This window comes from Pseudomonas sp. CP-1, from assembly GCF_021213715.1.
In the GTDB taxonomy this organism is placed as follows: Bacteria; Pseudomonadota; Gammaproteobacteria; order Pseudomonadales; family Pseudomonadaceae; genus Pseudomonas; species Pseudomonas aeruginosa.
Genome location: NZ_JAJQKY010000005.1, coordinates 55,566 through 167,814 on the forward strand (window position 1 = coordinate 55,566; position 112,249 = coordinate 167,814).

101 protein-coding genes and 1 riboswitch (2 of these 102 only partly in view) are annotated in these 112,249 nt (G+C 67.4%); of the genes, 46 read left to right on the plus strand and 55 right to left on the minus strand.

The features are described 5' to 3' along the window. Nucleotides 1–1,128: the 5' portion of a glycerophosphodiester phosphodiesterase gene (locus LT948_RS12015; RefSeq protein ID WP_003117884.1), read on the minus strand. Its footprint begins 24 nt before the window's first position; the window shows 1,128 of its 1,152 coding nt (coding positions 1–1,128); the start codon lies at nt 1,126–1,128; the stop codon falls past the left edge of the window. 209 nt (nt 1,129–1,337) lie between these two features. Between LT948_RS12015 and LT948_RS12020 the strand changes: the two genes are divergently transcribed. The 3 genes from LT948_RS12020 (at nt 1,338) to LT948_RS12030 (ending at nt 4,046) form a co-directional block, all read left to right on the plus strand. Continuing rightward, nucleotides 1,338–2,432, plus strand: a complete 1,095-nt coding sequence (locus LT948_RS12020) for a hypothetical protein (RefSeq protein WP_003110414.1) — start codon at nt 1,338–1,340, stop codon at nt 2,430–2,432. Then, nucleotides 2,429–3,469 carry a hypothetical protein gene (locus LT948_RS12025; RefSeq protein WP_033995103.1) on the plus strand — a complete coding sequence of 347 codons (1,041 nt, stop codon included), beginning with the start codon at nt 2,429–2,431 and terminating at the stop codon, nt 3,467–3,469. Before LT948_RS12020 ends, LT948_RS12025 begins: the two co-directional genes overlap by 4 nt. 70 nt (nt 3,470–3,539) lie before the next feature. Continuing rightward, complete coding sequence (locus LT948_RS12030; protein ID WP_003084430.1) at nt 3,540–4,046, plus strand: dihydrofolate reductase; 507 nt, start codon at nt 3,540–3,542, stop codon at nt 4,044–4,046. 15 nt (nt 4,047–4,061) lie between these two features. On the opposite strand, the gene LT948_RS12035 is transcribed toward LT948_RS12030, so the two are convergent. The 5 genes from LT948_RS12035 to pfpI form a co-directional block, all read right to left on the minus strand. Continuing rightward, nucleotides 4,062–4,535 carry a metallophosphoesterase family protein gene (locus tag LT948_RS12035; protein ID WP_003102894.1) on the minus strand — a complete coding sequence of 158 codons (474 nt, stop codon included), beginning with the start codon at nt 4,533–4,535 and terminating at the stop codon, nt 4,062–4,064. Between the two features lie 138 nt (nt 4,536–4,673). Further along, nucleotides 4,674–6,059, minus strand: a complete 1,386-nt coding sequence (locus LT948_RS12040; protein WP_003102887.1) for a nucleobase:cation symporter-2 family protein — start codon at nt 6,057–6,059, stop codon at nt 4,674–4,676. A 229-nt stretch (nt 6,060–6,288) separates the two neighbouring features. Beyond that, nucleotides 6,289–8,127 carry a dihydroxy-acid dehydratase gene (ilvD, locus tag LT948_RS12045; protein WP_003084436.1) on the minus strand — a complete coding sequence of 613 codons (1,839 nt, stop codon included), beginning with the start codon at nt 8,125–8,127 and terminating at the stop codon, nt 6,289–6,291. Nucleotides 8,128–8,454: 327 nt separating this feature from the next. After that, nucleotides 8,455–9,651, minus strand: coding sequence for a class I SAM-dependent rRNA methyltransferase (locus tag LT948_RS12050; RefSeq protein WP_003084438.1), 1,197 nt, complete (start codon nt 9,649–9,651; stop codon nt 8,455–8,457). A gap of 72 nt (nt 9,652–9,723) precedes the next feature. Further along, nucleotides 9,724–10,263, minus strand: a complete 540-nt coding sequence (pfpI, locus tag LT948_RS12055; RefSeq protein ID WP_023105740.1) for a protease PfpI — start codon at nt 10,261–10,263, stop codon at nt 9,724–9,726. A 216-nt stretch (nt 10,264–10,479) separates the two neighbouring features. On the opposite strand from pfpI, the gene LT948_RS12060 reads away from it, so the two are divergent. The 5 genes from LT948_RS12060 (at nt 10,480) to LT948_RS12080 (ending at nt 14,513) form a co-directional block, all read left to right on the plus strand. Continuing rightward, nucleotides 10,480–11,304, plus strand: coding sequence for an HDOD domain-containing protein (locus tag LT948_RS12060; RefSeq protein ID WP_003128920.1), 825 nt, complete (start codon nt 10,480–10,482; stop codon nt 11,302–11,304). 58 nt (nt 11,305–11,362) lie between these two features. Beyond that, a complete protein-coding gene (gene mutM, locus LT948_RS12065; RefSeq protein ID WP_003102876.1) occupies nt 11,363–12,175 on the plus strand; it encodes a bifunctional DNA-formamidopyrimidine glycosylase/DNA-(apurinic or apyrimidinic site) lyase in 813 nt (270 codons plus the stop codon). Between the two features lie 76 nt (nt 12,176–12,251). Continuing rightward, a complete protein-coding gene (locus LT948_RS12070; protein WP_003084450.1) occupies nt 12,252–12,830 on the plus strand; it encodes a lysophospholipid acyltransferase family protein in 579 nt (192 codons plus the stop codon). 82 nt (nt 12,831–12,912) lie between these two features. Continuing rightward, nucleotides 12,913–13,257 (plus strand): hypothetical protein, encoded by a 345-nt coding sequence (locus tag LT948_RS12075; RefSeq protein WP_003084452.1) that lies wholly within the window; start codon nt 12,913–12,915, stop codon nt 13,255–13,257. 269 nt (nt 13,258–13,526) lie between these two features. Further along, a complete protein-coding gene (locus LT948_RS12080) occupies nt 13,527–14,513 on the plus strand; it encodes a tetratricopeptide repeat protein (RefSeq protein WP_003110409.1) in 987 nt (328 codons plus the stop codon). 103 nt (nt 14,514–14,616) lie between these two features. Here LT948_RS12080 and ggt read toward each other — a convergent pair whose 3' ends face one another. From ggt to LT948_RS12110, 6 genes are all read right to left on the minus strand, one after another. Next, nucleotides 14,617–16,350: a gamma-glutamyltransferase gene (gene ggt / locus LT948_RS12085; RefSeq protein ID WP_043105194.1), complete on the minus strand. Its 1,734-nt coding sequence runs from the start codon at nt 16,348–16,350 to the stop codon at nt 14,617–14,619. Nucleotides 16,351–16,477: 127 nt separating this feature from the next. Continuing rightward, a complete protein-coding gene (locus tag LT948_RS12090; protein WP_003084462.1) occupies nt 16,478–16,729 on the minus strand; it encodes a YfhL family 4Fe-4S dicluster ferredoxin in 252 nt (83 codons plus the stop codon). Between the two features lie 120 nt (nt 16,730–16,849). Further along, nucleotides 16,850–17,329, minus strand: coding sequence for a pantetheine-phosphate adenylyltransferase (gene coaD, locus LT948_RS12095; protein WP_003084466.1), 480 nt, complete (start codon nt 17,327–17,329; stop codon nt 16,850–16,852). A gap of 148 nt (nt 17,330–17,477) precedes the next feature. Beyond that, entirely contained in the window at nt 17,478–19,073 is a 1,596-nt protein-coding gene (locus tag LT948_RS12100; protein ID WP_003102870.1) for a GMC family oxidoreductase, read from the minus strand. A 55-nt stretch (nt 19,074–19,128) separates the two neighbouring features. Beyond that, on the minus strand, nt 19,129–19,677 hold the full coding sequence (locus LT948_RS12105) for a hypothetical protein (RefSeq protein WP_003084486.1): 549 nt from the start codon (nt 19,675–19,677) through the stop codon (nt 19,129–19,131). A 54-nt stretch (nt 19,678–19,731) separates the two neighbouring features. Continuing rightward, nucleotides 19,732–21,162 carry a coniferyl aldehyde dehydrogenase gene (locus LT948_RS12110; protein WP_003102868.1) on the minus strand — a complete coding sequence of 477 codons (1,431 nt, stop codon included), beginning with the start codon at nt 21,160–21,162 and terminating at the stop codon, nt 19,732–19,734. Between the two features lie 288 nt (nt 21,163–21,450). Here LT948_RS12110 and LT948_RS12115 point away from each other — a divergent pair, with 288 nt between their 5' ends. After that, the gene (locus LT948_RS12115) at nt 21,451–22,098 is read left to right on the plus strand and encodes a TetR/AcrR family transcriptional regulator (RefSeq protein ID WP_023098353.1); all 648 of its coding nucleotides are present in this window, start codon (nt 21,451–21,453) and stop codon (nt 22,096–22,098) included. Here the strand turns inward: LT948_RS12115 and LT948_RS12120 are convergent. The 6 genes from LT948_RS12120 to LT948_RS12145 all read right to left on the minus strand — a co-directional run bounded on the left by LT948_RS12120 (nt 22,083) and on the right by LT948_RS12145 (nt 27,633). Further along, nucleotides 22,083–22,493, minus strand: a complete 411-nt coding sequence (locus LT948_RS12120; protein WP_003084489.1) for a GNAT family N-acetyltransferase — start codon at nt 22,491–22,493, stop codon at nt 22,083–22,085. The two genes, LT948_RS12115 and LT948_RS12120, sit on opposite strands and share 16 nt — an antisense overlap. A gap of 62 nt (nt 22,494–22,555) precedes the next feature. Further along, nucleotides 22,556–23,554: a hydrolase gene (locus LT948_RS12125; protein ID WP_003084490.1), complete on the minus strand. Its 999-nt coding sequence runs from the start codon at nt 23,552–23,554 to the stop codon at nt 22,556–22,558. Nucleotides 23,555–23,590: 36 nt separating this feature from the next. After that, nucleotides 23,591–24,157, minus strand: a complete 567-nt coding sequence (locus LT948_RS12130) for a hypothetical protein (RefSeq protein WP_023098354.1) — start codon at nt 24,155–24,157, stop codon at nt 23,591–23,593. 2 nt (nt 24,158–24,159) lie between these two features. Then, nucleotides 24,160–24,756: a 16S rRNA (guanine(966)-N(2))-methyltransferase RsmD gene (rsmD, locus tag LT948_RS12135; RefSeq protein WP_003102864.1), complete on the minus strand. Its 597-nt coding sequence runs from the start codon at nt 24,754–24,756 to the stop codon at nt 24,160–24,162. Then, nucleotides 24,756–26,243, minus strand: a complete 1,488-nt coding sequence (locus LT948_RS12140) for a M16 family metallopeptidase (protein ID WP_023092305.1) — start codon at nt 26,241–26,243, stop codon at nt 24,756–24,758. Before LT948_RS12140 ends, rsmD begins: the two co-directional genes overlap by 1 nt. After that, entirely contained in the window at nt 26,236–27,633 is a 1,398-nt protein-coding gene (locus LT948_RS12145) for a M16 family metallopeptidase (protein WP_003084498.1), read from the minus strand. Before LT948_RS12145 ends, LT948_RS12140 begins: the two co-directional genes overlap by 8 nt. A 120-nt stretch (nt 27,634–27,753) precedes the next feature. Here LT948_RS12145 and ftsY point away from each other — a divergent pair, with 120 nt between their 5' ends. The 5 genes from ftsY (at nt 27,754) to LT948_RS12170 (ending at nt 32,476) form a co-directional block, all read left to right on the plus strand. Continuing rightward, on the plus strand, nt 27,754–29,163 hold the full coding sequence (ftsY, locus tag LT948_RS12150) for a signal recognition particle-docking protein FtsY (protein ID WP_232197078.1): 1,410 nt from the start codon (nt 27,754–27,756) through the stop codon (nt 29,161–29,163). Beyond that, nucleotides 29,160–29,831 (plus strand): cell division ATP-binding protein FtsE, encoded by a 672-nt coding sequence (gene ftsE / locus LT948_RS12155; protein WP_003084505.1) that lies wholly within the window; start codon nt 29,160–29,162, stop codon nt 29,829–29,831. Before ftsY ends, ftsE begins: the two co-directional genes overlap by 4 nt. Then, a complete protein-coding gene (gene ftsX, locus LT948_RS12160; protein ID WP_003084508.1) occupies nt 29,831–30,838 on the plus strand; it encodes a permease-like cell division protein FtsX in 1,008 nt (335 codons plus the stop codon). Before ftsE ends, ftsX begins: the two co-directional genes overlap by 1 nt. Before the next feature lie 113 nt (nt 30,839–30,951). After that, nucleotides 30,952–31,806 carry an RNA polymerase sigma factor RpoH gene (gene rpoH, locus LT948_RS12165; protein WP_003084510.1) on the plus strand — a complete coding sequence of 285 codons (855 nt, stop codon included), beginning with the start codon at nt 30,952–30,954 and terminating at the stop codon, nt 31,804–31,806. A 64-nt stretch (nt 31,807–31,870) separates the two neighbouring features. Beyond that, the gene (locus LT948_RS12170; RefSeq protein WP_003084511.1) at nt 31,871–32,476 is read left to right on the plus strand and encodes a hypothetical protein; all 606 of its coding nucleotides are present in this window, start codon (nt 31,871–31,873) and stop codon (nt 32,474–32,476) included. A gap of 4 nt (nt 32,477–32,480) precedes the next feature. Here the strand turns inward: LT948_RS12170 and mtgA are convergent, their stop codons facing one another. Further along, the gene (mtgA, locus tag LT948_RS12175; RefSeq protein ID WP_023092307.1) at nt 32,481–33,212 is read right to left on the minus strand and encodes a monofunctional biosynthetic peptidoglycan transglycosylase; all 732 of its coding nucleotides are present in this window, start codon (nt 33,210–33,212) and stop codon (nt 32,481–32,483) included. Nucleotides 33,213–33,248: 36 nt separating this feature from the next. Between mtgA and LT948_RS12180 the strand changes: the two genes are divergently transcribed. The 5 genes from LT948_RS12180 (at nt 33,249) to LT948_RS12200 (ending at nt 37,119) form a co-directional block, all read left to right on the plus strand. Next, nucleotides 33,249–33,626, plus strand: coding sequence for a DUF423 domain-containing protein (locus LT948_RS12180; RefSeq protein WP_003084513.1), 378 nt, complete (start codon nt 33,249–33,251; stop codon nt 33,624–33,626). 102 nt (nt 33,627–33,728) lie between these two features. Further along, the gene (gene thiS, locus LT948_RS12185) at nt 33,729–33,929 is read left to right on the plus strand and encodes a sulfur carrier protein ThiS (RefSeq protein ID WP_003084514.1); all 201 of its coding nucleotides are present in this window, start codon (nt 33,729–33,731) and stop codon (nt 33,927–33,929) included. Between the two features lie 58 nt (nt 33,930–33,987). Then, nucleotides 33,988–34,785, plus strand: a complete 798-nt coding sequence (locus LT948_RS12190; protein WP_003084517.1) for a thiazole synthase — start codon at nt 33,988–33,990, stop codon at nt 34,783–34,785. A 153-nt stretch (nt 34,786–34,938) separates the two neighbouring features. Continuing rightward, nucleotides 34,939–35,610: a tRNA (guanosine(46)-N7)-methyltransferase TrmB gene (trmB, locus tag LT948_RS12195; RefSeq protein ID WP_074198336.1), complete on the plus strand. Its 672-nt coding sequence runs from the start codon at nt 34,939–34,941 to the stop codon at nt 35,608–35,610. A 162-nt stretch (nt 35,611–35,772) separates the two neighbouring features. Next, nucleotides 35,773–37,119 (plus strand): DUF1329 domain-containing protein, encoded by a 1,347-nt coding sequence (locus tag LT948_RS12200; RefSeq protein WP_003084522.1) that lies wholly within the window; start codon nt 35,773–35,775, stop codon nt 37,117–37,119. A gap of 12 nt (nt 37,120–37,131) precedes the next feature. On the opposite strand, the gene LT948_RS12205 is transcribed toward LT948_RS12200, so the two are convergent. From LT948_RS12205 to LT948_RS12260, 12 genes are all read right to left on the minus strand, one after another. Beyond that, nucleotides 37,132–37,389, minus strand: a complete 258-nt coding sequence (locus LT948_RS12205; protein WP_003084524.1) for a hypothetical protein — start codon at nt 37,387–37,389, stop codon at nt 37,132–37,134. 61 nt (nt 37,390–37,450) lie between these two features. Next, nucleotides 37,451–37,774, minus strand: a complete 324-nt coding sequence (locus LT948_RS12210) for a DUF3392 domain-containing protein (protein WP_003084525.1) — start codon at nt 37,772–37,774, stop codon at nt 37,451–37,453. Nucleotides 37,775–37,854: 80 nt separating this feature from the next. Beyond that, entirely contained in the window at nt 37,855–39,009 is a 1,155-nt protein-coding gene (gene hemW, locus LT948_RS12215; RefSeq protein WP_003117893.1) for a radical SAM family heme chaperone HemW, read from the minus strand. Between the two features lie 121 nt (nt 39,010–39,130). Next, nucleotides 39,131–39,724, minus strand: a complete 594-nt coding sequence (gene rdgB, locus LT948_RS12220; protein WP_003084527.1) for an RdgB/HAM1 family non-canonical purine NTP pyrophosphatase — start codon at nt 39,722–39,724, stop codon at nt 39,131–39,133. Beyond that, the gene (locus tag LT948_RS12225; protein ID WP_003084528.1) at nt 39,721–40,140 is read right to left on the minus strand and encodes a DUF4426 domain-containing protein; all 420 of its coding nucleotides are present in this window, start codon (nt 40,138–40,140) and stop codon (nt 39,721–39,723) included. The genes rdgB and LT948_RS12225 overlap by 4 nt, the downstream gene beginning before the upstream one ends. A 131-nt stretch (nt 40,141–40,271) precedes the next feature. After that, nucleotides 40,272–40,892 carry a methionine biosynthesis protein MetW gene (gene metW / locus LT948_RS12230; RefSeq protein WP_003084530.1) on the minus strand — a complete coding sequence of 207 codons (621 nt, stop codon included), beginning with the start codon at nt 40,890–40,892 and terminating at the stop codon, nt 40,272–40,274. A 7-nt stretch (nt 40,893–40,899) separates the two neighbouring features. Next, nucleotides 40,900–42,039 (minus strand): homoserine O-succinyltransferase MetX, encoded by a 1,140-nt coding sequence (gene metX, locus LT948_RS12235; RefSeq protein ID WP_003084535.1) that lies wholly within the window; start codon nt 42,037–42,039, stop codon nt 40,900–40,902. Nucleotides 42,040–42,127: 88 nt separating this feature from the next. Then, on the minus strand, nt 42,128–44,095 hold the full coding sequence (locus tag LT948_RS12240) for a dynamin-like GTPase family protein (protein ID WP_023874831.1): 1,968 nt from the start codon (nt 44,093–44,095) through the stop codon (nt 42,128–42,130). Between the two features lie 107 nt (nt 44,096–44,202). Then, entirely contained in the window at nt 44,203–44,499 is a 297-nt protein-coding gene (locus tag LT948_RS12245; protein WP_031628111.1) for a DUF167 domain-containing protein, read from the minus strand. Then, nucleotides 44,496–45,089, minus strand: coding sequence for a YggT family protein (locus tag LT948_RS12250; RefSeq protein ID WP_003084544.1), 594 nt, complete (start codon nt 45,087–45,089; stop codon nt 44,496–44,498). The genes LT948_RS12245 and LT948_RS12250 overlap by 4 nt, the downstream gene beginning before the upstream one ends. Nucleotides 45,090–45,099: 10 nt before the next feature. Then, on the minus strand, nt 45,100–45,921 hold the full coding sequence (proC, locus tag LT948_RS12255) for a pyrroline-5-carboxylate reductase (RefSeq protein WP_023092309.1): 822 nt from the start codon (nt 45,919–45,921) through the stop codon (nt 45,100–45,102). An 11-nt stretch (nt 45,922–45,932) separates the two neighbouring features. After that, the gene (locus tag LT948_RS12260) at nt 45,933–46,625 is read right to left on the minus strand and encodes a YggS family pyridoxal phosphate-dependent enzyme (RefSeq protein WP_003084549.1); all 693 of its coding nucleotides are present in this window, start codon (nt 46,623–46,625) and stop codon (nt 45,933–45,935) included. Nucleotides 46,626–46,839: 214 nt separating this feature from the next. Here LT948_RS12260 and pilT point away from each other — a divergent pair, with 214 nt between their 5' ends. Next, nucleotides 46,840–47,874 (plus strand): type IV pilus twitching motility protein PilT, encoded by a 1,035-nt coding sequence (pilT, locus tag LT948_RS12265; RefSeq protein ID WP_003084552.1) that lies wholly within the window; start codon nt 46,840–46,842, stop codon nt 47,872–47,874. A gap of 177 nt (nt 47,875–48,051) precedes the next feature. Then, the gene (gene pilU / locus LT948_RS12270) at nt 48,052–49,200 is read left to right on the plus strand and encodes a type IV pilus ATPase PilU (protein ID WP_003110016.1); all 1,149 of its coding nucleotides are present in this window, start codon (nt 48,052–48,054) and stop codon (nt 49,198–49,200) included. 7 nt (nt 49,201–49,207) lie between these two features. Here pilU and czcD read toward each other — a convergent pair whose 3' ends face one another. Beyond that, the gene (gene czcD, locus LT948_RS12275; RefSeq protein ID WP_003100957.1) at nt 49,208–50,107 is read right to left on the minus strand and encodes a CDF family zinc transporter CzcD; all 900 of its coding nucleotides are present in this window, start codon (nt 50,105–50,107) and stop codon (nt 49,208–49,210) included. A gap of 154 nt (nt 50,108–50,261) precedes the next feature. Between czcD and LT948_RS12280 the strand changes: the two genes are divergently transcribed. The 3 genes from LT948_RS12280 (at nt 50,262) to LT948_RS12290 (ending at nt 53,463) form a co-directional block, all read left to right on the plus strand. Continuing rightward, nucleotides 50,262–50,666 carry an NINE protein gene (locus LT948_RS12280; RefSeq protein WP_003084560.1) on the plus strand — a complete coding sequence of 135 codons (405 nt, stop codon included), beginning with the start codon at nt 50,262–50,264 and terminating at the stop codon, nt 50,664–50,666. Between the two features lie 242 nt (nt 50,667–50,908). After that, nucleotides 50,909–52,282, plus strand: a complete 1,374-nt coding sequence (locus tag LT948_RS12285) for a pyridoxal-phosphate dependent enzyme (protein ID WP_003084562.1) — start codon at nt 50,909–50,911, stop codon at nt 52,280–52,282. After that, nucleotides 52,279–53,463 (plus strand): cystathionine gamma-synthase, encoded by a 1,185-nt coding sequence (locus tag LT948_RS12290; protein WP_023092310.1) that lies wholly within the window; start codon nt 52,279–52,281, stop codon nt 53,461–53,463. Before LT948_RS12285 ends, LT948_RS12290 begins: the two co-directional genes overlap by 4 nt. Nucleotides 53,464–53,689: 226 nt before the next feature. Here LT948_RS12290 and LT948_RS12295 read toward each other — a convergent pair whose 3' ends face one another. The 7 genes from LT948_RS12295 to gshB form a co-directional block, all read right to left on the minus strand. Next, nucleotides 53,690–54,961, minus strand: a complete 1,272-nt coding sequence (locus tag LT948_RS12295; protein ID WP_004365041.1) for a dihydroorotase — start codon at nt 54,959–54,961, stop codon at nt 53,690–53,692. After that, a complete protein-coding gene (locus tag LT948_RS12300; protein ID WP_003084569.1) occupies nt 54,958–55,962 on the minus strand; it encodes an aspartate carbamoyltransferase catalytic subunit in 1,005 nt (334 codons plus the stop codon). The genes LT948_RS12295 and LT948_RS12300 overlap by 4 nt, the downstream gene beginning before the upstream one ends. Nucleotides 55,963–55,985: 23 nt before the next feature. Next, nucleotides 55,986–56,498 carry a bifunctional pyr operon transcriptional regulator/uracil phosphoribosyltransferase PyrR gene (pyrR, locus tag LT948_RS12305; RefSeq protein ID WP_003084574.1) on the minus strand — a complete coding sequence of 171 codons (513 nt, stop codon included), beginning with the start codon at nt 56,496–56,498 and terminating at the stop codon, nt 55,986–55,988. Between the two features lie 111 nt (nt 56,499–56,609). Continuing rightward, nucleotides 56,610–57,044, minus strand: coding sequence for a Holliday junction resolvase RuvX (gene ruvX, locus LT948_RS12310; RefSeq protein ID WP_003084575.1), 435 nt, complete (start codon nt 57,042–57,044; stop codon nt 56,610–56,612). Further along, nucleotides 57,044–57,613: a YqgE/AlgH family protein gene (locus LT948_RS12315; RefSeq protein WP_003084577.1), complete on the minus strand. Its 570-nt coding sequence runs from the start codon at nt 57,611–57,613 to the stop codon at nt 57,044–57,046. The genes ruvX and LT948_RS12315 overlap by 1 nt, the downstream gene beginning before the upstream one ends. Nucleotides 57,614–57,661: 48 nt before the next feature. Next, nucleotides 57,662–58,555: a TonB family protein gene (locus LT948_RS12320; RefSeq protein ID WP_003084580.1), complete on the minus strand. Its 894-nt coding sequence runs from the start codon at nt 58,553–58,555 to the stop codon at nt 57,662–57,664. 146 nt (nt 58,556–58,701) lie between these two features. Continuing rightward, on the minus strand, nt 58,702–59,655 hold the full coding sequence (gene gshB, locus LT948_RS12325) for a glutathione synthase (RefSeq protein ID WP_073657364.1): 954 nt from the start codon (nt 59,653–59,655) through the stop codon (nt 58,702–58,704). A 254-nt stretch (nt 59,656–59,909) separates the two neighbouring features. On the opposite strand from gshB, the gene pilG reads away from it, so the two are divergent. The 10 genes from pilG (at nt 59,910) to LT948_RS12375 (ending at nt 74,843) form a co-directional block, all read left to right on the plus strand. Continuing rightward, nucleotides 59,910–60,317: a twitching motility response regulator PilG gene (pilG, locus tag LT948_RS12330; protein WP_003084583.1), complete on the plus strand. Its 408-nt coding sequence runs from the start codon at nt 59,910–59,912 to the stop codon at nt 60,315–60,317. Nucleotides 60,318–60,363: 46 nt separating this feature from the next. After that, nucleotides 60,364–60,729, plus strand: a complete 366-nt coding sequence (gene pilH / locus LT948_RS12335) for a twitching motility response regulator PilH (protein ID WP_003084587.1) — start codon at nt 60,364–60,366, stop codon at nt 60,727–60,729. A 50-nt stretch (nt 60,730–60,779) separates the two neighbouring features. Continuing rightward, complete coding sequence (locus LT948_RS12340; protein WP_003084590.1) at nt 60,780–61,316, plus strand: chemotaxis protein CheW; 537 nt, start codon at nt 60,780–60,782, stop codon at nt 61,314–61,316. Between the two features lie 84 nt (nt 61,317–61,400). Continuing rightward, nucleotides 61,401–63,449: a chemotaxis chemoreceptor PilJ gene (gene pilJ / locus LT948_RS12345; RefSeq protein WP_003084592.1), complete on the plus strand. Its 2,049-nt coding sequence runs from the start codon at nt 61,401–61,403 to the stop codon at nt 63,447–63,449. Nucleotides 63,450–63,509: 60 nt separating this feature from the next. Beyond that, nucleotides 63,510–64,385, plus strand: a complete 876-nt coding sequence (gene pilK, locus LT948_RS12350) for a type 4 fimbrial methyltransferase PilK (RefSeq protein ID WP_003084594.1) — start codon at nt 63,510–63,512, stop codon at nt 64,383–64,385. A gap of 11 nt (nt 64,386–64,396) precedes the next feature. Next, nucleotides 64,397–71,827 carry a chemotaxis signal transduction system protein ChpA gene (gene chpA / locus LT948_RS12355; RefSeq protein ID WP_073657363.1) on the plus strand — a complete coding sequence of 2,477 codons (7,431 nt, stop codon included), beginning with the start codon at nt 64,397–64,399 and terminating at the stop codon, nt 71,825–71,827. After that, nucleotides 71,820–72,851, plus strand: coding sequence for a chemotaxis protein CheB (locus LT948_RS12360; RefSeq protein WP_003084598.1), 1,032 nt, complete (start codon nt 71,820–71,822; stop codon nt 72,849–72,851). Before chpA ends, LT948_RS12360 begins: the two co-directional genes overlap by 8 nt. Further along, nucleotides 72,848–73,354: a chemotaxis protein CheW gene (locus LT948_RS12365; RefSeq protein ID WP_003084602.1), complete on the plus strand. Its 507-nt coding sequence runs from the start codon at nt 72,848–72,850 to the stop codon at nt 73,352–73,354. The genes LT948_RS12360 and LT948_RS12365 overlap by 4 nt, the downstream gene beginning before the upstream one ends. A gap of 7 nt (nt 73,355–73,361) precedes the next feature. Beyond that, nucleotides 73,362–74,156 carry an AraC family transcriptional regulator gene (locus LT948_RS12370; protein WP_003128976.1) on the plus strand — a complete coding sequence of 265 codons (795 nt, stop codon included), beginning with the start codon at nt 73,362–73,364 and terminating at the stop codon, nt 74,154–74,156. Between the two features lie 75 nt (nt 74,157–74,231). After that, a complete protein-coding gene (locus LT948_RS12375) occupies nt 74,232–74,843 on the plus strand; it encodes a LysE family translocator (RefSeq protein WP_003111540.1) in 612 nt (203 codons plus the stop codon). A gap of 7 nt (nt 74,844–74,850) precedes the next feature. Here the strand turns inward: LT948_RS12375 and LT948_RS12380 are convergent, their stop codons facing one another. The 3 genes from LT948_RS12380 to LT948_RS12390 all read right to left on the minus strand — a co-directional run bounded on the left by LT948_RS12380 (nt 74,851) and on the right by LT948_RS12390 (nt 78,519). Next, the gene (locus tag LT948_RS12380) at nt 74,851–76,266 is read right to left on the minus strand and encodes a hypothetical protein (protein WP_033938508.1); all 1,416 of its coding nucleotides are present in this window, start codon (nt 76,264–76,266) and stop codon (nt 74,851–74,853) included. 34 nt (nt 76,267–76,300) lie between these two features. Further along, entirely contained in the window at nt 76,301–77,023 is a 723-nt protein-coding gene (locus LT948_RS12385; RefSeq protein WP_015502226.1) for a 16S rRNA (uracil(1498)-N(3))-methyltransferase, read from the minus strand. A gap of 92 nt (nt 77,024–77,115) precedes the next feature. Beyond that, nucleotides 77,116–78,519, minus strand: coding sequence for an adenosylmethionine--8-amino-7-oxononanoate transaminase (locus LT948_RS12390; RefSeq protein ID WP_003117900.1), 1,404 nt, complete (start codon nt 78,517–78,519; stop codon nt 77,116–77,118). Nucleotides 78,520–78,692: 173 nt separating this feature from the next. On the opposite strand from LT948_RS12390, the gene LT948_RS12395 reads away from it, so the two are divergent. The 3 genes from LT948_RS12395 to LT948_RS12405 all read left to right on the plus strand — a co-directional run bounded on the left by LT948_RS12395 (nt 78,693) and on the right by LT948_RS12405 (nt 81,520). Further along, the gene (locus tag LT948_RS12395; RefSeq protein ID WP_021263112.1) at nt 78,693–80,183 is read left to right on the plus strand and encodes a flavin monoamine oxidase family protein; all 1,491 of its coding nucleotides are present in this window, start codon (nt 78,693–78,695) and stop codon (nt 80,181–80,183) included. A gap of 180 nt (nt 80,184–80,363) precedes the next feature. After that, complete coding sequence (locus LT948_RS12400) at nt 80,364–80,933, plus strand: cytochrome b (protein ID WP_003111544.1); 570 nt, start codon at nt 80,364–80,366, stop codon at nt 80,931–80,933. Nucleotides 80,934–80,944: 11 nt separating this feature from the next. Then, complete coding sequence (locus LT948_RS12405) at nt 80,945–81,520, plus strand: YceI family protein (protein WP_003084626.1); 576 nt, start codon at nt 80,945–80,947, stop codon at nt 81,518–81,520. Between the two features lie 68 nt (nt 81,521–81,588). Here the strand turns inward: LT948_RS12405 and mexR are convergent, their stop codons facing one another. Further along, the gene (gene mexR / locus LT948_RS12410) at nt 81,589–82,032 is read right to left on the minus strand and encodes a MarR family transcriptional repressor MexR (RefSeq protein WP_004365054.1); all 444 of its coding nucleotides are present in this window, start codon (nt 82,030–82,032) and stop codon (nt 81,589–81,591) included. A 274-nt stretch (nt 82,033–82,306) separates the two neighbouring features. Here mexR and mexA point away from each other — a divergent pair, with 274 nt between their 5' ends. Genes mexA through oprM form a run of 3 tightly spaced genes read left to right on the plus strand, consistent with a single transcriptional unit; the run spans nt 82,307 to nt 88,073 of the window. After that, complete coding sequence (gene mexA / locus LT948_RS12415) at nt 82,307–83,458, plus strand: multidrug efflux RND transporter periplasmic adaptor subunit MexA (RefSeq protein WP_003118819.1); 1,152 nt, start codon at nt 82,307–82,309, stop codon at nt 83,456–83,458. Nucleotides 83,459–83,473: 15 nt separating this feature from the next. Next, complete coding sequence (gene mexB / locus LT948_RS12420; protein WP_003107312.1) at nt 83,474–86,614, plus strand: multidrug efflux RND transporter permease subunit MexB; 3,141 nt, start codon at nt 83,474–83,476, stop codon at nt 86,612–86,614. Between the two features lies 1 nt (nt 86,615). Further along, nucleotides 86,616–88,073, plus strand: a complete 1,458-nt coding sequence (gene oprM, locus LT948_RS12425) for a multidrug efflux RND transporter outer membrane channel subunit OprM (RefSeq protein ID WP_023092313.1) — start codon at nt 86,616–86,618, stop codon at nt 88,071–88,073. A 95-nt stretch (nt 88,074–88,168) separates the two neighbouring features. On the opposite strand, the gene LT948_RS12430 is transcribed toward oprM, so the two are convergent. The 5 genes from LT948_RS12430 to ahcY all read right to left on the minus strand — a co-directional run bounded on the left by LT948_RS12430 (nt 88,169) and on the right by ahcY (nt 94,398). Next, a complete protein-coding gene (locus LT948_RS12430; protein ID WP_003084635.1) occupies nt 88,169–90,088 on the minus strand; it encodes a DEAD/DEAH box helicase in 1,920 nt (639 codons plus the stop codon). Nucleotides 90,089–90,338: 250 nt separating this feature from the next. Further along, nucleotides 90,339–91,409 carry a hypothetical protein gene (locus tag LT948_RS12435; RefSeq protein WP_003084637.1) on the minus strand — a complete coding sequence of 357 codons (1,071 nt, stop codon included), beginning with the start codon at nt 91,407–91,409 and terminating at the stop codon, nt 90,339–90,341. A gap of 69 nt (nt 91,410–91,478) precedes the next feature. Further along, nucleotides 91,479–92,327 carry a methylenetetrahydrofolate reductase [NAD(P)H] gene (gene metF, locus LT948_RS12440; RefSeq protein ID WP_003084639.1) on the minus strand — a complete coding sequence of 283 codons (849 nt, stop codon included), beginning with the start codon at nt 92,325–92,327 and terminating at the stop codon, nt 91,479–91,481. Between the two features lie 66 nt (nt 92,328–92,393). Next, nucleotides 92,394–92,948 carry an HD domain-containing protein gene (locus LT948_RS12445; protein WP_003118822.1) on the minus strand — a complete coding sequence of 185 codons (555 nt, stop codon included), beginning with the start codon at nt 92,946–92,948 and terminating at the stop codon, nt 92,394–92,396. A gap of 40 nt (nt 92,949–92,988) precedes the next feature. Next, a complete protein-coding gene (gene ahcY, locus LT948_RS12450) occupies nt 92,989–94,398 on the minus strand; it encodes an adenosylhomocysteinase (protein WP_003099900.1) in 1,410 nt (469 codons plus the stop codon). A 22-nt stretch (nt 94,399–94,420) separates the two neighbouring features. Further along, nucleotides 94,421–94,526: riboswitch (S-adenosyl-L-homocysteine riboswitch) on the minus strand. A 179-nt stretch (nt 94,527–94,705) separates the two neighbouring features. Here ahcY and LT948_RS12455 point away from each other — a divergent pair. The 4 genes from LT948_RS12455 to LT948_RS12470 all read left to right on the plus strand — a co-directional run bounded on the left by LT948_RS12455 (nt 94,706) and on the right by LT948_RS12470 (nt 99,634). After that, nucleotides 94,706–95,122 carry a DUF2946 domain-containing protein gene (locus tag LT948_RS12455; RefSeq protein WP_003160904.1) on the plus strand — a complete coding sequence of 139 codons (417 nt, stop codon included), beginning with the start codon at nt 94,706–94,708 and terminating at the stop codon, nt 95,120–95,122. Between the two features lie 125 nt (nt 95,123–95,247). Then, on the plus strand, nt 95,248–97,440 hold the full coding sequence (locus LT948_RS12460) for a TonB-dependent receptor (protein ID WP_003084649.1): 2,193 nt from the start codon (nt 95,248–95,250) through the stop codon (nt 97,438–97,440). Nucleotides 97,441–97,450: 10 nt separating this feature from the next. Further along, the gene (locus LT948_RS12465) at nt 97,451–98,929 is read left to right on the plus strand and encodes a PepSY domain-containing protein (RefSeq protein WP_023097142.1); all 1,479 of its coding nucleotides are present in this window, start codon (nt 97,451–97,453) and stop codon (nt 98,927–98,929) included. Between the two features lie 84 nt (nt 98,930–99,013). Continuing rightward, nucleotides 99,014–99,634, plus strand: coding sequence for a TetR/AcrR family transcriptional regulator (locus LT948_RS12470; RefSeq protein WP_003084655.1), 621 nt, complete (start codon nt 99,014–99,016; stop codon nt 99,632–99,634). 36 nt (nt 99,635–99,670) lie between these two features. Here LT948_RS12470 and LT948_RS12475 read toward each other — a convergent pair whose 3' ends face one another. The 5 genes from LT948_RS12475 to hydA all read right to left on the minus strand — a co-directional run bounded on the left by LT948_RS12475 (nt 99,671) and on the right by hydA (nt 106,539). Beyond that, nucleotides 99,671–100,942 carry a cytosine deaminase gene (locus LT948_RS12475; RefSeq protein ID WP_003084657.1) on the minus strand — a complete coding sequence of 424 codons (1,272 nt, stop codon included), beginning with the start codon at nt 100,940–100,942 and terminating at the stop codon, nt 99,671–99,673. Beyond that, complete coding sequence (gene codB / locus LT948_RS12480) at nt 100,932–102,182, minus strand: cytosine permease (protein ID WP_003084659.1); 1,251 nt, start codon at nt 102,180–102,182, stop codon at nt 100,932–100,934. The genes LT948_RS12475 and codB overlap by 11 nt, the downstream gene beginning before the upstream one ends. Nucleotides 102,183–102,363: 181 nt before the next feature. Further along, nucleotides 102,364–103,641, minus strand: coding sequence for an NAD-dependent dihydropyrimidine dehydrogenase subunit PreA (gene preA, locus LT948_RS12485; RefSeq protein WP_019484388.1), 1,278 nt, complete (start codon nt 103,639–103,641; stop codon nt 102,364–102,366). Then, the gene (locus LT948_RS12490; RefSeq protein WP_003084667.1) at nt 103,638–105,005 is read right to left on the minus strand and encodes an NAD(P)-dependent oxidoreductase; all 1,368 of its coding nucleotides are present in this window, start codon (nt 105,003–105,005) and stop codon (nt 103,638–103,640) included. The genes preA and LT948_RS12490 overlap by 4 nt, the downstream gene beginning before the upstream one ends. Nucleotides 105,006–105,099: 94 nt before the next feature. Continuing rightward, nucleotides 105,100–106,539 carry a dihydropyrimidinase gene (hydA, locus tag LT948_RS12495; RefSeq protein WP_023083905.1) on the minus strand — a complete coding sequence of 480 codons (1,440 nt, stop codon included), beginning with the start codon at nt 106,537–106,539 and terminating at the stop codon, nt 105,100–105,102. Nucleotides 106,540–107,154: 615 nt separating this feature from the next. Here hydA and LT948_RS12500 point away from each other — a divergent pair. Both LT948_RS12500 and LT948_RS12505 read left to right on the plus strand, forming a co-directional pair. Next, nucleotides 107,155–108,645 (plus strand): NCS1 family nucleobase:cation symporter-1, encoded by a 1,491-nt coding sequence (locus LT948_RS12500; RefSeq protein ID WP_003084674.1) that lies wholly within the window; start codon nt 107,155–107,157, stop codon nt 108,643–108,645. Between the two features lie 58 nt (nt 108,646–108,703). Then, the gene (locus LT948_RS12505; protein ID WP_019396478.1) at nt 108,704–109,987 is read left to right on the plus strand and encodes a Zn-dependent hydrolase; all 1,284 of its coding nucleotides are present in this window, start codon (nt 108,704–108,706) and stop codon (nt 109,985–109,987) included. A gap of 511 nt (nt 109,988–110,498) precedes the next feature. Here the strand turns inward: LT948_RS12505 and LT948_RS12510 are convergent. Then, a complete protein-coding gene (locus LT948_RS12510; protein ID WP_003084679.1) occupies nt 110,499–111,722 on the minus strand; it encodes a CaiB/BaiF CoA transferase family protein in 1,224 nt (407 codons plus the stop codon). A 119-nt stretch (nt 111,723–111,841) separates the two neighbouring features. Continuing rightward, on the minus strand, nt 111,842–112,249 hold the end of the coding sequence (locus tag LT948_RS12515) for an acyl-CoA dehydrogenase (RefSeq protein WP_003084682.1). The gene runs 774 nt beyond the window's last position; 408 of the gene's 1,182 nt are visible here — the last part of the coding sequence; its start codon lies beyond the right edge, outside the window; the stop codon is at nt 111,842–111,844.

Below are 112,249 nucleotides of genomic sequence, written 5' to 3' on the forward strand. Positions count from 1 at the left end.
GGCGACGTCCGGCTGGTCGCTGAACAGGCCGTCGATGCCGGCGTCGAGGTAGGCCCTGATCTCGCCGGCCAGGTCGCCGCGCGACTGTGGGTTGCCGTCGGCGCTGCGGAACTCCGCCGGAAGGAAGCTGTTTTCCGCGCGGAAGGTGTAGGGATGCACCTTCAGCCCGGCGGCGTGGGCGTCGCCGACGAAGCGGGTCGGCTGGCCGAGGTTGCCGTTGGCATCGCGAGGAATCACGTAGCTCTTGTCCGGACCGACCCCGTAGGCGTAGCGCGCCACCTGGCGCAGGCCCTTGGCGGTGGCCATCTCGGCGTAGGTCAGGCTGCCGCCGCTGGCCTGCTGGTCGTAGGGCTGGCCGCTGCCGTAGAGCTGGACCAGGCGGATGCCGGTGAGGCGCTTGAGTTCCTTCAGGTTGTTCACCTCGAAGGACTGGATGAATACCGGCGCGCGCGGACCGAGGTAGCCGTTGCGGTGCAGGGTCTTCACCAGCGGGCGTTCCATGGCCAGGCCGAGGCGCTGGAAGTGGGTGCCGTGCTTGATCTCGGGGTACAGGCCGATGGTGCGTTGCTGGCTGATTTGCAGGCTTTTCACCAGGTCGATGATCTCCTGCAGGGTGGGGATCTCGAAGGTGCCGTCCAGGCGCGCATTGCCCGGGCGGATCGTGGGGATGCGCTCGATGGCGCGCAGCGTCTTCAGTTCGGCGAGGGTGAAGTCTTCGCTGAACCAGCCGGTGAGTTCCACTCCGTCGACTTTCTGCGTGCGCTTGCGGTCGGCGAATTCCGGGTGCTGGGCGACATCGGTGGTCAGGCCCAGCTCGTTGTCGTGGCGGGCGACCAGCTTGCCGTCGCGGGTCATCACCAGGTCCGGCTCGACGTAGTCGGCGCCCATCATCACCGCCAGGGCGTAGGCGCCCAGGGTGTGTTCCGGTACGTAACCGCTGGCGCCACGGTGGGCGATGACCAGAGGCGAGCGTTCGTCGCTGGCCGGGTGGCGGACGGAGGCCTGGCCCTGGGCCCAGTCGATGGCGCGTTGTACGTTGCCGGTGTCGGCGTGGGCGGCGCTGGCCAGGCCAGCGGCGAGCATCAGGCAGGCGGCGCCGAGGTGGCGGCGCAGGAAGGCTGGTTGCATGACGGGTCCTCGTCGGCGGTTCGGGAGTGTTCCAGTCCAGCAGAGTGACGCAGCCAGGTGATACTTCTTTGCCCGTTTCGCGACATTCCCGTGACAATCGCCGCCAGCGTGACGACGTCGGCGTTTTCCCGGCCAATCCAACGAAAGGGGCGGACGGCCGGGGCAGGGTATAGGGTGACGGCGCTCGCATAACAGTAAGAGGATCGGTGATGGCTTCCGCGCAACCTGCCTCCGCGTTTCCCTGCCTGTCGTTGCAACTGGCCTGCCTGTTGCTGGGCGCCTGGCTGGCCTTCGATGCCCACGGTGGCGGCCAGGCCGTGGCGCCGCCGGCCCGTGTCGAAGCGCGTGTGCCGACGGCCGCTACCGATGACTGGGGGCGCCAGCCGGACAGCCTGATGAGCGCCGTGCCGCCGCGTACGCTGGAGGCGAGCGTCGGCGCCCGCGGCTCGGGATCGGCGAGTTCGCGATTGTGGATCGCCGATACCGACTTCCGCCTGCACGACGACATCGGTTTCTTCATCCAGCGCATGCTGATCCGCATGGAACCGACTCGTCCCGGCGCGCCCTTGTCGCTCGACGATCCGACGGCGATGGTGGCGCGGATCCAGGCCGGCGAGATATTCGTCAGCGACGCCACCCTGGCGACCCTGCTCAACCAGGACCTCGCCGCGTCCCGCGCGGCCGTGCGCAACCTCAGGATGAGCACCCGCAAGGACGGCCAGGAAGTGCGTGGCGAGTTGTTGCGCAAGGGGCGCTGGCGGCCGCTACGGATGCTCACTGAGATCGAGCTGAGCGGTCCGCTGGAGGTGACCCTGGTACCCCGGCGGATCTTCGTCGACGGGGTCGAGGTCACTTCGTCGCTGGCGGCGGCCTCGATCGAGATGTCCGAGGTGCTGAAGCTGAAGACCCGGCACATGGAGCTGGTCGGCAACCGCATCCGCGTCGACCTCGACGGTTTGTTCCCGCCGCCGCGCCTGGACTTCCGCGTCAGTCGCCTGGCCCTGGCCGACGGCGGCATGCAACTCGCCCTCGGCGACTCCCTGGCCGACCTGCAATGGCCGGCATTACGGGCGCCGGACAGCTACATGTTCATCGAAGGCGGCGATATCAAGATGGCGCGCACCGTGCTGGTCAAGGCCTACGCCCTGTTCACCAGCCTCAGCCCGGGGCAGCCGCTGCTGTTCAATCTCTACGACTACCGGCGGCAACTGCAGAACGGTGTGATCCGCCTGCGCGAGGACGGCATGGTGCAGATCGCCGTGTCGCCGGTGAAGGCGCCGGCGCCGCTGGAGGCACGGCTGTGAGCCGGCGTCCGTGGGGCGTGCTGCTTGGCTGGTGCCTGTTGGCGGCCAGCGCGGTCCAGGCCGAAAGCCCCATCGACCGGCAGCAGCGCGAACTGGCCCTGCTGCGCGAGGGCTGGTACCGGCAGGTCCCGCCGGCGCCGGTGCCGCTGCCCATGCGTACGGCCGGGCCGGCGGATTCCGGCCAGGATGGCGTCGGCATACTGCTGCGCAACGTGGACATGTACCTGCGCGGCAACATCGGTTTCCACGTGCCCGAGGTGAAGGGCTGGCTGGTGCCGAACCGGGCCGGCCAGCCGGTGGACTTCGATCGCCCGCAGGACATGCATTTCCAGGTGATGGAGGGCGAGGTGCTGCTCAGCCCGCGGCAACTGGCCAACCTGTTCAACGAGCACATCCTCGCCTACGACGGGACCATGTTGAAGGACTTCCGCATGAGCAGTGCGGCGGGACGCCTGGAGGTGGAGGGACGGGTGCGTCCGCTCGGCGTAGGGCCCTGGCTGCCGCTGCGGCTGGGCGGCGGCGTGGAGGTGGACGCGGCCAGCGGCGCGCTGGTCTATCGGCCCGACCAGTTGAAGGTGATAGGTCTGCCGCTGTACGGGGCGATGAGCCTGGTCGGCTTGCCGATGTCGGCGCTGGTCAGCCTCGATCGGCCGGGGGCGAGCCTGGTGGGCAGCGCCATGCGCCTGGACTACCGCAAGGTCTTCCCGCTGCTGGGCATCGATGGCCACGTACAGGAGGCCTGGCTCGACGACCAGGGGCTGCACCTGCGTTTCTCCCAGGCTCCCGGCCAGCCGTCGCCGGTGTTCAGCCCGCCGGCCGCGGCGGGCCCATCCTTCCTCTGGCTACAGTCCGGCGACCTGAAGATCTTCGAAATCCTCATCACCTACGCCCAGGTGCTGCTGAAGACCGAGACCCCGGACCAGGTGCTGACCTTCAACCTGCAGGACTACCGCAAGGTGCTGGCGACCGGCACCACCCAGGTCAACGAGGATGGCACCTTCTTCATGCAGGTGCCGCCGTATGCCAATCCCTTGTAGGCCGGGCCTGGAGTCCGCCGGCGCGAGTGTTTATCCTCGCGCCTTTGTCCTTCCACGATGAGGTAACCCCATGGCACGACCGCTGGCGATGATCGCCGCCCTTGGCGAGAACCGCGCGATCGGCATCGACAACCGCCTGCCCTGGCGCCTGCCGGCCGACCTCAAGCATTTCAAGGCGATGACCCTCGGCAAGCCGGTGATCATGGGGCGCAAGACCTGGGACTCGCTGGGTCGGCCGCTGCCGGGCCGGCTCAACCTGGTGGTCAGCCGCCAGGCCGGCCTGGCACTGGAGGGTGCGGAAGTGTTCGCCAGCCTGGACGCCGCGCTGGCGCGCGCCGAGGCGTGGGCGCAGGCGGAGGACGCCGACGAACTGATGCTGATCGGCGGCGCCCAGCTCTATGCCGAGGCCTTGCCGCGCGCCGCGCGTCTCTACCTGACCCGGGTTGGCCTGGCGCCGGAGGGCGACGCCTTTTTCCCCGAGATCGATGGTGCGGCCTGGCGCCTGGCGTCGAGCATCGAACACGCCGCGGCTGACGATGCGCCTGCCTACGCCTTCGAGGTATGGGAGCGCCGCTGACGGTTCCAGGCGGGGTCAGAGGGTGATCAGCTCCGCCTCGATCTTCTTGCCCGCCACTTCCAGCACGCCGATCCCGATCGGCAAGCTGAAGCGCCGCGGTCCGGCGCTGCCCGGGTTGAGGTAGAGCACGCCGTCGCGCTCTTCCTTCAGCGGCTTGTGCGAATGTCCGGCGACCACCACGTCGATGCCTTCGGCGGCCGGGTCGAGGTCGAGTCGCTTGAGGTCGTGCAGTACGTAGAGGGTCAGCCGGCCGATCTTCAGCAGCAGGCGCTCGGGGATGTCCGCCGCCCAGTCCTGGGTGTCGTTGTTGCCGCGCACCACCGAGAGCGGCGCCAGGCGTTCCAGCTCGGCGAGGATTTCCGGCTTGCCGATGTCGCCGGCATGGATCAACTGGTCGCAGCCGCGCAACCGTTCCAGCGCCTCGGGCCGGAGCAGGCCATGGGTGTCGGCGATCAGGCCGATGCGCAACGGGCGGCGGGACTGGGGCATGGGCGCGGGTCCGGGTTGCGGGACGGAAGAGGGTGGCCGACGGGCATGGCCATGCCGTCGATCATACCCAACCATTGGCCGGGTACGAAAACCCTTCGGCGAAAACCGCGACGCCACCCGGAGGTGGCGCCGCGCCTATCAGTGTCCGGCCTTCTGGACCGGGCTTTCCGGCAGGAACCAGTTCAGTAGCAGGGCGCAGATGCCGCCGGTGGCGACCCCGGATTCCAGCACGTTGCGCAGCGCCGCGGGCATGTGCGCGAGGAACTCCGGCACCTGCGAAACGCCCAGGCCGAGGGCCAGGGACACGGCGATGATCAGCAGGGCGCGGCGGTCCAGCTGGATGCCGGCGAGGATGTTGATGCCCGAAGCGGCCACCGCGCCGAACATCACCATCGCCGCGCCGCCCAGTACCGGTTCCGGCACCGCCTGGATGACGCCGGCGACGCTCGGGAACAGGCCGAGCAGGACCAGCATGGCGGCGATCCATAGGCCGACGTAGCGGCTGGCCACTCCGGTGAGCTGGATCACCCCGTTGTTCTGGGCGAACACCGAGCTGGGGAAGGTATTGAAGATACCGGCGAGGAACGAGTTGGCGCCGTTGACCAGCACGCCGCCCTTGATCCGCTGCATCCACAGCGGGCCTTCCACCGGCTGCTTCGACACCTTGCTGGTGGCGGTGACGTCGCCGATGGCTTCCAGGGAAGTGACCAGGTAGATCACCAGCATCGGGATGAACAGCGGCCAGGAGAAGTCCAGGCCGAAGTGCAGCGGGGTCGGTACCTGGAACAGCTCGGCCTGGTGCATGCCGGTGAAGTCCAGGCGGCCGAGGTAGCCGGCCAGCGCGTAGCCGACGGCCAGGGCGATGACGATGGCGCAACTGCGCATCCATACCACCGGGATGCGATTGAGCACCACGATGATGCCCAGCACCACGCCGGACAGCAGCAGGTTCTCGCCGTTGGCGAAGGTGCCGTTGGACATCGCCGAGAAGCCGCCGCCCATGCTGATCAGGCCGACCTTGATCAGGGTCAGGCCGATCATCAGCACGACGATGCCGGTCACCAGCGGGGTGATCAGCCGCTTGACGAACGGCAGTATGCGCGAGATGCCCATCTCGACGAAGGAGCCGGCGATGACCACGCCGAAGATCGCCGCCATCACGCTTTCCACCGGCGTGCCCTGCTTGACCATCAGCGCCCCGCCGGCGATCAGCGGGCCGACGAAGTTGAAGCTGGTGCCCTGGACGATCAACAGTCCGGCGCCGAACGGGCCGAAGCGCTTGCACTGGACGAAGGTGGCGATGCCGGAGATCACCAGCGACATCGACACGATCAGATTGGTGTCGCGCGGCGATACGCCCAGCGCCTGGCAGATCAGCAGGCCGGGGGTAACGATCGGCACGATGATCGCCAGCAGGTGCTGGAGGGCGGCGAGCAGGGCGATGGGAGCGCTGGGACGGTCGTCCAGGCCATAGACCAGGTCGTTGCGGGCGCTGGCGTCCGACGGGCTTTGCAGGGAACTCATGGTGGCGGTCCGGGGAAAAAGAGCGCGATTTTACTGGGCGAACGCGGTCTCGCCCAGGCCTGGCTGCGCCGCATGTCGGCGGATAACGCCGGTGGCGTATGCGCCCTACGGTTGGAGCGTGGGTGAGCGGTAGGGCGAATGACCGCTTGCGGTTATCCGCCATTCGGCGTGCGCACGCGCGAATGAAAAAGCCCGGCGCGGGACCGGGCTTTTTTCGTCGCGGGACGATTCAGCCGTCCAGCAGCGCCTTGTTGCGTACCGCGCCCTTGTCGGCGCTGGTGGCGAGCAGGGCGTAGGCCTTGAGCGCGGTGCTGACGCGGCGGGCACGCGGCGCGGCCGGCTTCCAGCCCTTCTTGTCCTGTTCGGCGCGGCGGGCGGCGAGTTCTTCGTCGCTGACCAGCAGGTTGATCGAGCGATTGGGAATGTCGATCAGCACCTTGTCGCCGTCCTGCACCAGGCCGATGGCGCCGCCGGCGGCGGCTTCCGGGGAGGCGTGACCGATGGACAGGCCCGAGGTGCCGCCGGAGAAGCGTCCGTCGGTGAGCAGGGCGCACTGCTTGCCCAGGCCCTTGGACTTCAGGTAGCTGGTCGGATAGAGCATTTCCTGCATGCCCGGCCCGCCCTTCGGTCCTTCGTAGCGGATGATCACGATGTCGCCGGCCTTCACCTCGTCGCCGAGGATGCCTTTCACCGCGGCGTCCTGGCTTTCGAAGATCTTCGCGCTGCCTTCGAACACGTGGATCGACTCGTCGACCCCGGCGGTCTTCACCACGCAGCCGTCGAGAGCGATGTTGCCGTAGAGCACGGCCAGCCCGCCTTCCTTGGAATAGGCATGCTCGACGCTGCGGATGCAGCCCTCGGCGCGGTCGTCGTCCAGGCTCGGCCAGCGGGTGTTCTGGCTGAACGCGGTCTGGGTCGGGATGCCCGCCGGACCGGCCTTGAAGAAGGTGTGCACGGCTTCGTCGCGGGTCTGGGTGATGTCCCACTGGGCGATGGCGTCGGCCATGCTCGGGCTGTGCACGGTGGGGACGTCGGTGTGCAGCAGGCCACCGCGGGCCAGTTCGCCGAGGATGGAGAAGATGCCGCCGGCGCGATGCACGTCTTCCATGTGGTACTTCTGGATGTTCGGCGCCACCTTGCACAGTTGTGGCACCTTGCGCGACAGGCGGTCGATGTCGCGCAGGTCGAACGGCACCTCGGCCTCCTGGGCGGCGGCCAGCAGGTGCAGGATGGTATTGGTCGAGCCGCCCATGGCGATGTCCAGGGTCATGGCGTTCTCGAAGGCCTTGAAGTTGGCGATGTTGCGCGGCAGCACGCTGTCGTCGCCTTCGCCGTAGTAGCGCTGGCAGAGTTCCACGGCCAGGCGCCCGGCGCGCAGGAACAGTTGCTCGCGGTCGGCGTGGGTGGCCAGGGTCGAGCCGTTGCCCGGCAGCGACAGGCCGAGCGCCTCGGTCAGGCAGTTCATCGAGTTGGCGGTGAACATGCCGGAGCAGGAGCCGCAGGTCGGGCAGGCGCTGCGCTCGTACTCGGCGACCTTCTCGTCGGAGCAGGAGTCGTCGGCGGCCACCACCATGGCATCGACCAGGTCCAGGCCGTGGCTGGCCAGCTTGGTCTTGCCGGCTTCCATCGGCCCGCCGGAGACGAACACTACCGGGATGTTCAGGCGCAGCGCCGCCATCAGCATGCCGGGGGTGATCTTGTCGCAGTTGGAGATGCAGACGATGGCGTCGGCGCAGTGGGCGTTGACCATGTATTCCACGGAGTCGGCGATGATCTCCCGGCTCGGCAGCGAATAGAGCATGCCGTCGTGGCCCATGGCGATGCCGTCGTCGACGGCGATGGTGTTGAATTCCTTGGCCACGCCGCCGGCCTTCTCGATCTCGCGGGCGACCAGTTGGCCGAGGTCCTTCAGGTGCACGTGGCCGGGCACGAACTGGGTGAAGGAGTTGGCGATGGCGATGATCGGCTTCTTGAAGTCTTCGTCCTTCATCCCGGTGGCGCGCCAGAGGGCGCGGGCGCCGGCCATGTTGCGGCCGTGGGTGGAGGTTTTCGAGCGGTAATCGGGCATGACGATTTCCTGCGGCTAATCAGGTTCGGGTTATGACTGTATCGTGAGCGTCGAAGGAACCGGATGCAAACGGGGAATAGCCGAGTGTACGGAGTTGGCCGGGGTCTGAATGGGGTCACCATTGGCGACGGCCTGGGCTCACTGCCCGCCGGGGGATGATTGGCGAGGAATGCCCGGATTCTAAGCCCAGAGCGGGCGAATGGGGAAGGCTGGCGGTCGGCGGAGCGGCGCGTCGCGACCCGGCTGGCGTCTTGCGCCGCCCGTCGCGCCATGAGCGGCGGTGGCCGTAGGGCGGATGAACGCAGGCGCTCATCCGCCGGGACGGGCTCAGCCGTTGGGCAGCAGCCGGCAGGTCAGGCTCTTGATGTAGCGGGTTTCCGCGATCGCCAGGTGCACCGGATGGTCGGGGCCCTGGCCGCCGCGCTCGAGCAGCTGGATGTTGCGGTCGAGATGGCGGGCGCTGCCGATCAGGATGTTCTGCAGGTCGTCCTCGGGCAGGTGCATCGAGCAGGAGGCGCTGACCAGGATGCCGTCCTTGCTCAGCAGGCGCATGGCCTGTTCGTTGAGACGGCGGTAGGCGGCCTCGCCGTTCTTCAGGTCCTTCTTGCGCTTGATGAAGGCCGGCGGGTCGGCGATCACCACGTCGAAGCGTTCGTCGGCGGCCTTCAGTTCGCGCAGGGCCTCGAACACGTCGCCCTCGACGCAGGCGACCTTCTCCGCTACGCCGTTCAGCGCCGCGTTGCGCTCGACGCCGTCGAGGGCGAAGGCGGACGCGTCCACGCACATCACTTCGCTGGCGCCGAAGGCGGCGGCCTGGATGCCCCAGCCACCGATATAGCTGAACAGGTCGAGGACCCGCTTGCCCTGCACGTAGGGCGCCAGGCGCGCGCGGTTCATGCGGTGGTCGTAGAACCAGCCGGTCTTCTGCCCGGCCAGCACCGGCGCCTCGAACTTCACGCCGTTCTCTTCCAGCGCGACCCACTCCGGCACTTCGCCGTAGGCGTTGGCCACGTAGCGCTCCAGGCCCTCGGCGTCGCGCGCGCTGGAGTCGTTCTTCCAGAGCACGGCGGCGGGCTTGAGCACCTGCAGCAGGGCAGCGAGCACCTCGTCCTTGCGCAGTTCCATGGCCGCGGACGCCAGTTGCACCACCAGCACGTCGCCGAAGCGATCGACCACCAGGCCGGGCAGCAGGTCGGAATCGCCGTAGACCAGCCGGTAGAACGGCTTGTCGAAAAGCCGCTCGCGCAGGCTGAGGGCGATGTTGATGCGATGAACCAGCAGCGATTTGTCGAGAACGTGCTTGGTATCACGGGAAATGAGGCGGCCGCAGATGAGATTGTTCGGGCTCAGCGCGACGATGCCCAGCGGCTTGCCGTTGGCCATTTCCAGCACCGCCTGGTCGCCGGCGGCGAAGGCATTCAGCGGCGTCGCGGCGACATCCACCTCGTTGCTGTAGACCCACAGGTGGCCGGCGCGCAGGCGGCGCTCGGCGTTGGCTTTGAGACGCAAGCTGGGCAGGGTCATGGGAAAGGCTCCGGCAAAAGAGCGCGATTATAGCGCAGCGACGGGATTCGCCGCTGCGCGAACGCGGGCCGTTCAGCCGGCGAGGATTTCGATGAATCGACGGTTGAAGGCCGGGATGTCTTCGGGTTTGCGGCTGCTCACCAGCTTGCCGTCCACCGTTACCTCCTGGTCCACCCAGTGGCCGCCGGCGTTGTTGATGTCGTCCTTGAGCGACGGCCAACTGGTCAGGGTACGACCCTGCACCAGGCCGGCGGAGATCAGCAGCCAGGCGCCGTGGCAGATCACCGCCACCGGCTTGCTCGCCTGTTCGGCGCGGATCGCCAGTTCCTGGGCCTTGGCCAGGCTGCGGATCTGGTCGGAATTGATCACCCCGCCGGGCAGCAGCAGGGCGTCGTAGTCGTCCAGGCTGGCGTCTTCGAAGGTGCCGTCGACACGGAAGGCGTCGGCTGGCTGGTGATGGTTCCAGCCGCGCACCTCGCCGGCCTTGTCGGAAAGAATCCTTACCGTGGCGCCGGCGTCTTCCAGGGCTTTTTTCGGACCGGTCAGTTCGACCTGTTCGAAACCGTCGGTCACCAGGGCGGCGACGACCTTGCCGTGCAGGGATTGGGTCATGGCGTGTCTCCCGATATCGGATGGGGGTATTCATTCCGACCCTGGCGGCTGCGGGAAAAGTTCCATGCCCGTTGCCTGGCGCCGCTTTTCCGGCAGAAGCCCGCCCCATGGCGGGGTTCTCCGGGTAAACTGCGCACACCGTCAACTTTCGCCCCCGCCCTCATGGTCCAAGAACTCACCGCCGAGCAGATCCGCCAGGCCCTGCAAGGCATCAGCGTGCCGCCGCAACCCCAGATCATGGTCGACCTGCAGATGGAGCAGGTCATGCCCAATCCGGACCTGAAGAACATCGCCAGGCTGATCAGCCAGGACCCGGGCCTTTCCGGCGCCCTCCTGAAACTGGTGAACTCGCCGTTCTTCGGCCTGGCCAACCGCATCACTTCGATCCAGCGCGCGGTGAACCTGCTGGGCAGTCGTTCGGTGATCAACCTGATCAACGCCCAGTCGATCAAGGGCGAGATGAGCGACGACACCATCGTCACCCTCAACCGTTTCTGGGACACCGCCCAGGACGTGGCCATGAGCTGCCTGAGCCTGGCCAAGCGGGTCGGCTACGAGTCGGTGGACGAAGCCTACGCCCTCGGCCTGTTCCACAACTGCGGCATTCCGCTGATGCTCAAGCGCTTCCCGCACTATATGGCGGTGCTGGAGGAGGCCTATGCCGCCGCCAGCGACGAGCGCCGGGTGGTGGACACCGAGAACCGCGTGCTGAACACCAACCATGCGGTGGTCGGCTACTACACCGCGCGCTCCTGGCGCCTGCCGGAGCACGTCTGCGAGGCGATCGCCAACCACCACAACGCGCTGTCGATCTTCGGCGACGAGTCGGCCCGCGACACCCAGCTGAAGAACCTGCTGGCGATCCTGAAGATGGCCGAGCACATCTGCGGCTCGCACCGGATTCTCGGCAACCAGCCGGAAGACCACGAGTGGAACAGCATCGGCGCGCTGGTGCTGGACTACGTCGGGCTCACCGACTACGACTTCGAGAACCTCAAGGGCTCGATTCTCGAGCTGGGCGTCGGCCAGGGCAGCTACTGACTGGCCGCGCCGCGGCGCTTCCTGCTAAGGTGCCGCGGTCAACCGGATTGCTGCCGCCATGCCCGAACTACCCGAAGTCGAAACCACCCGCCGGGGCATCGCCCCCTACCTCGAAGGCCAGCGCGTCGAGCGCGTGATCGTGCGCGAGCGGCGCCTGCGCTGGCCGATCCCCGAAGACCTGGACGTGCGCCTGTCCGGACAACGCATCGTCAGCGTCGAGCGCCGCGCCAAGTACCTGCTGCTGGGCGCCGAGGCCGGTACGCTGATCAGCCACCTGGGCATGTCCGGCAGCCTGAGGCTGGTGGAGAGCGGCACCCCGGCCAGTCGCCACGAGCACGTCGACATCGAGTTGGCCTCGGGCATGGCCCTGCGCTACACCGATCCGCGGCGCTTCGGCGCCATGCTCTGGAGCCTGGCGCCACTGGAACACGAGCTGCTGCGCAACCTCGGCCCGGAACCGCTGACCGACGCTTTCGCCGGCCAGCGTCTGTTCGAGCTGTCGCGCGGGCGGAGCATGGCGGTCAAGCCGTTCATCATGGACAACGCGGTGGTGGTCGGGGTCGGCAACATCTACGCCAGCGAAGCGCTGTTCGCCGCCGGCATCGATCCGCGCAAGCCCGCCGGGAGCATCTCCAAGGCGCGCTACCTGCGCCTGGCGGAGGAGATCAAGCGGATCCTGGCGATCGCCATCGAGCGCGGCGGCACCACCCTGCGCGATTTCGTCGGCGGCGACGGCCAGCCCGGTTACTTCCAGCAGGAATTGTTCGTCTATGGCCGTGGCGGGGAGTTCTGCAAGGTCTGCGGCAGCACCCTGCGCGAGATCCGCCTAGGCCAGCGGGCCAGCGTGTACTGCCCGCGCTGCCAACGCTGAAGCGCCGCGCCGCGCATACTCTACCGCCACAAGAAGGGCCGCCACGGTGAGCGGCCTGCCATAAGAAAGGTGCACGATGTCCGGCAATTACCTGCCTCGCAACACCCTGGTCGAGTCGCTCGGCCATGCCATGCTGAAACTCTCCGGCTGGAAGATCGAGGGCCAATTGCCCGCGCTCGACAAGTTCGTGGTGATCGGCGCCCACCACACCTCGAACTGGGACTTCGTGGCCTTCCTCGCCGCCAAGTTCGTCCTGCGCCTGAACGCCCGCTGGTTCGGCAAGCACACCCTGTTCAACGGCCCGCTGGGCGGCCTGATGCGGCGCTGGGGCGGTATCCCGATCCAGCGCCACCTGAAGCTGAATACCGTGGACCAGGCGATCCAGGCCTTCCGCGAGCACCGTGAGTTCATGCTGATCATCGCTCCGGAAGGCACGCGCAAGAAGGTCGACCGCTGGCGCATGGGCTTCTACCACATCGCCCGTGGCGCCGGCGTGCCGGTGGTGCCGGCGGCGCTGGACTACGAGAACCGGCGGATCGTCATCGGCGAACCCTTCTGGCCGACCGGCAACGAGGACGCCGACCTGTGCAGCCTGATCGGCTTCTACCGGCCGTTCATCCCGAAAAAGCCGCACTACGCATTCCTCGGCGATTGAAGGCGGTCACGCTGGCACTACCCGCAGCGCTGTTATAGTTAGGCGATATCTGCCCAACCAAAAACCAGAAAGGACCGCCTCCATGAACCTGTTTCGCACCACCGCGCTCGTGCTGGCGCTGACCACCGGGCTCTCGTCCATGCCCGCGCTGGCGGATGCCGTGCAGGAAAACGCCAGCGGCGACCCGATGTACACCGTCGAAGCGCCCCCCGCGTACGCCATGATCGGCGACCTGCTCATCGCCCGTCCCTTCCTGATCGCCGCCACGGCCGTCGGGGCGGTGGCCTTCGTGGTCAGCCTGCCGTTCACCGCGGCCAGCGGCAGCGTCGGCAAGGCCGGCCAGGCGCTGGTGGTCGATCCGGGCAAGGAAGCCTTCGTCCGTTGCCTGGGCTGCACCACCAGCGGCTATAACCACGACGAAAGCTGAGTCTCCAACGGAATGAAAAAAAGCCGGTCATCGACCGGCTTTTTGTTTTCTCGATGCATTGCAGGGGGCACGGAGATTGGGCTAAGTCTTTTCTTCCGCCACGGCAGGCGGCAGCTATAGCGCCGTATCGGCCGATGACAGATGTTCCGCACGGACCGTTCGCGGCACTTGATCGGACTCTCCGATGGTGACAGTGTCCTGCTGACCAGCAAGGTCACAAGGTCGACCAGGGGTGGCCGACCGGCTCAACCAAGATAAGGATTTCGCGTATGTTCAGTCAGTGGGTGTTCCTGTCCGTCCTTGCTCTTGCCGTACCCTCGTTCGCCTGGGCGGAGGATGCGGTGTCCGACCTCGCCAAGGAGCAGTCCAAGGCCGAGCAGGGCGACAAGCGCGGCGATGAACTGTTCGCCGAATTCACCCGCCTCCGCCAGGCCGCCGAGACGGGTGAGCCGCAGGCACTGTTCGATTTCGGCGCCTACTTCTACCAGCAACAGAACTACGCCAGCGCGCGCGAATGGTGGGGTAAGGCGGCCGCTGCGGGGATGGTCCGCGCGCAGATCCAACTGGCCATGCTCTATCGCGATGGTGACGGCGGGCCACAGGACAAGACCGAGGCGGCACGCTGGTTCCGGAAGGCCGCGGAGCAGGGGGATGCCGCCGCCCAGAATGAAATGGGCGTTCTCTACTGGAGAGGCGAAGGGGTCGACCAGGACCGGGTGAAGGCCGGGACCTGGTTCGAACGTGCGGCGGCCAGCGGTAGCGAAGACGCCGAAACCAATCTGGGATGGTTCTACCTGGACGACTCGCAAGGCGTCTATTCCGCCACTTCAGACGAGGAAGCCGCCCTGCTGGACCGTTATGCCGGCAGCCGGGAAAAGGCCTTCCAGTGGTTCTGCAAGGCTGCGACCCAGGGAGATGCCCGTGCCCAGTTCAAGGTGGGCGAGGCCTACTGGAACGGTTCCGGTGCCGGGATGAACAAGCTGCAAGCACGGCTCTGGCTGGAAAAGGCCGCACAGCAGCAGGATGCGGATGCCATCGCCTGGCTGGAGAGCGCCGCGAACGCAGCCTGGTACACCCGTTTGGAAAACTGGATTCACGCTGCGCTGGATGGAGAGCTGTCCGGCGTCGCCGACTGCTCCGGTGTCGCCGATCGCCGGCACTCCGGCCGAGGCATGGAGGGTGCCTCGTCTGAACCGGAGGCGGTGGAAGCCAGTGCGGAGGATGCGCAACAGGCGGCTGAAGCGGCGAGCCAGTGAGGCCCGCCGCCTGGATTGCCAGCCGGACTCGTCGGCGAAATCCCTACGCGGCGCCTATCTGGGTGAGATCGTCGAACATTTTTGAGCGCTGTCTCTCGTTTGTTCAGTGCGGCCGAGGCTGCGCTTGCGCCTCCAGGGACAGAGACGAGTAGCCGATCCCGCGCGGGTCGCTGGCGGCGTCGACGCGGCCGCTGCGCTTGTCCCAGTAGAGCACCTGCTGGTTGCCGTAGCTGCGCTCCAGGCGTTTGAGCTGATAGCCGCGCCGGCGCAGTTCGGCGGCCTCGGCATCGCTGAAGGCGCGCGGTTCGTACTCGACGACGTCCGGCTTGTACTGGTGGTGGTAGCGCGGCGCGGCGACCCATTGGCCGACCGGGCGGCCGTCGAAGTACTGCAGCATGGAGATCAGCACCATGCTCGGGATGCGGCTGCCGCCAGGGGTGCCGAAGGCGGCGAAGTCGGTCGGGCTTTCCAGGAAGCTCGGGCTCATGCTCGACAGCGGGCGCTTGCCGGCCGCCACCGCGTTCGCCTGGCTGCCGGCCAGGCCGTAGCTGTTGGCGCCCTGGGTGTCGGCGGCGAAATCGTCCATCTCGTTGTTCAGCACCACGCCGGTACCGGGAACGGTGAAGGCGGCGCCGAACGGCAGGTTCACCGAGAGGGTGGCGGCCACCGCGTTGCCCTGGGCATCGATCACCGCGAAGTGGGTGGTGTGGTCGCCTTCGCGCCAGGCCGGCGCCTCCGGCAGCGCCGAGCTGGGCGTGGCGCGGCGCGGGTCGATGCCGGCGGCAAGGCGCTTCAGGTAGTCCGGCGCCAGCAAGCTGGGCAGCGGGTTGGCGACGAAGTCCGGGTCGCCGAGCAGGCCTCGATCGCGGTAGGCACGGCGCAGGACCTCCAGCACGTAATGGGCGCGCTGTACCGGCTCGGCCTTCTGCCACGGCAGCTGTTCCAGCATCTGCAGGCTCTGCGCCAGGGCGACGCCGCCGGCCGAGGGCGGCGGTGCGCTGATCAGTTCGCGGCCGTTGGCCAGCTTCACCTCCAGCGGGCGGCGTTCGATCACCCGGTAGTCGCGCAGGTCGGCCGCGCTCCAGATGCCGCCGCCGGCGCGGACCCCGGTGAGCAGCTTGTCCGCTGTCTCGCCTTCGTAGAAGCCGATCCGCCCGTAGCGCCCGAGGCGTTCCAGGGTACGTGCCAACTGCGGTTGGCGGAGCAGGTTCCATTCGTCGGGGATTCCGCCCTTGTCGAGGAAGATCCGCGCGGTTTCCGGGTTCTTGCGCATCGCTTCCAGGCGCATGGCGGCGCGGTCGCGGTAGACCCGGTCGACGGATACGCCATCCACCGCCAGGCGGATCGCCGGCACCAGGTTGTCGGCCAGGGGCTTGCGTCCGTAGCGGCCGCTCAATTCGACCAGCGCCGCCGGCAGGCCGGGAATCGCCGCCGCCAGCGGGCCGTCGACGGACAGCCTGGGGTCGACCTTGCCGTTGCGCCGGTACATGTCGGCGTAGGCGGCCTTCGGCGCGCGCTCGCGGGCGTCGAGGAAGCGATAGGTCGGCTGCGCGCCGGCCTGGCGCAGAAGGAAGAATCCACCGCCGCCGAGTCCCGAGCCGTAAGGCTCGGCTACCGCCAGGGCAGCGGCGATGGCCGCCGCGGCGTCGAAGGCGTTGCCGCCATTGGCCAGGGTTTCCAGGCCGGCGACGGTCGCGGCCGGATGCGGCGTGGCGACGGCGGCCTGCTGCGGTGCGTGGGCGTCGCCGCGAAAGCTGTCGGCATGCGCCGCGAGGCTGAGCAGGGACAGGCCGCAGGCGGCGACCAGGGTACGGACGGGCAGGTTCAGGAAGGACATGGCGGCTCACTGTTCAGCGGCGTTCGCGGGACGGGACCGCGAACGCCTCAGACTGGATTGCCAAGGATAGCCAAAAGCGCGTCGGACGGGGCGCGAACCGTCCCTGAAGGACAGGCGCCGGCGGGGATCAGGCCTTGCCGGTGATCTTCCGGTATTTCTCCATCAACTGGTCCTTGCTCTCGACATTGGCGTCGTCGAGGGGAATGCAGTCCACCGGACAGACCTGCTGGCACTGCGGCTCGTCGTAGTGGCCGACGCACTCGGTGCAGAGATTGGGATCGATCACATAGATTTCTTCGCCTTGCGAGATCGCGCCGTTCGGGCATTCGGGTTCGCAGACGTCGCAATTGATGCAATCGTCAGTGATTTTCAGGGACATCTAACAACTCCAACCGCGACGGACAGCCACGGCATCGGTAACGGGAATAGCGGAATTGTGCCGCATCGGCGCCCGCAGTGCACGCGGGGCGCCGACGGGAGGCCGGCGAAGAGACGCGGATCAGCGCTTGAAACGTTCCGCCAGGGCGTCTGCCACGGCCGGATGCACGAACTTGCTGATATCCCCGCCGAGAGCGGCGATTTCCCGGACCAGCGTCGAGGAAATGAAGGAATACTTCTCCGACGGGGTGAGGAACATGCTTTCCACGTCGGGGGCGAGCTGGCGGTTCATGTTGGCCAGCTGGAACTCGTACTCGAAGTCGGAAACCGCGCGCAGGCCGCGGAGGAAGACATTCGCCTTCTGCTCCTTGACGAAGTGCGCCAGCAGGGTGGAGAAGCCCACCACCTCGACGTTCGGCAGGTGCTTGGTGACCTCCTGGGCCAGCGCCACCCGCTGTTCCAGGCTGAACAGGGGGTTCTTCTTGGGGCTGGCGGCGACCGCGATGATCACATGGTCGAAAAGCCGTGAAGCACGTTCGATCAGATCGCCGTGACCCTTGGTGATGGGATCGAAGGTGCCTGGGTACAGCACTCGGTTCATCGCTACGTCCTGGCAGGGTTTCGTAAGGGAATCGGATGGTAGCGCAGGGATGCCCGTGCGGCCAAGACGCACGGGCCATCGGCCTTTAGCCCATAGGTCTGATGGCGCCGGGCCGGCTGCCGCGGCGCGCGGCCGGCCGGGCGGCGGTTCAGGCCCTGGCCAGGCGTTCGGCCAGCGCGCTGGCCAGTTGCGCGGTAAGACCGTAGACCGAGAGCTGCGGGTTGGCGCCGATGCTGGTGGGGAACAGCGAGCCGTCGTGGATCGACAGGTTCCGCAGGTGGTGATGGCGGCCGAGGCTGTCGGCCACCGCCACGGCCGGGTCTTCGCCCATGGCGCAGCCGCCCATGACGTGGGCGCTGCCCAGGCGCGTGCGGTAGATCTCCAGGCGCAGGCCGTCGATGATCCCGCGCGCCTCCTGCAGGTTCTTCGCGCTACGCGCGTCGCTGTGCACCGGCCGCACTTCCCGGGCGCCGGCGGCGAACTGGATCTCCGCCATGGTATGGAAGGCACGGCGGATACCGTCCCAGGTGTAGTCGGTCATTCGGTAGTCGAGCACTGGGGTGTCGTCGCCGCGCAGGCCGACCGAGCCCTCCGCGCTGTCCGGGTGGAAGCCGTCGCGGAGCAGGGCGAGCATCATGTTGGTATGCGGTAGCTGTTCCATGCGCAGGGCGTTGTCGCTGCCGAAGCCGCCGAGCAGCACCGAGGCCAGCGACGGTTGCAGCGGCGGCACCTCCAGTTTGTAGGACATGCGTCCGGTGACGCCGTCGTCCCATTGGAAATGGTCGGAGTAGATCGACTGCGGTGCGCCGTAGAAGGGGTTGATCACCCGGTCGAACAGTCCCGCGCTGAAATTCACCGTGTGCAGGAAGGTGCGCTTGCCGACCCGCTGGCTCGGATCAGGCGCCTTCGAGCGGAGAAGAATCGCCGGGGTGTTGATGCCGCCGCCGGACAGCACGTAGTGCCTGGCCCGGACCCTGATCCGGCGGCCGTTGGGCGCCACGCAGCGCTCATCCATGCCCAGGCATTCGAGGCCCGTCACCTTGTCGCCGTCCAGCAGCAGCCGGTTGGCGCGCGCCAGGTAGAGCAGCTCGCCACCCTTGTCGAGGGTCGCCGGGATGGTGGTGACCAGCATCGACTGCTTGGCGTTGACCGGGCAGCCCATGCCGCAGTAGCCGAGGTTCCAGCAACCGAGGACGTTGCGCGGGATGACCTTCCAGTGATAGCCGAGCTTCTCGCAGCCCAGGCGGATCACGTCGTTGTTGGCATTTGGCGGCAGCGCCCAGGGCGCCACGTGCAGGCGCTGCTCCATTTTCTCGAACCAGGGCGCCATGTCCTCCGCGCTGTGGCCCTTGACCCCGTAGACCTGGGCCCAGTGCTGCAGGGTCGGTTCCGGGGTGCGGAAGCTGCTGGTCCAGTTGATCAGGGTGGTGCCGCCCACGGCGCGGCCCTGGAGGATGGTGATGGCGCCGTCCTTGCTCATCCGGCCGATGCCTTCCTGGTACAGCTCGGGGTAGGCGTCGGCCTCCTGCATCTTGAAATCGCTGCTGGTCTTCAGCGGGCCCTCTTCCACCAGCAGCACCTTCAGGCCGGCGGCGCTGAGGATTTCCGCGGTGGTGCCGCCGCCGGCGCCGGTGCCGACCACGACCACGTCGGCCTCCAGCTCCAGGTCGTCGTCCAGGCGCGAGCCGTTGTAGGTTTTCCAGCCGCGGGCGAGGCCCTCGGCGAACAGATCGGGTACAGGCATGAATGCACTCTCAGGCTAGGCGGCTTCGGGCTCTTCGTATTGTTCCGGGGGCGGCTCAAGCGATCTTCGGCGGTCCGGGGTAGCCACAATGGGCCCACGCCTCGGGGCGGGCGTACCAGGCCATCATCGCCAGTTGCATCAGCGAACTGTGGCCCATCCGCAACAGGCCGATGAAGCTGTTTTCCCAGCGCGAAAGGAATGCCCGCACGTCGTCGCCGCTGGCGTTCTCCCAACTGCCCCAGATACCGGTCAGCGGGCCACGGGTGAGCGGCAGGGCGAGCACGTCGAAGAGTTGCTGGGTGAGCTTGAACATCTCCGGGGAGAGCCGCGCCAGGTTGTGGTCGAGGCTCTGGATCGCGCCCTCCACGGCTTTCGGCATCTGCTCGGCGGAAACCGCGCCGAGCAGCATCACCGGCAGCAGCGCACGGAGGAACGGCAGGTCGGATTCGCGGACCTTTTCCAGGCCGCTCGCCGGTTTCTCCGCCGAACAGCCGGTGAGGCTGGCGGTGACGCCCGCGGTGGCGAGGAAGGCGCCGCCGATCAGGCCGACTTTCATCAGGCTGCGTCGGGACAGGCCGGCGCTTTCGAGAGTGGTGTCGCTCATTGTTGTTATGTCACCTGCAGCGTAGGAATGAGGGGGCGCCGCACGCGCCCCGGTTCAGCGCACGAACAGCTTGTAGACGAGCTTCTGGATCGACTTGCCGTAGGGCGGGTAGATCATTCGCGCGGCGTTGAAGCGCGGCTTGCTGAACACGCCCTTGGCCTTGCTGAAGGTGAGGAAGCCTTCGTGGCCATGGTAGTGGCCCATGCCGGAGGGACCGACGCCACCGAACGGGATGTCGTCCTGGGCGACATGCAGCAGGGTGTCGTTCAGACACACACCGCCTGAGTGGGTCTCGTGCAGCACGCGCTGCTGCTGCGCCTTGTCGTAGCCGAAGTAGTACAGGGCCAGCGGTCGCGGGCGCTGGTTGACGTAGGCCAGGGCGTCTTCCAGGCGCTCGTAGGGGATCACCGGCAGCAGCGGGCCGAAGATTTCCTCCTGCATCACTTTCATGTCGTCGCTGACGTTCAGCAGCAGCGTCTGCGGCAGGCGCCGTTGCTGGCCTTCGGCGAACAGCGGGACGAGGGTCGCGCCCTTCTCGCGGGCGTCGTCGAGATAGCCCCGGAGGCGGCCGAGCTGGCGCTCGTTGATGATCGCGGTGTAGTCGGGGTTGTCCGAAAGACGCGGGAAGAAGCCCTGGACCACCTCCTTGTACTGACTGACGAATTCCTCGACGCGCCGGCTCGGTACCAGCACGTAGTCGGGCGCGACGCAGGTCTGCCCGGCGTTGAGGCTCTTGCCGAAGGCGATCCGCTCGGCGGCGTCCTTCATCGGCACGCTGTCGGAGACGATCGCCGGCGACTTGCCGCCCAGCTCCAGGGTGACCGGGGTCAGGTTCTCGGCGGCGGCGCGCATCACGTGCTTGCCGACGCTGGTGGCGCCGGTGAACAGCAGGTGGTCGAACGGCAGCTTGGAAAAGGCCACGCCGACGTCTACCTCGCCGAGCACCACGGCGACCTGGTCCTCGGGGAAGATCCGCGCCAGCAGGTCCTTGAGCAGGCGCCCGGTGGCCGGGGTCGACTCGCTCATCTTGATCATCACCCGGTTGCCGGCGGCGAGGGCGCCGGTCAGCGGGCCGATGGAGAGGAACAGCGGATAGTTCCAAGGCACGATCACCCCGACCACGCCCAGCGGCTGGTACACCACCTGGGCCGAGGCCGGCTGGAATTGCAGGCCGACCGCGCGGCGCGCGGGCTTCATCCATTTCTTCACGCGCTTGGCGGCGTAGTGGATGCCGTGCAGGCTGGGCATGATCTCGGCGAGCAGGGTCTCGTCGGCGGAGCGCGCGCTGAAGTCCCGGTCGATGGCCTCGATCAGTGCCTGCTGTTCCTTGAACAGCAGGTCGCGCAGGGCCTTCAGCCACTGCACGCGCTGCGTGGCGTCGGGCATCGGCTGCGCCAGGTAGGCGGCGCGCTGGCGGGCAAAGAGGGCTTCGAGCTGGTTGATTTCCTGCTGGCTCTGCTGCAGGTAGGCGATATCGGCGACCATGGGCTGGCTCCTCGGCGAAGCGTGGGCGGCTGCGTGGCCGCGCGTCTGTCGTTGTGGCGGACCTGGTTCGGTCCGATGAATTTCGCTGCGTCGCTGGATTTCTAGAGTAAATACTCTAAAGTGTCAAACAGCATGCCTGCCAGCCCGGCGCTTGCGTACCCAACGAAAGGCGGGCCGGTCGCCGGCCGCCACCCCGGGGGCTGACCCGGGCGGCCAGCTTTGTGTACCTTCTACGCTGTCACGGCGGGGCGCGCCCCGCACTGTTACCCGAACGAGCCCGTCGTCCCCATGGCACCACGCATCAAGACCCGCGATCGCATCGCCCAGGCCAGCCTGGAACTGTTCAACGCCCAGGGCGAGCGCAGCGTCACCACCAACCATATCGCCACCCACCTGGGTATATCGCCTGGGAACCTCTACTACCACTACCCGAACAAGCAGGCGATCATCGCCGAGCTGTTCGCTGAGTACGAAAGCCACGTCGAGAGTTTCCTGCGCCTGCCCGAAGGGCGGGGTCTGACGGTGGACGACAAGACCTTCTACCTGGAAGCGCTACTGGCCGCGATGTGGCGCTACCGCTTCCTCCACCGCGACCTCGAGCACCTGCTGGAAAGCGACCCGGAGCTGGCGGCGCGCTACCGCGCCTTCGCCCAGCGTTGCCTGGTCAACGCCAAGGCGATCTACCAGGGCTTCACCGAGGCCGGCATCCTGCGGATGAACGAGACCCAACTGGAGGCCCTGACCCTCAACGCCTGGATCATCCTCACCTCCTGGGTGCGCTTCCTCTGCACCACCCTCGATCTCGACGGCGACCTCAGCGAGGCGCAACTGCGTCGCGGCATCTACCAGGTGCTGGCGCTGGAGAGCGGGCACATCGAGGCGCAGGCCCAGGATGCGGTGGACGGGATTTCCGAGCGGCTCTACGTGCCGCTCTGATCGCGCAGGGTTTTCTCCAGCACCTGCTGGATGTGGATGCCGTGGCGGCGGAAGAAGGCTTCGGTACCGAGGGTGGCGTCGGTGAACAGGTAGGCGCCGCGGTGATCCTCGGCGAAGCGCCGCAGCAGGGCTGCGCCGACGCCGCTGCGCTGTGCGCCGGGCAGCACGGCGATTTCCGCCAGCCAGACGCGAATCGGCGTTTCTTCCTCGGCGCGCAGCAGGCCGACCAGGCGGCCGTCGCGTTCGGCCAGCAGGGAATAGCCGGAATGCTGGTACAGCGTGCGTAGCTCGGCAGGCGGCATGCGCCGGTCCCAGCCGACCGCCGCGTGGATCGCCAGGATCGCCTCGCAGTCGGCGTCGTCGAGCATCGGGTTGTGCCGCAGCGTCAGTTCCATTCGCCCCCCTTTTTCCTTCAGCCTGTTCCTATTCTGCCGCCCGTCGCCGGACGCCGGCCAGCTCAGTGCTGCCGCAGGCGGGCCTCCAGCCAGTCGGGGATGCGTCGTTCCAGGTAGTAGGTGGGCTGGCGCGGAGAGCCGTCGACGAAGCCGACGTGACCGCCGCGGGCGTGCAGTTCCAGCTCGGTGCAGGGTGCCAGTTCGCTGCGATCGGGCAGGCTGCGGGCGAACACGAAGGGGTCGTCGCTGGAATGGATGATCAGGCTCGGCGTGCGGATGTCCGGCAGGTAGTAGCGGCTGGACGCGCGCCGATAGTAATCCCTGGCGTCGGCGAAGCCGTGCAGCGGCGCGGTGACCCGGCCGTCGAAGTCCCAGAAGGTGCGCATGCCCTCCAGCGGACCGAGGCGTTGCAGGGCGGCCAGGCCTTCCGCCTGGCCCTGCTCGCCGAACAGCCGCTGCTTGTCCTGCACGTAGGCCAGCATGGCCTTCATGAAGTGCGCCTGGTAGACCCGGGAAAAGCCCAGGCCGATGCGGTCGGCGCACTCGTCCAGGCGGAACGGCACCGACACCGCGACGCCGCCGAGCAGCGGGCAGTCCCCAGCGGTTTCGCCCAGGTACTTGAGCAGCACGTTGCCGCCCAGCGAATAGCCGACCGCGTACAGCGGCGCTTGCGGGCGCCTGGCGCGCAGGTGCGCGACCACCTCGGCGAGGTCGTCGCTGACCCCGGAATGGTAGCCGCGCGGCAGGCGGTTCGGCTCCCCCGAGCAACCGCGCCAGTTCAGCGCCACGCTGGCCCAGCCGCGCTCCAGCAGGGCGCGCTGCAGACCGAGGATGTAGTGCGACGAGGATGACCCGGTGAGGCCGTGCAGTGCCAGCACCAGCGGGGTTTCGGCATCGTGCGGGCCGGCCCAGTCGAGGTCGATGAAGTCGCCATCGGCCAGCCACAGGCGTTCGCGCTGCCGTTCCAGGGTCGGCCCGCGGCGGAAGAACGGGCTCCATAGGGTCTGCAGGTGCGGATTGGGCAGCCACCAGGCGGGCTGGAAGGTCGGGGACGCGGTCATGCGCAGGTCATGGGCGGTGGTGGTGTGGTCACCAGCTTACCAGCCGAACTCGTCGGCGAGGTCCTCCGCCCGCTGGCGCGAACCGAGGATCGGTTGCAGTTCGTCGACGAGCTGCTGCCGATAGCGGGGCGCGACGCTGCAGTCGTCCAGCAGGATGTCCTCGCCGGCGCCGCTCCAGACCTCGCCGAAGCAGGCCAGGCTGGCCGCCATCTGCCACAGGTCGTCGAAGCACGGGGCCGGGTCCCAGCCCCTGCCGCCATGCAGGTCGAAGAGTATGCGCCCGCTGCCGGTCTCGAGGATGAACGGGTCGGCGCCCTGGTCGGCCACCACCAGCCAGTCGTCCTGCCAGCCCGACAGGCGCTCGCCGCTGATGCCGTGCCAGCGATAGCCGGCCTGGCGCTGCCAGAGGCGGGCCAGGGACGGCAGGAAAAATGGGTTGCCGGCACTCTCCAGGGTGCAGTCGAGCGGGCCGACCTCGTGGTAGAAACGCTCCAGCTCGGCGGGCAGGGCGATATCGCCCTGCCAGTCGGCGGCGGGTTGCGCCGCGCAAGGCTCGCCAAGCGCCAGCAGGCGTTGGCGAATGCTCGCGGAAGCCGGGCTCATCCTCAGGCTCCCCGCTGCCAGAGCGCGTAATGTACGTTGCCGGCTTTCTTTTCCCGGTGCAGCCGCCAGTTTCCGGGCAGGCCGAGGGACGAGGGGACGCTCTCGCTCTCGGTATAGATCCAGGCGTCGGGGTTCAGCCAGCCGCGGGTTTCGAGCAGGCGGCAGGCGTCCTGCAGCAGGTTCTGATGGAACGGCGGGTCGAGGAACACCAGGTCGAAGGCGCTCGGGGCCTGGTTTCCCAGGTAGCGCACGGCATCGCCGAGGACCAGTTGGGCGGTGCCGCACTTGAGCGCGTCGAGGTGGTTGCGCAGGGCCGCCACCGCTTCGCCGTTGGTATCCAGGGCCAGCCCCTCGCGGGCGCCGCGCGACAACGCCTCGAGGAACAGCGCGCCGCTGCCGGCGAAGGGATCGAGCACCCGCGCGCCTTCGACATAGGGTGCCAGCCAGTTGAACAGGGTCTCGCGGACCCGGTCCGGGGTCGGTCGCAGGCCGGGCCCGTCGGGAAAGACGAAACGCCGGCTGCGCCATTCGCCGCCGATGATCCGCAGCTGTCCCTGGCCGCCGTGGCGGCCGGGGGCTTTCGCAGTAGGTTTGCTCATCAATGCTCCGGAACGCCGCTGGGTTGCTGGGCCGGCTTGGCGGTGGGCGGCGGCAGGGGTTTCTGCGGCACGCTCGGGCCGGCGCTGACGATGACGAAGGCGTCGGCGTCCAGGTGTTTGGCCATGGCGGTCCTGACCTGTTCGACGCTGAGTCCCTCGACCTGCTTGAGGAAGCTTTCCAGGTAGTCCAGCGGCAGGCCGTAGAAACCGATGGCGCCGAGCTGGCCGACGATGTCGGCGTTGCTCGCGGTGGACAGCGGGAAGCTGCCGGCCAGTTCGCGCTTGGCGTCGTCCAGCTCCTTCTGGGTCGGGCCGTTGGCCAGGTAGTCGCGGACGATGTCCTGGACCAGCTTCAGCGCACCTTCGCTGAGTTCGGCGCGGGTCTGGAAGTTGATCATGAACGGACCGCGTGCCTGCATGGCGGTGAAGCCGGAATAGATGCCGTAGGTCAGGCCGCGCTTTTCTCGCACCTGGTCCATCAGGCGGGTGCCGAAGCCGCCGCCGCCGAGGATCTGGTTGCCCAGGTAGAGCGCCGCGTAGTCGGGATCCTGGCGGTCGATGCCAAGCTGGGCGAGCATCAGGTGGGTCTGCTCGGAGGGGAAGTCGATGTGCGTCAGGCCGGGCTTGGGCGTTTCCGGCTGGGCGGTCTTGGCCAGCGCCGGGCCCTGGGGCAGCGCCTTGGAGACTTCTGCGGCGATCGCTTCGGCCTCCTGCCGCGAGAGGTCGCCGACCAGCGCGATGACCACGTTGCCGGCGGCGTAGGCTTTCTTGTGGAACGCCTGCAATTGTTCGCGGCTGATCGGTGGAACGGACTTTTCGTCGCCGTCGCTGGAGTGCGCGTAGGGATGCTCGCCATAGAGGCGCTTGAACAGCTCCAGCCCGGCCAGCTTGCCGGGGTTCTGCTTCTGGTACTCGAAACCGGCCAGGACCTGGTTCTTGATGCGTGCCAGGGCGTCCTCGGGGAAGGTCGGCTGGCCGATCACCTGTTCGAACAGCTTCAGCGCCTGGGTCCGCTTGTCGGCGTCGGACAGGCTGCGCAGGCCGGCCACCGCCATGTCGCGGTAGGAGCCGTTGCTGAACGAGGCGCCGAGGTCCTCGAAGCCGGCGGCGATGGCAGTGGTGTCCTTGCCCGGCACGCCTTCGTTGAGCATGGCGTTGGTCAGCATCGACAGGCCGGGGGTGCCGGCGTCCTGGCTGCTGCCGGCGGCGAAGGTCAGGCGCAGGTCGAACATCGGCAGTTCATGGGCTTCGACGAACAGCACCTTGGCACCTTCGGCGGTCTTCCATTCCTGGATGTCCAGCTTGCGATGGACCGGCGGCTGCTTGGCGACGTCCTTCAGCGACTGCAACTGGTTTTCCTCGACCGCCGCGGCATGGGCCGCCGCCGGGGTCTGGGTGGGACGCGCGACGAAATAGGCCAGCGCGGCCAGCAACGCAATGACGATCAGGCCGAGCAGGCCATAACGCAGCCCTGTGCGCTCACTCATGACGGGCCTCCTTTTCCTCGGCCTTCACAGGCAGCACTTGCGCCAGGGTCAGGCGCGACGGGGTGAAATAGGTGCGGGCGGCTTTCTGGATATCGTCCGGAGTCACTGCCTTGAGGGCCTCCAGGTCCTGGTCGATCAGCTTCCAGGACAGGCCGACGCTTTCCAGCTGGCCGATGCTGCTGGCCTGGGCGGCGATGGAGTCCTTCTCGTAGACCATCCCGGCGATCATCTGCGCGCGCACGCGCTCGATCTCCGCGGCGCTGGGCGGGTTCTGCTTGAGGTCGTCGAGCTGCTTCCACAGACCGGCCTCGACCTGCTCGAGGGTCTTGCCCTTCTGCACGTTCGGCGTGGCCGAGAGGACGAACAGGCTGTCGCCGCGGTTGAACGCGTCGTAGTAGGTGGAGGCGCCGGCGACCAGCTCCTCGCCGCGCTCCAGGCGCGAGGCCAGGCGGGCGCTGTAGCCGCCATCGAGCAGCGCGCCGATCAGGCGCAGGGCGTTGACTTCGCGAGGGTTCTCGCTGCTGCCCAGGCTGGGCACGTTGAAGCCCATGATCAGGTTCGGCAGCTGGGTGCGTACGTACAGCTTGAGCCGGCGCTCGCCGGGCTCGGCCAGTTCCAGCGGCTTGCGCGCCGGCGGCAGCTGGCGCCAGGGGATCTCGCCGAAGTAGCGCTTGGCGAGGGTCTTGACCTCGTCGGCGGTGACGTCGCCGACCACTACCAGGGTGGCGTTGTTCGGCGCGTACCAGGATTCGTACCAGTGGCGCAGGTCGTCGATGGTCATGCGCTGCAGGTCGGCCATCCAGCCGATGGTCGGGGTGTGGTAGCCGCTGGCCGGGTAGGCGGCGGCCTTGAAGCGCTCGAAGGCGAGGGCGTTGGGATTGTCGTCGGTGCGCAGGCGGCGCTCCTCCTTGATCACCTCGATCTCGCTCTTGAACTGGTCGGCCGGCAGGCTCAGGTGGGCCATGCGGTCGGCTTCCATCTCCAGCGCCACCGGCAGGCGGTCGCGGGCCAGGACCTGGTAATAGGCGGTGTAGTCGTCGGTGGTGAAGGCGTTCTCTTCCGCACCCAGGTCGCGCAGCACCCGCGAGGCTTCGCCCGGGCCGAGCTTGCGGCTGCCCTTGAACATCATGTGTTCGAGGGCGTGGGACAGGCCGGTGAGCCCGGGTGTCTCGTAGCTGGAGCCGATCCTGTACCAGAGCTGGGAAACCACCACCGGGGCGCGGTGGTCTTCACGCACTATGACCTTCAGGCCGTTGTCGAGGCTGAACTCGTGGGTGGGCTGGGTTTCCGCCGCCTGGGCGAAAAGCGGGAGACAAAGGCTGGCTAGGAGCAGGCCGACGCGGCGGCGAGCTGGGGTTTTCATGGTGATCTGGACCTTTCGTGCCGCCACCGGGGTCTCAGGTCACTGCGGGGCAGGACCCTTAGCCCCGTCGGGCGAGGAGATGCTAGGATACCCATCCGTTTTCCGGGCGGCCACGTCCCGTGCCGCTCCCTTGAGATACAAGCATTCATGTTTGGTTCCAACGACGACAAGAAGGCCCCGCAGGGCGGGGAAAAGAAAGGTCTGTTCGGCTGGTGGCGGAAAAAGCCGCAAGCCGGCGAGCAGCCTGCCGATCAGCCTGTCGAGCCGGTCTCCGAGACAGCGGCCGCCGAGCAGCGCGCGCCCGCCGATGACGTAGCGCAATCCCTGACAGAACAGCCAGGTCGGCAGCAGCCCTCCGCTGCCGAGCCGGCCGAGCCGCCGGCGCCGGCGCCGGTTGCCGAAGCGCCGCTCGCCGGTGACGAGCCAGCGTCGGCCGAGGAGCATTCGCCCCGGTCCGAGGCGCCCGTCGCGCAACCCGAGCCTATCCTGGCTGCCGAGCCCGAGCCCGAGCCCGAGCCCGAGCCCGAGCCCGAGCCCGCGCCCGAGCCCGAGCCCGAGCCCGAGCCCGAGCCCGAGCCCGTTGCGCCGCTGGCCGCCGCTCCGGCAGTCAGCGAGCCGGCGACCAGGCCGGGCTTCTTCGCCCGCCTCCGGCAGGGGCTGTCCAAGACCAGCGCCAGCATCGGCGAAGGCATGGCCAGCCTGTTCCTCGGTCGCAAGGAAATCGACGACGACCTGCTCGACGACATCGAGACGCGCCTGCTGACCGCCGACGTCGGCGTCGAGGCCACCACCCTGATCGTGCAGAACCTGACCAAGCGCGTGGCGCGCAAGGAGCTGGCCGACAGCGGCGCGCTGTACAAGGCGCTGCAGGAAGAGCTGGCCAGCCTGCTGCGCCCGGTGGAGCAGCCGTTGCAGGTCGACGTCGCGCGCGAGCCCTATGTGATCCTGGTGGTCGGGGTGAACGGCGTGGGCAAGACCACCACCATCGGCAAGCTGGCGAAGAAGCTGCAACTCGAGGGCAAGAAGGTCATGCTGGCCGCCGGCGACACCTTCCGCGCTGCCGCCGTGGAGCAGTTGCAGGTCTGGGGCGAGCGCAACCGCATCCCGGTGATCGCCCAGCACACCGGCGCCGACTCCGCCTCGGTGATCTTCGACGCGGTGCAGGCCGCCAAGGCCCGCGGCATCGACGTGCTGATCGCCGATACCGCCGGACGCTTGCATACCAAGGACAACCTGATGGAGGAGCTGAAGAAGGTGCGCCGGGTGATCGGCAAGCTGGACGAGACGGCGCCCCATGAGGTCCTGCTGGTGCTCGACGCCGGCACCGGGCAGAACGCCATCAACCAGGCCAAGCAGTTCAACCTCGCGGTGGAGCTGACCGGCCTGGCCCTGACCAAACTGGACGGCACCGCCAAGGGCGGGGTGATCTTCGCCCTGGCCAAGCAGTTCGGCCTGCCGATCCGCTATATCGGTGTCGGCGAGGGGATCGACGATCTCCGTACCTTCGAGGCCGACGCCTTCGTCCAGGCACTCTTCGCAGAGCGGGAGAACGCATGATCCGCTTCGAGCAGGTCGGCAAACGCTATCCCAACGGCCACGTAGGCCTGCACGAGGTGTCCTTCCGCGTGCACCGTGGCGAGATCCTCTTCGTCACCGGCCACTCTGGCGCCGGCAAGAGCACCCTGCTGCGCCTCATCCTGGCGATGGAGCGACCGACCAGCGGCAAGCTGTTGCTCGGCGGCCAGGACCTGGGGCGCATCACTACCGCGCAGATCCCTTTCCTGCGCCGGCAGATCGGCGTGGTGTTCCAGAACCACCAACTGCTCACCGATCGTACGGTGGCGGACAACATCGCCCTGCCGCTGCAGATCCTCGGCATGCCCAAGCCGGAGATCGCCAAGCGCGTGGCCTCGGCCCTGGAGCGGGTGAACCTGAAGGAAAAGGGCGAGGCGTTGCCTTCCGACCTTTCCACCGGCCAGCAGCAGCGGGTCGGCATTGCCCGCGCCATCGTCCACCAGCCGGCCCTGCTGCTGGCGGACGAACCCACCGGCAACCTCGACCCGCGACTCGCGTCGGAAATCATGGGCGTGTTCGAGGATATCAATCGCCTGGGCACCACCGTACTGATCGCCAGCCACGACCTGGCCCTGATCGCCCGTATGCGCCATCGCATGCTGACCCTGCAGCGTGGCCGGATCATCGCTGACCGTGAGGACGAGGCCTGATGAGCGCCAACGATCTTCCCCGTGGCCCCGAAGAGGGCGCACCGGAACGCAAGACCCGCGAGAAACCGAGCCAGGAACAGACCGACTGGAGCGGCTCGTTCAGCGCCTACCTGGAAAGCCATCGCGCCAGCCTGGTGGACAGCCTGCGCCGGTTGTTCGGCCACCCGTTCGGCAGCTTCTTCACCTGCCTGGTGATGGGTATCACCCTGAGCCTGCCGATGGGCCTTTCGCTGCTGCTGAACAATGTCGAACGGCTCGGCGGCTCCTGGCAGCGCGCCGCGCAGATCTCCCTGTTCCTCGACCTGAAGACCAGCGAAAACCAGGGCCAGGACCTGCGCGAGCAGATCGAGCGCCTGCCGGATGTGATCGAGGCCCAATTGATCAGCCGCGAGCAGGCGCTCAGCGAATTGCAGGAACAGTCCGGCCTGGGCGAAGCGCTCAAGGAGCTGCCGGAGAACCCACTGCCGCCGGTGATCTCGGTCACGCCCAAGCAGATCGATCGGGCCGGCCTGGAGGCACTGCGCCAGCAGCTCGCGGAGCTGCCTCATGTGCAGCAGGCGCAGCTCGACCTGGTATGGGTCGAGCGCCTGAGCGCGATCCTCAAGCTCGGCGAACGCTTCGTCTTCGGCCTGACCATCCTGCTGGTGCTGACCCTCTTGCTGGTGGTGGGCAACACCATCCGCCTGCACATCGAAAATCGCCGTAACGAAATCGAGGTGATCAAGCTGGTCGGCGGGACGGACGGTTACGTGCGCCGGCCATTCCTGTACATGGGCGCGTTGTACGGCCTGGGCGCGGGCATCCTGTCCTGGGCGCTGCTCGCCTATTCGCTGAACTGGCTGAACGGTTCGGTGGTCAACCTTTCAGGGCTGTACGGCAGCGACTTCGGCCTGCAGGGCGTGCCGCTGGACGACGGCCTGTCGCTCACCGTCGGCGCGGTGCTGCTTGGCTGGGTCGGCGCCTGGCTGGCTGTGGCCCGCCACCTGCGCGAGCTGGCGCCGCGCTGAGGACAGGGGAATCACGACCGGTCAGCGGGTCGCTGTAAAGGAACTTATACACCCGCTTGCAGTCAGATATCCGAGTGCTACACTGCGCGAGTTTCGTGAATCGGAGGATTCGCATGACCACTTCTTTGCAACCTGTACATGCCTTGGTTCCAGGCGCAAACCTGGAAGCCTACGTGCACTCGGTGAACAGCATTCCGCTGTTGTCGCCGGAACAGGAGCGTGAACTGGCCGAACGCCTCTTCTATCAGCAAGACCTGGAAGCGGCGCGGCAGATGGTGTTGGCGCACCTGCGCTTCGTTGTTCATATCGCCAAGAGTTATTCGGGGTACGGCCTGGCCCAGGCCGACCTGATCCAGGAAGGCAACGTCGGCCTGATGAAGGCCGTGAAGCGTTTCAACCCGGAAATGGGCGTTCGCCTGGTGTCCTTCGCCGTGCACTGGATCAAGGCGGAGATCCACGAGTTCATCCTGCGCAACTGGCGGATCGTCAAGGTCGCCACCACCAAGGCGCAGCGCAAGCTGTTCTTCAACCTGCGCAGCCAGAAGAAGCGCCTGGCCTGGTTGAACAACGAGGAAGTCCATCGCGTCGCCGAGAGCCTGGGGGTCGAGCCCCGCGAAGTGCGCGAGATGGAAAGCCGCCTGACCGGCCAGGACATGGCGTTCGACCCGGCCGCCGACGCGGACGACGAGAGCGCCTACCAGTCGCCGGCGCATTACCTCGAAGACCACCGCTACGACCCGGCGCGCCAGTTGGAAGACGCCGACTGGAGCGACAGCTCCAGCGCCAACCTGCACGAGGCGCTGGAAGGCCTCGACGAGCGCAGCCGCGACATTCTCCAGCAGCGCTGGTTGTCCGAGGAGAAGGCCACGTTGCACGACCTGGCGGAAAAGTACAACGTCTCCGCCGAGCGTATCCGGCAGCTGGAAAAGAACGCCATGAGCAAGCTGAAAGGGCGGATTCTCGCCTGATCGCCGCGCCTCGCGAAAACCGCACTCCGCAAGGGTGCGGTTTTTTTCTGCCCGGAGGAATCCCATGCCGCGCAATACCCGCTGGCTGTTCTACCTGTCGCTGGCGGTCCTGACCTTCGTCGTCGGCGCCTGGCTGGTCCGTACGCCGGAACCGGCACGGCCGTTGCCGTGGCTGGCCGACTGGCAGGAGCAGGTGCTGGCGCCGTTGGCGGACAACGCCCTGACCCTGCGCCAGCTGCACGACGCGGTGGATGGCGAGCTGTGGGTGGACCCGCGCCTGGATGGCGTGCGCCTGGCCTTCCGTGGCCGCCTGCTGGGCGACGGCGGCCCCTGGCAGGTGGAAGGCGAGCTGGGCCTGAGCGCCGAGGAGCAACTGAGCCTGCAGCGGGCATCCGCGTTGCAGCCTGGCAGCGCGCCGCAGCCATTGAGCGCCGGGCTGGAAGGACAGTTGGGCGACAAGCCGATCGTGGCGCTGAGCATGATTCCCGAAGGCAGGGTCGGTGCCGAGCGGCTGCTGGCCAGTCTCGGCCAGCCGCGCCTGCGCCTGCAACTGGCCCAGGGCGAGGCCTGGGTCTATCCGCAACTGGGCCTGACCGCGCACCTGCCGGACGACGACTTGCGACTGATGCTCGCGGTGCCGCGCCAGGCCCTGGAAAAACCGCCGCGTTGAGCTTTCAGCGCTCCAGGCGCAGCAGGTAGTCGTCGCCGCCCAACTGCCACATCTGCTGGCGAATCCAGGCCGCGCGCTGGCGCACGTAGGGGCCCGGCTTGGCCGCGCTCCATTTCAGCGGGCTGGGCAGCACCGCGGCGAGCTGGCTGGCCTGGGTGCGGCTCAGGCGCTCGGCGTCGAGGCCGAAGTGATAGCGTGCCGCAGCCTGCGCGCCGAAGACGCCCGGCCCCCATTCGGCGCTGTTCAGGTAGACCTCGAGAATCCGTTGCTTGGTCCAGAGCGTCTCGATCAACAGGGTGAACCAGGCCTCCAGGCCCTTGCGCAGCCAACTGCGCCCGGACCAGAGGAAGACGTTCTTCGCCACCTGCTGGCTGAGCGTACTGGCGCCGCGGATACTGCCGCCGCGCTCGTTGTGCGCGAGGGCCTGCTGGATGGCCGGCAGGTCGAAGCCGTGGTGCTCGGCGAAGTGCTGGTCCTCGCCGGCGATCACCGCGACCTTCAGGCTGTCCGGCAACTGCTCCCAGGAGCGCCAGTCGTGTTGCAGGTCGATGGGCTGGCCGTCGACCCAGGAGCCGACCTTGCGTTCGACCATGACCATGGTCCCCGGTGGCGGCACCCAGCGCAGGACCGCGACCAGCACGACGCTGGCGGCCATGAACCAGAGCAGGTACTTGAACAGGCGGCGGAACAGGGATCGCAACATGCGCGGCTTGGCTTGGAAGAAGGGGGCGGCCATTATAGCGGGCTGGATGCTATCACCGGAGTCTTGTCCATGCTTCGTCCCTTCCTGTTGTTGGCGGCATTTTTCGGTTTCACCGGCGTGGCCCTCGGGGCGTTCGCCGCCCACGGCCTGAAGAAGCAGCTCAGCGCCGAGTACCTGGCGGTATTCCAGACCGGCGTGCACTACCAGTTGATCCACGCCCTGGCGCTGTTCGGCGTGGCGCTGCTCGCCACCCGCCTGGACGGCCGCCTGGTGAGCGCGGCGGGTGGCCTGTTCACGCTGGGCATCCTGCTGTTCTCCGGCAGCCTCTACCTGCTGACCCTCAGTGGCATCGGCAAGCTCGGCATCGTCACCCCGTTCGGCGGCGTCTCCTTCCTCGCCGGCTGGCTGTGCCTGGGGCTGGCCGCCTGGCGCCTGGGCAACGCCTGAGACCGGTTGCCTCAGGCGGCGCACTTGTCGACAAGGCGCCTTGGTCATCGGGGTGGATCGGGCTAGAATGCCGCTCCCTTTCACTTTCGTGACCGTCCAGCCATGCAGATTCAACTGAACGGCGAGCCCTTCGAGCTGCCCGACGCGCAGAGCGTCGCGGACCTGCTGGCCCGCCTGGAGCTTGGCGGCCGCCGCGTGGCCGTCGAGCTGAACCTGGATATCGTGCCGCGCAGCCAGCACGCCAGCACCGCGCTCAAGGATGGCGACCGCGTGGAGATCGTCCACGCCATCGGCGGCGGCTAGGCCTGGCCCCCGAACCCTTCCATCGGCCCCGCAAGCCTTTCCATCCAGGAGTCATCCGATGAGCCAAGCATCCAGTACCGATACCCCCTTCGTCATCGCCGGCCGTACCTATGGCTCGCGCCTGCTGGTGGGGACCGGCAAGTACAAGGACCTCGACGAGACCCGCCGGGCCATCGAGGCCTCCGGAGCGGAGATCGTCACGGTGGCGGTGCGGCGCACCAACATCGGGCAGAATCCCGACGAGCCGAACCTGCTGGATGTGATCCCGCCGGATCGCTACACCATCCTGCCGAACACCGCCGGCTGCTATGACGCGGTCGAGGCCGTGCGCACCTGCCGTCTGGCCCGCGAGCTGCTGGACGGGCACAACCTGGTCAAGCTGGAAGTCCTCGCCGACCAGAAGACCCTGTTCCCCAACGTCGTCGAGACCCTCAAGGCCGCCGAGCAACTGGTGAAGGACGGCTTCGACGTGATGGTGTACACCAGCGACGACCCGATCATCGCCCGCCAACTGGCCGAGATCGGCTGCATCGCGGTGATGCCGCTGGCCGGCCTGATCGGCTCCGGCCTGGGCATCTGCAACCCCTACAACCTGCGCATCATCCTCGAGGAAGCCAAGGTCCCGGTGCTGGTCGACGCCGGCGTGGGCACCGCTTCCGATGCAGCGATCGCCATGGAGCTGGGTTGCGAGGCGGTGCTGATGAACACCGCCATCGCCCATGCCAAGGACCCGGTGATGATGGCCGAGGCCATGAAGCACGCGATCGTCGCCGGTCGCCTCGCCTACCTGGCCGGACGCATGCCGCGCAAGCTGTATGCCAGCGCCTCGTCGCCGCTGGACGGCCTGATCGACTGATACCGACTACCTGGGGCGGGCTGTCCGCCGGATGCGGGAAGCGTCCGGCAGGCAGCCCGCCCTTCTGTCTCTAGCAAGGTTTTCTTTTCCATGAGCGATACCCCGCAATCCCCGGCCCAGGACTCCCTGGCGGAACACGACGAAGCACGGCCGATGCGCACCGTGAAGAGCTTCGTGATGCGCGCCGGGCGCATGACCGAAGGCCAGCAGCGTGGCCTCGACCTGGGCTGGCCGAAGTTCGGCCTGGAACTGAGCGATGAGGTTCAGGACTTCGACGCGATCTTCGGTCGCCAGGCGCCGCGGACTTTCGAGATCGGTTTCGGCATGGGCCATTCCACCCTGGAAATGGCCGCCGCCGCGCCTGACATCGACTTCATCGGCGTCGAGGTGCACAAGCCGGGCGTCGGCGCGCTGCTCAACGGCCTGCTGACCCAGGGCCTGGGCAACGTGCGGGTGTATAGCTGCGACGCGCTGGAAGTGCTGCGCCACTGCGTGGCCGACGCCAGCCTCGATCGGCTGCTGCTGTTCTTCCCCGATCCCTGGCACAAGAAGCGCCACCACAAGCGGCGGATCGTCCAGCCGGAATTCGCCGAACTGGTGCGGCGCAAGCTGAAGGTCGGCGGCGTGCTGCACATGGCCACCGACTGGGAGCCCTATGCCGAGCATATGCTGGACGTCATGAGCGCGGCGCCGGGCTACCGCAACCAGGCCGAAGACGGCCGCTTCGTACCGCGCCCGCAAGAGCGTCCGGTGACCAAGTTCGAACGGCGCGGGGAGCGCCTGGGACATGGCGTCTGGGACCTCAAGTTCGAGCGCATCGACTGACCCACCGCACCAGCGACGTACCCCTGGCGCCGAACCGGCGCCGGGACTCCAAGCAGACCGGGCACACCCGGCGGACCTCACCTTCAAGCTGCACGTTTCCCGGCTTCGGCCGGATCCAATAATAAGAGCGGCACGGCTCGGCCGGCTGCAAAGGAGACTGCTGTGTTGAAGAAACTGGGCATCCTGTTGCTCGGGGCCGGTTGCGCCTGGGCGGCGCAGGCCAAGGTAGACGAAGTCCAGGCCGCACGCCTGGACCAGGACCTGACCCCGCTGGGAGCGGAGCGGGCCGGCAACGCCGATGGCAGCATCCCGCCCTGGACCGGCGGCATCACCCAGGCGCCGGCCGGCTACCGGCCCGGCATGCATCACCTCGACCCGTTCGCCGCCGATCGTCCGCGCCTGGTCGTCGACAGCCGCAACATGGCCGCCTACCAGGCGCTGCTGACGCCGGGCACCCAGGCCTTGCTGCAGGCCAACCCGGACTACCACCTGCGGGTCTTCCCCACCCGCCGCAGCGCATCCCTGCCGCAGCGCCTGTACGACGCTACCCGCGCCAACGCCAGCCGCGCCGAGCTGATCGCCGACGGCAACGGCGTGCAGGGCGCTGCCGCCGGCGTGCCCTTCCCCCTGCCGCAGAGCGGCCAGGAAGCGATCTGGAACCACATCATGCGCTACCGCGGCGAGCAACTGCACCTGCAGACCAACCAGGCGGCGGTGCTGGCCAACGGCAGCTACAACCTGCTCAAGCTCGACCGCTACCTGTACTTCGTCTATGGCCGCGAGGGGATGATCCCGGAGAACCTCGACAACACGTTGTTCTACTACAAGTACAAGGTGGTCGCGCCGGCGCGCCTGGCCGGTTCGGCGCTGGTGGTGCAGGAAACCCTCGACCAGGTGCTGTCGATCCGCAAGGCCTGGCGCTTCAACCGTGGCGAGCGGCGCGTGCGGCGCTTGCCGACCCTGGCCTACGACAGCCTGCAGCCGGATACCAACGGCATGGCCACGGCGGACACCGTGGATGTCTACAACGGCGCACCGGACCACTACGAGTGGGCGTTGCTCGGCAAGCGCGAGATGCTGGTGCCTTACAACAGCTACGCGGTGCACCAGAAGGGCCTCGCCTATGGCGACATCCTCAAGAGCCGCTTCATCAATCCCGACCTGCTGCGCTACGAGCTGCATCGCGTCTGGGTGGTCGAGGCGACCCTGCGCAAGGGCTTCAGCCATCCCTACGCCAAGCGCCGCTTCTACCTCGACGAAGACAGCTGGCAGATCCTCGCCGCCGACATCTACGACAAGGATGGCGTGCTGACCCGGGCCCAGGAGGTCCATCCGATCAACTACTACGATGTGCCGCTGGTCTCCAGCACCCTGGAAGCGATCTACGACTTCAAGGGCGGCCGCTACTTCGTCGATGGGCTGGACAACAACGAGCCGATGTACGACTTCGGCGTACAGGTCGGGCCGCGCGACTTCACCCCGCAGGCGCTGCGCCGGGAGGGTAACTGAGGCGGACGGCCCTCAGACGATCAGCTCGGCGCCGCGCAGCGTGCCGTCGTCGTCCAGGCGCGCCGGCGCCGGGCTGATCTGCAGGTACTTGATGCTGTCCCGCGGGATCAGCAGCAGGTCGCCGTCGACCTCGACGCTGAGATAGGGCGTGTCCAGTTGCTGGCGGATGCTGCGGGCGACCTCGGCCGGGTCGTCCTGCTGGCGCGGGAAGCGCAGCGACAGGCGCTGGCCGTCGGTGAAATGCAGGTAGAGGTGCTTGATCGGTTTCATGCGGGCTCCCGGAGGCCATGACGCTCTTGGGGACGGTGCTGGCCGCCGGGAGACCGGGGGCTCAGCTGCGATCGGCGATCATGCCGATCACGAAGAACACTAGCAGGAGCACGGGCGCCAGGGTGTAGTTGTTGAAGTAGCCGAGGCCCTTGGCCAGCCAGGGGGTGACGAAGACCATCGCCAGGCCGTAGCCGACCGCGCAGATCAGCACGAACAGCAGGGTGCGGAAGACGAAGTTGAGGCTGCCGATGCGCTGCTGTACCCAGGCGTTGATCGCCGGGCCGAACAGCACCAGCAGGGTGGCCATGATGGCCAGGGAGATGTCCGACAGGTGGCTGCGGCTCCAGCGCGACAGGGTGGCGATCAGGTCCAGCGCGTAATCCATCGAGGGTTCCTTGTAACGAATCGGCGTGTCGGTCGGCGGAGTTTACCTGCCTGCCGGCACGGATGGGCGTGCATCCGTCGTCACGGCAGGAAATGTTGCAGCAGGTCGTTGAGGAACAGCTGGCCGCGTTCGCTGGGGCGCAGGCGCTGCGGGTCGTCGGCGAGCAGCCCGGCGTCGCGCGCAGCGGCGCAGGCATCGGCGATCGCCGCCAGTGGCTGGCCGGTGCGCTGCGGGTAGAGCGCGGCGGGGACGCCGTCGACCAGGCGCAGCACGTTCATCATGAACTCGAATGGCAGGTCGGCCGCTTCCAGCGGGCGCTCGCCGGCCTGGAAGGCCTTTTGCGGGTTGAGGTAGTCCTTCGGCAGGCGGGTCTTCCAGGTCCGCACGATGCGTCCGTCCGGCGCGCTCAGCTTGGCGTGGGCGCCGGCGCCGATGCCGAGGAAGTCGCCGAAGCTCCAGTAGTTCAGGTTGTGCCGGGCGCGCAGGCCGTCGCGGGCGTAGGCGGAGGTCTCGTACTGGCGGTAGCCGTGCTCGTCGAGCAGGGCCTGGCCGGCTTCCTGGATGTCCCAGAGGATGTCGTCCTCGGGCAGCTCCGGCGGCTGGCTCCAGAACACCGTGTTCGGCTCCATGGTCAGTTGGTACCAGGAGAGGTGCGTGGGGGCCAGGGCGAGGGCCTGGCGCAGGTCGGCCAGGGCGTCGTCGAGGCTCTGCCCGGGCAGGCCGTGCATCAGGTCGAGGTTGAAGTTGTCGAAGCCGGCCTGGCGCGCCATGTCGGCGGCGCGCACTGCCTCGGCGCCGTCGTGGATGCGCCCCAGAGCCTGCAGCTTGTCGGCCTGGAAGCTCTGCACGCCGATGGACAGGCGATTGATGCCGAGGCGCCGGTAGTCGGCGAACTTGACCTGTTCGAAGGTGCCGGGATTGGCTTCCAGGGTGATCTCGATGCCGTCGGCGAAGCCGACCCTGCGCTCGACGCCTTCCAGTAGCCGGCCCAGGGCCTTGGCCGAGAACAGGCTGGGCGTGCCGCCGCCGAAGAAGATCGAACCCAGGCGCCGGCCGTGGACATGGCGCAGGTCCTGCTCCAGGTCGGCGAGCAGGGCGTCGACATAGGCCTCTTCGGGCAGCTCCGGGCCAGCGGCGTGGGAGTTGAAGTCGCAATACGGGCACTTGCGCACGCACCACGGGATGTGCACGTACAGGGCCAGGGGCGGGAGCTGGAACGGGGTGGCTTGGGTCACGGGCGGGGCGGGGTGGGGGCGGTTTCGGGGCGCTATCGTGGCATGAGTTCGGCCAACCTCCAAGGCGGCCGGACGAAACGCCGTGCCGACGCCGCCCGGGGGCGGCGCCGGCGGCTGCGGCTCAGAGGCCCAGGCGCTGCTTGAGCAGGGCCATGGCGCGGGCCCGGTGGCTGAGGCGGTTCTTCTCCTCGGGCGCCAGCTCGGCGCTGGAGCAGTCGCGTTCCGGCACCCAGAACAGCGGGTCGTAGCCGAAGCCGTGGGCGCCGCGGGCTTCGCGAAGGATGCGGCCTTCCCAGATGCCCTCGCAGAGGATCGGCAGCGGGTCGTCGGCGTGGCGCACCAGCGCCAGCACGCTGACGAACTGTGCGCCGCGCTCGGCGTCCGGGACATCCTTCATGGCCTCCAGCAGCTTGGCGTTGTTCGCCGCGTCGCCCCGGCCGTCGGCATAGCGCGCCGAGTAGATGCCCGGCGCGCCGCCGAGGAAGTCCACCGCCAGCCCGGAGTCGTCGGCCAGCGCCGGCAGGCCGGAGAGGCGTGCGGCGTTGCGTGCCTTGAGGATGGCGTTCTCGACGAAGGAAAGACCGGTTTCCTCCGGTTCCACCTGGCTGAACTCGCCGATCGAGCGCACCTTCACGCTGGCGCCGAGCATGGCCTGGAGTTCCTTGAGTTTGCCGGCATTGTGGCTGGCCAGCACCAGCTGTTCGAGCTTGATCATTCGTCCGGGAAGATTTCCTTGTTGAAACTGAAGGTTTGCGCAGGTTCGCCCTTGGCCTCGACCTTGATGGTGAAGACCAGGGTCTCGCGCTGGCTGATCGGGAACTGCGCCAGGTTGTAGATGGCGCCTTCCTCGCTGACCCGGCGGAACTCCAGGGGGATGACCTTGCCGGTCAGGTCCTTGGCGGAGCCGGTCACGCTGGCCTCCACCGGCTTGCCTTTCTCCATCGGCACCACGTTGATCACGCCCTGCGCCTTGCTGCGTACCAGGCCGACCGCGCTGGCCACGTTGGGTTGGAGGAAGCTGGAGTTGAACACGTTGTAGTGGACGTCCAGGTCGCCGAAGCGCTGCACCTGCTCGGCGAGGACCGGCAGGCTCAGGCAGAGGCCGAGGACGAAAGCGGTGAAGCGGCGCATGGTGGTTTCTCCTGAAAGGTGGCATGGACGTTGTCCATGGTCTGCTGCCGGCGGCCTTGGCCGGCTTCGGCAGCGCTCTCCCGAGGACGAGCGGAGGGGCGCCCGGCCCTGGCCCGCAGCCTGGCGCGTTCCTAGACGGCGAGGTTGCGGGTCTGCACTCCGGGTCCGGTGACCCGGTAGATTCCAATCTCACCCAATAGATTAGGCCACAGCCGGCTGGCCCAGCCATGCCGGTGGTCACGGTCCACGGCCAGGCGGTCGAGCACGCGCATGCGCAACTGGCGGCACAGGCGCTCGAAGTCCTGGAAGGTGCAGAAATGGATGTTCGGCGTGTTGTACCAGGTATACGGCAGGAACTCGGAGACCGGCATCCGGCCGTTGCGCGCCAGGTACCAGCGGCAGCGCCAGTGGCCGAAGTTGGGGAAGGTGATGATGCAGGTCTTGCCGACCCGCAGCATCTCTTCGAGGATCTTGTCCGGATAGTGCACGGCCTGTAGCGCCTGGGTCATCACCACCACGTCGAAGCTGTCGCTGGCGAAGTTGCCCAGGCCCTTGTCGAGGTCCTGCTCGATCACGTTCACCCCGTTTTCGATGCAACGGGCGATGTTGTCGGGGTCGATCTCCAGGCCGTAGCCGCTGACCTGCTTGTGGTCGCGCAGCCAGGCCAGGAGTTCGCCGTCGCCGCAGCCGAGGTCGAGGACGCGGCTGCCGGCGGGAATCCATTCCTGGATGATTTCGAGATCGGCGCGCATCGGGTCCTCACACGCTGATGCGGTTCATGTAACCGCTGAAGGCTTGCAGGTACCGGGGGATCGGCATGAGGAAGGCGTCGTGGCCTTGCGGGGCGTCGATCTCCAGGTAGCTGACGTTCTTTTTCGCCGCGATCAGGGCGTCGACGATTTCCCGCGAGCGGGCCGGCGAGAAACGCCAGTCGGTAGTGAAGGACATCAGGCAGAAGTCCGCCTCGACGCCCTCCAGGGTGCGCACCAGGTCGTCGCCGTGGGCGGCGGCGGGGTCGAAGTAGTCCAGCGCCTTGGTCATCAGCAGGTAGGTATTGGCGTCGAAGCGGGTGGAGAACTCCTCGCCCTGGTAGCGCAGGTAGCTCTCGACCTGGAACTCGACGCTGTGCAGGTCGTAGTTGAGCTTCTCGGTCTTCAGTACACGGCCGAACTTGGCGCCCATGGCGTCGTCGGACAGGTAGGTGATATGGCCGACCATCCGCGCCAGCTTGAGACCGCGCTTGGGAATCACGCCCTGTTCCTGGAAGTAGCCGCCGAGGAACTCAGGGTCGGAAAGAATCGCCTGCCGGGCGACTTCGTTGAAGGCGATGTTCTGCGCCGACAGCTTCGGCGCGCTGGCGATGCACAGGCAGTGACGGACGCGCTCGGGATAGCTGATGGTCCATTGCAGCGCCTGCATGCCGCCGAGGCTGCCGCCGACCACCGCGGCCCACTGGCGGATGCCGAGGCGGTCTGCCAGGCGCGCCTGGCTATGCACCCAGTCTTCCACCGTAACCATCGGGAAGTCCGCGCCGTAGACCTTGCCGGTCGCCGGATTGATGCTGGCGGGGCCGCTGGATCCGTTGCAACCGCCGAGGTTGTTGAGGGCGACGACGAAGAACTTGCGGGTGTCGATCGGCTTGCCCGGACCGATGCAGCTGTCCCACCAGCCCGGCTTGCGCTCGTCGACGCTGTGGTAGCCGGCGGCGTGGTGGTGGCCGGAGAGGGCGTGGCAGATCAGCACCGCGTTGCTCTGCGTGGCATTCAGCTCGCCGTAGGTTTCGATCACCAGGTCGTACTCGGCCAGGGACTTGCCGCTGGTCAGCTCGAGCGGTTCGTTGAAGTGCAGCGTCTGGGGGGAGACCAGACCGACGGAGTCGTCGGGGAAGACTGTGGGCATCGACCCTGCTCTCGAACAAAGGAGGGCGCCAGTCTAAAGAGCGTCGCCCCCAGCGGCAAGCGCGCTGGCGCGCGCCGTGGGAGCGGGGTCAGGCGCGCTGCGAGCCGGGCAGGTTGACCACCTTGGCCTGGCGCTGCAGGGGCGAGGGGCGGCGCAACTGGCGGAGGATGTCGCCGGCTTCGCGCAACTGTTCCTGCAATTCCTCGGCGAACCCGGCGAAGGCCTGGCTGCGCTGGCGTACCTGCTGGGTCTCCTGGGCCAGGCCCTTGAGGCGGAGCATGTGGCTTTCGAGCAACTGTTTGTTTTCCAGGGTGTGCTGCATCAGCGGCATCAGCGCGTCGTTGGCCCAGCGCTCGGTTTCCTCGCGCAAGCGCTGGTGCAGGCCGACCACCTCCTGCACCAGGGTGGCGAAGAAGCGCCGGGTCAGCAGGCGTTGCTCGGTAAGCACGGTCTTCAGCTGCAGGCGGAACTGGTCGCCCTTCTTCTTCAGTTGCAACAGTTCGCGCTGGTAGCGCTGGACCCGCAGCTGCGGCGCGTCGAGGGCGTAGAGCGGGTTCTCCTCGTTGTGCCGGCGGTAGATGGCGGCGACCATGCGGTTGGCCATGCCGGCCTCGTGCTCGAGGTTGTCGAGGTCGTGCTCCACCGCGCGGAAGAACGCCAGGATCGCCTGGTTGATGCCGACCGTGGTCAGGCTGCCGTTGAGGTTGCGCCGCACCTTCTGCAGGTGCTGTTCCATGCGTTCGCTGCGGATCGTCTCGCGCAGCGTCGCGCCCTGGTGCTGCAGCAGGCGCTGGTTGGTCTTCAGGTTGAGCAGGCGGCGGTGGTGGCGGCCGTGGTCGTCCTTGGTCTTCGCGGTTAGTTCGAACAGCAGTTGGCCGCTGTCGCGCTGCTTGTCGTCGAGCAGCGCGCGCTGTTCCTCGACCTTCTCCAGGCGCAGGCGCAGCAGATGCTGGCTGTTGTGCAGCAGGCCGAGGACCTGGCCGAGCACGGCGTTCTCCAGCAGCGCTTCCTTCTGCGCGACGATGCGCTCGCAGAGCAGCGCTTCCAGCCGATCCAGGCGACTGCGTTCGAGCAGCGCCGGTTCGCCGCGGACCTTGGCCAGCAGCGCCTGCTTCGCCGATAGCGGCAGCACGTCGCCGCGCTGCAGGCCGAGCTGGCGGGCCGTGCCGTCCTGGATCAGGCGGATGGCGTTCTGTACGAAGCGCTCGCCGGAAAGGTCGTCCCAGAGCACGTCGATCTTGTTCAGCACGGCGAACAGGCTGCTGTGGCCGTCCTCGCGCAGTGGCTGGATGTACTTCTGCCAGATTTCCATGTCCGAGGCGGTGACACCGGCGTCGGCGGACAGCAGGAACAGGATCGCCTGGGCGTTGGGCAGCATCGACAGGGTCAGCTCCGGCTCGCTGCCGAGGGCGTTCAGGCCGGGCGTGTCGAGGATCCGCAGGCCCTGGCGCAGCAGCGGGTGGTCGAAGTTGACCAGGGCGTGGCGCCAGGCCGGGACGCGCACCTGGTCGGGTTCGTCGGCGGCTTCCAGGGCATCCGGATGGAAGCCGAGCTGGATCGCCTGTTCCACCGGCAGCGCCTTGGTCTTGGCGACCTGGGCGAAGGCCTGGGCCATGCCCTCCGGGTCGCCGGTGTCCAGCGGAATGTTCACCCAGTGGCGCGGCACGCGCTTGAACTGGGCGACGCTGGCGTCGGCCAGGCGCGTCTCGATCGGCAGCAGGCGGATGTAGCTGTGCTCGGCGCGCGGATCGTGGAACAGCTCGGTGGGGCACATGGTGGTGCGCCCGGCGTGGGACGGCAGCATGCGCTGGCCGTAGCCGGCGAAGAACAGGCTGTTGATCAGCTCGGTCTTGCCACGCGAGAACTCGCCGACGAAGGCCAGGGTGATGTGGTCCGCGCGCAGTTGGCGCAGGGCGCGTTCGAGCTTGGCCTCGACCGCCGGGCTGTTCAGCCGGCTGCGCTCCAGCCAGCCGCGATAGCGGGTGATTTCCCGCATCAGCTCGCGCTTCCAGGCGACGTAGGCGTCGATTTGATGGCTGAGTCTTTCCATGCTCATCCAGGGGCTCCAGGGCGCGGGACCGGCGGGGGAAGGATGGCGTGGATTATGCGGGGGAGCGGGGGAGCGTCAATTGGCCTGCTTCACATTCCTGCACGTAAGGTCGGTCAAGCGGGTCGAGCGGCGATCCCCAGTTCCTCCGGCAATCGGGTCGGACGGCGGATGCGCACCCGTTTCTGCCGGTTCAGCTCGCCGCTTTCGAGACTCACCAGGCTCTTGGCCACGCCGAAGGCCTTGCCGAGGAAGGCCAGCAGATGGGCGTTGGCCTTGCCCTCCACCGGCGGTGCGGTGAGGCGGATCTTCAGGCGTTCGCCGTGCAGCCCGGCGAACTCGTCGCGGCTCGCCTTGGGCTGCAGGTGGCAATCGAGGAGCAGGTCCTCGCCGTCCCAGCGGTAGAAGCTCAGAGGAAGATGCTCAACTGCTGGGGCATGCCGGTCATGGCCGCCAGGTTGTTGATCACCAGCATGTCGATCAGCTTCAGCGCGAGGAACGCGAAGATCGGCGAGAGATCCAGTCCGCCGAGGTTCGGCAGGAGCTTGCGGAACGGCATCAGCAGCGGTTCGCAGATCTGGTTCACCAGTTGCGCGCCGGGGTTGTAGCTGCCCGGGGCGACCCAGGAAAGGATCACGCTGATGATCAGGGCGAAGAAGAACACCTTCAGGAACAGCGAGGTGACGGCGATGATCGACCAGATCAGCAGTTGCATGATGAAGCCGCCGACGCCGTAGCCCATCAGCATCAGGATCAGGATCATCAGCACCAGCTGGATCAGGATCGCCAGCACCAGCGAGGCCAGGTCGATCCCGCCGAAGCCGGGGATGATCCGCCGCAGCGGGTTCAGCAGCGGCTTGGTGGCGCGCACGATGAACTGGCTGAGGGGGTTGTAGAAGTCCGCGCGGACCAGTTGCAGGATGAAGCGCAGCAGCACGATCAGCAGGTAGAGGCTGCCGAGGGTCTGGAGGATATAGATAGCAGCGGTGTTGAGGCCGATCATCGACTACTCCTTATTGGCCAAGCTGTTCGGCCAGCTCGGCGGAGCGCTGGCTGGCGGCGTTCAGGGCCTGCTCCACCAGTGCTTCGAAGCCGTTGGCCTGGAAGGATTTGATCGCCGCCTCGGTGGTGCCGTTGGGCGAAGTCACCCGGCGCCGCAGTTCGGCCGGCTCGACCTCGCTGGACAGCGCCATCTGCGCCGCACCGAGGGCGGTCTGCAGGGTCAGGCGCGAGGCTGTCTGGCGGGACAGGCCGAGCTTCTCGCCGGCGTCGGTCATGGCCTGCATCAGCAGGAAGAAATACGCCGGGCCGCTGCCCGACACCGCGGTCACCGCGTCGATCTGCGCTTCGTCGTCCAGCCACAGGGCGATGCCTACCGCGGACAGCAACTGCCCGGCCTGCTCGCGTTGCGCGGCGCTGACCTGCGCGTTGGCGTACAGCCCGCTGGCGCCCTGGCGCAGCAGCGCCGGGGTGTTGGGCATGCAGCGGACCACCGGGCGCGGCTGGCCGAGCCAGGCTTCGAGGCTGGCGCAGGGGATGCCGGCGGCGATGGAGACGATCAGTTGCTCCGGCTTCAGCGCCGGCGCCAAGGCCTGGCACACGGCTTTCATGGCCTGCGGCTTGACCGACAGGACCACGACGTCGGCGTCGGCCACGGCCTCGGCGTTGGACTCGACCACGTCGATGGCGAACTCGCCGGCGATCTTCGCGCGTTGCTCGGCGCCCGGGTCGCTGGCGCGGATCTGCGCCGCCGGCACGCCTTGGGCGCGCAGGCCGCCGATCAGGCTGGCGGCCATGTTGCCGGCGCCGATGAACGCTATGCGGGGTGTGCTCATAGGGGATTCCTTCAAGAAGCCGGCGCGCCGTAGTCGCGGGCGCCGAACAGGGCGGTACCGATGCGGACCCAGGTCGCACCTTCGCCGATGGCTGCCTCGAGGTCGTCGCTCATGCCCATGGACAGGGTGTCCAGGCCAAGGTTCAGGTCCAGCAGCAGTTCGCGCAGGCGGGCGAACGCGGCGTGTTGCGCGGCGCGTTCGGCGGTGGGTTCGGGGATGGCCATCAGGCCACGCAATCGGAGGTTGGGCAGTTGCTTCACGGCCTCGGCCAGGGCCGGCAGGTCCTCGGGGGCGCAGCCGGACTTGCTGGCTTCGCCGCTGACGTTGACCTGCAGGCAGACATTCAGGGGCGGCAGCCCGGCCGGGCGTTGCTCCGACAGGCGCTGCGCGATCTTCAACCGGTCCACCGAGTGCACCCACTGGAAATGCTCGGCGATGGGCCGCGTCTTGTTCGACTGGATGGGGCCGATGAAGTGCCAGTTCAAGGGCAGGTCGGCCAGTTCGGCCTGCTTGCCGAGGGCCTCCTGCAGGTAGTTTTCGCCGAAGTCGCGAAGGCCGGCGGCGTGCGCCTCGCGCACCGCGGCGGCGGGCTTGGTCTTGCTCACGGCGAGCAGGCCGACCGTGGCCGGATCGCGCCCCGCAGCTTGCGCTGCCTCACGGATGCGTGCGGCAACCTTTGCAATATTCTCTGCTATCGTGGACATTACCTGCGCCCTATGGAAGTGCGGTCGGCGTCGGCTAGACGCCCTCGAAACCGCCGGCCTCGATGGCCATCTTCCTGTTCCAGTGTCGAGGTTCCGCGTCTGGCGCAGGACACCACGCGTGTCCTGGAAGCACCCTGGTTCATCCGGTGTTTTCCTTGTCCGAGACGGCGGCTTTGGCGGCATTCTACCTGCTTGCTTGTAATTGGGGAGTCCCATGGATATTACCGAGCTGCTCGCCTTCAGTGCCAAACAGGGCGCTTCGGACCTGCACCTCTCCGCCGGCCTGCCGCCCATGATCCGGGTGGATGGCGATGTACGCCGGATCAACCTGCCACCGCTGGAACACAAGCAGGTGCATGCGCTGATCTACGACATCATGAACGACAAGCAGCGCAAGGACTTCGAGGAATTCCTCGAGACCGACTTCTCCTTCGAGGTGCCGGGCGTCGCGCGTTTCCGGGTCAACGCCTTCAACCAGAACCGTGGCGCCGGGGCGGTATTCCGGACCATTCCCTCCAAGGTACTGACCATGGAGGAGCTTGGCATGGGAGAAGTGTTCAAACGTGTTTCAGACGTCCCGCGCGGGCTGGTACTGGTCACCGGGCCGACCGGTTCGGGCAAGTCCACCACCCTGGCGGCGATGCTCGACTACCTGAACAACACCAAGTACCACCACATCCTCACCATCGAGGACCCGATCGAATTCGTCCACGAATCGAAGAAGTGCCTGGTCAACCAGCGCGAGGTGCATCGCGACACCCTCGGCTTCAGCGAAGCGCTGCGCTCGGCGCTGCGGGAGGACCCGGACATCATCCTGGTCGGCGAGATGCGCGACCTGGAAACCATCCGCCTGGCCCTGACCGCGGCGGAGACCGGCCACCTGGTATTCGGCACCCTGCACACCACCTCGGCGGCGAAGACCATCGACCGGGTGGTCGACGTGTTCCCGGCCGAGGAAAAGGCCATGGTTCGCTCGATGCTCTCCGAGTCGCTGCAATCGGTGATCTCGCAGACCCTGATCAAGAAGATCGGCGGCGGCCGGGTGGCGGCCCACGAGATCATGATCGGCACCCCGGCGATCCGCAACCTGATCCGCGAGGACAAGGTCGCGCAGATGTATTCGGCGATCCAGACCGGCGGCTCGCTGGGCATGCAGACCCTCGACATGTGCCTCAAGGGCCTGGTCGCCAAGGGCCTGATCAGCCGCGAGAATGCCCGCGAGAAGGCGAAGATCCCGGAAAACTTCTGATCCTGGCGCCGATCCGCCGCGCTTCGCCCGAATCCCGGAACTGCGTCTAGGATTCAAGAGCGGGAGAGCGGTACCGTAGGCGCATTCCTACCTATCCTTGCCGGCGAGCGCGTCCAGCGCCCGCTCGCCCGCATCCGGCTCGCCGTCGCGGCGCGCCCCTGAGTGAGCGAGAACATCATGGAATTCGAAAAGCTGCTGCGCCTGATGGTGGAAAAGGGCGGCTCCGACCTGTTCATCACCGCCGGCGTACCGCCGTCGATGAAGGTCAACGGCCGGGTGATGCCGGTGACCAAGACGCCGCTGTCGCCGGAGCAGACCCGCGAGACCGTGCTAGGCGTGATGAACGAGCAGCAGCGCCGCGATTTCGCCGAGAACCATGAGTGCAACTTCGCCATCAGCGCCCGCGGCATCGGCCGCTTCCGGGTCAGTGCCTTCTACCAGCGCAACCTGGTGGGCATGGTATTGCGCCGGATCGAGACCAACATCCCGACCCTGGAAGAGCTGAAGCTCCCGGAAATCCTCAAGAAGCTGGCGCTGACCAAGCGCGGCCTGGTGATCTTCGTCGGCGCCACCGGCACCGGCAAGTCCACCTCGCTGGCGGCGATGATCGGCTACCGCAACAAGAACTCCACCGGGCACATCATCTCCATCGAGGACCCGATCGAGTACATCCACCAGCACCAGGGCTGCATCGTCACCCAGCGCGAGGTGGGGCTGGACACCGACTCCTTCGAGGTGGCGCTGAAGAACACCCTGCGCCAGGCGCCGGACGTGATCATGATCGGCGAGGTGCGCTCGCGGGAGACCATGGACCATGCCGTGGCCTTCGCCGAGACCGGCCACCTGTGCCTGGCGACCCTGCACGCGAACAACGCCAACCAGGCGCTGGAGCGGATCATCCACTTCTTCCCGGCCGACCGTCATGGCCAGGTGTGGATGGACCTGTCGCTGAACCTCAAGGCCATCGTCGCCCAGCAACTGGTGCCGACCCCCGACGGCAAGGGGCGGCGGGCGGTGATCGAGGTGCTGCTGAACACCCCGCTGGCCGCCGACCTGATCCGCAAGGGCGAGGTGCACGAGCTGAAGCCGCTGATGAAGCGCTCCACCGAGCAGGGCATGCAGACCTTCGACCAGGCGCTGTACCAGCTCTACACCCAGGGCGAGATCACCTACGAGGACGCCCTGGCCCACGCCGACTCGGCCAACGACCTGCGCCTGATGATCAAGCTCGGTTCGGAAAGCGACGCCGACCACCTGTCGAACCTGACCCAGGGCCTGAGCCTGGAAATCACCGACGACGACCCTGCCGGCCGGCGCTTCCGCTGAACCGTCTTCAGTAGGCCAGCGGCTCCTCGGCCTGGGCGCAGGCCGAGGTTTCCAGTTGCAGGGTGCTGTGTTCGATCTCGTAGCGGTCGTGCAGCAGCGCCTTCACCGTTCCCAGCAGCGCCTCGGCGTCGACCAGGGCCGGGTCGTAGACCAGATGGCTGGTCAGGCTGATCTTGCCGCTGGTGATCGACCACACATGCAGGTCGTGCAGCCCGGTCACGCCGGGAATCCCCAGCAGCGCTTCGCGCAGCTCGGCCAACTGGATTTCCTTCGGCACCCCTTCGAGCAACACATGCAGGCTCTCGCGCAGCAGGATCCAGGTGCGCGGCAGGACCCAGAAACCGATCAGCACCGCCACCAGCGAGTCGACCCAGGCCCAGCCGGTGAAACGGATCACGATCGCGGCGACGATCACCCCCAGCGAGCCGAGCATGTCGCTCCAGACCTCCAGGTAGGCGCCCTTGACGTTCAGGCTGTTGCCCTGGGCCGGCGCCAGCAGGCGCATGCTGGCCAGGTTCACCAGCAGACCGAGCACGGCGATCACCAGCATGCCCACGGACTGGATCTCCGCCGGCTGGTTGAGCCGCTCGTAGGCCGCGTAGAGGATATAGAAGGCCACGCCGAACAGCAGGAAGGCGTTGAACGCCGCGGCGAGGATCTCGAAGCGGTGGTAGCCGTAGGTCAGGCGATCGTTGGTCGGGCGCCTGGCGATGTTGATCGCGGCCAGGGCGATGGCCAGGGCCACGGCGTCGGTGAGCATGTGCGCGGCATCGGAGATCAGCGCCAGGCTGCCGGTGAGGATGCCGCCGACGACCTCGGCGACGAGGAAGCTTCCGGTCAGCAGCAACGCCCATTTCAGGCGGGTCGAGTTGGTCTGGGCGAAGCTGTGCTCGTGTCCGGCGCTCATGGCGGCTCCTGTGGGGCGGTGGCGGCAGCACCAGCCTACAGGATAGGCAATTGCAAAACTGTCATGCGCCGGGCCGCTCTGGCGCGGCGTCCGCCGCTCCGCTAACCTGCGGCTCAGGCGCGGCCGCAGCCGCGCACGGAACGAGGGGGGACGCATGACTCAACAGCACGACACCCATAGCAAGGCCATCGGCTACCTGCTGTGGATCTTCGGTTTCACCGGTTCGCACCGCTTCTATTACGGCAAGCCGATCACCGGGACGATCTGGTTCTTCACCTTCGGCCTGTTCTTCATCGGCTGGATCATCGACCTGTTCCTCATCCCGTCGATGGACCGCGAGGCCGACCGGCGCTTCCAGGGCGGCAACCTGGACTACAACGTGGCCTGGATCCTGCTGACCTTCCTCGGCGTGCTCGGCGTGCACAGGATGTACATGGGCAAGTGGATCACCGGGATCATCTACCTGTTCACCGGCGGCCTGTTCTTCCTCGGCGTGCTCTACGACTTCTGGACCCTCAACGGACAGGTGTCCGAGCGCAACGGGCCGCAGCGCATCTGAGGCTCGTCGCCAGACGCGAGAAGCCCGCCATCCGGCGGGCTTTTTCATGGGTGTCGCCGCGGTCGGCAGGGAATTCCTCCGGCGGGACTTAAGGAACCAAAGGTTCTAACGTTCTACCTGTAGGTTATTGGCGCCCGCGCGCGCCAGCCCCTATGGTCTGCAAGCCCCAGAACGGATAGGTGCAATGGCTCACGAGGCCGCGCACCGTATCGCTCCGTGCGGAAACACCGAAAGGAGAAAAGATGACTTCCGACTCACGCCCCGCCGTGCTCGACCTGATCGGCAACACCCCGCTGGTTCGCGTGACGCGCTTCGATACCGGCCCCTGCACCCTGTTCCTCAAGCTCGAATCGCAGAACCCCGGCGGCTCCATCAAGGATCGCATCGGTGTCGCCATGATCGAGGCCGCCGAGCGTGACGGCCGCCTGCGGCCCGGTGGCACCATCGTCGAGGCCACCGCCGGCAACACCGGTCTCGGCCTGGCCCTGGTCGGCCGCGCCAAGGGCTACCGGGTGGTGCTGGTGGTGCCGGACAAGATGTCCACCGAGAAGGTCCTGCACCTGCGCGCCATGGGCGCCGAGGTGCACATCACCCGCTCGGACGTCGGCAAGGGCCATCCGGAGTACTACCAGGACGTTGCCGCGCGCCTGGCGCAGGACATTCCCGGCGCATTCTTCGCCGACCAGTTCAACAACCCGGCCAACCCGCTGGCCCACGAGTGCGGCACCGGCCCGGAGCTCTGGGCGCAGACCGGCCACGATCTCGACGCCATCGTCGTCGGCGTCGGCTCCTCCGGTACCCTGACCGGCCTTACCCGGTTCTTCCAGAAGGTCCAGCCGGAGCTGGAGATGGTGCTCGCCGACCCCGAGGGCTCGATCATGGCCGAGTACTCCCGCTCCGGCACCCTGGGTACGCCGGGTTCCTGGGCGGTGGAGGGCATCGGCGAGGACTTCGTACCGGCCATCGCCGACCTCTCCAGCGTGCGCCATGCCTATTCCATCAGCGACGAGGAAAGCTTCGCCATGGCCCGCGAACTGTTGCGCGTCGAGGGCATTCCCGGCGGCTCCTCCACCGGCACCCTGCTGGCCGCGGCGCTGCGCTTCTGCCGCGAGCAGAAGGAGCCGAAGCGGGTGGTCAGCTTCGTCTGCGACACCGGCACCCGCTACCTGTCGAAGATCTACAACGACCAGTGGATGACCGACCAGGGCCTGCTGCAACGCAAGCACTACGGCGACCTGCGCGACATCATCGCGCGGCGCTTCGAGGAGGGCCGGGTGATCAGCGTCGGTCCGGACGACACCCTGCTCACCGCCTTCCAGCGCATGCGCCTGGCCGATGTTTCGCAATTGCCGGTGCTGGACGATGGAAAACTGGTCGGTGTGATCGACGAGTCGGATATCCTGCTCGGTGTCCACGCCGACGCGCCACGCTTCCGCGATGCGGTAAGCAGCGCGATGAACGCCGCGCCGGAGACCCTCGCGCCCGGCGCCAGCCTGGCCCAGTTGCAGGCGGTCCTGGACCGCGGCCTGGTGGCGATCGTTGCCGATGCCAGCGGCTTCCACGGCCTGATCACCCGTTTCGACCTGTTGAACCATTTGCGGAGAAAGCTCGCATGAGCCAGCACGACCAGCATCCCGACGCCCCGGCCCAGGCCTTTGCGACCCGGGTCATCCACGCCGGGCAGGCCCCCGATCCCTCGACCGGCGCGATCATGCCGCCGATCTACGCCAACTCCACCTATATCCAGGAAAGCCCCGGGGTACACAAGGGGCTCGACTACGGCCGCTCGCACAACCCGACCCGCTGGGCCCTGGAGCGCTGCGTGGCCGACCTCGAGGGCGGCGCCCAGGCCTTCGCCTTCGCCTCCGGCCTGGCGGCGATCTCTTCGGTGCTGGAATTGCTCGACGCCGGTTCCCACATCGTTTCCGGCAATGACCTCTACGGCGGTACCTTCCGCCTGTTCGAGCGGGTCCGCCGGCGCAGCGCCGGGCATCGCTTCAGCTTCGTCGACCCGACCGACCTGCAGGCCTTCGAGGCCGCGCTGACCCCGGAAACCCGCATGGTCTGGGTGGAAACCCCGAGCAACCCGCTGCTGCGCCTCACCGACCTGCGCGCCATCGCCCAGCTCTGCCGCGCCCGCGGCATCATCAGCGTGGCCGACAACACCTTCGCCAGTCCCTACATCCAGCGCCCCCTGGAACTGGGCTTCGACGTGGTGGTGCACTCCACCACCAAGTACCTGAACGGCCATTCCGACGTGATCGGCGGCATCGCCATCGTCGGCGACAACCCGGACCTGCGCGAGCGCCTGGGCTTCCTGCAGAACTCGGTGGGCGCCATCTCCGGGCCGTTCGACGCCTTCCTCACCCTGCGTGGGGTGAAGACCCTGGCGCTGCGCATGGAGCGCCATTGCAGCAACGCCCTGGCCCTGGCCCAGTGGCTGGAGCGCCAGCCGCAGGTGGCGCGGGTCTACTACCCCGGCCTGGCTTCGCACCCGCAGCATGAGCTGGCGAAACGGCAGATGCGTGGCTTCGGCGGGATGATCTCCCTCGACCTGCGTTGCGACCTGGCCGGCTCTCGGCGCTTCCTGGAGAACGTGCGGATCTTCTCCCTGGCGGAGAGCCTGGGCGGGGTGGAAAGCCTGATCGAGCATCCGGCGATCATGACCCACGCCAGCATCCCGGCGGAAACCCGCGCCGAACTGGGCATCGGTGACTCACTGATCCGCCTGTCGGTGGGCGTCGAGGCGCTGGAGGACCTGCAGACCGACCTCGCGCAGGCGCTGGCGAAGATCTGAGGCTCCGCAGGGAGCGGCGCCGACCGGCACGGCTGCCGGCCATCGGGTGTTCCCGGCGAGCATGCCTCGGCGGATAACGCTCCGCGTTATTCGCCCTGCCGTTGAGGCGGGTTGGTGGCAGAGGCTGGGATAGGGCGCCCGCCCCGGCAACGGATACGCCCCCGGAATCGCGAACGCGAAGATGAAAAAGCCCGCCGGATGGCGGGCTCTTTCATGGTGGCAGGGATCAACCCTCGTGGGTCAGGTGTCCGTCCACCAGGGTGTAGCGCACTCGTCCCGGCAGGCAGTGACCGACGAACGGGCTGTTCTGCCCCTTCGAGTACCAGCTCTCACCGGCCAGGGTCGAACCCTGCGGGTCGAACAGCACCAGGTCGGCGGCCTGGCCCACCGCCAGGCGCCCGGCAGGCAGGCGCAGGGCCTGGGCCGGGCCGTGGGAGAGGCGGGCGAGCAGGGTCGGCAGGTCGAGCAGGCCGTCCTGCACCAGCGTCATCGCCAGCGGCAGCAGCAGCTCGGCGCCGCTGATGCCCGGCTCGGTGGCGGCGAACGGCGCGTTCTTGGCGTCCGCCTCGTGGGGTTGGTGGTGGCTGGCGATGGCTTGTACCACGCCGTTCTTCACCGCCTCGCGCAGGGCTTCGCGGTCGGCCTTGGTGCGCAGCGGCGGTTGCACGTGGTAGAGGCTGGAGAAGCCCACCAGCGCTTCGTCGGTGAGGATCAACTGGTACAGCGCCACGTCGCAGGTCACCGGCAGGCCACGGGCCTGGGCCTGGGCGACGAGTTCGATGCCGCGGGCGCTGGTCAACTGGCTGAAGTGCGCGCGCACGCCGCTCTGTTCCACCAGCAGCAGGTTGCGGGCCAGGGCCACGGTCTCGGCGGTTTCCGGGATCCCCGCGAGGCCGAGGAAGCTGGCGGTCGGGCCTTCGTGGGCGAGGCCGCCTTCGGCGAGATCGGTGTCCTGCGAGGTGAAGATCACCGTCAGGTCGAAGGTCGCCGCGTACTCCAGGGCGCGCCGCAGGATGCGGTTGCTGGCGAAGCCATGCAGGCCATTGGTGAAGGCCACGCAACCGGTGTCGCGCAGGGCCACCAGTTCCGACAGTTGCTCGCCGCCGAAGCCGCGGGTCAGCGCGCCGATGGGGTAGACCTTGGCGTTGCCGGCCTCGCGGGCGCGGTCGAGGATCAGCTCGGCCACCGCCGGGGTGTCCAGCACCGGCCGGGTGTAGGGCGGGCAGCACAGGCTGGTGGTGCCGCCGGCCGCGGCGGCGCGGGTCTCGCTTTCGACGTTGCCCTTGCGTCCGTAGCCCGGCTCGCGCAGGGCGACGCTGAGGTCGACCAGTCCCGGCGCGGCCACCAGGCCGGCGCCGTCGAGGGTCTTCTGGGCGCTGAAGCCGGCCGGCGCGGCGCCGATGGCGACGATCTTGCCAGCCTCGATGTGGAGGTCGCCGACCTGGTCCAGGCCGCTGGCCGGGTCGATGACGCGGGCGCCTCGGATACTGATGGTCATTCGGCGTCCTCCTGTTCCAGCTGGCGTTGGGTGTTCTGGCCGCTCATGGCCATGGACAGCACCGCCATGCGGATGGCGATGCCGTAGGTGACCTGGTTGAGGATCACCGACTGGGCACCGTCGGCCACCGCCGACTCGATCTCCACGCCACGGTTGATCGGGCCAGGGTGCATGACGATGGCATCCGGCTTGGCCAGCTTCAGGCGCTTCTCGGTCAGGCCGTAGAGCTTGAAGAACTCGCCCTCGCTGGGTAGCAGGCCACCCTGCATGCGCTCGCGTTGCAGGCGCAGCATGATCACCACGTCGACGTCCTTCAGGCCTTCGTCGGCGTTGGTGAACACGCGCACGCCGTACTGCTCTTCCAGTCCGATCGGCAACAGGGTGCGCGGGGCGATCACGCGGATGTCCGGGCAACCCAGGGTCTTGAGCGCCAGCATGTTCGAACGGGCTACTCGCGAATGCAGGATATCGCCGACGATCGCCACCGATAGCTGCTCGAAGTTCCCTTTGTGCCGGCGGATGGTCAGCATGTCGAGCATCCCCTGGGTGGGGTGCGCGTGGCGGCCGTCGCCGCCGTTGATCACCGCCACGTTGGGGCTGACGTGCTCGGCGATGAAGTGCGCCGCGCCCGAGTCGCTGTGGCGCACCACGAACATGTCGGCGGCCATCGCCTCCAGGTTGCGCAGGGTGTCGGTGAGCGTCTCGCCCTTGCTGGTGGAAGAGGTGGATACGTTCAGGCTGATCACGTCGGCCGACAGCCGCTGGGCGGCCAGCTCGAAGGTGGTGCGGGTGCGCGTGGAGTTCTCGAAGAACACGTTGCAGACGGTCTTGCCGCGCAGCAGCGGGACCTTTTTCACCGCGCGGGCGCCGACCTCCAGGAAGGAATCGGCGGTATCGAGGATTTCGGTGAGCAGCTCGCGGGGCAATCCGTCGAGCGAGATGAAGTGGCGCAGCTGGCCCTGGTCGTTGAGCTGCAGCGGGCGCTTGGCGTCTGTCGGCATGGGGCAGGCCCTAGTGAAGAGGATCAGGAAGCGGAGGAAAGGACCTTGCGCTCGAGGGCGAGCGGTGCGGGACCGACCAATTTTACCCGTTCATCGCGACCCAGGGACAGGGTCTGGCCGACCACGTCGGGGCGGATAGGCAACTCCCGGGCGTTCAGGTCGAGCAGGCAGACCAGGGTCACGCTGGCCGGACGGCCGTAGTCGAACAGTTCGTTGAGCGCGGCGCGGATGGTGCGGCCGCTCATCAGCACGTCGTCCACCAGTACCAGGTGCTGGCCGTCGATCTCGAACGGCAGCGCCGACGGGCGGACCTGCGGATGCAGGCCGTTCTGGGTGAAGTCGTCGCGGTAGAAGGAGACGTCGAGGGTGCCCAGCGGCTCTTGGTTGCCCAGTTCCCTCAGCAGCGCCTCGGCGACCCAGATGCCGCCGGTATGGATGCCGACGAAGCGCGGCCGCTCGATGCCGCGCTCGGCGAGATGGGCGCGCAGGTCGCTGGCCATGCGCGGCAGGAGTTCGGCGGGATTGGGTAGGCTCATGGTGGCTCCTCGCTGACATCGATGGGATGGCCGCCGGGAGAGCCCGCTGTAGGGAGGCGCCCGCGGTGGCGAAAGCATAATGGCAACCGGCGGCGTGCCGGCTGCCATGGGTCAATCCGGGTGTTCGGCCAGCCAGCCTTCCAGCAGCAGGGCGGCGGCCAGGGCGTCCACCGGTCGCTCGCGGTAGCCGTCGCGCTGGCCCTGGGCCAGGCGCTCGCCCTTGGCGGCATAGGTCGTGAGGCGTTCGTCGTGGGTAAAGACCGGCAGGTTGAAACGGCCGTTGAGGCGGCGGCCGAACTTTTCCGCGCGCTCGCTCATCTCGCTTGGGCTGCCGTCCATGTTCAGCGGCAGGCCGACGACGATGGCGTCCGGCTGCCATTCCTTGATCAGCGCTTCCACCCGGTTCCAGTCCGGCACGCCGTTCTGCGCCTTCAATACGCACAGCTCGCGGGCCTGGCCGGTCACCGCCTGGCCGACGGCGACGCCGATCTGCCGGGTGCCGTAGTCGAAGCCCAGCAGCAGGCGCAGCGGCTTGTCGCTGGCCATCAGGCGTGACCGGCCTGGGCGGTGAGCAGGCTGAGGTTGACGCCCAGGCGCGCGGCGGCGGCGCTGAGGCGCTCCTCGGCCGGCAGGTCGAAGAGGATCGCCGGGTCCGCCGGGCAGGTCAGCCAGGCGTTGTCGCTCAGCTCGGCCTCCAGCTGGCCGGCTTCCCAGCCGGCATAGCCGAGGCTGATCAGGCTCTTTTCCGGGCCGGTGCCGGCGGCGATGGCGAACAGCACGTCCTGCGAGGTGGACATCGCCAGCTCGCCCAGTTCCAGGGTCGACTGGTAGCTCAGGCCGCTGGGATGGAGGACGAAGCCGCGGTCGGTCTGCACCGGGCCGCCGTTGTAGATGTCGATGTGCTGGCAGCGCGCCGGCGGCAGGGCGTCCGGCTTGAGCTGTTCGAGGACTTCCGCCAGGTTGAGGCCGCTGGGACGGTTGATCACCAGGCCCATGGCGCCCTGCTCGTTGTGTTCGACCAGGTAGGTCACGGTCTGGGCGAAATTGGGGTCGGCCATGTGCGGCATGGCGATCAGGAAATGATGCTTGAGGTAGGTTGGGCTGCTCTGTTTCATGGCCGCTAGTGTCCTGCTTCGGACGCGAGAAAGCCAGCCTTGCCGGCGCTACTTGCTGGACAGCCGGTCGCCGCGTTCGAAGCGCCAGGTACGGATGATCTCCAGCCGGTCGATGTCGGCCAGGTCGCCGCTGAACGGCGCATAGGGCGCGGCCAGGCGGACGATGCGCTGGGCGGCCTGGTCGAGGATCGGCTCGCCGGAAGACTCCAGCACCTGCACCTCGTAGATGGTGCCGTCGCGGTTGATCGACACCAGCAGCCGCAGGCTGCCGTAGAGCTTCTGCCGGCGGGCCTCGTCGGGGTAGTTGAGGTTGCCGATGCGTTCGATCTTCTTGCGCCAGTCTTCCTTGTACCAGGCGCCCTTGTCGCGCATGGTCGAGGCGGCGCTCAGGCGGTGGATGCGCGGGCGCTTGGCGTAGGCCTGCTGCTCCTTGGCCAGGTCGGCCTCGAGGCTGGCGATTTCCGCCGACAGCTGGGTTGAGTCGAAATGCGGCGCCGGCTTGGCGACCTGCTCGGCCTTCTGTGCCTGGGTCTTGCTCGGTGCCTTCTGCTGGCGCTGGCGGGTGGTGGTCACCGCGGCCTTGGGCGCCTCTTCGCTCCTGGCCTGCTTCGGCGTAGCCGGCGGCGCGACTTTCTTCACCTGGTTGTCCTGGAACGGCGCGACCTCGGTGGTCTTCGGCGCGGCCTTGTGCTCCAGGGTTCCGCTGCCCTGCTGGTTCATCTGCGCGAGGTAGTCGGCCTTCTCCGGCGCCTTGTCGCTCTTGAAGGTGGCCAGGGTGATTTCCAGGGTCTTGCTGATCTGGCTCGGCGCGGGCATGGAGAAGCCCACCCCGAGGATGAAGGCGACGTGCAGGATGGCTGCGATGAACAGGGTGAAGCCCAAACGGTCCGCCGGGCGGACGCCGGCAGCGGCGGAGGGGGACTTGAGGACGGCGGCGTTCATTGCGGATCGTGGTGGCTGGCGTGGGGCGAAGTCTGCCGATGGGGGGCGGAAAAGTCTATGACGCACTCCGCGCCTTGGACACGCGGTCGCTCGCCGTGGCGCATCGGCCGGGCCGAGGCGGGCGGACCGAGGCCCGCCCGCGCGATTCAGCGGGCAGCCAGCTGGGCGGCGATGGCGTCCATCAGCTTGTCGCCGATTCGGGTGTCGAAGGCCTGGTCGATCTCGCGGATGCAGGTCGGGCTGGTGACATTGATTTCCGTCAGATAATTGCCGATCACGTCGAGGCCGACGAACAGCAGGCCGCGCTCGCGCAGGTACGGGCCGACCTCGGCGGCGATCCAGCGGTCGCGCTCGCTCAGCGGCTGGGCCACGCCGCGGCCGCCGGCGGCGAGGTTGCCGCGGGTCTCGCCCTGGGCGGGGATGCGCGCCAGGCAGTAGGGCACCGGTTCGCCGTCGATCATCAGGATGCGTTTGTCGCCGTCCTTGATTTCCGGCAGATAGCGCTGCGCCATGATCTGCTGGCTGCCATGCTGGGTGAGGGTCTCGAGGATCACCGAGAGGTTCGGGTCGCCTTCGCGGTGACGAAATATCGACGAACCGCCCATTCCGTCCAGGGGTTTGAGAATGATGTCACGATGCTCGGCGGCAAACTCGCGCAGAATATCGGATCGCCGGCTGACCATCGTCGGCGGAGTGCACTGGGTGAACTGCGTGGCGAAGAACTTCTCGTTGCAGTCGCGCAGGCTCTGCGGCCGGTTCACCACCAGGGCGCCGGCACGCTCGGCCTGTTCCAGCAGGTAGGTCGAATAGACGAATTCGTTATCGAAGGGCGGGTCCTTGCGCATCAGGATCACGTCCAGTTCGTGCAGCGGTTGGTCGCTTTCCGCTTCCAGTTCGAACCAGCGGGAGGCATCGTTGAAGACCTTCAGCGGGCGCATGCGTCCACGCGCGACGCCGGCCTTCTGGTAGAGGTCCTGCTGTTCCATGTAGAACAGCGACCAGCCGCGGGCCTGGGCAGCCAGCAGCATGGCGAGCGAGCTGTCCTTCTTGAAGTTGATGCGCGCGATGGGGTCCATGACGATCCCGAGGCGTACGCTCATGGGAATTCCTCCGAAAGGGGGTGGGTTGTCCGGTCGCGGCGGGGAGGCCGCGTGGCAAGCGGGTTTGACGCTCAGGTTGGCGCCCCGTTTGCGCTTGGTCAAGGAAAAAGCCGGCCTGTTCCGGGCATTATGGATAGAGTTGCGTCGAGTGTGCTAAAAAGGCCCGCGATTGGGTCGCAGCCCGTCGGTGACAGGGCGTTAGCGCACTGAAGAAAACACAGAAGAATGATTCACCGAGTCGATATAGGGCGAACATGGAACAGCAATCCGACGGTTTGAAAGTGATGGTGATCGACGATTCGAAAACGATTCGTCGCACCGCCGAAACACTGCTGAAAAAGGTCGGTTGCGACGTGATCACGGCAATCGACGGCTTCGATGCCCTGGCGAAGATCGCCGATACCCATCCGAACATCATTTTCGTCGACATCATGATGCCGCGCCTGGATGGCTATCAGACCTGCGCCCTGATCAAGAACAACAGCGCGTTCAAGTCCACCCCGGTGATCATGCTGTCCTCCAAGGACGGCCTGTTCGACAAGGCCAAGGGGCGCATCGTCGGCTCCGACCAGTACCTCACCAAGCCGTTCAGCAAGGAAGAGCTGCTGGGCGCGATCAAGGCACACGTACCCAGCTTCACCCCGGTGGACGCCGTTTCCTGATATCCGGCCGCATGGCCGTTGATGCTTATTTCGTGATGGGGATCCCATGGCTCGTATTTTGATTGTTGATGACTCTCCGACCGAGATGTACAAGCTGACCGCCATGCTGGAAAAGCATGGTCACCAGGTACTCAAGGCCGAGAACGGCGGCGACGGCGTCGCCCTGGCCCGCCAGGAAAAGCCCGACGTGGTCCTGATGGACATCGTCATGCCCGGCCTCAACGGCTTCCAGGCGACCCGTCAATTGACCAAGGACGCCGAGACCAGCGCCATCCCGGTGATCATCGTCACCACCAAGGACCAGGAGACCGACAAGGTCTGGGGCAAGCGCCAGGGCGCTCGCGACTACCTGACCAAGCCGGTGGACGAAGAGACCCTGCTGAAAACCATCAATGCGGTGCTGGCGGGCTGAGCCCGTCGCAGCGCATCGCTCACCCTGACCCCGGAAAGACCAGGCCCCGCATGTCGGACGTTCAGACCCCCTTCCAGCTCCTCGTCGACATCGATCAGCGCTGCCGACGCCTGGCCGCCGGCCTGCCGGCCCAGCAGGAGGCGGTGCAGAGCTGGAGCGGGATCGGCTTCCGCATGGGCGGGCGGTTCTTCGTCGCCCCCATGGGGGAGGTCGGCGAAGTCCTGCACGAACCGCGCTACACCCAGCTGCCGGGCGTGAAGACCTGGGTCAAGGGGGTGGCCAACGTACGTGGCCGCCTGCTGCCGATCATGGACCTCTGCGGTTTCCTCGGCACCGAACTGTCGCCCTTGCGCAAGCAGCGGCGGGTGCTGGTGGTGGAGCACCTGGACGTGTTCGCCGGCCTCATCGTCGATGAGGTGTTCGGCATGCAGCACTTCCCGGTGGACACCTTCAGCGAACAGCTGCCGCCACTAGAAGCGGCACTGCAACCCTTCATTCATGGCGTCTTCCATCGAGAGCAGCCGTGGCTGGTGTTCAGCCCGCATGCGCTGGCGCAACACCAGGGCTTCCTCGACGTCGCCGTATAAACAGCTTCACCGGTTGGGCCGGTCTGCCGGCCCGTGTCGTGACATGGAAATCGTAATCGTGGTCGGTCCGGGCGGGGGCCAAATATGAAGAAAATCAACGCAGGCAATCTTTTCGCGGGCATGCGCAGCAGCTCGGTGATCGCGGGGCTGTTCATCGTCCTCATCGTCTCGATCGTGTTGCTGTTCGCCAACTTTGCCTACCTCAACACCCAGTCGAACCATGACAAGCAGTACATCGGCCATGCCGGCGAACTGCGCGTCCTGTCGCAGCGGATCGCGAAGAACGCCACCGAAGCGGCGGCGGGCAAGGGCGAGGCGTTCAAGCTCCTGAAGGATGCGCGCAACGACTTCGAGAAACGCTGGAACATCCTGGTCAACGGCGACGAGAGCACATCCCTGCCGCCCAGCCCCGAAGCGGTGAAGCCGCAGATGGACGTGGTGCAGCAGGACTGGGACGGCCTGCGCAAGAACGCCGACTCCATCCTCGCCAGCGAACAGACCGTACTGTCCCTGCACCAGGTGGCCTCGACCCTCGCCGAAACCATCCCGCAGCTGCAGGTGGAATACGAAGAGGTGGTCGACATCCTGCTGGAGAACGGTGCCCCGGCCGACCAGGTCGCGGTCGCCCAGCGCCAGTCGCTGCTCGCCGAACGTATCCTCGGCTCGGTGAACAAGGTGCTGGCCGGCGACGAGAACTCGGTGCAGGCCGCCGACAGCTTCGGCCGCGACGCCAGCCTGTTCGGCCGCGTACTGAAGGGCATGCAGGAAGGCAACGCGGCGATGAGCATCTCCAAGGTGACCAACGCCGAGGCGGTGGATCGCCTGAACGAGATCGCCGAACTCTTCGAGTTCGTCTCCGGTTCGGTGGACGAGATCCTCGAGACCTCGCCCGACCTGTTCCAGGTCCGGGAAGCGGCGAACAACATCTTCAGCGTTTCGCAGACCCTGCTGGACAAAGCCTCGCAACTGGCCGACGGCTTCGAGAACCTGGCCGGCGGGCGTAGCATCAACCTGTTCGCCGGTTACGTCCTCGGCGCCCTGGCCCTGGCCTCGATCATCCTGATCGGCCTGGTGATGGTGCGCGAGACCAACCGCCGGCTGGCCGAGACCGCTGAGAAGAACGACCGCAACCAGGCCGCGATCCTGCGTCTGCTCGACGAGATCGCCGACCTCGCGGACGGCGACCTGACCGTGGCCGCGACCGTGACCGAGGACTTCACCGGCGCCATCGCCGACTCGATCAACTACTCCATCGACCAGCTCCGCGAACTGGTGGAGACCATCAACCAGACCGCCGTGCAGGTGGCCGCAGCGGCCCAGGAAACCCAGTCCACCGCGATGCACCTGGCCGAAGCCTCCGAGCACCAGGCGCAGGAAATCGCCGGCGCCTCGGCGGCGATCAACGAAATGGCGGTGTCGATCGACCAGGTATCGGCGAACGCCTCGGAATCCTCGGCGGTAGCGGAACGTTCGGTAGCCATTGCCAACAAGGGCAACGAGGTGGTGCACAACACCATCACCGGCATGGACAACATCCGCGAGCAGATCCAGGACACCTCGAAGCGAATCAAGCGCCTCGGCGAATCGTCCCAGGAGATCGGCGACATCGTCAGCCTGATCAACGACATCGCCGACCAGACCAACATCCTCGCCCTGAACGCCGCGATCCAGGCGTCGATGGCTGGGGACGCGGGCCGCGGCTTCGCCGTGGTAGCGGACGAGGTACAGCGACTGGCGGAACGTTCCTCGGCGGCGACCAAGCAGATCGAGGCGCTGGTGAAGACCATCCAGACCGACACCAACGAAGCGGTGATCTCGATGGAGCAGACCACCTCCGAGGTGGTCCGCGGCGCGCGCCTGGCCCAGGACGCCGGTGTGGCCCTGGAGGAGATCGAGAAGGTATCCAAGACCCTCGCGGCACTGATCCAGAACATCTCCAACGCCGCCCGTCAGCAGGCATCGTCGGCCGGCCACATTTCCAACACCATGAACGTCATTCAGGAGATCACCTCGCAGACCTCCGCCGGTACCACCGCCACCGCGCGGAGCATCGGCAACCTGGCGAAGATGGCGAGCGAGATGCGCAACTCGGTATCCGGCTTCAAACTGCCGGAGGGCGTGGAGCAGGCCTGAGCATAGGCGCGGCGGCCGCCTGGCGGGCGCCGCGTCGACACCTTGGACGAGGGGCACGGCATGCAGGCGAACGGCGTCTGGTCACTGCAGCCGCTGGCCGATATGTCGGCAGCGGAGTTCCGCGACTGGCAGGTCCTGTTGGAGAACCGCACCGGCGTGGTGCTCAACGAGCAGCGCCGGACGTTCCTGCAGGCCAGCCTGACCGCGCGCATGCGTGAACTGGGCATCGGCGACTACCACAGCTACTACCGCCAAGTGACCGACGGTCCGCGTGGCGCAGTGGAGTGGGCGACCCTGCTGGACCGCCTGACCGTCCAGGAAACCCGTTTTTTCCGTCATCCCCCGTCTTTCGAGCTGCTCGAGCGCTACCTGGGCGAGCGCCTGCGCCGCGAAGGCATGCCGCGGCCCTGGGCCCTGTGGAGCGTCGGCTGCTCCAGCGGCGAGGAACCCTACTCGCTGGCGATGTGCGCCGCGCAGGCGTTGCGCGGGCAGGAACGGGAAGATTTTTTCGGCGTCACCGGGACGGATATCAGCCTTCACGCCCTGCAGCGGGCGCGGCAGGCGAACTATCCGGCCCGCAAGCTGGAGCAACTGGAGGCCGGACTGGTCGAACGCTATTGCGAACGCCAGGCCGACGGCAGCTTCAGCGTGAAAACGATACTGACCGAGCGCGTCTGCTGCGCCCGGCTGAATGTGCTGGACCTGGCGAAGGCGCCCTGGTCCGGCATGGACGTGATTTTTTGTCAGAACCTGCTGATCTACTTCCGTCGCTGGCGACGGCGCGAGATCCTCAACCGGTTGGCCGAACGGCTGGCGCCGGGAGGCTTGCTGGTGATCGGGGTCGGCGAAGTGGTCGACTGGAGCCATCCGGAGCTCGAGCCGGTCGCCGACGAGCGGGTCCTGGCCTTTACCCGTAAGGGGTACTCAGGCACATGAATGGAGTGGCTATGGGTGACCGGCACGACTACGTCGCTCTGGAATGGGTGAAAGGCGAGATCGCCGAAACCCTGAAACAGGCGCGCCAGGCGCTGGAAGCGTTCGTCGAGAACCCGCAGGACCCGACCCGCATGCGGTTCTGCCTGACCTACGTGCACCAGGTGCAGGGCACCCTGCAGATGGTCGAGTTCTACGGCGCGGCCCTGCTCGCCGAGGAAATGGAGCAGTTGGTCCAGGCCTTGCTGGACGGTCGCGTGCCGAACCAGGGCGAGGCCCTGGAAGTGCTGATGCAGGCGATCCTGCAACTGCCGGTCTACCTCGACCGGATCCAGACCGCCCGGCGCGACCTGCCGATGGTGGTCCTGCCGCTGCTCAACGACCTGCGCGCCGCGCGCGGCGAGAAGCTGCTCTCGGAAACCAGCCTGTTCGCGCCCGACCTGTCGCAGCGCCAGCCGCAACTGGACGGCGAGGCCATCGCGCAACTGCGCACCGACGAACTCGGCGGCTTGCTGCGCAAGCTGCGCCAGACCCAGCAGATGGCCCTGGTCGGCCTGCTGCGCAACCAGGACGTGGCGACCAGCCTCGGCTACCTGGCGCGTGTCTATGCGCGCCTGGAGGGCCTGTGCCGCGAGGCACCGCTGGGGCCGCTGTGGAGCATCGCTTCCGGCCTGGTCGAGGGCCTGGCCAACGGTAGCGTGGTCAACAGCGCCTCGGTGCGCACCCTGCTGCGCCAGCTCGACCGCGAACTCAAGCGCCTGGTCGAGCAGGGCGCCGACGGCCTGAACCAGGCCGCGCCGGACGAGCTGGTGAAGAACCTGCTGTTCTACGTGGCCAAGGCGCCTTCGCAGTCGCCGCGAATCCGCGCACTGAAGGAACAGTACCGCCTCGACGAGGCGCTGCCCGACCACGAGACGGTGGATGCCGAGCGCGCCCGCCTCGCCGGACCCGACCGCGACGCGATGCGTTCGGTGGTCGGTGCGTTGTGCGAGGAACTGGTGCGGATCAAGGACAGCCTCGACCTGTTCGTGCGCAGCGACCGTGGCCACCCCTCGGAACTGGACGCCCTCCTGGCGCCGCTCAAGCAGATCGCCGATACCCTGGCGGTACTCGGCTTCGGCCAACCGCGCAAGGTAATCCTCGACCAGTTGGACGTCATCCACGCCCTGGCCCAGGGCCGCCGCGAGCCGAGCGACGCGATCCTGATGGACGTCGCCGGCGCGTTGCTCTACGTCGAGGCCACCCTGGCCGGCATGGCCGGTCCCGGCGACGAGCGCAACAGCGAGGAAAGCCGCCTGCCCACCACCGATGTGGCGCAAATCCACCAGTTGGTGATCAAGGAAGCGCGCAACGGTCTGGAGCAGGCCAAGGACGCGATCATCGAGTTCATCGCCTCGCAGTGGAACCACGAGCACCTGGCCCGCGTGCCGGAGCTGCTGACCCAAGTCCGCGGCGGCCTGGCGATGATCCCGCTGGAGCGCGCCGCGACCCTGCTGGAAACCTGCAACCGCTATATCCAGGAACAGCTGCTGGCGCGCAAGGCGGTGCCGGACTGGCAGAGCCTGGATACCCTGGCCGATGCCATCACCAGCGTCGAGTATTACCTGGAGCGCCTGAGCGAGGACCATGCCAGCCAGAGCGACCTGATCCTCGACGTCGCCGAGGACAGCCTGGCGAACCTCGGCTATACGCTGAAACCGAATTCGTCGGCCCCGGCCGAGCCCGGCCTGTCCGGGCCCGCTGCCATCGAGTCCCCGGCTGCCGAGCCGGTGAGGCCGGAGGCGGTCGTCGAGGTCGCCGAGACAGCGGAGCAACCGCCCGCCGACACGGCTCCTGCCGAGGCGGCGAGGGAAGATGCCCCGCTGCTGGCCAGCGACGACAACTGGACCCTTGGCGAAGTCGCGCCCGACGCCGGCGAGCCGTCCCTCGACCTGGCCCTGGACCTGCCGCTGGACGATTCCGCCGAAGTGCCGCCGGCGTTGCCGGAGGTGGTCGAGGAGAGCGGCCAGCCGCAGTCGACCCCGGCGCCTGCCCGCAGCTTGGACGATTTCAGCCTCGACGAGATCGATCTCTCCGGCCTCGACCTGCCCGCCGATGCGGCCCCGGCCTCCGGGCCGGCGGCCCTGGCGGACTGGTCGCTGCCGGAGCAGTGGGGGCTCGGCGATGACCTGGCGCAGCCGGCGCAGGCCGACGAGACGTTGGATCTGAGCCTGGAGGAGCCGGCGCTGTCCTTCGACGCACCGCTGGAAAGCCTCGAGCCGTTGCCGGCGCTGGAGCCTTTCGACGGCTCCGCTGAACAGGAGCTGGTTCTCGATGCGCTCGATCCGCTGCCGCTGGATGTAGCCTTGCCGGAGGTGGAGGGCGAGGTGTCCGCCTGGGAGGGCTCGAGCCTGGAGGAACTGGATCTTTCCGACCTCGATCTCCCCGAGGTGCAATTGCCCGAGGCCGAGGCGCCGCCTGCCGCCGAGGCGCTCGCCAGCGCAGCGCCGGCCCTGTCTCTGGCCGAGGTGATGGCTGCGCCGGTGCAGCCGATCAACCCGCCGGCGCAGAACGTTCCGGTCAGCCTGCTGCCGCCGCCGGCCGACGAGGAGCCGGTGGACGAGGAACTGCGCGAGGTCTTCATCGAGGAGGCCGGCGAGGTCCTGGAGACCATCGGCCGCTACCTGCCGGCCTGGAAAGCCGACCACGACGACCGCGACGCGCTGACCGAGGTACGCCGTGCCTTCCATACCCTCAAGGGCAGCGGACGGATGGTCCGTGCCCTGGTGATCGGCGAACTGGCCTGGTCGATAGAGAACCTGTTCAACCGCGTGCTCGATCGCAGCATCGCCGCCAGCGAGCCGGTGCAGCGAGTGGTGGACCAGGTCGTGGCCCTGTTGCCGGAGCTGGTCGAGGAGTTCGCCGCCAATGCCCAGCGCCAGCGCGACGATGTCGACCTGCTGGCGGCCACCGCGCATGCCCTGGCCAAGGGCGAGCCGCTGCCGGAACCGCCGGCGCCGGACGACGGCGGAGTACCGCCGGAGGCCGGGGCGGAGCAGCCGCCGAGCCTGGAGAACGGCGTCCAGGCGCCGCCATTGGCCGACGCGCCGCAGGCCGCTGCCGAGGCGCAGAGCGACGTCGAACTGCTCGATCCGCAACTGCTGGAGATCTTCACCAACGAGGCGGAGACCCATCTCGAGGCCCTGGTCGGCTTCCTCGCCGACTGCGCCCGCGAACTGCCGCAGCCGGTCACCGATGCCTTGCAGCGTGCCCTGCATACCCTCAAGGGCAGCGCGCACATGGCCGGCATCCTGCCGATCGCGGAGATCGCCACGCCGCTGGAAAAACTGGTCAAGGAATACAAGTCCAACCTGCTCGCCTTCGACCTGCGCGAAGCCGAGTTGCTGCACGACGCCGAGCAACTGTTCCGCATCGGCCTGGAACAGGTCGGTGCGCACCGGCCGTTGAACCCGATCCCCGGCAGCGATGCGCTGCTGGAGCGTATCGAGGCACTGCACCAGGAGCGCATCGCCTCGCTCGAGGCCGAGCGCTACAGCGATGCCGGCGAGCGCCGCGATCCGTTGCTGATCGAGGCGTTCCTCGTCGAAGGCATGGACATCCTGCTGGACGCCGAGGACTTGCTCGAGCGCTGGCACGAGCATCCGCAGGAGCGCCAGGAGCTGAGCGCGCTGCGCGAGGAACTCAGCGCTCTGGACCAGGGCGCCCGGCATGCCGAGCTGCCGCAGGTGGAAGAACTCTGCCAGGCCTTGCTGGCGCTCTACGATGCCGTCGAGGAAGGCCGCCTGGCGGTCAGCCCGGCGTTCTTCGAGGAAGCCCGCCAGGCCCATGAGGCGCTGATCGGGATGATGGACCAGGTCGCCGCCGGCCTGCAGGTCACGCCGCGTCCGGAGCGGGTCGCGGCCCTGCAGGAACTGTTGGAAGCGCCCGCCGCCGAGGCCGTTCCGTTCATCGACCCGGAGAGCCTCGGCGCCGACGATTTCCCCCCGGAAGACGAAGAGCTGGCCCTCCCCGAGGCGGTCTTCGAAGAGGCCGGGACGCCTGCCGAGGAGACCGTACCGGCAGCGCCTGCACCGGCTCCCGGCCGCGAGCTGGACGAGGAAATGGTGTCGATCTTCCTCGAAGAGGCGGTGGACATCCTCGAAAGCGCCGGCCAGGCACTGGCCCAATGGCAGGCCGAGCCGGGCGCGCTGTCTTCGCTCAGCGCCCTGCAGCGCGACCTGCACACCCTCAAGGGCGGCGCACGAATGGCCGAGATCGCCGAGATCGGCGACCTGGCCCACGAGCTGGAGGCCCTCTACGAAGGACTGGTCGACCGCCGTTACCAGCACTCCCCGCAACTGGCCGGATTGCTGCAAGCCTGTCACGACCGCCTGGCCGAACAGCTCGACCAGTTGAGCGCCGGCCAGCCCCTGGCCGACCCGCACGACCTTATCCAGGCGATCCGCCGGTTCCGCCAGGGCCCTCTGGCCGAGGCCGCGACACCGGGCGAGGCGGAAAGCCCCGTCGAGGAACTCGTTGCACCGGCCGTCGAGGTGCCCGCCGCGCCTGCCGCGACGCAGCCGCCCGCTGCGGAGGCGTTCGAAGAGCGCGATCCCGAACTGGTGGAGATCTTCCTCGAGGAAGGCTTCGATATCCTCGACAGCGCTGCCGCCGCGTTGCAGCGCTGGATCGACGACGTCGACAACACCATCGAACTGGAAGCCTTGCAGCGCGACCTGCATACCCTCAAGGGCGGTGCGCGGATGGCCGAGATCGGCGAGATCGGCGACCTCGCCCATGAGCTTGAATTCCTCTACGAAGGCCTCTGCGGCGGACGCCTGCGCGCCAGCCCGGCCTTGTTCGGCCTGCTGCAGCGCTGCCACGACGAGCTGGCCGAGATGCTCGAGGCGGTGCGTGGCCATCGCACGCTGCCCGACGGGCAGGCGCTGATCGCGGAGATCAGGCGCCTGCGCAGCGATCCCGACGAGCAACTGAGCGTACCCACCAGCGTCAGCCTCAAGCCGCTGGCGGCGAAGGGTGCGGCGGCCGACGAGAGCGAGATCCTCGACATCTTCCTCGAGGAAGCCGACGACCTGCTGGAGAACCTCGAACTGGCGCTCGGCCGCTGGGACGGCGGCAACGGCGACGCCCAGCCGCTGGACGACCTGCTGCGGATCCTGCACACCCTCAAGGGCGGCGCGCGCCTGGCCGGGCAGACCGAGCTGGGCAACCTGGCCCACGACCTCGAGCAGCATCTCACCGATGCGCAGCAACAGGGCGCGCCGTGGCCGGACAGCCTGCTGCTGGATGCGCAGTCGGGGCTGGAAGGCCTGCAGCGGCAGGTCGACCTGTTGCGCGAGCGGCTGGCCGAGGACGACGAGGCCGGTGAACGGCCCGAGCCCGCCCAGGCGCTGGTCCAGGCCGACGATACCGACCGCGCGGTGGCCTCCGCGCTGGCCGAGCTGACCCGCCTGGCCCCGGCGGCCGGCGCGATCATGGCGGCCGAGGCGGCGCCTCCGGCTGCCCCGGCCACCACCCTGCCGTTCGTGCGCAAGGCCCAGGAGGCGGCCCAGGAGGCCGCTTCCCGGCGTGCCCCGCAGGAACTGGTGAAGGTGCCGGCGGAACTGCTGGAGAACCTGGTCAACCTGGCGGGCGAGACCTCGATTTTCCGCGGCCGGGTCGAGCAGCAGGTGAGCGACGTCGGCTTCACCCTCGGCGAGATGGAGTCCACCATCGAGCGGGTGCGCGACCAGTTGCGCCGCCTCGACACCGAGACCCAGGCGCAGATCCTCTCGCGTCACCAGGCCGATGCCGAACGCGCCGGCTACGAAGAATTCGACCCGCTGGAAATGGACCGCTATTCGCAGTTGCAGCAGCTCTCGCGCGCACTCTTCGAATCGGCCTCCGACCTTCTCGACCTGAAGGAAACCCTGGCGGCGAAGAACCGCGACGCGGAGACCCTGCTGCTGCAACAGGCGCGGGTCAACACCGAACTCCAGGAAGGCCTGATGCGCACCCGCATGGTGCCGTTCGATCGGCTGGTACCGCGTTTGCGGCGGATCGTCCGGCAGGTGGCCGGCGAGCTTGGCAAGCAGGTCGAGTTCGTGGTCGGCAACGCCGACGGCGAGATGGATCGTACCGTTCTCGAACGCATCGTCGCGCCGCTGGAGCACATGCTGCGCAACGCAGTGGACCACGGCATCGAGTCCGGCGAGACGCGCCGCGCGGCGGGCAAGCCGGAGCACGGTACGATCCGCCTGAACATCGGCCGCGAGGGCGGCGACATCCTCCTCACCCTCTCCGACGACGGCGCCGGCATCCGCCTCGACGCGGTACGGCGCAAGGCCATCGAGCGTGGCCTGATGAGCGCCGACAGCGACCTCAGCGATCATGAAGTGCTGCAGTTCGTGCTCGAGTCCGGTTTCTCCACCGCCGAAAAGGTCACCCAGATCTCCGGGCGCGGCGTCGGCCTCGACGTGGCCAACTCCGAGGTCAAGCAGCTCGGCGGCTCGGTGAGCATCCAGACCGAGCCGGGCCAGGGCACCCGCTTCAACGTGCGGCTGCCGTTCACCGTGTCGGTGAACCGGGCGCTGATGGTGCTATCCGGCGAGGATCTCTACGCGGTGCCGCTGAACACCATCGAGGGCATCGTGCGGGTTTCGCCCTACGAACTGGAGGCGCTCTACGACCAGCGCGGCGAGGCGGGGCTGGATACGCCCAGCTTCGAATACGCCGGGCAGTCCTACGAACTGAAGTACCTCGGCGAGCTGCTGAACAACGGCCAGGAACCCAAGCTGGTCGGCCAGTCGCTGCCCTTGCCGGTGATCCTGGTGCGCTCCTCGGAGCATGCGGTGGCGGTGCAGGTCGACTCGCTGGCCGGTTCCCGCGAGATCGTGGTGAAGAGCCTCGGTCCGCAGTTCGCCGGGGTCGCCGGGATTTCCGGGGCGACCCTGCTCGGCGATGGCCGGGTGGTGGTGATCCTCGACCTGCTGGCGACCATCCGCTCCCGGCACGCGCTGCTCGGCCAGGAAAACCGTCGCGAACGCCTGGCGCTGCGCCAGGAAATGGCGGCGAGCGAAAGCGAGCAGCAGCGGCCGCCGCTGGTCATGGTGGTGGACGACTCGGTCACCGTGCGCAAGGTCACCACCCGCCTGCTGGAGCGCAACGGCATGAACGTGCTGACCGCGAAGGACGGCGTGGACGCCATCGCCCAGCTCCAGGAGCACCGTCCGGACATCCTCCTGCTGGACATCGAGATGCCGCGCATGGACGGTTTCGAGGTCGCCACCCTGGTGCGCCACGACGAGCGCCTGGGCAACCTGCCGATCATCATGATCACCTCGCGGACCGGCGAGAAACACCGCGAGCGCGCGCTGGGCATCGGCGTCAACCAGTACCTCGGCAAGCCTTACCAGGAAACCGAGCTGCTCGAAGCCATCCAGTCCCTGGTCGGCCAGCATGAGTGAGCGCGCCACGCCACGGGTCGCGGTGATCGCCGACACCTCGTTGCAGCGCCACGTGTTGCAACAGGCGCTGCTCGGCCATGGCTACGAGGTGGTGCTCAACGCCGACCCAGCCAGGGTCGACGACGCCGCGCTGGAGTGCGCGCCCGACCTGTGGCTGGTGGACCTGACCCAGCAGGACGACTCGCCGCTGCTGGACAGCCTGCTGGAGCAGGACCGTGCGCCGGTGCTGTTCGGCGAGGGCCACGCGCCGGAGCGGCATACCGAACATTACCCGCGCTGGGAGCGGCGGCTGATCGGCAAGCTGAAGCGCTTGATCGGCGACCCCAGCGATGGCGTTGGCGACAGCCTCGGCGCATTGCTCGACGAGGAGCGTCCGCCGCGCCTGGAGATTCCCGGCGACCTCGCGGCGATGCCGCTGCAGGCCGGCGAAGCGGCCCGCGAGGTGTGGCTGCTGGCGGCCTCGCTCGGCGGCCCGGCGGCGGTGAAGGCATTTCTCGACGCCTTGCCCGGCGGCCTGCCGATCGGCTTCCTCTATGCCCAGCACATCGACGCCAGCTTCGAGCAGAACCTGCCGCAGGCAGTCGGCCGGCACAGCCAGTGGCATGTGAAGAACGTCCGCGACGGTGAAGCGCTGCGTTGCGGCGAGGTCATGGTGGTGCCGGTGCTGCACGAACTCGGTTTCCACCACGATGGGCGACTGAAATGCAGCCAGCGTCCCTGGCCGGAACCCTACACCCCGTCCATCGACCAGATGATGCTCAACCTGGCCCAGCAGTTCGGGCCCGACTGCGGGGTGATCGTCTTCAGCGGCATGGGTAGCGACGGCAGCGCCGCTGCCGCCTACGTGCGGCGCCAGGGTGGCGAGGTATGGACCCAGCGCGCCGACAGTTGCGTCTGTTCGAGCATGCCGGACAGCTTGCGCGAAGCCGGTTACAGCAGTTTCAATGCCAGCCCCCGCGAACTGGCCGAGGCATTGGTCAAGCATCTGGCCGCACGCTGCGCGCCGACAGGAGTCGAAACATGAACCAGGCCGTGATCGAGCAGGATGGCATGAGCCGGAACACCCCAGCCAACCCGACCCCGGACAGCCTCACCGGGCTGCTCCTGCCGCTGAGCGACCGCACCCTGCTGTTGCCCAACGTCGCCGTGGCCGAACTGATCGCCTATCGCAACCCGCAGGTCGCCGCCGGCGTGCCGCAGTGGTACCTGGGCCAGGTGGCCTGGCGCGACCTGCGCCTGCCGCTGCTGTCCTTCGAGGCGGCCTCCAGCGGCGAACAGCAGCCGGTACTCGGCAGCAGCGCGCGGGTGGTGGTCATCAACGCCCTCGGCGGACGACCCCATGTGAAATTCCTCGCCCTGCTGGTGCAGGGCATTCCGCGCTCGGTGCGGCTGGACGCCAATCTCGCGAGCACCGCCGCGCCGCTGGCGGCGCTGGAACTGGCGGCGGTGGACATCGGCGGCGAAACCGCGCGGATTCCGGACCTGGCCGGGCTCGAAGAGAAGCTCGCCGACGCCGGCCTGATCTGAGCCGTCCATGGCCGGCCTGCAGCACGCGCGGATCGGCGCCTCCCTCGAGGTCGCCAGCGCCAGCCTGGCCGGGCACCGCTTCGAGAAGCACAGCCACGACGAGTTCGTCATCAGCGCCAACCTCTGCGGATTGGAAGATGTCTGGCTGGATGGCCGTACCTTCCAGGCCGACAGCGGCGACCTGACCCTCTACAACCCGGGGCAGATCCAGGGCGGCGGCGTCCGCGACGGCCAGCCCTGGCGCTTCGCCAGCCTCTATCTGCCTGCCGCCGAACTGGCGAGCAGCCTGGATCTTTCCTCCGTCGAGTTCGACCGCCCGCTGCTGCGCAATCCGGCGCTGGGCCGCGAGTTGGCCGCCAGCATCGAAGCCTTGCTGGCCAGCGACCGCTTCGCCCGCGAACGGGGCGAGGAGCGCCTGCTGGAGTTCCTCGGCCGCCTGCTGGCGGCGAGCGGTACCCGCCTGCCGCAGAGGGCCGATCCTGGGCGCCCGGCTGTCGCCCGCCTGCAGGCGCTGCTCGCCGAGCGCCTGGCCGAGCCGCCGGACCTGGATGGGATGGCGGAGCAGGTGGGCCTGTCGAAATACCACCTGCTGCGGGCGTTCAAGAAGGCCACCGGGCTCAGCCCGCGCCAGTGGAGCATGCAACTGCGCACCCGCCGCGCCCTCGGCCTGTTGCGCCGTGGCCTGGCGGTGGGCGAGGTGGCCCACGCCCTGGGCTTCGCCGACCAGAGCCACCTGACCCGTTACTTCACCAGCGCCTACGGCATTTCGCCGGGCCGCTACCAGCGCGCCGTGCGCGGCTGAACTGCGCAATCCGGTTCAAGTCGGCGCCGCCGCCGGCCGGGATAATCCGACGACCCACCACGGAGTCGTCGTTCCATGCTCGCCATCTTCCTCGCCGCCCTGCTGTTCGGTTTCGCCTTCAATGTTTCCCCTGGCGCGGTGTTCAGCGAAACGCTGCGCCGTGGTTTGACCGGCGGCTTCCGCCCGGCGTTGCTGGTGCAACTGGGGTCGCTGATCGGCGATGCCGTCTGGGCCCTGCTCGGGCTCACCGGGCTGGCGCTGCTGCTGGGCTACGAACAGGTGCGGATTCCCCTGACCCTGGCCTGTGCCGCCTACCTGGCCTGGCTCGGCGTGCAAGGCTTGCGCGACGCCTGGCGTCCGCCGCTGGCGGCGGAGGATGCCGGCGAGCAGGGGCGCAACGCCTTCGGCGCCGGCGCGGCGATCTCCCTGTCCAACCCGAAGAACGTGGTCTATTGGGGCGCCCTCGGCAGCGCCCTGGCGGGGATCGTCGACGGCACGCCGAACCAGGCGCAGTCGCTGGTGTTCTTCGCCGGTTTCATGCTCTCATCGCTGATCTGGTGCTTTTGCTGCGCGGCGCTGGTGGACTGGCTGCGGCGCAACACCTCGCTGTTCTGGCACCGCGTCAGCTACGCCGGTTGCGGCGTGCTCCTGCTCGGCCTGGCAGGACTGGCGCTGCGCGGGCTGTAGCCGCGCCTCAGGCCGGCGCCAGGCGCCGCCGCAGCAGGCGTTGGCGCAGGCTTTCGAACCTGCCGAGGTCGACATGCCGGGCATGGTCGCCGACGACGATCCGGCCGTCGGGCAGCTCCGCCCAGTGCTGTAGTCCGCCCTCCAGGTCCAGTTCGCCGTAGCGGATGCGCAGCGCCCGGCCGGATTCGAGGTGCCAGAGCTGGGCGAGGTCCCGCGAGCGATGCGGTTCCAGCCACGGCGCCAGGAGCAGCCAGCCTCCGTCCAGGGCCTGGAGCTTCAGGTAGGGACCTTCGGCCAGGCCGTCCAGCGAGTGGCTGCGGATCTCGCCGCTGTCGAGCCGGCCTTCGCAGAGCGTTTCACGCTCCAGCCAGACGATGGTCCCGGGCGCCGCCGAGGTCGGTTGCGCCGGATCGGCGGGCAGATCCTTGCCGACGGGGAACGGCAGGGGCTGGATGCGTGCCTCGCGCCATTCGAAGAACTGCCCGCGGGAGAGCAGGCAGACGCGCTGGTCCGGAGTGGTGAAGACCGCCGACGGATTCTCGATGGAGCGCCGCGCTTGCGGCACCTCGAAGAGCAACCGCGGTTCGTCGTTGCCCTGGGCGAAGCCCGGATAGAGGAAGAACAGGCCGCGGTCGGCCAGGAGCAGGTCGTCCCCGGCCAGGCCGATGGCAAGTTCCGGGGTGCGGCGTTGGCGCAACGACTGCGCCGGCGGCAGCGGCAAGGGCGGTAGTTCGGGCGTCAACGAGGCGAGGTCGCGGGAGCGATGCAGCCAGGCGTAGGGGCTTCCCGAACGGGTCATCCTGACCCAGGCGTGCAGGCCGTCCGCCGAACTGGCCCGGCAGAGCAACGCGCCCTGGGTTTCCTCCGCACCATCGGGCAGGCGTTGCAGCCTGGGCCATTGGCGCAGGTCCAGCAGGTTGCGGCTGTCCTCGCCCGGCAGGCGGGCGATGGCCAGGCCGGGCGCCAGGTGCTCGGCGTGTTCGAGGCAGATGTAGGCCGAAGCCGGCGCCAGGCCGGCCGGCGCGGCGGCGGGGAGGGCCGCCCGGGCGCCCTCGGGGGCGTTTTCCTGGCGCAGCGTGCGGGCGTTGTGGCCCTGCGCTGCGAGTGCATCGAGGAGGCGCTGGCTGTGGGGGGCGCCGACCACGTACAGGTTCAGGCTGTCGTCTTCGTCCAGGCGTTCCACCAACGCCAGTCCCAGGGATTCCAGCTCCTGGCCGAGGGCTGGCAGGAAATCCTCGGGAAGGTCGTCGCGCAGGCGCTCCAGCAGCGTCTCCAGTGCGGCGGAGGCCAACTGCGGGAAGCGTCCGGCATAGTCTCGGCGGAGTACGCCGAGCACGTCGGGCAGGCGGATCTTCCAATCGAAGGTAACGGGCGTGTCCATGCGTGCGATCCGTTGCGAAGTGGGTTGCGCAACGGTATTCACTGGCTGTCGCCGTTGTAAAGCGGCGGGAGGGATATCAGGCGAAGTCGCCCCAGAGTTGCTGGGCCACCGCCAACGCTACCACCGGCGCGGTCTCGGTGCGCAGCACTCGCGGGCCGAGGCGCGCGGAGTGGAAACCGGCCGCCTGCGCTTGCTCCACCTCGGCATCGCTCAGGCCGCCTTCGGGGCCCACCAGGAAGGCCAGGCGCGACGGCGGCGCATGGCTGGCCAGGGGGGCGGCTACTGGGTGCAGGACCAGCCTGAGGTCATCGTCCCGCCCGCGCAGCCAGTCCTCCAGGGCCAGCGGCGAATGGATCAGCGGCAGGCTCGAACGGCCGCACTGCTCGCAGGCGCTGATCGCCACCTGGCGCCAGTGTTGCAGGCGCTTGTCGGCGCGCTCGTCCTTCAGGCGCACTTCGCAACGCTCGCTGACGATCGGGGTGATTTCCGCCACCCCCAGCTCGGTGGCCTTCTGGATCGCCCAGTCCATCCGCTCGCCGCGCGACAGGCCTTGCCCCAGGTGGATACGCAGGGGCGAGTCGGGCTGGCCGGCGAACTGCTCGCGGAGTTCGACGCGGACATTCTTCTTGCCGACCTCGACCAGCTCGCCGAGGTATTCCCGGCCGCTGCCGTCGAACAGTTGCACGGCGTCGCCCGTGGCGTGCCGCAGCACGCGGCCGATGTAGTGGGCCTGGGTCTCGGGCAGGTCGTGCTGGCCGAGGGCGAGGGGCTGGTCGACGAAGAAGCGGGACAGGCGCATGGCGATTCGAGGGTAGTGGCGACAGGCGCGCAGTTTACTGCCTGCCGCGGGGCGCTGGAACCGGCCCCCTCGGGACGAAGGGGCGGCGACGTTCAGCCCGGATCGCGGTGGTCCGGGTGGAAGTCGCTGACCGCCACGCTGACCGCGTCGCGGGTGGCGATGTCGATGCCTTCGCTGGCCACCTCGGCGAGGAAGTCGATCTGCTCCGGGGTAATCACGTAGGGCGGCAGGAAATACACCACGCTGCCCAGCGGGCGCAGCAGCGCGCCGCGCTCCAGGCCATGCTGGAAGACCTTCAGGCCGCGGCGCTCCTGCCAGGGGTAGGGCGTCCTGGACGCCTTGTCCTGGACCATTTCGATGGCCAGGACCATCCCGGTCTGGCGCACCTCGGCGACATGCGGGTGGTCGGCCAGGTGCGCGGTGGCCCTGGCCATGTGGGTGGACAGCGCGCGGTTGGCCTCGATCACCTTGTCTTCCTCGAAGATGTCCAGGGTCGCCAGGGCGGCGGCGCAGGCCAGCGGGTTGCCGGTATAGGTGTGCGAGTGGAGGAAGGCGCGCAGGGTCTGGTAGTCGTCGTAGAAGCCCCGATAGACGGTCTCGCTGGTCAGCACCGCGGACATCGGCAGGTAGCCGCCGGTGAGGGCCTTGGACAGGCAGAGGAAATCCGGGGCGATGCCGGCCTGCTCGCAGGCGAACATCGTCCCGGTGCGGCCGAAGCCCACCGCGATCTCGTCGTGGATCAGGTGCACGCCATAGCGGTCGCAGGCTTCGCGCAGCAGCTTGAGGTAGACCGGATGGTACATGCGCATGCCGCCGGCGCCCTGGATCAGCGGTTCGACGATGACCGCGGCGATCTCGTCGTGCCCTTCGGCCAGGGTGCGCTCCATGTGGGCGAACATGTTCCGCGAATGTTCTTCCCAGCACATGCCGTCCGGACGCAGGAAGCAGTCCGGGCTGGGCACCTTGATGGTGTCCAGCAGCAGCGACTTGTAGGTTTCGGTGAACAGCGCCACGTCGCCCACCGACATCGCGGCGATGGTTTCGCCGTGGTAGCTGTTGGTCAGGGTGACGAAGCGCTTCTTGCGCGGCCTGCCGCTATTGAGCCAGAAGTGGTAGCTCATCTTCAGCGCGACCTCGATGCCCGCCGAGCCGCTGTCGGCGTAGAACACCCGGTCGAGCCCCGGCGGGGTGATCTTCACCAGTCGCTCCGACAGCTCGATCACCGGCTGGTGGCTGAATCCGGCGAGGATCACGTGCTCCAACTGGTCGACCTGGTCCTTGATGCGCTGGTTGATGCGCGGGTTGGCGTGGCCGAACACATTGACCCACCAGGAACTGACCGCGTCGATGTAGCGCTTGCCTTCGAAATCCTCCAGCCAGACGCCTTCGCCGCGGCGGATCGGGATCACCGGCAGGCGTTCGTGGTCTTTCATCTGGGTACAGGGATGCCAGAGTACGTTCAGGTCGCGCTGCATCCAGTCGGCGTTAAGGCCCATGGGCTGTCTCCTCGGATCGATCGGCAAAGCCTATGCAATGGGGGTGAGATGAACAACCCGGTGGGTTGGGACACATCCGACAGCAGCCGCCGACGGACTCCTATGGTGGCCCAAACGGCTCTGGCGTATGCTGCGCGCCGTTGCGTCTTTGCTTTTTTCCTGGGGAGTCCGGTATGTCGTTAAGGTGGCTGCGCGCCGCGGCGTTTCTCATGTTGGGGGTGTTCAGCGCGGTGGCGCTGGGCAAGGATAAACAGCCTACGGCGATCGTCGTCGGCGCGGGCCTGGCAGGCCTGAGCGCGGCCTACGAATTGCAGAAGAACGGCTGGCAGGTCACGGTGCTCGAGGCGCGGCCGCAGGTGGGCGGGCGTTCCGGCCTGGCCACCAGCGAATGGGTCGGCAACCAGAAGGTCCAGCCCACGCTCAATGCCTACCTGGACACCTTCAAGCTGAAGCCGGTGCCGGCGCCGGACTTCGTCCGCACCCCCAGCTACCTGATCGACGGCCTGTACTACAGCAGCAGCGATCTCGCGCTCAAGCAGCCGAACGTCGCCGCCGACCTCAAGCGCTTCGAGTCGACCCTGGACGATCTCTCGGCATCGATCTCCGATCCGCTCAACCCCGCCTCGAGCAATACCCTGTTCGCCCTCGACCAGATGAACGCCGCGCGCTGGCTGGACAAGCTGAACCTGTCGCCGACCGCGCGCCTGCTGGTCAACCAGCGTATCCGCTCGCGCTACGACGAACCGTCGCGCCTGTCGCTGCTCTACCTCGCCCAGCAGGGCCGCGCCTACCGTGGCGTCGATGACCGCGACCTGCGCGCGGCGCGCCTGCCCGGCGGCAGCCAGGTGCTGGCGGAAGCCTTCGTCAAGCAGATCAAGACGATCAAGACCAAATCCAAGGTGTCGAGCATCGTCCAGGCCAAGGACGGCGTCGCCGTCAAGGCCGGCAGCGAGACCTACAAGGCCGACTACGTGGTTCTCGCCGTGCCGCTGAAGGCGCTCGGCCAGATCCAGATGACCCCGTCCCTGAGCGGTACCCAGATGTCCGCGCTGAAGGGCACCAACTATGGCTGGCGCGACCAGATCCTGCTGAAGTTCAAGCGCCCGGTGTGGGACGACAAGTCGCGCCTCTCCGGCGAGATCTTCAGCGACCAGGGCCTGGGCATGATCTGGGTCGAGCCGGCGCTGAAAGGCGGCGCCAACGTGCTGATCAACCTGTCCGGCGACAACGCCCGCGTGCTGCAGGCTTTCGGCGACCGGCAGATGGTCGACCAGGTGCTGATCCGCATGAACAAGTTCTATCCGAAGATGCGCGGTGCCTTCGCCGGCTACGAAATTCGTCGCTACAGCGCCGACCCGGGCACCGGCGGTTCCTACCTGGCCTACGGTCCGGGCCAGGTGACGCGCTTCTGGCGGATCTGGGAACAGCCGCTGTCGCGGGTCGCCTTCGCCGGCGAGCACACCGATGCGCTGTACCCCGGCACCATCGAGGGGGCGCTGCGCAGCGGCAAGCGCGCCGCCAGCCAGGTGCGCGACCTGTACGCCGGCAAGACGCCGGTGATCGAGGGCGCGCCGATGGTGGCGAAGGCCGAGAAGGTAGCCGCACCGACGACCGGCGGCGAGAAGAAGAACCCGTTCGCCTGGTTCACCCGCCTGTTCGATTGATCCCCTTCGCCGGCGCCGGAAGCTCCGGCGCCTTGCGCTTCCCGGTTCGCAGCGCAATCCAGGGTTTTTTCTTAGCCTGCGAACCTATCTTGTGAATCGATGTTTCAAAGCAGAATTTTCTGCTTTAACTCGATGGATTTGCCGCTAGTCTTGAGGCTTCGCTTTTCAAGGAAGTTTTTCATGCAGTGGCGCAATACCTCATCCCGTTACGGCGTATTCAGCCTGTTCCTGCACTGGGGCAGCGCGCTGGTGGTCTTCGGCCTGTTCGGCCTGGGCCTGTGGATGCGCGAACTGAGCTATTACGACCCCTGGTACCACCCCGCGCCGGCGCTGCATAAAAGCATCGGCATCCTGCTGGCCATCGCCCTGCTGGTGCGGATCGTCTGGCGTTTCGTCAGCCCGCCGCCGCCGGCGCCGGTCAACCACGGTCCGCTCACGCGGGTAGCGAGCAAGCTCGGCCACCTCGCGCTGTACGGGCTGCTGCTGGCGGTGATCGTCGCGGGCTACCTGATTTCCACCGCCGACGGCGAACCGATTAGCGTATTCGGCTGGTTCTCCGTGCCGGCGACCCTCAGCGGGCTGCCCGACCAGGCGGACGTCGCGGGTGAAATCCATCTCTACCTGGCCTGGGCGCTGGTGGTCTTCGCCGCCCTCCATGCCCTGGCCGCCCTCAAGCATCACTTCGTCGACCGCGACCCGACCCTAAAGCGCATGCTCGGTCGCTCGTCGAATGATCAACAACCACGTTAAGGAGAATGTCCATGCTGAAGAAGACCCTTGCCGCGCTGGCGCTCGGCTCCGCACTGTTCACCGCCGGCCAGGCAATGGCCGCGGACTACAAGATCGACAAGGAAGGCCAGCACGCCTTCATCGAGTTCCGCATCAAGCACCTGGGCTATAGCTGGCTGTACGGCCGCTTCAACGACTTCGACGGCAGCTTCACCTTCGACGAGAAGAACCCGTCGGCCGACAAGGTCAAGGTGACCATCAACACCAACAGCGTGGACACCAACCATGCCGAGCGTGACAAGCACCTGCGCAGCGGTGATTTCCTCAACGTCAGCAAGAACCCGACCGCTACCTTCGAATCCACCGAAGTGAAGGCCAACGGCGACAGCGCCGACATCACCGGCAACCTGACCCTGAACGGTGTGACCAAGCCGGTCACCATCAAGGCCAAGCTGATCGGCCAGGGCGACGACCCGTGGGGCGGCTACCGTGCCGGCTTCGAAGGCAGCGCCACCCTGAAGCTGAAAGACTTCGGCATCAAGATGGACCTCGGCCCGGCATCCCAGGAAGTCGAGCTGCTGCTCTCCGTCGAAGGCATTCGCCAGTAAGCGGATACCTGAAACGAAAAACGCCGGCGATCGCCGGCGTTTTTCATTGTGCTTCGAAAAGAATGTTCTTAAATATCCTCAAGCGGTTGCGCGGCCAGGCATTGGTCGAGGAGATGCACCAGGGTGGCTTGTTCCTCCGGGGTGAGCGGGGCAAACAACTCGTCATGCACGCGTGACATGATGGCTTCCGCATGCTGGTGGATGGCCAGCCCCTCGTCGGTGAGGAAGAGCTGGAAGCTGCGCTGGTCGCTGGGGTTGCGCTCGCGGCGGACCAGGTTTCTTCCCTCCAGCTCGCGGATCTTCCGGGTGATCAGTGCCTTGTCGCGGCACATCTGGCGTCCCAGGTCCTGCAGGTTCAGCCCGCGTTGTTCGTCGATAAGCTTCAATACATGGACGTCGGGCGGGGTCAGGTCGAGTCGCTGGCAATCGAGCTCGCTCTGGATGCGCGTCCGCACATGCTGGAAGACCGCCATCAGCGCGGGCATCAGGTCGGGATTCACGGGGTAGTTCATTGGTTTGGCCGAGTAAACCTAATGTAAATGTGGTTGATCCAGTCAACTATTTTGCTTATTTTAGTTGACCTTATCAACCTTGTTTCAGGTTCTGAATATGGGCCATGGCGCCGGGTGGATAACCGGCCATCGAGCTAAAACGTTTCAGGTGTTTTCACGCGAGGCTTTCGGACGTTTACAAACACCTATGAATGTAAGTATTTTGCCTGCCTTCTTCGAGCCGGTGCAGCGCCTTCACGCTGCATCGGCCGCTTTCGCTCATGAGGACAACGCTATGCAACGAACGCCAGCCATGCGTGTACTGGTTCCGGCCCTGCTGGTCGCGATTTCGGCCCTTTCCGGGTGCGGAAAAAGCGAGGCGCCGCCGCCGGCGCAAACGCCGGAGGTCGGAATCGTGACCCTGGAAGCGCAGACGGTGACCCTGAATACCGAGCTGCCGGGCCGGACCAATGCGTTCCGCATCGCCGAGGTGCGTCCCCAGGTGAACGGCATCATCCTCAAGCGCCTGTTCAAGGAAGGCAGCGACGTCAAGGCCGGGCAGCAGCTCTACCAGATCGACCCCGCCACCTACGAGGCCGACTACCAGAGCGCCCAGGCCAACCTGGCCTCGACCCAGGAGCAGGCCCAGCGCTACAAGCTGCTGGTCGCCGACCAGGCCGTGAGCAAGCAGCAGTACGCCGACGCCAATGCCGCCTACCTGCAGTCCAAGGCGGCGGTGGAACAGGCGCGGATCAACCTGCGCTACACCAAGGTGCTGTCGCCGATCTCCGGCCGCATCGGCCGTTCCGCGGTGACCGAAGGCGCCCTGGTGACCAACGGCCAGGCCAACGCGATGGCCACCGTGCAACAGCTCGACCCGATCTACGTCGACGTCACCCAGCCGTCCACCGCCCTGCTGCGCCTGCGCCGCGAACTGGCCAGCGGCCAGTTGGAGCGCGCCGGCGACAACGCTGCGAAGGTCTCCCTGAAGTTGGAGGACGGTAGCCAATACCCGCTGGAAGGCCGCCTCGAATTCTCCGAGGTTTCCGTCGACGAAGGCACCGGCTCGGTCACCATCCGCGCCGTGTTCCCCAACCCGAACAACGAGCTGCTGCCCGGCATGTTCGTTCACGCGCAGTTGCAGGAAGGCGTCAAGCAGAAGGCCATCCTCGCTCCGCAGCAAGGCGTGACCCGCGACCTCAAGGGCCAGGCTACCGCGCTGGTGGTGAACGCGCAGAACAAGGTCGAGCTGCGGGTGATCAAGGCCGACCGGGTGATCGGCGACAAGTGGCTGGTCACCGAAGGCCTGAACGCCGGCGACAAGATCATTACCGAAGGCCTGCAGTTCGTGCAGCCGGGTGTCGAGGTGAAGACCGTGCCGGCGAAGAATGTCGCGTCCGCGCAGAAGGCCGACGCCGCTCCGGCGAAAACCGACAGCAAGGGCTGATCAAGGGGATTCGTAATGTCGAAGTTTTTCATTGATAGGCCCATTTTCGCGTGGGTGATCGCCTTGGTGATCATGCTCGCGGGCGGCCTGTCGATCCTCAGTCTGCCGGTCAACCAGTACCCGGCCATCGCCCCGCCGGCCATCGCCGTGCAGGTGAGCTACCCGGGCGCCTCGGCCGAGACGGTGCAGGACACCGTGGTCCAGGTGATCGAGCAGCAGATGAACGGGATCGACAATCTGCGCTACATCTCCTCGGAGAGTAACTCCGACGGCAGCATGACCATCACCGTGACCTTCGAACAGGGCACCGACCCCGACATCGCCCAGGTCCAGGTGCAGAACAAGCTGCAACTGGCCACCCCGCTACTGCCGCAGGAAGTGCAGCGCCAGGGGATCCGGGTGACCAAGGCGGTGAAGAACTTCCTCATGGTGGTCGGTGTGGTTTCCACCGACGGCAGCATGACCAAGGAAGACCTGTCGAACTACATCGTTTCCAACATCCAGGACCCGCTCTCGCGGACCAAGGGCGTCGGTGACTTCCAGGTGTTCGGCTCGCAGTACTCGATGCGCATCTGGCTCGACCCGGCCAAGCTGAACAGCTACCAGCTGACCCCCGGCGACGTGAGCAGCGCGATCCAGGCGCAGAACGTGCAGATTTCCTCCGGCCAGCTCGGCGGCTTGCCGGCGGTCAAGGGCCAGCAGCTCAACGCCACCATCATCGGCAAGACCCGCCTGCAGACCGCGGAGCAATTCGAGAACATCCTGCTCAAGGTCAATCCCGACGGTTCCCAGGTGCGCCTGAAGGACGTCGCCGATGTCGGCCTGGGCGGCCAGGACTACAGCATCAACGCGCAGTTCAACGGCAGCCCGGCGTCCGGTATCGCGATCAAGCTGGCCACCGGCGCCAACGCGCTGGATACCGCCAAGGCGATCCGCCAGACCATCGCCAACCTGGAACCGTTCATGCCGCAGGGCATGAAGGTGGTCTACCCGTACGACACCACCCCGGTGGTCTCGGCCTCGATCCATGAGGTAGTGAAGACCCTCGGCGAGGCGATCCTCCTCGTGTTCCTGGTGATGTACCTGTTCCTGCAGAACTTCCGCGCCACGCTGATCCCGACCATCGCCGTACCGGTGGTGCTGCTGGGGACCTTCGGCGTGCTCGCCGCGTTCGGCTTCTCGATCAACACCCTGACCATGTTCGGCATGGTGCTGGCCATCGGCTTGCTGGTGGACGACGCCATCGTGGTGGTGGAGAACGTCGAGCGGGTGATGGCCGAGGAAGGCCTGTCGCCAAGGGAGGCGGCGCGCAAGTCCATGGGCCAGATCCAGGGCGCGCTGGTCGGTATCGCCATGGTGCTCTCGGCGGTATTCCTGCCGATGGCGTTCTTCGGCGGCTCCACCGGGGTGATCTACCGGCAGTTCTCCATCACCATCGTGTCGGCCATGGCCCTCTCGGTGATCGTGGCGCTGATCCTCACCCCGGCGCTCTGCGCGACCATGCTCAAGCCGATCGAGAAAGGCGACCATGGCGAGCACAAGGGCGGCTTCTTCGGCTGGTTCAACCGGATGTTCCTTTCCACCACCCACGGCTACGAGCGGGGCGTGGCGTCGATCCTCAAGCATCGCGCGCCGTACCTGCTGATCTACGTGGTGATCGTGGCCGGGATGATCTGGATGTTCACCCGCATTCCCACCGCGTTCCTCCCCGACGAGGACCAGGGCGTACTGTTCGCCCAGGTACAGACCCCGCCGGGCTCCAGCGCCGAGCGTACCCAGGTGGTGGTGGACTCGATGCGCGAATACCTGCTGGAGAAGGAAAGCTCTTCGGTCAGCTCGGTGTTCACCGTGACCGGCTTCAACTTCGCCGGCCGCGGCCAGAGTTCGGGCATGGCGTTCATCATGCTCAAGCCCTGGGAAGAGCGTCCCGGTGGCGAGAACAGCGTGTTCGAGCTGGCCAAGCGCGCGCAGATGCACTTCTTCAGCTTCAAGGACGCGATGGTGTTCGCCTTCGCGCCGCCGTCGGTACTGGAACTGGGTAACGCCACCGGCTTCGACCTGTTCCTCCAGGACCAGGCGGGCGTCGGCCACGAGGTCCTGCTCCAGGCGCGCAACAAGTTCCTCATGCTCGCCGCGCAGAACCCGGCGCTGCAACGCGTGCGCCCCAACGGCATGAGCGACGAACCGCAGTACAAGCTGGAGATCGACGACGAGAAGGCCAGCGCCCTCGGCGTGTCCCTCGCCGACATCAACAGCACCGTGTCCATCGCCTGGGGTTCCAGCTACGTCAACGACTTCATCGACCGTGGCCGGGTCAAGCGGGTCTACCTGCAGGGCAGGCCGGACGCGCGGATGAACCCGGACGACCTGAGCAAGTGGTACGTGCGCAACGACAAGGGCGAGATGGTGCCGTTCAACGCCTTCGCCACCGGCAAGTGGGAATACGGTTCGCCGAAGCTGGAGCGCTACAATGGCGTGCCGGCGATGGAGATCCTCGGCGAGCCGGCGCCCGGCCTGAGTTCCGGTGACGCCATGGCGGCGGTCGAGGAGATCGTCAAGCAATTGCCGAAAGGCGTTGGCTACTCCTGGACCGGCCTGTCCTACGAGGAGCGCTTGTCCGGCTCGCAGGCGCCGGCGCTGTATGCGCTGTCGCTGCTGGTGGTGTTCCTCTGCCTGGCGGCCCTGTACGAAAGCTGGTCGATTCCGTTCTCGGTGATGCTGGTGGTGCCGTTGGGCGTGATCGGCGCGCTGCTGGCGACGTCCATGCGCGGCCTGTCCAACGACGTGTTCTTCCAGGTGGGCCTGTTGACGACCATCGGCCTGTCGGCGAAGAACGCCATTCTCATCGTGGAGTTCGCCAAGGAGCTGCACGAGCAGGGCAAGGGCATCGTCGAGGCGGCCATCGAGGCCTGCCGCATGCGTCTGCGGCCGATCGTGATGACCTCCCTGGCGTTCATCCTCGGTGTGGTTCCGCTGGCGATCTCCACCGGCGCCGGCTCGGGCAGCCAGCATGCGATCGGTACCGGCGTGATCGGCGGCATGGTCACTGCGACCGTCCTGGCGATCTTCTGGGTACCGCTGTTCTACGTGGCGGTCAGCACGCTGTTCAAGGACGAGGCGTCCAAGCAGCAAGCGTCCGTCGAAAAGGGGCAATGATATGAAAAGGTCCTTCCTTTCTCTGGCGGTAGCCGCTGTCGTTCTGTCCGGCTGCTCGCTGATTCCCGACTACCAGCGCCCCGAGGCGCCGGTAGCCGCGGCCTACCCGCAAGGGCAGGCCTACGGGCAGAACACCGGCGCGGCGGCCGTTCCGGCCGCCGACATCGGCTGGCGCGAGTTCTTCCGCGACCCGCAGTTGCAGCAACTGATCGGCGTGGCGCTGGAAAACAACCGCGACCTGCGGGTCGCCGCGTTGAACGTCGAGGCCTTCCGGGCGCAGTACCGCATCCAGCGGGCCGACCTGTTCCCGCGGATCGGCGTGGACGGTAGCGGCACCCGCCAGCGTTTGCCGGGCGACCTGTCGACCACCGGCAGTCCGGCGATTTCCAGCCAGTACGGGGTGACCCTGGGCACTACCGCCTGGGAACTCGATCTCTTCGGCCGCCTGCGCAGCCTGCGCGACCAGGCCCTGGAGCAGTACCTGGCGACCGAACAGGCGCAGCGCAGCGCGCAGACCACCCTGGTGGCCAGCGTGGCGACCGCCTACCTGACGCTGAAGGCCGACCAAGCGCAGTTGCAACTGACCAAGGACACCCTGGGCACCTACCAGAAGAGTTTCGACCTGACCCAGCGCAGCTACGACGTCGGCGTCGCCTCCGCGCTCGACCTGCGCCAGGCGCAGACCGCCGTGGAAGGCGCCCGCGCGACCCTGGCGCAGTACACCCGCCTGGTAGCCCAGGACCAGAATGCACTGGTCCTGCTGCTGGGTTCCGGGATCCCGGCGAACCTGCCGCAAGGCCTGGGCCTGGACCAGACCCTGCTGACCGAAGTGCCGGCGGGCCTGCCGTCGGACCTGCTGCAACGGCGCCCGGACATCCTTGAGGCCGAGCACCAGCTCATGGCCGCCAACGCCAGCATCGGCGCCGCGCGCGCGGCGTTCTTCCCGAGCATCAGCCTGACCGCCAACGCCGGCACCATGAGCCGCCAGCTGTCCGGCCTGTTCGACGCCGGTTCGGGCTCCTGGTTGTTCCAGCCGTCGATCAACCTGCCGATCTTCACCGCCGGCAGCCTGCGCGCCAGCCTGGACTACGCGAAGATCCAGAAGGACATCAACGTCGCGCAGTACGAGAAGGCGATCCAGACCGCCTTCCAGGAAGTCGCCGACGGTCTGGCCGCGCGCGGTACCTTCACCGAGCAGTTGCAGGCACAGCGCGATCTGGTCAAGGCCAGCGACGAGTACTACCAGCTCGCCGACAAGCGCTACCGCACGGGGGTGGACAACTACCTGACCCTGCTCGACGCGCAACGCTCGCTGTTCACCGCGCAGCAGCAACTGATCACCAACCGCCTCAACCAGCTGACCAGCGAGGTCAACCTGTACAAGGCCCTCGGCGGCGGCTGGAACCAGCAGACCGTGACCCAGCAGCAGACCGCGAAGAAGGAAGATCCGCAGGCCTGATCGCCTTCCGCGCCATGCAAGAACGCCGACCCTAGGGTCGGCGTTTTTTTATCCTCGCGGAAGTCGGCGGGTCCGCGTCACGGACCCGCTCGGCCTTAGCGGTTGCGGGTCAGCAGTGCGGGGCGCTCGCCCTTGCGCCGCGGCTCCAGCTCGTCGAGCTGCTCGGCGGTGGGGAAGCGATCCATGCGCACCAGGTCGCGCTTGTTGATCACCACCGGCTGGCGGCTCGGCTGCTTGCCGGTGCCGTACTCGGACGGCTCGCGCAGCGGCGCGTCGCTCATCCGCGAGGCATTCTCGCGACCCTGGCCGCGCGGCTTGCTGGCGCGCGGTTTCTTCGCCTTGCCCTGGCCGGCACCCTGACCGCGAGCGCCACCTTGAGCGGCGCCCTGGCTCTTGCCGCGAGCTTGGCCCTGGCCTTGGCCACGACCCTGCTGGCCGGTGCCGCCCTGGGGTTTCTGCTGGCCACCGCGGCGTCCGCGTCCCTTGTTTTCCTGACCCTGGTAGGGGCTGACGTAGTCGGCGCGGTTGCCGAAATTGTCGAAGTCGTCGTCGAGGAACTCTTCCGGATCGCGATTACCGTCGACTTCCGGCGGCCGATTGGGCTTGGCCGGACGCGCTTCGCGGCTCTGCCGCGGCTGCTGCGCTTGGCCGGCCTCGCGGTTTTCCTTGTTCTTGCCACCACGACGGCGGCGCTTTCCAGCCGGCTTCTCGGTACCGTCCTGGGCCGCAGCGACATTGCTGTCGGGGTTGCTCGCCTGGGCGTCTTTCGGCTTGCGCTCGCGGCTGCTGCGCCGTTCCTTGTCGCGGCGCGGCTGCTTCTGTGGCGCCTCGCGGGGCTCCGGCTGGGCCACCTCGGGCAGCACGGCCTCGGGGTCGAAACCCTGGGCATCGCCATCGGGAATACGCTGTCTGGTCATCTTCTCGATGGCCTTGAGCAGCTTCTCTTCGTCCGGCGCTACCAGCGAGATCGCCTCGCCGCTGCGTCCGGCGCGGCCGGTACGGCCGATGCGGTGGACGTAGTCTTCCTCGACGTTGGGCAGTTCGTAGTTGACCACATGGGGCAACTGGTCGATATCCAGGCCGCGGGCGGCGATGTCGGTCGCCACCAGGATGCGCACGTCGTTGGCCTTGAAGTCGGCCAGCGCCTTGGTCCGCGCGTTCTGGCTCTTGTTGCCATGGATCGCGGCGGCCGGCAGGCCGTGCTTGGTCAGGTACTCGGCGAGACGGTTGGCGCCGTGCTTGGTACGGGTGAAGACCAGCACCTGTTCCCAGGCGCCGACGGTCACCAGGTGCGCCAGCAGGGCGCGCTTCTGCGGCGCCGGCAGGCGGAACACGCGTTGCTCGATGCGCTCGACCGTGGTGTTCGGCGGCGTTACCTCGATGCGTTCCGGGTTGTGCAGGAGCTTGTTGGCGAGGTCGACGATGTCTTTCGAGAAGGTAGCCGAGAACAGCAGGTTCTGGCGCTTGGGCGGCAGCTTGGCGAGAACCTTCTTCACATCGTGGATGAAGCCCATGTCGAGCATGCGGTCGGCTTCGTCGAGGACGAGGATTTCCACGTGGGACAGGTCGACCTTGTTCTGCCCGGCCAGGTCGAGCAGGCGGCCGGGGCAGGCGACGAGTACGTCGACGCCCTTGGCCAGGGCCTGGATCTGCGGGTTCATGCCAACCCCGCCGAAGATGCAGGTGCTGTTCAGCGGCAGGTCGCGGGCGTAGACCTTGAAGCTGTCATGCACCTGGGCGGCCAGCTCACGGGTCGGGGTCAGTACCAGCACGCGCGCCTGGCGCGGGCCGTGGCGGTGTTCGCGGTCGGGATGACCGGCGGGGAACAGGCGCTCCAGTACCGGCAGGGCGAAACCACCGGTCTTGCCGGTGCCGGTCTGTGCCGCAACCATCAGGTCGCGACCTTGCAACACGGCGGGAATCGCCCGCTGTTGCACGGGAGTGGGCTGGCTGTAGCCCGCAGCCTCCACAGCGCGGGCAAGCGCCTCGGAGAGTCCGAGGGAAGAAAAGGACATGCGGGTTTTCCTATATGGGCCGGGGCGAGGCCGGCTGCTGTGAAATCACCAAGTTCTGCGAACTCCTGTCTACCTTCGGGCCCTGTCGGCCAGGGCGGAAGGTCTGGCCGCGGCGCTGCGTATGCGCTCGGTGGCCGGTGTCGAACGGGTGCCCTCGCGGGCATGGCCGCGCACCTGGTCGGGGGCGCTGGCCGGTTCGCTCCCGGCCCTGGGTGGGGGGGCCGGGGGCAGCGTCAACGGAGGGCTGCGGTCAGAGCAGGTCACGTTGGCGCAAATGCTGGCGGATCTCGTTGGCCCGGGAGCCAAGGAGGTTGCGCAGCAAGCTGTGATTCAGCCAATCCTCGATTTGTTCCGCAATCGGTTCCTGCGGATAGCGTTCGATGGCATTGGTCGCGGCTTTCTCCCACCAGACGGGGCCGCAGGCCCGGTCGAACTCGTTACTATATTCGTGGCAACCGTAGAGCAGTTCGATACTGAACTGGCGCATCGGAGCCGGCAACGGCAGGGTTCCCAGCTTGTACAGCAGACGCTTGGCACGCGGTGGGCGTGGCAGTCGATCGGTCACCTTGAGGGTGTCGTCGAGGGCTGCAGCGCTGAGAAGGGAGGAACCGTGCTTGCACAACCAGGCCTGGATCTTCGCGCGGAACAGCTGTTTCCGGCTCCAGTAATGGTGGATCAGGTCGGTACAACCCACCAGCTCCAGCCGCTTGTGGGCGGCGACGGCCAGGACGAATTCCTCAAGAGTATAGGCACCGTTGGCAATTGGATAGAGTTCATCCATTAATTCCAACGAACGGTCGAGTATTTTCGCCTCTTCCCGAGGCAGGCCGATGACGCCGGAGTTGAGCTGGTGCATCTCGTCGTCGGCCCAGCCGCGCTCGAACAGGTAGGGCGAGAGGTCGCGGTAGAGCGGGAAGTTACGGTGTTCGCCATAGCGCGCGCCGATCGCGTTGCACAGCAGGCTGCCGGGCTGGATGCGGTCGAACAGGCGCAGGGGCGAACTGTGGAAGAAGGTATCGGTGTCGATCAGCAATGCCTGGTCGGCGTCTTCCAGGGCGTCGCGCAGGGCCACGTGCTTGGCGCGGAAGTGATAGCCGTGCGGTTGGCACCAGGCGACCAGCTCCTCGGCCGTCACTTCGCGGACCTGCACCGGCAGGCCGGCGTAGGGACTGGGGTCGTCGGTATAGACCCTGACCGTCAGGCCATGCGCCGCCCCGTCGCGGAGGTGGGCGAAGGCGCTGGCGATGCTGAACAGGGCTTCCTGGTGGTAGGTCTGTCGCCCGTAGACCAGGTAGATCAGATGCTTGCGTGAGTTGGCCATGTCTGTCGTGGATCGCGTGAGAGGCTTCCCTGCCGGTATACGCTGCCGGGCCGAACCGCGTGGGCGGTATCAGCGTGGCAGCTGGAGATTCTTCCAGATCGCCAGGCTCGGATCGGCCTGGTTCAAAGTATAGAAATGCAGTCCCGGTGCGCCGCCCTCCAGCAGGCGTTCGCACATCTCGCTGATGACCTGCTCGCCGAAGGCCTGGATGCTGCGGCTGTCGTCGCCGTAGGCTTCCAGTTGCTTGCGGATCCAGCGCGGCAGTTCGGCGCCGCAGGCGTCGGAGAAGCGCGCCAGCTTGGAGTAGTTGGTGATCGGCATGATGCCGGGGACCACCGGGATGTCCACGCCGAGCTTGGCGACCCGCTCGACGAAGTAGAAATAGGCATCGGCGTTGAAGAAGTACTGGGTGATGGCGCTGCTGGCGCCGGCCTTCACCTTGCGCACGAAGTTCGCCAGGTCATCCTCGAAGCTGCGCGCCTGGGGGTGGACTTCCGGATAGGCGGCGACCTCGATGTGGAAGTGGTCGCCGGTCTCGGTGCGGATGAAGTCCACCAGTTCGTTGGCGTAGCGCAGTTCGCCGCTGGCCATGCCCATGCCCGACGGCAGGTCGCCGCGCAGGGCGACGATGCGGCGGATGCCGGCCTCGCGGTAGCGGCCGAGCAGTTCGCGCAACTCGGCTTTCGAGTCGCCGACACAGGACAGGTGGGGCGCGGTCGGCACTTTCACCTCGCCGTCCAGTTGCAGCACGGTACTCAACGTGCGGTCGCGGGTGGATCCGCCGGCGCCGTAGGTGCAGGAGAAGAAGTCGGGCTTGTAGCCCGCCAGGTTGCGGGCGGTGGCCAACAGCTTTTCATGGCCGGCCTCGGTCTTCGCCGGGAAGAACTCGAAGCTGAAACGGCGTTCGCTCTGACTCATGATCGGTTCCTTGGACGCGACCACGGCCGCGCCTCTTCTTGTTGATTCCGACTAGCGCCGGGTACTTCAGTAGTACTGGCGGTAGTGCTCGATTTTTTCCCGCAGGCGTCGGGCCGTCGCGGCGTGGGCATGGCCGAGGCGAGCGAGGATCAGCTGCGACTCCTGGTGGTAGTTCGCGATCTTGTCCTGGTTCCAGGTCTGCGGCGGTGGCTGCAGGTTGGTGATGCGGTCGCACAGCTTGACCAGGGCGTACTGCGCCGGGCCCTCGGCAAGCGCCTGGAGATAGTCGTCGAGGGAACGCTTGGGGCCGTCGCCCACGCGCTTGCTCAGGGCCTGCACGCCGGCACAGACGAACTCGCCGAACTGTTGCCGCAGCTCCTCGGGTGAGGTCGCCGTGTCTTCCAGGGTGTCGTGCAGGACCGCGATCTGCAGGGTTTCCCCGAGCCGTTCGATGGCACCGTCGCGATCGGCGGCCAGCAGCTCGTTGGCGACCATGCCCAGGTGCACCAGATAAGGCAGCGGCGAGCCGCTGAGGGTCTGGTTGCGGTGGGCGCGGGCGGCGAACAGCCAGGCCTGGTTGTAGCGATCGGCGAGGTGCGTGGACATCGTGGGAGCGCTCATGCGAACGGGGCAGGCGCATGGCGCCTGCCCCGTGGTCCGCTTAGTAGCGATAGGTGTCCGGCTTGAACGGGCCTTCCACGCTCACGCCGATGTACTCGGCCTGTTTCGGGGTCAGTTGGGTGACCACGCCGCCGAAGCCCTTGACCATCTCCAGGGCCACTTCCTCGTCGAGCTTCTTCGGCAGCACTTCGACGCTCAGGCGCTTGGCCTTCTCGGCGGCCGGCAGGTCGGCGTACTTCTGCTCGAACAGGTGGATCTGCGCCAGCACCTGGTTGGCGAAGGAACCGTCCATGATCCGGCTCGGATGGCCGGTGGCGTTGCCCAGGTTGACCAGGCGGCCCTCAGCGAGAAGGATCAGGTAGTCGTCGTTGTGCGCGTCGAAACCGTCCTTGCCGGTGCGGTGGATCTTGTGCACCTGCGGCTTGACCTCTTCCCAGGCCCAGTTCTTGCGCATGAAGGCGGTGTCGATCTCGTTGTCGAAGTGGCCGATGTTGCAGACCACCGCGCGCTTCTTCAGCGCCTTGAGCATGTTGGCGTCGCAGACGTTGACGTTGCCGGTGGTGGTGACGATCAGGTCGATCTTGCCCAGCAGCGCGGCGTCGATGCTGGCCTCGGTGCCGTCGTTGATGCCGTTCTTGTACGGCGAGACGACTTCGAAGCCGTCCATGCAGGCTTGCATGGCGCAGATCGGGTCGACTTCCGCGACCTTGACGATCATGCCTTCCTGGCGCAGCGACTGCGAGGAGCCCTTGCCCACGTCGCCGTAGCCGATCACCAGGGCCTGCTTGCCCGACAGCAGGTGGTCGGTGCCGCGCTTGATGGCGTCGTTGAGGCTATGGCGGCAGCCGTACTTGTTGTCGTTCTTGCTCTTGGTCACCGAGTCGTTGACGTTGATCGCCGGGACTTTCAGGGTGCCGTTCTTGAGCATGTCGAGCAGGCGGTGGACCCCGGTGGTGGTCTCTTCGGTGATGCCGTGGATGCGCTCGAGCATCTGCGGGTATTTCTTGTGCAGGATCTCGGTCAGGTCACCGCCGTCGTCCAGCACCATGTTGGCGTCCCAGGGCTGGCCGTCCTTGAGGATGGTCTGCTCGATGCACCATTCGTACTCTTCCTCGGTCTCGCCCTTCCAGGCGAACACCGGGATGCCGGCGGCGGCGATAGCGGCGGCGGCCTGGTCCTGGGTGGAGAAGATGTTGCAGCTCGACCAGCGGACTTCGGCGCCCAGCGCGACCAGGGTCTCGATCAGCACGCCGGTCTGGATGGTCATGTGGATGCAACCGAGGATCTTCGCGCCTTTCAGCGGCTGCTGGCCGGCATACTTGCGGCGCAGGCCCATCAGTGCGGGCATTTCCGATTCGGCGATGATCAGCTCGCGGCGGCCCCAGGCGGCCAGGGTGATGTCGGCGACCTTGTAGTCGGTGAAACCGGCGGGCGTCATGACAGCGCTCATGCGTAACTCTCCATTCGTTGTCTGCGAATGGGCGCCGTTGGTGCGTTGACAGACCGGCGAGGCCGGCCTGAGAGCGCGCTCCGTTCGAGCCTGACAGGCCTAGGCCTGCTGCAGCGCCCCTCGAACGGAAGGCGGGAGCGACCCGAAAGGGCCGCCTGAGCGGGCGATTATAGCGGCGCCACATGAAACTCCCAAGTCACCCCTGATACGCCGCTCGTCGCCGTGCGTCGCGCCCTCGGGCTGCGGCGATGCACCGCAGCGCAGAAGCGCGGGGAATTTGCGTGTCAGGATGCTAGAGTGCGCGGTCATGAGAATCGCTCCCATCTCCCGCTCACCGCTGCTGCAGTGGCTGAGCTTCGCCCTCTGTGCCTGCGTGCTGGTCAACGCGCTGGCTTGCGGCGTCCTGCACCTGCAGGCGCTGGGAGTGGGCAGCGACAAAGGGCAGAAGGCCAGCGTCGGGCTGTTCTGCGTCGCCGGTGCCAGCCAATGGCTATCCCTGGATCCCGACGACGGGTCCGCCGGCGATCCGGTACCGGTCAATCCCCAGTTGCCGGTGAGCTGCCCGATGTGCAGCGCCCTGGTGCTGTTCGTCGCGCTCGGGGTGATCTGGTCCTGGCGCTTGCAACGGCGACGCCAGGCGCGTTTCCGCCCGCCCGCCACGCGCGAGCCGGTGCCGCCCCGGTACGTCTGGCCGCCGGCCAACCCGCGCGCTTCCCCCGCCTGATCCTGAACGCCCGCCGCGCCGGGCATTTGCATCCGTCGCCCGTCCTGCCTCGTCCGCGCAGCGCTCGCCGCTGTCCATCCGGGCGAGGCGGGCGTGCCCACCATGCCTTGCTTCAGGATCGCTCGATGAAAAAGCACTCCACGGCCCGCCGCGTCCTCGCGCTGGGTCTCAACCTCACCCTGGCCGGCGTTCCGGCCTTGCTCTGGGCCGATGAGGAACCCACCGAACTGCCCGCCCTCACCGTCAGCGCCGGCGCCGCCGGGGAAACCCCGCCGGCCCTCGATCTCGACGACAGCGCCGGCGGCGGCTCGCGCCTGGGCCTGAGCCTGCGCGAGACTCCCGGCTCGGTAAGCGTGGCCAACCGTGCCAGCTTCGAGCGGCGCGGCCTGCGCAGCACCCAGGACATCGCCAACAGCCTGCCCGGCGTGAACGCCTCGGCGCCGCCCGGCTTCGGCGGCTTCGTCACCTACCGCGGCTTCAGCTCGAACCAGGTCAACCAGTTGTTCAACGGCATTCCGGTGCAATACAGCAGCGCCATGCGTCCGCTGGACGACTGGATCGTCGACCGCGTCGAGCTGGTCGGCGGTCCGTCCTCCTTCCTCAACGGCGCCGGTGCCGTCGGCGGCTCGCTGGACTACATCAGCAAGCTCGCCGACCGCTACGGCGATTTCATGGAAGGCCGGGTGCGCTACGGCAGCTACGACGATTCGGAAGTCGCCTTCGGCTTCAACCAGGCCCTGGGCATCGGCCCCGAGCCGAAGCACTTCGTGCGCCTGGACGTCAGCCGCAGCGGCGGCAACGGCTACGTCGACCGCAATTCGCGCGAATCGTGGAACGTCGCTTTCTCCCTGCTCAGCGACCTGACCCCGGACCTTTCCCACACCCTGGCCCTGGAGTACCAGGACGAGCAGGAAGACAGCCCCTACTGGGGCACACCGGTGCTCAATCCCTACGCCGGCGAGCTGAAGATCGACAAGAGCCGTCGCCGCGAGAACTACAACGTCGCCGATGGCCGCTACGAACAGCGCGTGCGCTGGCTGCGCTCGATCCTCGAATACCGGGTCAGCGACAGCACGCGCTGGCGCAACACCTTCTACCACTACGACGCCGAGCGCGATTACCGCAACCTCGAGACCTACCGCTACAACGCCGACAACAGCGGGGTGGTGCGCTCCAACGCATTCCTCCAGCGCCACGACCAGCAGCTCAACGGCAACCGCTTCGAGCTACAGCACAGCCAGCCGCTGTTCGGACTGGCCAGCGACTGGGCGCTGGGCTTCGACTACAGCATCAACAAGCAGACGCGCTTCCCGAGTACCGCCTCCGGGCCGTTCGGTACGGTCGATCCGGCCAGTTTCGAGCCGGGCCACTTCTACGACCTGCCGGGCATGCGTCCCGGCCACCGGAAGGACCGCAGCAACGAGGTGCGCACCAGCGCGTTGTTCGCCGAGAACCGCCTGGGCCTGACCGACGAGCTGTCGCTGGTCACCGGGCTGCGCTACGACCACCTCGACCTCGACGTGCGCAACCATCGGACGGTGACCGCCAGCGATCCTGCACACTTCGAACGGCGCTGGGACGTGCTCACCGGGCGCGCCGGGCTGGTCTACCAGTTCACCCCGCACGCCAACGTCTACCTGCAATACAGTACCGCCGCCGACCCGCCGGGCGGGGTGCTGACCAGCGCCAGCTTCGGCCAGGTCCGCGACTACGACCTGTCCACCGGCGACCAGTGGGAGCTGGGCAGCAAGTTCGATTTCCTCGACGGTCGCGGCAGCGCCACCCTGGCCGCCTACCGCATCGTCCGCCGGGACTTCTCGGTGGCCGACCCGAACAACCCCAACCTCAGCGTGCCGGTGGGCCAGCAGACCTCCAGGGGCATCGAGGCCGCCGCCTCCCTGCGGATCACCCCGAAGCTGCTGGCCGAGGGCAATTTCGCCTGGGTCGACGCGCAGTACGACGAGTTCACCGAGAACGTCGGCGGCGTCGCCGTCTCGCGCAAGGGCAAGACGCCGCCGAACGTGCCGGAGCGGGTCGGCAACCTGTGGCTGACCTACGACTTCGACCCGGCCTGGCAGGGCGGGGTGGACGCGCGCTACGTGTCCTCGGTGTACGCCAACAACGCCAACACCTGGCACGTGCCGTCCTACACGGTCTACGGGACTTTCCTCAGCTACCGGCTGGACGAGCGCACGCGGATCACCGGGCGCGTGCGCAACCTCACCGACGAGGTCTACGCGCGCTTCGTGCAGAGCACGCCGCTGTACTACGTCGGCGACCCGCGCACCTTCGAGCTGAGCGTGCAGACGCGCTTCTGAGGAGTCGTCGATGAAACGCTACCTGTACCTGTGGCACCGCTGGCTGGGCATCGGCTGCTGCCTGCTGATGGTGCTCTGGTTCGTCTCCGGCATGGTCATGCTGTATGTCGGCTATCCCAAGCTGACTCCGCTGGAACGCCTGGCCCACCTGCCCGAGCTGGACGGCTGCGAGGCCTGCGTACCGCTGCGGACGGCCCTCGCCGGCGGCGATGGAAAGACCCCGCGGAGCATCCGGCTGGCCAGCGTAGGAGGCCTGCCGACCTACCTGCTGGACGATGCCGACGGACGCACGCGTGCGTTGGCGGCGCGCGACGGCCGACCGCTGGCGGTGGACGCGGACAGGGTGCTGGCTTCGGCCCGTGCTTTCAGCGGCGAAGTACCGATGCAGTTGCAAGGGCGGATCGAGGAAGACGCCTGGACCCATACCCGCAACCTCGATCCGCACCGGCCGCTATGGCGGGTGCAGACCGCGGACGAGCAGGGCCGGCTGCTCTACCTGTCCTCGCAGACCGGCGAGGTGGTACGCGACGCCAGCCGCCGGGAGCGCGCCTGGAACTGGCTCGGCGCCTGGTTGCACTGGCTCTATCCGCTGCGCGGCGGCTGGTTCGACGGGCAGTGGGCGAACCTGGTGATCGGCCTGTCGCTGCTGGCGACCCTGGTGACCGTCCTCGGCATCCTCGTCGGCCTGCTCCGCTGGCGCTTCCGCAAGCCCTACCGCAGCGGCTCGCGCTCGCCCTATGCGGGCGGTTTCCAGCGCTGGCACCACCTCGCCGGCCTGCTCTTCGGCGCGCTGGTGCTGAGCTGGATCTTCAGCGGGCTGATGTCGATGAATCCGTGGAACCTGTTCGGCCGCGGCACGCCGCTCGACCTCGCGGCCTACCAGGGCGGTAGCTGGGACCGGGCGCTGCCCGCCGGACTGGAGGCGGACGCTGTCCTGCGGCGCTTGCGTGCCGCCGGGTTGCGGGTGCGCGAGCTGGAGTGGCGGGCGCTCGACGGCGAGCCCTATGCGCTCGGGCGCAGCGCCAGCGGCAACAGCCTGCTGCTGACGGCGGATGGCGAAATCCTCCGCGAGCTACCCGCGGATCGCCTGCTGGCGGCGGCTCGCGCGCTGCTGCCGGGCGTGCCGATGCAGGCCGAACGGTTGGAACGCTACGACTTCTATTACTACCCGCGCGAAGAACACAGCATGATGGGCTACCTGGAACGGCGCCTGCCGGTCTGGCGCCTGCGTTTCGACGATCCCCGGCATACCTGGGTGCACCTGGATCCCTACAGCGGCGCGGTGGTTGGCGTGCTCGACGACGGTCGGCGCGGCAGCCGCTGGCTGTTTTCCCTGTTGCATAGCTGGGACTGGCTGCCGCTGCTGACCCGGCGTCCGCTGTGGGACCTGTGGATGCTCGGTTTCAGCCTCGGCGGCCTGGTGGTCTGCGCCAGCGGCTGCTGGATCGGCTGGCGTCGCCTGCGCGGCCGCCGTCCGAAGCGTCGCTGAGAGGGGCTACCTGGCAAGACTGGGCGTCGCCGCACGCCCGGATTTGCTGGTAGCCTTGGTTGAATTCGCAGTAATGGATCGCACATGGGCACACACAAGATCGAGATCCGCCGCCGCAACGTCGAGAAGATTCTCCTGGCCGCCGAAAAAGTCTTCGCCGAAAAAGGCTACGCCGGCACCTCCATGGGCAATATCGCCGAAGAAGCCGAACTGCCGCGCTCCAACCTGCACTACTACTTCAGCACCAAGGACGAGCTGTACCGCGACGTCCTCCTCGGCCTGCTCGAGGTCTGGAAGCAGGACGCCCTCTGCTTCGAGATGTTCGATGACCCAAGGGTGGTATTGACCAGCTATATCCGCGCGAAGATGAACCATTCGCGCACCCGCCCGCATGGCTCCAAGGTCTGGGCCAACGAAATCATGCATGGCGCGCCGCTGCTCGGCGCCACCCTCGACGACAGCCTCTACGAATGGGCCAAGATGAAGGAGGCGAAGATCCGCCAGTGGGTCGAGGAAAAGCGCATCCTGTCGATCGAACCGAGCAGCCTGCTCTACATGATCTGGGCCTCCACCCAGCACTACGCCGACTTCGGCTACCAGGTCGAGGTGCTCAACGGCCACCAGCCGCTCAGCGACATGCAGTTCGAAAGGGCGGTACAGACGGTGACCAGCGTGGTCCTGCGCGGAATCGGATTGGAGCCCTGAGCAGCGGAGCCTTCGCTAGAAGGCTCCGGCGAAGGCTCAGCTGGCGCGGGTGAAGTCCACCGCTTCCGCCTGTTCGAGGAACACCGTGGTCTGCGCCGGGACCGTCTCGGCGAGCAGCCGTCCGCCGCGGATCGAGTAGCGCACCGGGACCTGCCGGCGCACCGCGTCGAAGCCGTCGCGGGCCGGCAGCACCAGCAGGTTGGCCGGATGGCCGACCTCGATGCCGTATTCCCGCAGGCCGAGGGTGCGGGCGCTGTTGCGGGTGATCAGGTCGAGGCCGCCGTCGATCTCGTCGTAGCCCATCATCTGCGTCACGTGCAGGCCCATGTGCAGCACCTGCAGCATGTTCGCGGTGCCCAGCGGGTACCAGGGGTCGAACACGTCGTCGTGGCCGAAGCAGGTGTTGATCCCGGCACCGAGCAGTTCCTTGACCCGGGTGATGCCGCGGCGCTTCGGGTAGTCGTCGAAGCGACCCTGCAGGTGGATGTTCACCAGCGGGTTGGCGACGAAGTTGATTCCCGACAGTTTCAGCAGGCGGAACAGCCGCGAGGTGTAGGCGCCGTTGTAGGAGTGCATCGCCGTGGTGTGGCTGGCGGTGACCCGTGCGCCGAGGCCGTCGCGATGGGCGAGCATGGCCAGGGTCTCGAGGAAGCGCGACTGCTCGTCGTCGATCTCGTCGCAATGCACGTCCACCGGCAGGTCGTAGCGCTTGGCCAGGTCGATGGCCTTGTGCAGCGACTCGACGCCCAGCTCGCGGGTGAATTCGAAATGCGGGATCGCCCCCACCACGTCGGCTCCCAGGCGCAGCGACTCCTCCAGCAGTTCCAGGCCGTTGGGGTAGGAGAGAATGCCCTCCTGGGGGAAGGCGACGATCTGCAGGTCGACCCAGGGCGCCACTTCGCCGCGCACCTCGAGCATGGCCTTGAGCGCGGTGAGGGTCGGGTCGGAGACGTCGACGTGGCTGCGCACGTGCTGCACGCCGTTGGCGATCTGCCATTTCAGGGTCTGCCAGGCGCGCTGCTTGACGTCCTCGTGGCTGAGCAGGGCCTTGCGCTGGGCCCAGCGCTCGATGCCTTCGAACAGCGTGCCGGAGCGGTTCCACTCCGGCTGGCCGGCGGTCTGGGTGGTGTCGAGATGGATGTGCGGCTCGATGAACGGCGGCACGGCAAGACCGCCGGCGCCGTCCAGGCGCTCGCCGGCGTCGTCGGCGGCCTGTTCCATCGGCACCAGGGCGGCGATACGGCCATCGGCGACACGCAGTTGCCAGAGACCTTCGCGGCCGCGCAGGCGCAGGTTGTCAATCAGCATGGAGGACCTCTTCTGGTTTGTTCGGGCTGCGGCTCAGCAGGGGATTGAGCAACAGGTAGGCGATGGCGGCGCCGAGCACCGCGTTGACCGGCACTATCCCCGGCAGCCAGTGGCCGGCGGCGGTGCCGCAGGCGACGGCGAGGATCGCCGCCCAGTTGATCGCCTGGATGTCCGCGCAGGGGTGCTGGCGGTAGCGCCGGCGGCGACTCAGGTAGTCGGCGATGATCACCCCGCCGATGGGCGGGATGGCGGCGGAGAGGAAGGTCAGCCAGCCGACGAAGTGGTTGTACAGCCAGAGCGCGGCGAGGGTGCCGAGGGCGCCGTTGAGCATCGCCAGGAAGCGGCTGGAGAGGCCGGTGATGTTGGCGAAGCCGAGGCCGGAGGCATACAGCGCGTTGTCGTTGGTGGTCCAGATGTTCAGGCCGAGGACCAGGATCGCCGGGATCAGCAGGCCCTGGGCGATCATCACGTCGGAGATGTCCGACTTGCCCACCGCCGCCGCGCCGGCCGCGCCGAAGATGAACATCAGCGAGTTGCCGAGGAAGAACGCCACCAGGCACACCACCACGGCGGTACGCGCGCTGCGGCCGAAGCGGACGAAGTCGGCGGTGAGGGTGCCGGCGCTGACGAACGAGCCGACCACCAAGGCGATCGCGGTCGAGAGGCTCAGCGGCGCGCTCGGCGTCACCTGCTGCAGCGCCGCCAGGCCGCCGGCGTCGCGCACCGCGAGCCACACCGAGTAGCTGCCGAGGACGACGATCGCCGGGACCGCGATGGCCGACAGCAGGGTCAGACCGGCGATGCCGAAGAACACCGTGAGGGTCATCAGCGCCCCGGAGACCAGGATCAGCAGGTTGACGTCGAGGCCGGTGGCCTTGGCCACCGGGATGGCGAACATCGCTACGCCGACGCCGAACCAGCCGACCTGGGTGCCGCCGAGCAGCGCCGAGGGCAGCCAGGAGCCCTTGCTGCCGAACGAGTAATGCGCCAGCAGGTGGGTGGAAAGGCCGGTGCGCGCGCCGATGAAGCCGAGGATCGCGGTGTACAGGCCGAGCATCAGGTTGCCCAGCAGCACGGCGAGGAAGAAGTCGTCGTAGCTCAGGCCGGTGCCGAGGGTGCCGCCGGTCCACATGCTGGCGGAAAAGAAGGTCAGGCCGAGCATCACCACGCTCAGGGCCAGCGCGCTCTTGCGCGCCGCCAGCGGGACCGGTTGCTGGCTGTAGTTGCTGTCTGCGGACATGCGCGAGTCTCCGTGGGGCGCCGGCCGTCCGGGAGCGTCGGCCGGGCCGCGGCGAATGGTAGTCGAAGGCGGGTCGATCCGACAGACGCCGTTGCGCGTCGTCGGACCGCAGCGGCACGCAGGAAGCGTGCCGGCGCGCGGCAGGGCGGCGTCCGCCGGGGATGCGGGCGCCGCCCTGCGTTCAGGAGGCTTCGCGGTAGGGGTTGCGCGGATCCTGGGTCCAGTTGAGATAGGGCTTGCCGGTGTCCTGCGGCACCATTTCGATGCAGTTCTCCACCGGACAGGTGATCTGGCACAGGTTGCAGCCCACGCACTCGGCGTCGATCACTTCGTAGCGGTGCGTACCGTCGGCCCGGGGCAGGCTGGCGATGGCCTGGTGCGAGGTGTCCTCGCAGGCGATATGGCAGCGGCCGCAACCGATGCAGGCGTCCTGGTCGATGCGGGCGATCACCTGGTAGTTGATGTCCAGGTACTTCCAGTCGGTGGTATTGCCCACCGCGCCGCCGCTGAAGTCGGACAGCCGCTGGTAGCCATGGCTGTCCATCCAGCGCGCGAGACCGTCCTGCATGTCCTCGACGATACGGAAGCCGTGCAGCATCGCCGCCGTGCATACCTGCACCGCGCCGCAGCCGAGCGCGACGAATTCCGCTGCGTCGCGCCAGTTGCCGATACCGCCGATGCCGCAGATCGGCAGGCCGCGGGTCTGCGGGTCGCGGGCGATCTCGGCGACCATGTTCAGGGCGATCGGCTTCACCGCCGAGCCGCAGTAGCCGCCGTGGGTGCTCTGGGTGCCGACCACGGGGAGGGCGACCATGCGCTCCAGGTCGACGCTGGTGATCGAGTTGATGGTGTTGATCAGCGACACCGCGTCGGCGCCGCCGCGATGGGCGGCGCGCGCCGACTGGCGGATGTCGGTGATGTTGGGGGTGAGCTTGACGATCACCGGCAGCGAGCAGTGGGTCTTGCACCAGCGGGTGACCATCTCCACGTACTCCGGTACCTGGCCCACCGCCGCGCCCATGCCGCGCTCGGGCATGCCGTGGGGACAACCGAAGTTCAGCTCGATGCCGTCGGCGCCGGTGGCTTCCACCAGCGGCAGGATGTATTTCCACGACTCCTCGACGCAGGGCACCATCAGCGACACGATCAGCGCGCGGTCCGGCCAGTCCTTCTTCACCTGGGCGATCTCGCGCAGGTTGATCTCCAGCGAGCGGTCGGTGATCAGCTCGATGTTGTTGATCCCCTGCACCTGGCGGTTCGGTCCGAAGTGCGCGGAATAACGCGACGACACGTTGACCGCCGCGGGGTCTTCGCCGAGGGTCTTCCAGACCACCCCGCCCCAGCCCGCCTGGTAGGCGCGGACCACGTTGTAGGCCTTGTCGGTGGGCGGCGCGGAGGCCAGCCAGAAGGGGTTGGGCGACTTGATGCCGGCGAATTCGATAGACAGGTCGGCCATCACGCAGCCTCCACGTTGAGCATGAGTTGGGCGTGGATCGCTTCCGCCGCCAGTTTGCCGTGCTGCACCGCCTGCACGGTGAGGTCCTCGCCGAGCGCCACGCAGTCGCCGCCGGCGTAGATGCCGGGGATGCTGGTGCGCATCTGTCCGTCGACCTGGATGCGCTCGCCGTCGCGCCGCAGTTGCGCTGCCAGCGGATCGCCCAGGCTGGCGCCTTCGAAGGCCTGGCCGATAGCCTTGAAGATGGCGTCGGCGGCCAGTTCGAAGTGCTCGCCGGTGTCGCCCAGGCGACCGTTCTCCAGGCGCGTGCGGGCGAAGCGCATGCCGCGCACCCGGCCGTGCTCGTCAAGCAGTACCCGTTCCGGTCGGGCCCAGGTCAGCAGGCGCACCTGGCTGGCCTTGGCGATCTCCTGCTCATGGCCGGTGGCGCCCATTTCCTCGAAGCCACGGCGGTAGACCAGGTTGACGTCGCGGGCGCCGAGCCGGCTCATCTGCACCGCCATGTCGATGGCGGTGTTGCCGGCGCCGATGACGATGCAACGGTCGGCGACGGGCAGGTCGAGCAGGTCGTCGCTCTGCCGCAGTTCGCGGATGTAGTCGGTGGCGGCGAGCAGGCCGGGGGCGTCCTCGTCTTCCAGGCCGAGGCGCTTGCTGGCGGCCAGGCCGATGCCGAGGAACACCGCGTCGTACTCGTCGTGCAGGGCGCCGAGCGCCAGGTTGTCGCCGAGACGCTGGCCGTGGCGCAGTTCGATACCGCCGATCTGCAGGAGGAATTCCACTTCGCGCCGGGCGAAGTCGTCCACCAGCTTGTAGCGGGCGATGCCGTACTCGTTGAGGCCGCCGGCCTTGGCGCGGGCCTCGAAGAGCACCACGTCGTGGCCGTGCATGGCCAGGCGGTGGGCGCAGGACAGCCCGGCCGGCCCGGCGCCGACCACGGCGATGCGCTTGCCGGTGGCCGGCGAGCGCTTGAACGGATGTTCGCCGAAGCCAGCGTGGTCGAGGGCGTAGCGTTGCAACTGGCCGATCAGCACCGGTGCGCATTCCTGGGCGTTGTTGCGTACGCAGGCCCGCTGGCAGAGGATTTCCGTGGGGCAGACGCGGGCGCAGCTGCCGCCGAGGATGTTCGCCGAGAGGATCTTCTGCGCCGCGCCCTGGACATTCTCCTGGGCGATGCTGCGGATGAACCCGGGGATGTCGATCTCGGTCGGGCAGGCGTTGACGCAGGGCGCGTCGTAGCAGTACAGGCAGCGGGCGCTTTCCAGGGCGGCCTGGCGGGCGTTGAGCGGCGGCGCGAGGTCGGCGAAGCGCTCGGCGAGCGTGTCCGCGCCGGCGTCCGGACGGGGGAGGTGGTTCAGGGAATCGATCACGGTTGTAGCCTCTCTTCTGGTTTCTTCTCGGGGCAGTCAACGGCAATACGGCACCGTCCGGCCTCTACGGGCCGGTCCGGTATTGCGGGAAGGATCAGCGCTCGACGGCGACCGGGCGCTGGCGTTCGGCGCGGCGGCCGAGCACTTCGTACACCGACGGGTAGGCCGGGCGCTCCACGTAGCGTCCGGCGCCGGGTTCGGCGCGCAGGTCGCCGGCGGCCCAGAGCAGCTTGCCCTGGCTGATGGTGTGGCTGGGAATGCCGCGCACGGTGCGACCTTCGAAGATGTTGAAATCGACCCGCTGGTGGTGGGTGGCGGCCGAGAGGGTGCGGCTGCCCTGCGGGTCCCAGAGCACCAGGTCGGCATCCGCGCCGACGCGGATCGCGCCCTTGCGCGGGAACAGGTTGAAGATCTTCGCGGTGTTGGTGGAGGTCAGCGCGACGAACTCGTGCATCGACAGGCGCCCGCTGTTGACCCCGGCGTCCCACAGTAACGCCATGCGGTCCTCGATGCCGGCCGTGCCATTGGGAATCTTGCTGAAGTCGTCGCGGCCCATGGCCTTCTGCTCGGCGCAGAAGCAGCAGTGGTCGGTGGCGGTGGTATGCAGGTTGCCGGACTGCAGGCCGCGCCACAGCGCTTCCTGGTGTTCGACGGGACGGAACGGCGGGCTCATCACGTAGCCGGCCGCGGTGGCCCAGTCCGGGTGGCGGTAGACGCTGTCGTCGAGCAGCAGGTGCCCGGCCAGCACCTCGCCGTAGACCGGCTGGCCCTTGGCGCGGGCATAGGCGATCTCGTCCAGCGCCTCGCGGCTGGAAATATGCACCAGGTACAGCGGCGTACCCAGCGTCTCGGCGATGCGGATGGCGCGGCTGGCGGCCTCGCCCTCGACTTGCGGCGGACGCGACAGCGGATGCGCCTCGGGGCCGGTGAGGCCCTGGGCGAGGAGTTTCTGCTGCAGGTGGAAGACCAGTTCGCCGTTCTCCGCGTGCACCGTCGGCACCGCGCCCAGCTCCAGGCAGCGCTCGAAGCTGGCCACCAGGGTATCGTCGGCGGCCATGATGGCGTTCTTGTAGGCCATGAAGTGCTTGAAGCTGTTCACCCCGTGCTGTGCCACCAGCTCGCCCATTTCCCGGGCGACCTCGTCGCTCCACCAGGTGATGGCGACGTGGAAGCCGTAGTCCGCAGCGGATTTCTGCGCCCAGCCGCGCCAGGTGTGGAAGGCCTCCAGCAGTGACTGTCGCGGGTTGGGGATGACGAAGTCGATGATCGAGGTGGTCCCTCCGGCCAGCCCGGCCGCGGTGCCGCTGAAGAAGTCCTCGCTGGCCACCGTGCCCATGAAGGGCAACTGCATGTGGGTATGGGGGTCGATGCCGCCCGGCATCAGGTACTGGCCACCGCCGTCGAGGACGTCGCAGCCGGAGGGGGGGGCGAGGTTCTCGCCGATGGCCTGGATGAGGCCGTTGGCACAGAGCACGTCGGCTCGATAACTCTCTTCGTGAGTAACCACGGTGGCGCCACGGATCAACAGGGACATGCCGTCTTTCCTCGCAGGCTGACCGGTCGTTGCCGGTTCTTGAAATTGTTTTTTCGCCATGCGCCGAGGGCTTCTGTAATCCTGTCAGCGATGACAGGATTCGAATCTAGATGCTGATCATCGATTGAGCAAGATTATTTTCAAATGGTTGTTTTAGTTTGTAAATTGTTGATTTTAAATAATTAAAAATAAATATCACCAAAATGGTGAGGGTTCTCACCATTTTGACGCGCTTGACAAGAATTCAAAAAGGTCGAGATTTCCCATGCAAAATCAGCCGCTTGAAAGCCGTGTTCGAGCGGTTGTGGGGAGATGAAAAAAGTTCGCCTGCACTCCTTTGGTTCCTGACCGGGGCGACAGGCTCGCGCATTTCCCCCGGTGACACGCCGGACTGCCCGTCGGCGTGTCACCGACGTTGTCGATGAAGTGTTTCAGATCAGTCGGTTACCTCCAGTAGACCGGCCTGCCCAGTGACGTCGCGGGGTTTTCGGCACGCTTATTGAGTGCCGCCCGCCACGGCATTGTCCGGACCGGAGGTGCAGTACTGGTGGTGCGGTACTCCGGCCATCGCATTAGCCCGATGAGCGAATAACTAAAAGAATTCTGGAGAGGCCCATGCAACAGAGCAGATCGGAAGTGACCGAGCGCGACGGCTTGGTCGAGCTGTCCGCCGGCAGCGACGTACTCGACAGTCCCCGCTACAACCACGACATCGCCCCGACCCGGGTGGAACAGCGTACCTGGAACAGGTGGCACATCACCGCGCTGTGGATCGGCATGTCCATCTGCGTGCCCACCTACACCCTCGGCGGCGTCCTCACCGCCTACTTCGGCCTCAGCGTCGGCGAAGCGCTGCTGGCGATCCTGCTGGCCAACCTGGTGGTGCTGATCCCGCTGACCCTCAATGCCTTCGCCGGCACCCGCTACGGCATTCCCTTCCCGGTGCTGCTGCGCGCTTCGTTCGGCATCATCGGCTCCAACGTGCCATGCCTGATCCGCGCCGTGGTCGCGTGCGGCTGGTTCGGCATCCAGACGCTGTTCGGCGGGCTGGCGATCCATCTCTTCCTCGGTTCGATCTTTCCCGCCTGGAAGGCCCTCGGCGGCACCGGCGAGGTGATCGGTTTCCTCCTGTTCTGGGGGCTGAACCTGTGGGTGGTGCTGCGCGGCGCGGAGTCGATCAAATGGCTGGAGACACTCTCGGCACCGCTGCTGGTGCTGGTCGGCCTCGGCCTGCTGGTGTGGGCGCTGCCGCACATATCGGTCAGTGAACTGCTGGCGCAGCCGCCGAAGCGGCCGGAAGGCGCCAGCGTCACCGGCTACTTCATGGCCGGGCTGACGGCGATGGTCGGCTTCTGGGCCACGCTGTCGCTGAACATCCCCGACTTCAGCCGCTATGCGCGTAGCCAGAAGGACCAGATACTCGGGCAGATCTTCGGCCTGCCGCTGACCATGTTCCTGTTCGCCGCCCTCGGCGTGGTGATGACCGCCGCCTCGGCCTCGCTGGTGGGCGAGACGGTTTCCGACCCGGTCAGCCTAATCGGCCACATCCCCAGCCCCGGCTGGGTGGCGGTGGCGATGGCGCTGATCATCGTCGCCACCCTCTCGACCAACACCGCGGCGAACATCGTCTCGCCGACCAACGACTTCCAGAACATCGCACCGAAACTCATCGGCCGCACCCGCGCCGTCTGGCTCACCGGTTTCATCGGCCTGGCGCTGATGGCCCACGAGTTGCTGAAGAAGCTCGGCTGGATCGTTTCCGACCTCAGCCTGGAAAGCGTCTACTCCAACTGGCTGCTCGGCTACTCCAGCCTGCTCGGGCCGATCGCGGGGATCATGGTGGTGGACTACTTCCTGGTGCGCAGGCAACGCCTCGACCTCGCCGGACTCTACCGCGACGACGTCTACCCGGCCTGGAACTGGCCCGGCTTCGCCGCCTTCGCGGTGCCGGTGGCGCTGACCGTCATGGCCCTCGGCAACCGCCAATTCCACTGGTTCTACGACTACGGCTGGTTCACCGGCTCGCTGCTCGGCGGCGCGCTCTACTACGGCCTCTGCGGCCGCCGCGCGCGGAGCCCGGCGGCATTGGCCAAACCGCTGCCCTGATGGGCATACAGGCGGCCGGCGAGCCGCCGACACCTACTCCAAGCCTGAGGAGACGACAATGAGCACTGCCCGGAACGTCCTGCAATCCACCCAGCGACACATCGATGGCCAGCGCCTCTGGCAATCGCTGATGGATCTCGCCCGCCTCGGCGCCACCGCCAAGGGTGGGGTCTGCCGCCTGGCCCTGAGCGATCTCGACCGCCAGGCCCGCGATCTCTTCGTGCAATGGTGCGAAGCGGCCGGCTGCACGGTCAGCGTCGATCGGGTCGGCAACATCTTCGCCCGTCGTCCCGGGCGTAACCCGGACTTGCCCCCGGTGATGACCGGTAGCCACATCGACACCCAGCCCACCGGTGGCAAGTTCGACGGCTGCTTCGGGGTGATGGCCGGCCTCGAGGTGATCCGCACCCTCAACGACCTCGGGGTGGAAACCGAGGCGCCGCTGGAGGTGGTGGTGTGGACCAACGAGGAAGGCTCGCGCTTCGCGCCCTGCATGATGGGCTCGGGCGTATTCGCCGGGAAGTTCACCCTGGAGGAGACCCTGGCCAAGCGCGATGCCGACGGTGTCAGCGTAGGCGAGGCGCTGGACGCCATCGGCTACGCGGGAGCGCGCGATTGCCTCGGACATCCGGTGGGCGCCTATTTCGAGGCGCACATCGAACAGGGGCCGATCCTCGAGGACGAGGAGAAGACCATCGGCGTGGTGCTCGGCGCGCTCGGGCAGAAATGGTTCGACCTGTCCCTGCGCGGCGTCGAGGCACACGCCGGGCCAACGCCGATGCACCTGCGCAAGGACGCCCTGGTCGGTGCCGCGGCGGTGGTCGAGGCGGTCAATCGCGCGGCCCTCGGCCATCAGCCGCATGCTTGCGGCACGGTCGGCTGCCTGCACGCCTATCCCGGCTCGCGCAACGTGATACCCGGCGAAGTGAAGATGACCCTGGACTTCCGCCATCTGCAACCGGAGCGCCTGGACTCGATGATCGCCGAAGTCCGCCAGGTGATCGCCGCGACCTGCGAGACGCATGGCTTGCAATACGAGCTGGTGCCGACCGCCGATTTCCCGCCGCTGTACTTCGACCAGGGATGCGTCGGCGCGGTGCGCGAGGCGGCGCAGGCGCTGGGCATGCCGCAGATGGACATCGTCAGCGGCGCCGGCCACGACGCGATCTTCCTCGCCGAACTCGGTCCGGCGGGGATGATCTTCGTGCCCTGCGAGAACGGCATCAGCCACAACGAGATCGAGAACGCCAGCCCCGACGACCTGGCCGCCGGTTGCGCGGTGCTGTTGCGGGCCATGCTCAAGGCCTCCGAGGCGATCGCCGGCGGCCGCCTGGCGGCCTGAGTGGCGCTTCCATCGAGGCGCCGGCATCGACCGCCTTCTACACGGGGTCGGTAGGGCGAATAACGCCAGGGGCGTTATCCGCCGATGCGCGGCTGGGCCGGCGGATAACCGCGTTGCGGTTATCCGCCCTACGTGGCGGTTCTGCGCAGGGTACGGTAGGGCGAATAACGCCAGGGGCGTTATCCGCCGATGCGCGGCTGGGCCGGCGGATAACCGCGTTGCGGTTATCCGCCCTACGTGGCGGTTCTGCGCAGGGTACGGTAGGGCGAATAACGCCAGGGGCGTTATCCGCCGATGCGCGGCTGGGCCGGCGGTTACCCGCGTTGCGGTTATCCGCCCTACGTGGCGGTTCTGCGCAGGGTACGGTAGGGCGAATAACGCCAGGGGCGTTATCCGCCGATGCGCGGCTGGGCGGCGGATAACCGCGTTGCGGTTATGCGCCCTACGTGGTGCTGCGCGGGGTACGGTGGGGCGTTGTCCGCCGATGCGTCGCTGGGGCGGCGCGCGGGGCTCAGATCACCTTGCCGTCGCGCAGTCTTTCCAGCGCGGCCGCGTCCAGGCCGAGGAGCGTCTCGAGGACCTCGTCGGTGTGCTGGCCGAGGGTGGGCGGCGGGTTGCGGTATTCCACCGGCGTCTCGGACAGGCGAATCGGGCTGGCCACCTGCGGCACCGTCCCGGCCAGCGGGTGCGGTAGCTCCACGCGCAGGCCGCGGGCCTGCACCTGCGGGTCGGCGAACACCTGCGCCAGGTCGTTGATCGGCCCGCAGGGCACGCCGGCGCGCTCCAGGGAAAGAATCCACTCGGCGGTGGTGTGCAGCACCGTGGCCTGGCGGATCAGCGGGATCAGCACCTCGCGGTTGGCCACCCGCGCCTTGTTGGTGGCGAAGCGCGGGTCGTCGGCCCATTCCGGGTGGTCTGCCAGTTCGGCGAACTTGCGGAACTGGCTGTCGTTGCCGACCGTGAGGATCATGTCGCCGTCGGCGGTGGGGAAGTCCTGGTACGGCACGATGTTCGGGTGCGCGTTGCCCAGGCGCCGCGGCGGCACGCCGGTGGTCAGGTAGTTGAGGGTCTGGTTGGCCAGGCAGGCGACCTGCACGTCGAGCAGGGCCATGTCGATGTGCTGGCCGATGCCGCTGACGTCGCGGTGGGCGAGGGCGGCGAGCACCGCGGTGGAGGAGTACAGCCCGGTGAGGATATCGGTCAGCGCCACGCCGACCTTCACCGGACCGGCGCCTTCCTCGTTGTCGGCGCGCCCGGTGAGGCTCATCAGGCCGCCCAGGCCCTGGATCATGAAGTCATAGCCGGCGCGCTTGGCATAGGGTCCGGACTGGCCGAAGCCGGTGATCGAACAGTAGATCAGCTTCGGGTTGACCTGCTTCAGCGATTCATAGTCGAGGCCATAGGCCTTGAGCCCGCCGACCTTGAAGTTCTCCAGCAGGATGTCGGCCTTGGCCGCCAATTCGCGAACGATGCGCTGGCCTTCCGGCTGGGTGAAGTCCACCGTCACCGACTTCTTGTTGCGGTTGGCCGACAGGTAGTAGGCCGCCTCGCTGGTGTCGTTGCCTTCGGCATCCTTGAGGAACGGCGGGCCCCAGGCGCGGGTGTCGTCGCCGCTGCCGGGGCGCTCGATCTTGATCACCTCGGCGCCGAGGTCGGCGAGAATCTGCCCGGCCCAAGGGCCGGCCAGGACACGGGACAGGTCGAGTACGCGGATATGGGAAAGGGCGCCGGGCATGACGGTTCTCGCTGCTGGGGGCTGGAAACGGAAATGGCCGGGAAGACGGGTTCCTTGCCCGTCTCCCCGGCGGCCGGCGCGCTACCGTGAAAAAGCGCGCCGGGGTGTTGCTCGGTGGCTCAGAAGAATGCCTGGATGCCGGTCTGCGCGCGGCCGAGGATCAGCGCGTGGACATCGTGGGTGCCCTCGTAGGTGTTCACCACTTCCAGGTTGACCAGGTGGCGGGCGATGCCGAATTCGTCGGAGATGCCGTTGCCGCCCAGCATGTCGCGGGCCAGGCGGGCGATGTCGAGGGCCTTGCCGCAGCTGTTGCGCTTCATGATCGAGGTGATTTCCACCGCCGCGGTGCCTTCGTCCTTCATCCGCCCCAGGCGCAGGCAGCCTTGCAGGGCCAGGGTGATCTCGGTCTGCATGTCGGCCAGCTTCTTCTGGATCAGTTGGTTGGCGGCCAGCGGGCGGCCGAACTGCTGGCGGTCGAGCACGTACTGGCGGGCGGTGTGCCAGCAGAATTCGGCGGCGCCCAGGGC

Excerpts from the sequence above, each read along its gene's own strand:
- LT948_RS12375 (WP_003111540.1), top strand. The coding sequence starts at position 74,232 with ATGCTCGCCATCTTCCTCGCCGCCCTGCTGTTCGGTTTCGCCTTCAAT.
- ftsE (WP_003084505.1), top strand. The coding sequence starts at position 29,160 with ATGATCCGCTTCGAGCAGGTCGGCAAACGCTATCCCAACGGCCACGTA.
- ruvX (WP_003084575.1), bottom strand. The coding sequence starts at position 57,044 with ATGGCCAGCGACAAGCCGCTGCGCCTGCTGCTGGGCTTCGACTACGGC.
- pyrR (WP_003084574.1), bottom strand. The coding sequence starts at position 56,498 with ATGAGCCTACCCAATCCCGCCGAACTCCTGCCGCGCATGGCCAGCGAC.
- LT948_RS12110 (WP_003102868.1), bottom strand. The coding sequence starts at position 21,162 with ATGGTCGCCGATATCGCCTACCTGCAGCAGAGCCAGCAGGAAATCAAC.
- LT948_RS12040 (WP_003102887.1), bottom strand. The coding sequence starts at position 6,059 with ATGAGTTCCCTGCAAAGCCCGTCGGACGCCAGCGCCCGCAACGACCTG.
- ilvD (WP_003084436.1), bottom strand. The coding sequence starts at position 8,127 with ATGCCCGATTACCGCTCGAAAACCTCCACCCACGGCCGCAACATGGCC.
- LT948_RS12280 (WP_003084560.1), top strand. The coding sequence starts at position 50,262 with ATGACTCAACAGCACGACACCCATAGCAAGGCCATCGGCTACCTGCTG.
- oprM (WP_023092313.1), top strand. The coding sequence starts at position 86,616 with ATGAAAAGGTCCTTCCTTTCTCTGGCGGTAGCCGCTGTCGTTCTGTCC.
- codB (WP_003084659.1), bottom strand. The coding sequence starts at position 102,182 with ATGTCCGCAGACAGCAACTACAGCCAGCAACCGGTCCCGCTGGCGGCG.
- mexA (WP_003118819.1), top strand. The coding sequence starts at position 82,307 with ATGCAACGAACGCCAGCCATGCGTGTACTGGTTCCGGCCCTGCTGGTC.
- LT948_RS12460 (WP_003084649.1), top strand. The coding sequence starts at position 95,248 with ATGAAAAAGCACTCCACGGCCCGCCGCGTCCTCGCGCTGGGTCTCAAC.
- mtgA (WP_023092307.1), bottom strand. The coding sequence starts at position 33,212 with ATGGCCGCCCCCTTCTTCCAAGCCAAGCCGCGCATGTTGCGATCCCTG.
- LT948_RS12240 (WP_023874831.1), bottom strand. The coding sequence starts at position 44,095 with ATGAGCATGGAAAGACTCAGCCATCAAATCGACGCCTACGTCGCCTGG.
- LT948_RS12190 (WP_003084517.1), top strand. The coding sequence starts at position 33,988 with ATGAGCCAAGCATCCAGTACCGATACCCCCTTCGTCATCGCCGGCCGT.
- rdgB (WP_003084527.1), bottom strand. The coding sequence starts at position 39,724 with ATGATCAAGCTCGAACAGCTGGTGCTGGCCAGCCACAATGCCGGCAAA.
- metF (WP_003084639.1), bottom strand. The coding sequence starts at position 92,327 with ATGAGTCAGAGCGAACGCCGTTTCAGCTTCGAGTTCTTCCCGGCGAAG.
- rpoH (WP_003084510.1), top strand. The coding sequence starts at position 30,952 with ATGACCACTTCTTTGCAACCTGTACATGCCTTGGTTCCAGGCGCAAAC.
- LT948_RS12225 (WP_003084528.1), bottom strand. The coding sequence starts at position 40,140 with ATGCGCCGCTTCACCGCTTTCGTCCTCGGCCTCTGCCTGAGCCTGCCG.
- LT948_RS12290 (WP_023092310.1), top strand. The coding sequence starts at position 52,279 with ATGAGCCAGCACGACCAGCATCCCGACGCCCCGGCCCAGGCCTTTGCG.
- LT948_RS12360 (WP_003084598.1), top strand. The coding sequence starts at position 71,820 with ATGAGTGAGCGCGCCACGCCACGGGTCGCGGTGATCGCCGACACCTCG.
- rsmD (WP_003102864.1), bottom strand. The coding sequence starts at position 24,756 with ATGAGCAAACCTACTGCGAAAGCCCCCGGCCGCCACGGCGGCCAGGGA.
- LT948_RS12035 (WP_003102894.1), bottom strand. The coding sequence starts at position 4,535 with ATGCCCCAGTCCCGCCGCCCGTTGCGCATCGGCCTGATCGCCGACACC.
- LT948_RS12340 (WP_003084590.1), top strand. The coding sequence starts at position 60,780 with ATGTCGGACGTTCAGACCCCCTTCCAGCTCCTCGTCGACATCGATCAG.
- LT948_RS12365 (WP_003084602.1), top strand. The coding sequence starts at position 72,848 with ATGAACCAGGCCGTGATCGAGCAGGATGGCATGAGCCGGAACACCCCA.
- LT948_RS12030 (WP_003084430.1), top strand. The coding sequence starts at position 3,540 with ATGGCACGACCGCTGGCGATGATCGCCGCCCTTGGCGAGAACCGCGCG.
- pilT (WP_003084552.1), top strand. The coding sequence starts at position 46,840 with ATGGATATTACCGAGCTGCTCGCCTTCAGTGCCAAACAGGGCGCTTCG.
- pilJ (WP_003084592.1), top strand. The coding sequence starts at position 61,401 with ATGAAGAAAATCAACGCAGGCAATCTTTTCGCGGGCATGCGCAGCAGC.
- LT948_RS12075 (WP_003084452.1), top strand. The coding sequence starts at position 12,913 with ATGAACCTGTTTCGCACCACCGCGCTCGTGCTGGCGCTGACCACCGGG.
- LT948_RS12115 (WP_023098353.1), top strand. The coding sequence starts at position 21,451 with ATGGCACCACGCATCAAGACCCGCGATCGCATCGCCCAGGCCAGCCTG.
- LT948_RS12395 (WP_021263112.1), top strand. The coding sequence starts at position 78,693 with ATGTCGTTAAGGTGGCTGCGCGCCGCGGCGTTTCTCATGTTGGGGGTG.
- LT948_RS12455 (WP_003160904.1), top strand. The coding sequence starts at position 94,706 with ATGAGAATCGCTCCCATCTCCCGCTCACCGCTGCTGCAGTGGCTGAGC.
- LT948_RS12125 (WP_003084490.1), bottom strand. The coding sequence starts at position 23,554 with ATGACCGCGTCCCCGACCTTCCAGCCCGCCTGGTGGCTGCCCAATCCG.
- LT948_RS12385 (WP_015502226.1), bottom strand. The coding sequence starts at position 77,023 with ATGCGCCTGTCCCGCTTCTTCGTCGACCAGCCCCTCGCCCTCGGCCAG.
- proC (WP_023092309.1), bottom strand. The coding sequence starts at position 45,921 with ATGAGCACACCCCGCATAGCGTTCATCGGCGCCGGCAACATGGCCGCC.
- LT948_RS12470 (WP_003084655.1), top strand. The coding sequence starts at position 99,014 with ATGGGCACACACAAGATCGAGATCCGCCGCCGCAACGTCGAGAAGATT.
- pfpI (WP_023105740.1), bottom strand. The coding sequence starts at position 10,263 with ATGACCCAATCCCTGCACGGCAAGGTCGTCGCCGCCCTGGTGACCGAC.
- LT948_RS12120 (WP_003084489.1), bottom strand. The coding sequence starts at position 22,493 with ATGGAACTGACGCTGCGGCACAACCCGATGCTCGACGACGCCGACTGC.
- LT948_RS12510 (WP_003084679.1), bottom strand. The coding sequence starts at position 111,722 with ATGCCCGGCGCCCTTTCCCATATCCGCGTACTCGACCTGTCCCGTGTC.
- LT948_RS12295 (WP_004365041.1), bottom strand. The coding sequence starts at position 54,961 with ATGACCATCAGTATCCGAGGCGCCCGCGTCATCGACCCGGCCAGCGGC.
- LT948_RS12105 (WP_003084486.1), bottom strand. The coding sequence starts at position 19,677 with ATGAGCGACACCACTCTCGAAAGCGCCGGCCTGTCCCGACGCAGCCTG.
- LT948_RS12070 (WP_003084450.1), top strand. The coding sequence starts at position 12,252 with ATGTCCGGCAATTACCTGCCTCGCAACACCCTGGTCGAGTCGCTCGGC.
- LT948_RS12080 (WP_003110409.1), top strand. The coding sequence starts at position 13,527 with ATGTTCAGTCAGTGGGTGTTCCTGTCCGTCCTTGCTCTTGCCGTACCC.
- LT948_RS12170 (WP_003084511.1), top strand. The coding sequence starts at position 31,871 with ATGCCGCGCAATACCCGCTGGCTGTTCTACCTGTCGCTGGCGGTCCTG.
- mutM (WP_003102876.1), top strand. The coding sequence starts at position 11,363 with ATGCCCGAACTACCCGAAGTCGAAACCACCCGCCGGGGCATCGCCCCC.
- pilH (WP_003084587.1), top strand. The coding sequence starts at position 60,364 with ATGGCTCGTATTTTGATTGTTGATGACTCTCCGACCGAGATGTACAAG.
- chpA (WP_073657363.1), top strand. The coding sequence starts at position 64,397 with ATGGGTGACCGGCACGACTACGTCGCTCTGGAATGGGTGAAAGGCGAG.
- metX (WP_003084535.1), bottom strand. The coding sequence starts at position 42,039 with ATGCCCACAGTCTTCCCCGACGACTCCGTCGGTCTGGTCTCCCCCCAG.
- pilK (WP_003084594.1), top strand. The coding sequence starts at position 63,510 with ATGCAGGCGAACGGCGTCTGGTCACTGCAGCCGCTGGCCGATATGTCG.
- LT948_RS12205 (WP_003084524.1), bottom strand. The coding sequence starts at position 37,389 with ATGAAACCGATCAAGCACCTCTACCTGCATTTCACCGACGGCCAGCGC.
- LT948_RS12180 (WP_003084513.1), top strand. The coding sequence starts at position 33,249 with ATGCTTCGTCCCTTCCTGTTGTTGGCGGCATTTTTCGGTTTCACCGGC.
- LT948_RS12315 (WP_003084577.1), bottom strand. The coding sequence starts at position 57,613 with ATGAAACAGAGCAGCCCAACCTACCTCAAGCATCATTTCCTGATCGCC.
- LT948_RS12445 (WP_003118822.1), bottom strand. The coding sequence starts at position 92,948 with ATGAGCGCTCCCACGATGTCCACGCACCTCGCCGATCGCTACAACCAG.
- LT948_RS12405 (WP_003084626.1), top strand. The coding sequence starts at position 80,945 with ATGCTGAAGAAGACCCTTGCCGCGCTGGCGCTCGGCTCCGCACTGTTC.
- metW (WP_003084530.1), bottom strand. The coding sequence starts at position 40,892 with ATGCGCGCCGATCTCGAAATCATCCAGGAATGGATTCCCGCCGGCAGC.
- LT948_RS12020 (WP_003110414.1), top strand. The coding sequence starts at position 1,338 with ATGGCTTCCGCGCAACCTGCCTCCGCGTTTCCCTGCCTGTCGTTGCAA.
- mexR (WP_004365054.1), bottom strand. The coding sequence starts at position 82,032 with ATGAACTACCCCGTGAATCCCGACCTGATGCCCGCGCTGATGGCGGTC.
- LT948_RS12285 (WP_003084562.1), top strand. The coding sequence starts at position 50,909 with ATGACTTCCGACTCACGCCCCGCCGTGCTCGACCTGATCGGCAACACC.
- czcD (WP_003100957.1), bottom strand. The coding sequence starts at position 50,107 with ATGAGCGCCGGACACGAGCACAGCTTCGCCCAGACCAACTCGACCCGC.
- LT948_RS12140 (WP_023092305.1), bottom strand. The coding sequence starts at position 26,243 with ATGAGTGAGCGCACAGGGCTGCGTTATGGCCTGCTCGGCCTGATCGTC.
- LT948_RS12210 (WP_003084525.1), bottom strand. The coding sequence starts at position 37,774 with ATGGATTACGCGCTGGACCTGATCGCCACCCTGTCGCGCTGGAGCCGC.
- LT948_RS12090 (WP_003084462.1), bottom strand. The coding sequence starts at position 16,729 with ATGTCCCTGAAAATCACTGACGATTGCATCAATTGCGACGTCTGCGAA.
- hydA (WP_023083905.1), bottom strand. The coding sequence starts at position 106,539 with ATGTCCCTGTTGATCCGTGGCGCCACCGTGGTTACTCACGAAGAGAGT.
- LT948_RS12435 (WP_003084637.1), bottom strand. The coding sequence starts at position 91,409 with ATGGCCAACTCACGCAAGCATCTGATCTACCTGGTCTACGGGCGACAG.
- LT948_RS12475 (WP_003084657.1), bottom strand. The coding sequence starts at position 100,942 with ATGCTGATTGACAACCTGCGCCTGCGCGGCCGCGAAGGTCTCTGGCAA.
- ggt (WP_043105194.1), bottom strand. The coding sequence starts at position 16,350 with ATGTCCTTCCTGAACCTGCCCGTCCGTACCCTGGTCGCCGCCTGCGGC.
- trmB (WP_074198336.1), top strand. The coding sequence starts at position 34,939 with ATGCGCACCGTGAAGAGCTTCGTGATGCGCGCCGGGCGCATGACCGAA.
- mexB (WP_003107312.1), top strand. The coding sequence starts at position 83,474 with ATGTCGAAGTTTTTCATTGATAGGCCCATTTTCGCGTGGGTGATCGCC.
- LT948_RS12430 (WP_003084635.1), bottom strand. The coding sequence starts at position 90,088 with ATGTCCTTTTCTTCCCTCGGACTCTCCGAGGCGCTTGCCCGCGCTGTG.
- LT948_RS12050 (WP_003084438.1), bottom strand. The coding sequence starts at position 9,651 with ATGACCCTGCCCAGCTTGCGTCTCAAAGCCAACGCCGAGCGCCGCCTG.
- coaD (WP_003084466.1), bottom strand. The coding sequence starts at position 17,329 with ATGAACCGAGTGCTGTACCCAGGCACCTTCGATCCCATCACCAAGGGT.
- LT948_RS12465 (WP_023097142.1), top strand. The coding sequence starts at position 97,451 with ATGAAACGCTACCTGTACCTGTGGCACCGCTGGCTGGGCATCGGCTGC.
- LT948_RS12300 (WP_003084569.1), bottom strand. The coding sequence starts at position 55,962 with ATGCCGACAGACGCCAAGCGCCCGCTGCAGCTCAACGACCAGGGCCAG.
- ahcY (WP_003099900.1), bottom strand. The coding sequence starts at position 94,398 with ATGAGCGCTGTCATGACGCCCGCCGGTTTCACCGACTACAAGGTCGCC.
- LT948_RS12505 (WP_019396478.1), top strand. The coding sequence starts at position 108,704 with ATGAGCACTGCCCGGAACGTCCTGCAATCCACCCAGCGACACATCGAT.
- LT948_RS12500 (WP_003084674.1), top strand. The coding sequence starts at position 107,155 with ATGCAACAGAGCAGATCGGAAGTGACCGAGCGCGACGGCTTGGTCGAG.
- LT948_RS12370 (WP_003128976.1), top strand. The coding sequence starts at position 73,362 with ATGGCCGGCCTGCAGCACGCGCGGATCGGCGCCTCCCTCGAGGTCGCC.
- ftsX (WP_003084508.1), top strand. The coding sequence starts at position 29,831 with ATGAGCGCCAACGATCTTCCCCGTGGCCCCGAAGAGGGCGCACCGGAA.
- pilU (WP_003110016.1), top strand. The coding sequence starts at position 48,052 with ATGGAATTCGAAAAGCTGCTGCGCCTGATGGTGGAAAAGGGCGGCTCC.
- ftsY (WP_232197078.1), top strand. The coding sequence starts at position 27,754 with ATGTTTGGTTCCAACGACGACAAGAAGGCCCCGCAGGGCGGGGAAAAG.
- LT948_RS12100 (WP_003102870.1), bottom strand. The coding sequence starts at position 19,073 with ATGCCTGTACCCGATCTGTTCGCCGAGGGCCTCGCCCGCGGCTGGAAA.
- gshB (WP_073657364.1), bottom strand. The coding sequence starts at position 59,655 with ATGAGCGTACGCCTCGGGATCGTCATGGACCCCATCGCGCGCATCAAC.
- thiS (WP_003084514.1), top strand. The coding sequence starts at position 33,729 with ATGCAGATTCAACTGAACGGCGAGCCCTTCGAGCTGCCCGACGCGCAG.
- LT948_RS12130 (WP_023098354.1), bottom strand. The coding sequence starts at position 24,157 with ATGAGCCCGGCTTCCGCGAGCATTCGCCAACGCCTGCTGGCGCTTGGC.
- LT948_RS12320 (WP_003084580.1), bottom strand. The coding sequence starts at position 58,555 with ATGAACGCCGCCGTCCTCAAGTCCCCCTCCGCCGCTGCCGGCGTCCGC.
- LT948_RS12400 (WP_003111544.1), top strand. The coding sequence starts at position 80,364 with ATGCAGTGGCGCAATACCTCATCCCGTTACGGCGTATTCAGCCTGTTC.
- pilG (WP_003084583.1), top strand. The coding sequence starts at position 59,910 with ATGGAACAGCAATCCGACGGTTTGAAAGTGATGGTGATCGACGATTCG.
- LT948_RS12260 (WP_003084549.1), bottom strand. The coding sequence starts at position 46,625 with ATGTCCACGATAGCAGAGAATATTGCAAAGGTTGCCGCACGCATCCGT.
- LT948_RS12250 (WP_003084544.1), bottom strand. The coding sequence starts at position 45,089 with ATGATCGGCCTCAACACCGCTGCTATCTATATCCTCCAGACCCTCGGC.
- LT948_RS12390 (WP_003117900.1), bottom strand. The coding sequence starts at position 78,519 with ATGGGCCTTAACGCCGACTGGATGCAGCGCGACCTGAACGTACTCTGG.